The following is a 110,944-nucleotide window of genomic DNA, read 5'->3' on the forward strand; positions in this document are numbered from 1 at the left end:
CGGAGGTCCGCGAGCGGCACGGTTCGGTCGACGTCGTCGTGGCCAATGCCGGCGGCCCCGCGCCGGGACGGGTACTCGACATCTCCGAAGAGCAGTGGCACCACGACCTCGACCTGCTGCTCCTCGGTCCGCTGGCCCTGATGCGCGCCGCGCTGCCGGGCATGGCGGAGCGTGGTTTCGGCCGCGTCGTGGTGGTCACCTCGACCGCCGTGCGGCAGCCCCAGCCCGGGCTGGCGGCCTCGACGGTGCTGCGGTCCGCGGTCACCGCGGCGGCCAAGCTCGCCGCGCTGGAACACGCCGGCCACGGCGTGACGGTCAACTGCGTCGCCCCCGGCGCGACCGACACCCCGCGACGCCGTGAGATCCTGCGCAGCCGCGCCGCCGCGGCCGGCACCGACCTCGCGGCCGCTGCCGCCGAGGACGCCGCGGCCATCCCGGCAGGCCGCCCCGCACAGCCGGACGAGGTGGCCGCCGCGGTCGCGTTCCTGGCCTCGCCGGAGGCGCGGTACGTCAACGGCACCGTGCTCACCGTCGACGGCGGGCGTACGGAATCCCCCTGGTGAGAGGAAAACAGCGATGGCGACCGCAGGACCCGAGTTCTCCATGACCGACTTCCTCGCCGGCCTCACCCACGTGGTGCGGCCCGGCGCCGGGCGCCCGCTGGTCGTGCACGACGAGGACCTGGAGACGATCCCGCCCGGCTCGGTGCCGAACCCGACCACGCTGCGCGTCGCCGGCGCGCTGCCGACCGCGACGTTCGAGTTGTTCCGGCAGGTGATCCCGCCGGGCGCCGATTCGGACATGCAGCGGCACTACCACGAGACCGTCCACTTTGTACTGACCGGCGATGGGCACAGCGAGATCCAGAGCGCCGAGGACCCGGACGGGCAGCCCGTCACGGTCACGTGGACCACGGGTTCGTTCGTCTACACGCCACCGTGGGCCTGGCACCGCCACTTCAACGACTCGGCTGACCGGCCGGCCGAGTTCCTGACCATCGAGAACTCCCGGCTGCTCGCCCTGTTCGGACTGGCCCGCCGGGAGAGCGCCGGATTGGCCACCCTGGTCGAGGCCCGTGCCCGGTTCGACTGCGAGGAGGAACGATGACCGACCTGCCGATCCCCGGGCACATCAGCATCTGGGGCGAACTCGCCGACCTCGACCACACCGTGCGGCACGTCGACGTCCCGCTGGCCGGGCGAACCGTGCGCACCAGGGTGCTGCAGGCCGGGGCCGGCCCGGAACTGGTGCTGCTGCACGGAACGGGCGGGCATCTCGAGGCCTACTCCCGCGACTTCGCCGGCCTGGCACGGGACTTCCACGTCACCGCCTACGACATGGTCGGCCATGGCTGGTCGGATCTGCCGGACCTGCCGTACACCATCGACGTCCTGTCGGAGCATCTCGTCGCACTGCTGGAGGTGCTGGACATCGAGCGGGCGCACCTGTCCGGTGAGTCCCTCGGTGGCTGGGTGGTGGCCTGGACCGCCGCGCACCATCCCGGTCGCGTGGACCGGCTGGTGCTCAACACGCCCGGCAACATCGCGAACAAACCGGGAGTCATGCATCGGATGCGCGAGAGCACGATGGCCGCCGTCCGCGACCCGAGCGATGCCACGGTCCGCCGTCGGGTGGAGTTCCTGTTCCACCACAAGGAGTTGGTCACCGACGAGCTGGTGAACCTGCGCCGGGCGGTCTACTCGCGTCCGGGCTTCGTGCAGGCGATCACCAACACACTGGTGTTGCAGGATCCCGAGATCCGCAAGGACTTCGCGTGGGATCCGTCGTGGGTTTCGAAGGTGGCGGCGCCGACGTTGCTGTTGTGGACCACGCACGATCCGACCGGCGGGCTCGACGAGGCCGAGCTGCTGCTGGAATGGCTCCCCGACGCGCGTCTGCACGTCATCGAGGACGCCGGGCACTGGCCGCAATGGGAACAGGTCGCCGAGTTCCTGGACGTGCACCGCGCCTGGCTGCTGTTCGGAAAGGTCCCGTCCTGATGGCGGAGATCGCCGGTTTCGCCGGCATGTCCCACAGCCCGTTCGCGAACCTGCTGCCGCCCGATGGGGAAAACGGCCCGGGAGCGCTGTTTCTCGCCGACGCGGGCCGCGTTCGCGAGGCCGTGGCGCACCTCGCGCCGGACGCGGTCGTCGTCATCGGGCCGGATCACTTCCACGCCAACTTCTACGACGTGATGCCGCCTTTCGTGCTCGGTGTCGAGGAGGCCGTCGGGTTCGGCGACTACGGCAGCACGCCCGGCCCGCTGCCGGTGGCGGGCAAGCTCGCCTGGCCGCTGCACGCGGCGCTGACCGCGGCTGGGTTCGACCTGTCGCTGTCTTATTCGCTGACCGTCGACCACGGCATCGTGCAGAGCTACGAGATGATCACCGGTGGTACCGCGCTGCCGATGGTGCCGCTGGTCGTGAACACCGCCGCGCCGCCGCTACCTTCGTTGCGGCGCTGTGTTTCTCTCGGGCAGGCGCTCGGCGCCGCGCTGCGTGCGGCCGATTTCCCGGGGCGGATCCTGGTTGTGGCTAGCGGGGGCCTGTCGCATTGGCTGCCTTCCAACGATCCGCGGGACCCGGCCGTGGCCGGTGACCGGCGCTCGGCCCTCATCCACGGCCGGGCCGATGTCCGGACGTTCGCCACCGCGCGAGAACCCGGAGTGCGCGCGATGGGCGGCAACCCGGCGGCGCGGGTCAACGCCGAATGGGACCGCTGGTTCCTCGACCGGCTGGCCGCCGATGACGCCGCCGGGATCGCCGCGCAGGGCCACGAGCACCTCGAAGACCACGCCGGCAGCGGCGGCCACGAGGTGCGATGCTGGTTGATCGGCCAGATCGCCGTCGGCCTGCCCCTGGTCTGGACCAGCTACGAGCCAGTGCCGGAGTGGATCACCGGGATGGGGATCGGCACCACCTTTTCGGTTGTCTGAAGGGGAAACTGCCCCGAATGACTACTGATGCTGGACCCACGCTATGAAGTCCGCGGCGAGACCAGGCGGGTTCGCCGCCACTGCTTGCTCGGCGATCGCGTCGTAGTACTCCAATTCGTGGACGAGCACCGGGATGGGGCGTTTGAAGATCGCCTCGATCAGGCCGGTGGTGTGCAGGTGGCCGGCCAGCCGAACACAGACGTCGACGAAGCGCTGCGAGACCTGCTCCTCCGATTCCACTTCCAGACTCCGGATCCACTCGCCGCGAAGGTGCGCGCCGGCCGCATCTTGGGAGCTGACGGCGAGTTGGTTCTGCAGCCAGAAGGCGTAGTTCCAGCGTGCCTCGGCGTGGTCGGCGGGAGGCCCCGCGCGCAGCAAGGTCGACCCGCGTTGCGCGGCCAGCATCTGCTGGACGCGCGCTTCGGTGTTGTAGCCGATCGTCACCGTCGGTCGGGATGGGTCGTCGTCTTCGTCCTCGACAAGCAGCGACACCACGTAGATATCGCTGGTTTCGGTAGCCGGAATGGCGGAGATCGCCTGCGTGGCGGTGTGTTGCAGGTGGTTCTCGAAGGTTGTGCGCACCGAGTCCTCCATTTCAGTGCGGAACCGTGGTCGTGCGGATCGGTCCTGTCATTCCAGTGAGGCGCTCGCTGCCCGCAGTTCGTCCAGGGCTGCCAACGCGTACTGGGCGAAGTTGTCGTCGCCGTCGCGGTCGCCGTCGGCCCATTCGGCGTAGGCGCGTTTGAAGGCGAGGACGCCGAGTTCGCTGGCAAGTGCCGCGGTCGGGTCGGGCACGCCGCGGGCGGTCAGGGCGGTCGTCATCGCGGAGGCGAGGCTGACGGTCTTGAGGGCGTCGCGCTGCTGGAGTTCGGTGCTGGTGGCGATGGCCGCTCTCAGCCGGGGGGCGAACTCGCGGTTGAAGGTGCCCATCGCGGTCGAGGCGCGTTCGAGACCGGCGGCGACCGCCTCGAGGGGAGTGGCGTCGGCGGGCGCCTCGGTGATCCCCTCGGTGAGCAGCAGGCTCAGCGTTTCCTGCCCGGCCACGAGTAGCTCGCGCTTGTCGGGGAAGTGCCGGAAGAACGTGCTTTTGGTGACCCCGGCGCGCTCCGCGATCTGCACCACGGTGGTGGCGTCGTAGCCCTGCTCGGTGAACAGGTCGACGGCCGCCACGACGAGACGTTCGCGTGCCCCTGGTTCCCATCGGCCCATGGGTCCATCATATGTGACGGGACTCTTGTCCCATCACTCTGCTAAAGTGACGGGACAAGAGTCCCATCACGTGGAAGAGGGTTCCATGCGCGTCTTCGTCACTGGCGGCACCGGTCTGATCGGGTCCGCCGTCGTCGCCGAACTGCTCGGCAACGGCCACACCGTCCTCGCCCTCGTCCGCTCCGACGCGTCCGCCCAGGTCGCGGCGCAGGCGGGCGCCGAGTCGCTCCGGGGCACCCTCGCCGACCTGGACGTCCTGCGCGCCGGCGCGGCCCGGGCCGATGGGGTGATCCACCTCGCGTTCGCCAATGACTTCAGCAGCGCGGAGACCGTCGCCCGCGCGGTCGCCGAGGAAACCGCCGCCATGGCAACGCTCGGCGAGGAACTCATCGGCAGCGACCGGCCCCTGGTCACCGTCTCGGGCACGCCCTATGTGCCGGGCCGCGTCTCCACCGAGGCCGACCCGCTCACCACCGACGGTCCGGTCGGTGGCCGCTCCCTCGCGGTCAGGGCGGTCCTGGACCTGGCGTCGCAGGGGGTTCGCAGCACGGCCATCCGCCTGCCGCGCACGGTGCACAACGAGGGCGACGGCGGGTTCGCCGGTGTGCTGACCGGCATCGCGCGCCAGAGCGGAGTGTCGGGCTACCCCGGCGACGGCACACAACGCTGGCCCGCGGTGCACGCGCTGGACGCGGCGGTCCTGTTCCGGCTCGCCCTGGAGCAGGCCGAAGCGGGCACCGCCTGGCACGCCGTGGCCGACGAGGGGGACCAGGTGCGCGACATCGCCGCGGTCATCGGCCGGCGGCTCGGCCTGCCGGTCCAGTCGGTGCCGGTGGAGAGCTACGGGGCGCTCGGCCAGATCTTCGCCGCCGACCAGCCCTCGTCGAGCACCCACACGCGGCAGGCGCTCGGCTGGGAGCCGAAGCACCCGAGCCTGCTGGAGGACCTGGAAAACATCAAGCCCTGACCAGCGGCGGTGCCCAGAGCACGCCGACCAGCCGGCGTGCTCTGGGGGAGCGGGGCTCCGCGTCCTGAGTGAACGGTTCCGAAAACGTCCGCTACCCGTCGAGCTTGGCCCAGAACGCTTCCAGCGCGGTGGCTACGGGGCGCGGGCTCTCGGTCGGCCACCAGTGTCCGACCGCCAGTTCGGCGATCTCGGCCCCGCTCGCCTCGGCCGCGGCCCGATGCTGCGCAAGGGTTCCGTTCCCCAGGCCCACATCCTCGGTCGCGACGAGCGCGAGCCCCGGTCGCTGCCGCGCCTTCGCGAGCTCGCGCCCGGCCTTGGCCATCACCGGCTGGATCGCCGACCGGTACAGGGAAAGAACAGCCTGCCCCATCCCGTCATCCAGGCTCGCGGCGACGCGTTCCGCGCCCGTACCGGTCATGCCCAGCGCCTCGGCCACGGCGAGCCGCTTCGCGAAGGGGCCGCCGAACAGCTCCTTGACCGACTCTTCCCCGAGACCGTCCTGCTGCCACACCTGAGCCCGCTTGTGCCAGCGGTAATCAGCCGCGTACAGGCCGAGCGCGTCCGACGCCCAGCTGCGGACCAGATCGGGCCGCGTCATCGCGATCCGGACCACATGGCCGCCACCCCAGTCGTGCCCGACGACATCAACCGGTTCACGGAACTGGCCCAGCCGCTCGGCGAGCCACTCCCCGTATGCCTCGACGGTGGCCGGGAAATCGCGCGTCGCAGGCGAACCGAAGCCGGGTGGGGAGAGCGTGAAAGCGTCGTCCCGGCCCAGCTCCGCGAGAAGCGGCCCCCACACGGTGGCATTTTCCGGGTTGCCGTGCACCAGAACAAGCGGGACGCGAGACATTACTGGCTCCTCATCGGCAGAATAAATGTGCATGCGTACACGCAAGTTATAGCACCGGACGAAGACCGTGTGCCACCACGGAGATTGCGCCGACAGGAACCGGGAGTCAGCCGCTGAAGGCCGCGCGCACCGAGCGCGTCGCCTCGCGGATGACGGCCGGCAGATTCCGCACCGGCGGTGTCGCGATCAGCTGCATCCCGGTCCCGCGCAGCAGGGCCAGCAACAACACCGCGGCCGCGGCCGGATCGGCGTCGCCCCGGATCGAACCGTCCGCCACCCCCTGTCGCACCAGGTCGGCGAGGTACCGGCGGAAACTCTTGTCCCGCTGGGCGAACAGCGGCGCCAGCAAGGGATCCGCCGCGATCGCCTCACCCCACAACTGCAGGAACGCCCGAGTCGACGGGGTTCGGTCGGCGATGTTGCGCAGGTACGCCTCGACGAGCCCGGTCAGGTGCGCCAACCCGTTTCCCTCGTACGGCGGGATCTCGAACCACCGTCCCGCGTCCACCACCGCCTCCAGGAGACGCTCCCGGCTGCCGAAATGGTGGTACACGATCCCGCGGCTGTATCCCGCGGCCTCGCCCACCTGCGCGAGCGTGACCCCGCGCGAGCCGTTGCGGGCGATGAGGTCCATTGCCGCGTCGAGCACCCGGCGTTCGGTCTCGGCGCGTCGCTGCTCCTGCGTCCGCCGGGGTGGGGTTTCGGCCACTTCTCGTTCTCCCAGGGGGTCGGTCGTTCTTGCTGAGAGTGTGACCGGTAGCGGTCGTTGTGGCGAACCGCACGCCTGTGCGTGGCGTCACTGCGGTACGTTTCGGGGCGACCCTCTGAGGGGAGGCAGCGTGGCGCAGCCCGGGCACGTCGCGGTGATCGGTGCGGGGCTCGGCGGGGTGCGGACCGCCGAACAACTGCGGAGCGCGGGGTTCGAGGGTGCGATCAGCCTCGTCGGAGCCGAACCGCACGCGCCGTACGACCGGCCACCGCTGTCGAAGCAGGTACTCACCGGAGCCTGGGCCGCGGAACGGGTTGTGCTGCGTGACCTCGCCGCCCTCGCGGAGATCGATGTCGACACCCGTTTCGGTGTGCCGGCGGTCGCGCTGCACGAGGGCACGGTGGAACTGGCCGACGGGACCACACTGGACGCCGACGCCTTCGTGATCGCGACCGGGGCCGACCCCCGCAGATTGCCCGGCCAGCCCGAGGAAGTGCACACGTTGCGCACCCTGGACGACGCGTTGTCGCTGCGGGCGGCTTTGGCGGGTGCGAAGTCCCTCTTGGTGGTGGGTGGCGGTTTCATCGGCGCCGAGGTCGCCAGCGGCGCGGCCGGTCAGGGCCTGCGCGTGACGGTGATCGAGGCCGCGCGGGTGCCGTGCGAACGCGCGCTCGGGCCCGAAGTGGGTGTCCTCTGTGGACGGTTGATCACCGAGGGCGGGGTAGAGCTGAGGCTGGGCGCCACCTTGACGAGGTTTGTCGACGCCCACACCGTGGAGCTGGCCGGTGGCGAGCAGGTGACGGCCGATGTCGTGCTCGTCGGGATAGGCGCGGCACCCGCCCTGGGCTGGCTGAGCCGGTCCGATGTGGACGTGACGAACGGGATCGCCTGTGACGCCTCGGGCCGGGTGCTCGGCGCGCCCGGGGTATGGGCCGTCGGAGATGTCGCGGCCTGGGCGGATCCGGTGCGGGGCAAGCACTTCCGGCACGAGCATTGGACCAGTGCCGTGGACCAGGCCACCGTGGTGGCGCGGGACATCGTCGGCGCCGAGCCGCAGCCACGCGGCCTGCCGTACTTCTGGTCGGACCAGTTCGGGTTGAAGATTCAGGGCATCGGGCATCCGGACCTGGGGGACACCGTGGTGCGGCTCAAGGGCGAGGGTCTCGCCGGTGGTGCGGTCAAGGGCACGGTGGCGGGCTACTTCGCGGACGAGCGCCTGGTCGGTGTGGTCGGCTTCGGCGCGGCGAAATGGGTGGCGCGATACCGGGCCCTGGTCGGCAAAGGCGCCGATCGCGCCGAGGCCCTCGCGCTGGAATAGGGCATTCTCACAAGCTGGGACGAGAAATCGCACGGAGAGGCGGGACGTTGATCACCGTGGGCCCGAGGGAGGTAACGGTGAAGTTCCTGCTCATTACGTTGATCACGCATGTGCCCGATCCGGTGACCGGGGTTCGCTCGTCGACGACGGAGCGGTTCCGGCAGGTGGTGGACAACGCCGTGCTGGCGGAGGAACTCGGGTTCGACGGGTACGGGGTCGGCGAGCGGCATGAGCGGCCGTTCATCTCGTCCTCGCCGCCGGTGGTGCTGAGCCATATCGCGGCCCGGACGTCGCGGATCCGGTTGTTCACGGCGGTGACCACGTTGAGTCTGCTGGATCCGGTGCGGGCGTTCGAGGATTACGCGACACTGGATCACCTCTCGGGCGGCCGGCTGGAGCTGATCATCGGCAAGGGCAATGGCGCGGCGCAGCGTGCGCTGTTCCACGTCACACCGGAAAACCAGTGGGCGCGCAATATCGAGGCCTACGAGCTGTTCCGGCGGTTGTGGCGGGAGGACGAGGTCACCTGGTCCGGGCGGTTCCGGCCGTCGCTGGCCGGGGCCGAGACATGGCCACGTCCGCTGCAGCAGCCGATCCGGGTGTGGCATGGCAGTGCGACGAGCCGTGAGTCGGTGGATCTGGCGGCGAAATGGGGTGATCCGCTGTTCTCGGCGAACGTGACCAACCCGATCGATCCCTATGCCGAACTGATCCGGTACTACCGGGAACGGTGGGCGTTCCACGGGCACGACCCGGCGGCGGCGATCGTGGGTGCGGGCACCGCCGGGTTCTACGCGGCGCGGACCTCGCAGGAGGCGCTGGCCGTGTACCGGCCGATCTTCGAAGGGCGGCTGGCGTTGCAGCGCTCACTGGGGCTGCCGGTGGTGTTCGGCACGCTGGAGGATTTCGTCGAGCGCAGCTCGGCGTTGATCGGCAGCCCGCGGCAGATCATCGACAAGGTGCACCGCTACCACGAACAGTTCGGGCACCAGGTGGTGCACCTGCACGCGGACGGCGACGGGCTCAACGACAAGCAGCACCGTGAAACTCTCGAGCTGTTCCAGAGCGAGATCGCGCCGGCGCTGCGGAGCGACATCCCCGGTCCGGCGTGGGTCGGTGAGGCCGCGTGAACGACGTGATACTGGACAACGCGGCGTGGGCGTCACTGACCGGGCCGCACGCACGGTTCGCCGAACGCCACGGCCAGGCCGCGCGCTATCCCGTGGCGGTGGCGCCTTTCCTCGCGGTGGCACCGGATCCGGACGAGCGCGTGTGGGACGACATCGCGGCGCTGGCCGGGCCGGGTGCGACGGTTCCGATCCCCGGCGGGATCACGCCGCCACCGGACTGGGACACGGTGGACCGAATTCCCGGCGTGCAGATGGTCGACGCCGGGGTCGCGGCGGAGCACGACCCGGAAGCGGTCCGGCTGACCGCGGCGGACGTGCCCCAGATGCTGGCGCTGGTGGAGCGGACCAAGCCGGGCCCGTTCCGCCCGCGCACCATCGAACTGGGCACCTATCTCGGGATCCGCCGCGGCGGCGCGCTGATCGCGATGGCGGGCGAACGGATGCACCCGCCGGGCTGGACGGAGATCAGCGCGGTGTGCACCGACCCGGCGTTCCGCGGCCACGGGCTGGCGACCCGGCTCGTACTGGCCGTGGCCGCCGGGATCCGAGAGCGCGGTGAAACCCCGTTCCTGCACGCGTCCGCGTCCAACACGAACGCGATCCGGCTGTACGAGTCGCTCGGGTTCCGCCTGCGGCAACGGACGACCTTCACCGCCGTCCGGGTGCCGGCCGCTGTCGGGTCCATAGTGGACTGAGCTTCCTGGCCGGGTGTTCACAATGTGAGAGCCCGCGACAAGAGAGCATCGCCGCGCGCATGATGGTCGGCAAACTGCCGACGGCGGGAGGTTCGCGCGTGCCCGAGATCGCGTTGTCCGTGCTGGATCTCGTCCCGATCAGTGAAGGTGCGACGGCCGCTGTCGCGGTGCGTAACGCGATCGATCTCGCCCAGCGGACAGAGCTCTTGGGGTACAAGCGATACTGGCTCGCCGAACACCATCTCAACGCCGGCGTCGCGGGTACGTCGCCACCGGTGGTCGCCGCGCTCATCGCGGACGCGACACGGCGGATCCGGGTGGGTTCGGCGGGCGTCCAGCTGGCCCACCGGACACCGCTGTCGGTGGTGGAGGAGTTCGGCCTGATCGACGCCCTGCATCCGGGCCGGCTGGACATCGGGCTGGGCCGCAGTGGCAAACAGCTCCTGAAGGAACGCGCCGCGCGGCCGGAACCGCCACCGGCCGCGCCGGCGCCGGACAACGGATTGCTTGTCCCGCAACGGGTCGACCTGCGGAAACTCGCCGGCTCTCCACGCGTGGCGCTCACCTTCGCGCTGTTGCAGCAACCCGGCGCAGAATCGCCGGACTACGGCGAGCAGGTCGACGACATCCTCGCGCTGCTCGAAGGAACCTACCGCTCGGCGGAGGGGCACGAAGCCCATGCGATTCCCGGTGAGGGCGCCGAGGTCGAGGTGTGGATCCTGGGCAGCAGCGGTGGGCAGAGCGCGAACGTGGCGGGGCGCCGGGGACTGCGGTTCGCGGCGAACTATCACGTGAGCCCGGCGACCGTGCTCGACGCGGTCGCGGGTTACCGGGCGGCTTTCCGGCCGTCGCGGTACTTGTCACGGCCGTATGTGGCGGTCTCGGCGGATGTCGTCGTCGCCGAAGACGACGCGAAGGCGCGGGAACTCGCGGCCGGGTACGGGTTGTGGGTGCACGGCATCCGCACCGGCCAGGGCGCGATCCCGTTCCCTGCCCCGGAAACCGCGGCCGCGCACAAGTGGACCAGCGAGGATCGTGCGCTCGTCGCGGACCGAGTGGACACCCAGTTCGTCGGCTCCCCGAAGACCGTCGTGGAGAAACTGCGGCAGTTACGGGACGCGACCGGCGCGGACGAACTTGCGATCACCACCATCACCCACGGCCACCGTGACCGGGTCCGTTCCTACGAGTTACTGGCCGGGGAATGGTTCCGGTACTAGACAATCCACTGTAGACAGTCCTTTGTTCAGGTTTTGTACGGCCAGCATGTGGGAGCTCATCGACAACGGCGCGGGCGTCGTTCAGGGTTCAACCATGACGGAGCTTGCGGCGGATGTGCTGGTCATCGGCGGTGGACCCGCCGCCACCTGGGCGGCGGTGAAGGCGGCCCAAGCCGGGGCCGATGTGGTGCTGGCGGACAAGGGATATTGCGGGACGAGCGGGGCGACCGCCTCGGCCGGGACCGGAGTCTGGTACGTGCCACCGGATCCGGCGAGCCGGGAGGCCGCGATGGCCGGCCGCGAGGGGCTCGGCGGGTATCTCGCGGACCGGGGCTGGATGGCCCGCGTCCTCGACCAGACGTATGAAGGCATGGCGGAGCTCGCCGAGGCCGGCGGCTACCCGTTCCCGCTGGACGACGAGGGGCGCCAGCGGCGCCAGGGTGTCCAGGGACCGGAGTACCTGCGGCGGATGCGGATCCGCGTGCGGCGGGCCGGGGTGCTGATCCTCGATCACAGCCCGGTCACCGAGCTGCTGCTCGACAGCGACGGCGCGGTCGCGGGTGCGGCGGGCCACCGGCGGCAGGAGGACGCGGCGTACCGGGTGCGGGCCGGCGCGGTGGTGCTGGCCACCGGGGGCTGTGCGTTCCTGTCCGGTGCGCTCGGCTGCGATGTCAACACGGGTGACGGCGCGCTGATGGCGGCCGAGGCCGGGGCGGTGCTGTCGGGCATGGAGTTCTCCAACGCCTACGCGATCGCCCCCGCGTTCACGTCGGTCACCAAGACCGCGTTCTACACCTACGCGACCTTCTACCACGAGGACGGCACCGTGCTCGACGGCGCGGGCAGCCAGCGCGGCCGGTCGGTGATCGCCCGCGCGTTGCTGTCCGAGCGGGTGTTCGCGCAACTGGACCACGCGGGCGAACAGGTGCGCCAAGCGATGCGACTGGCGCAGCCGAACTTCTTCCTCACCTTCGACCGGCTCGGCATCGACCCGTTCACGCAGAAGTTCGAGGTGACGCTGCTCGCCGAAGGCACGGTGCGCGGTACCGGCGGCATCCGGCTCACCGGATCCGACTGCGCCACCGGGGTTCCCGGGCTCTACGCGGCCGGTGACGCGGCGACCCGCGAACTGATCTGTGGTGGTTTCACCGGCGGTGGCAGCCACAACGCCGCGTGGGCGATGTCGTCGGGCACCTGGGCCGGCCGCGCGGCCGCGCTGCACGCCCGGCGGTTCCGCGGGACCACGCGGCGCCTGCGCCCGGCCGGGACGACCGGCCTGCGGCCCTCGGGCAGCCCCGGTGCTCCCGGCGAGCATCGCGAGATCGTGCGGGCGGTCCAGGACGAAGTGCTGCCCTACGACAAGAACTTCCTGCGCGACGGTTCCCGGCTGGCGCCCGCGCTGGCCGCGCTGGACACGACGTGGGCGAGGGCGCGGGAATCCTTGCACGGCACCGGCCGTGATGCCGTCCGCGCCCGCGAGGCCGCGGCCATGACGGCGCACGCTCGCTGGATGTACTCGGCGGCGCTGGCCCGAACCGAGACCCGGGGCATGCACAAGCGCGCGGACTTCTCGCGGCAGGATCCTTTCCAGCACCACCGGTTGCTGACCGGTGGTCTGGACAACGTGTGGGTGACGCCGGAGTCCGCGGCGGCGAACCGGAGGGCGTCGTGATCGAGCTGGTCTCCGCGCAGCGCTGCGTGTCCTGCGACAAATGCGTCCGGGTGTGCCCGACCGACGTGTTCGAATCCGGCCCCGGCGGGATCCCGGTGATCGCGCGCCAGTCCGACTGCCAGACCTGTTTCCTGTGCGAGGCCTACTGCCCGGTCGACGCGCTTTACGTGGCACCGCAGACACATCCGCTGCCCGAACCGGCCGACGAGCGGCGGCTCGCCGCCGACGGACTGCTCGGCAGCTACCGGGCCGCGCTCGGCTGGGGCCACGGGCGGACACCCGGCGCCGCGCTGGTGCCGCCCATCCCGCTGCGGCACGAGACCGGGGGCAAGTCATGACCGCGCCGGCGCTGCGCGAACTGGCCCTGACCGGCGAGCGGCGCGTCGTCCACCTCCCGCGCTGGCTCCGTCGCGCCGCGGTCATCGTCGTGCTTTTCGGGGTGTGGCAACTGGTTTCGGTGCTGGGCTGGCTGCCTGAGCAGACCCTGTCCTCGCCGGCACAGGTGGTCACGGCGGCCGGCGGGATGATCTCCAGCGGGGAGCTCGGCGAGGCGATGCTGACCTCGATCGGCCGGGTCGGGCTCGGACTCGGATTCGGGATCCCGGCCGGGCTGCTGCTGGCGCTCGTGAGCGGGCTGTTCCGGGCCGGCGAGGACCTGGTGGACAGCCCGATGCAGATGCTGCGGACGCTGCCGTTCCTGGGCATCACGCCGCTGTTCATCCTGTGGTTCGGGGTCGGGGACACGCCGAAGATCGCGCTGGTGTTCCTCGGCGTGTGTTTCCCCGTCTACATCAACACGTTCGTCGGGATCCGCAACGTCGACGGCAAGCTCGTCGAGGCCGCGCGCACGTTCGATCCGGGCCGCTGGCGGCTGACCTGGTCGGTGATCGTCCCGGGCGCGCTGCCGAACATCCTCGTCGGGATCCGGCTCGCGCTCGGTACCGCGTGGCTCGCGCTCGTCGTCGGCGAGCAGATCAACGCCGACGGCGGGATCGGCTATCTCATGCTCAACGCCCAGAACAATCTCGAGACCGACCGGATCGTGGTGTGCCTGGTGATCTACGCCCTGCTCGGACTGCTCTCGGACGCGATCGTGCGCGTCCTCGAACGTGTGCTGCTGTCCTGGCGGCAGAGCTTCGCGGGAGCGTGACATGACCGAACTCCGTGACCTCGAAGTGCGTGCCCCGGCCAGCGCCGCGGTGATCGTCGAGGACGTGCACCGCGCGTTCGGCGACCGGGAGATCCTGCGCGGGGCCGACCTGCGGGTGGCCGACGGCGAGTTCGTCGCGTTGCTCGGCGCGAGCGGTTCCGGCAAGAGCACGTTGCTGCGCATCGTGGGCGCTCTCGACGGGGGCGCGCGTGGCCGCGTCGCGGTACCGGCGCGCAGCTCGATCGCGTTCCAGGAACCCCGGTTGCTGCCGTGGCGGCGGGTGTGGCGCAATGTCGCGTTCGGACTGCCCGCCCAGGACCGGCGGCGCCGCGCCCTGGCCGCGCTGGCCGAGGTCGGGCTCACCGGACTCGCCGACGCGTGGCCGAAAACCCTGTCGGGCGGGGAAGCGCAACGGGTCGCGCTGGCCCGCGCGCTCGTGCGCGACCCGCAGCTGCTGCTGCTCGACGAGCCGCTCGCGTCGCTCGACGCGCTCACCCGGTTGAAGATGCAGCAGCTGATCGCGCAGTTGTGGGCGCGTCACGGGTTCAGCGCGATCCTGGTCACCCACGACGTCGACGAGGCGCTCGTGCTGGCCGACCGGGCCGTCGTGCTGCGCGACGGGCGGCTGACCGAGGAGCTGACCGTCGACCTGCCGCGCCCGCGAGACCCGGGCGGCGAGCGGTTCGCCGCGCTGCGCGCCCGGCTGCTGACCTGGCTCGGCGTGCCGCGCCCCTGAACTCCCTTACCCCGCAAAGGATCCCACCGTGCGAAAACTCGTTCTTCCCGTGCTCCTGCTGATGCTGGCGCTGGCCGCCTGCGGTGGCGGCAGCTCCGCGTCCGGCGGCACGCTGCGCGTCGGCGTGATCGTCGCGAGCGGCAACGAGCCTTCGGGTATCGAAAACTGGGCGTACCAGCAGGGAATCCTGCAGAGCCGGCTGAAGGCCGCCGGGATCGACTCGGTGCAGTTCGTCGGCTTTCCCAACGGCCCCAACCTCAACCAGGCGCTCAAGGGCGGTTCGCTCGATGTCGGCGTGCTCGGCGACACCCCGGCCATCTCGGGCCGCGCGGCGGACCTGCCCACTCAGCTGTCCGGCGTGAGCGTCCGGGGCCAGGAAGCCTGGCTGATCGCCGCACCCGGCGTGCACAGCCTCGCCGACCTGAAGGGCAAGACCGTTGCCACGCAACAGGGTTCGTACATGCACCGGTACCTCGTCGGCCTGCTCGACTCGGCCGGGCTGGCCTCCTCGGTAAAGGTGACGTTCCTGCTCGCGAACAGCGCCCAGCAGGCACTGGACAAGGGCGACATCGCGGCGTACGCGGCGCCGGTCTCGACCGGTCCGCTGCTGCTGTCCAAGGGATACACGGCGATCGACAAGGCGAGCGCGCATCCCGGCCTGACCGGCAACAGCTACATCACCATCTCGCAGGACGCGGCGAAGCAGCACCCGCAGCTGGCGGCCGCGTGGAACACGGCGATCGCCGACGCCGCCACGAAACTCAAGGCCGACCCGGAGCAGTACTACGCCTACGTGGCCAAGATCAGCGGGCTGCCGGTGGACGTCGTGCGCGCGTCGTATCCGGCCAGCGTGTTCGGTGATCCCCGGCCCACGGCCGCCGATGTGCGGACGGTGCAGGACACGCTGAACTTCCTGGTGGCGCAGAAGCTCGCCGCGGCCCCGTTCGACGTGAACAGCTGGGTCGCGCCCGGCGTCGCGGCCGCCTGATGCCCAGGGCCCGGCCACGAGCCACCGCCGTCCCGCCCGAGACCGACGTGCTCGTTCTCGGTGGCGGGCCCGCCGGCACCTGGGCGGCGCTGGCCGCCGCGGCCGCGGGCGCCCGGGTCACGCTGGCGGACAAGGGATTCTGCGGCACCTCGGGCGCGGCGGCCGCGGGTGGCAACAACCTCTGGTACGTGCCGCCGGGCCCCGGCCGCGAGAAGGCGATCGCCGCGCGCGAAGCGGCCGCGGGTGGCTTGACCGAGCGCGCGTGGATGGTCGGGATTCTCGAGCGCACCTGGGAGGCCGTCGCCCAGCTCGCCGACTGGGGCTACCCGTTCCCGGTGACCGAAAGCGGCGAGCAGTACCGAGGCAGCCTGCAGGGACCGGAGTACCTCCGGCTGATGCGGCGGCGGGTCACCCGCGCGGGCGTCGTGATCCTCGACCAGTCCCCGGCCGTGGAGCTGTTGCTGGCGCCGGACGGTGTCGTGGCCGGGGCCGCCGGGGTGCGGCGCCAGGAGGGCGGGCGACGCTGGGAGCTGCGCGCGGGCGCGGTCGTGCTGGCGACCGGCGGCTGCGCGTTCCTCTCGGGTGCGCTCGGGCTGAACGTCGACACCGGCGACGGCGCGCTGATGGCCGCCGAAGCCGGGGCGGAGCTGTCCGGCATGGAATTCTCCTGCCAGTACGGGATAGCGCCCGCGTTCGGCGCCCAGACGAAAGGGCTGATGTACCAGTTCGCCACGTTCACCGACGCCGACGGCACGGAAGTGGCGGACTCCTCGCTCGGGAGCGGCAACGTCACCGTGCAACGCGCCGCGCTGCGCGGGCCGGTCTACGCCCGCCTCGACAAGGCCCCGCCGGACCTCCGGGAGCGGATGCGGTGGTCGCAGCCGAACTTCTTCCTGCCACTGGACAAGATGGGCATCGACCCGTTCACCGAACGGTTTCCGGTGCGGTTCGTGCTGGAGGGCACCGTCCGCGGTACCGGCGGGCTGAGGGTCGCCGGCACCGGCTGTGCGACCACGGTGCCCGGCCTGTTCGTGGCGGGCGACGCCGCGTCACGTGAGCTCGTCACCGGGGCGGTGACCGGCGGCGGCAGCCATAACGGATCCTGGGCGATCTCGTCGGGCGGCTGGGCCGGAGCCGCGGCGGCCCGGTTCGCGACCGAACATCCCCGGCCGGCGGTCACCCGGCCGGCCGGGGAGGCGGGGATCCGGCCGCGCGGCCGCGGCGGCATCCGGCACGAGGAGGTGATCGCGACGGTGCAGGAGCACGTACTTCCGTTGGCGCGGAACCGGTTCCGCACCGAGAACGGGCTACGGGAGTCCTTGTCCATATTGGACTCAATGTGGCAAGACGTCGTCGCCGGGCTCGGCCCCGACGCCGAGGGTGGGCTGCGCAGCCGCCAAGCAGCGGCGATGCTCGCGCACGCCCGGTGGATGTACACCAGCGCACTGGCCAGACCCGAGTCCCGCGGGCTGCAGATCCGCGACGACTGGCCCGGCGCGGACCCGGGCAGGGCACACCGGATCCGGACCGGTGGCCTCGACAAGATCTGGACGGCGGCATGATCGAAGTGCTGAGCGGGGACCGCTGCGTGGACTGCGACATCTGCGTGGAAGTCTGCCCGACGAACGTGTTCGACGCGGTCGCGGACGATCATCCGGTGATCGCGCGGCAGGCCGACTGCCAGACGTGTTTCCTGTGCGAGGCCTACTGCCCGGCCGACGCGCTCTTCGTGGCGCCGTTGTCCGATCCGGCGCCGCCCGGATCCGGGCTGACCGACGAAGCCGCCCTGGCCGCCGCCGGCCGGTTCGGCGAGTACCGGCGCTGGCTCGGCTGGGGGAAGGGGCGCACACCTGGCAGCAGTCGCGACGAGAACCGGTTTTTCACCGCGAGACTGCGTGCGCTGCAAGAGGAAACGGGCCCGTGAAATCCGTTGCCGTCGCGCGGCTCGACCTGTCCTGGCTCGCCGGCCGGATCGGGGAGCGCACCGCGCGCGGGATCGCGCTGGCGGTCGCGGCGCTGATCCGCGACGGCGAAGTGCCGCCAGGCACCCGGTTCCCGACCGTGCGGGAGCTGGCCGCCGCACTGTCGGTCAGCCCGGCGACGGTCTCCGAGGCCTGGTCGGTCCTGCGTGGCGAGCAGCTGATCGACACCGGGCGCCGGCGCGGGACGACGGCGCTGCCACCACCACCGGGAACGCGGCCCGGCAACGGTTTCCACGGCTGGTCGGCGATCGACCTGGAACGGGGGGATCCCGATCCGGCGCTGCTCCCGCCGCTGGCGGACGCGGTCGCCGCCGGTGCCCGCACGGAACGGCTCAACAGCAGGGAAAAGGACTTCATCACGCCGCGCCTGCTCGCCGCGGTCGCGCCGACGTGGCCGTTCAGCCCCGAGGCGTGGACGGTGGTCGCTGGCGGGTACGAGGGCAGCCTGCTGGCGTGCCGGGCGGTGGCTCGCCCCGGAGACTTGGTGGCATTGGAGGAACCGAGCGCGCCGCGGCTGCTGGACGCCTTGCGCGGGTCCCGGATCCGGATCGTGCCGGTGCAGTGGGACGAGGAAGGTCCCCGGCCCGACTCGCTCGCCCGCGCGCTCGAGCACCGGCCGGCCGCGTTCGTGTACCAGCCGCGCGCCCATGTCCCTTATGGACGGTCGGTGTCCGCGGACCGGGTCGCGCAACTGGCGGATATCCTGGAGACGCACGGGCGGGGCACGGCGGTCGTCGAGGACGACCACCTCGGCCCGCTCGCCACGACGCCGCTGGTGAGTATCGGCCGGCACCTGCCCGAGCGCGTGCTGCTGATCCGCTCCTACTGCAAGGCTTACGGCTTGGAGCTGCGCAGCTGTGTGGTAGCCGGTGCGGCGCCGCTCGTCCAGCGGGTCCGATCCCGGCACAGCCTCAGTATGGTTTGGACCAGTCGGATCCTGCAGGACGCGCAGGCGTTTCTCATCAACGATCCGGCGACGACGCTGCTGTTGCGGCAGGCACGGGAGCAGTATCGGCTACGGCGTACCGCGCTGGCGGAAGCCTTGCGGGCAGAGGGTTTCGACGTGCGGGTCCGGGACGGGCTGATGCTGTGGGTGCCGGTACCGGACGAGACCAGGGCACTGGTGACCCTGGCCGGCCACGGGGTTTCCGTCGCGCCGGGCAGCCATTGTTTCGTGGAACCACCGCGCGAGCAGCACATCCGGATCGCGACCGGCCAGCTGCCCGACGATCCCGGCCGGATCTCGGACCTCGCCGCCCTGGTGGCGGACGCCGCGCGGGGCTGATCGAGTCCGAAGTGGACACGGCTGCGGCGGTCCATCCGGCGCGCGCCGCGCTGCTACCTCCGTTGCAGGACGCGGTCACGGCGAGCGCGCGGCGGACTCTAGCCCCCGGCCACCGGGATCGCCAGCCCTTCCCAGATCCTGGATTGTCCACTATGGACCGATGTCCACGATCTGGAATCCCTGCCGGGAAAAGCGTTCGCACTTTAGCGTGACCATCGTGCGTTTCCGTGCGATTGCCCTGTTCCTGTCCATCGCGGCCGGGTCGCTCCTCGTCGCCTGCTCGTCCGGCGCGACGACGGCCGACGCGGGCCCGCCGCGTGCCGGTGGCACCTTGACGCTGGCGATCGGTTCGAACCCCGACTGCCTCGATCCACAGCAGGCCTCGACGAACGCGAGTCTCAACGTGGGCCGCCAGCTCGTCGACTCGCTCACCGACCAGGACCCGGCCACCGGCGAGATCACACCGTGGCTCGCCCGGTCCTGGGAGAGCAACGCGGACTCGACCAGCTTCACCTTCCACCTGCGTCCCGGCGCCACGTTCGCCGACGGCACCCCGGTCGACGCGGCGGCGGTCAAGACCAGCTTCGACGGTATCAAGGCCTTGGGCCCGAAGGCGCTGCTCGGCTCGGGATACCTTGCCGCGTACCGGAGTGCGACGGTCGTGGATCCGCAGACGGTGCGGTTCGACTTCTCCTCGCCGAGCGCGCAGTTCCTGCAGGCGAGCTCCACGATGTCGCTCGGCGTGCTCGCCCCGGCCGCGTACCGGAAGACGCCGGACCAGCGCTGCCAGGGTGACGGGCTGATCGGCTCCGGCCCGTTCGTGTTCTCCAGCTTCAAGCAGAACTCCGAAGTCGTGATCAGCAAACGCAAGGGCTACGACTGGGGCTCCTCGTTGTGGAAGCACCCGGGCGAGGCCTATCTCGACTCGGTCGACTACAAGATCGTGCCGGAACCGGGGGTGCGCACGGGGAGTCTGCTGTCCGGGCAGCTCACGGCGACCACCGAGGTGCAGCCGGTGGACGAGGCGCAGTTCCAGGGCAACGGGTTCAGCGAGCAGACCCGGCCCAACCCCGGGATCGTGTTCAACCTGCACGCCAACGTGACCAAGGGCGTACTGGCCGACGAGCAGGTGCGGCAGGCGGTGAGCAAGGCCGTCAACCGCCAGGAGGTGGTGGACACCGTGCTCAGCCCGAACTACAAACCGGCGACGAGCATTCTGGCCTCCACGACCCCGTTCTACACGGACCTGTCCGGCCCGCTCGCGTTCGACCCGGCGGGTGCGGCGCGACTGCTCGACGCGGACGGCTGGGCGCCCGGCCCGGACGGGATCCGGGTGAAGAACGGGCAGCGGCTGTCCGCGGCCGTGGTCTTCTCCCCGGTGTTCAACCAGAACCAGAGCGTGCTGGAGCTGATCCAGCAGCAACTGCGCAAGATCGGCTTCGACCTGCGGATCGACCTGCGCACCACCGCCGAGACCCAGCAGCTGCAGCAGGCCGGGAACTACGAGTTCATCTGGTACAACGTCACCCGCGCCGACCCCGACATCCTGCGCAACATCTTCTCCACCAAGGCGGGCAACCGCAGCCTCCTGCAGCCGGGCAACCCGCTCGACACGCAGCTGGACCAGCAGGCGGCCTCGATCGACCCGGCGGTGCGCAAGCCGGCCGCCGAGCAGGCGCAGCGGCTGATCGTCGAGCACGCGTACGCCATTCCGGTGTTCGAGCTGAGGCAGGTGGTCGCGCTCGGACCGGACGCGCACGCGGTGGGGTTCGAGGCGTCCTCCCGGCTGCAGCTGTTCGACACCTGGGTCTCCGGCTCATGACGTCCTACGTCCTACGTCGGGTCGCGCAGGCGCTGGTCGTGCTGTGGGCGGCGTTCACGCTCTCGTTCGTGATCCTCTACCTGCTGCCGGGCGACGCGGTGCTGGCGAAGCTCGGCGGCGGGGAGGCCTCGGCGACGGTCACCCCGGAACAGATCGCGCAGGCACGGGCGGAGTACGGGCTGAACGACCCCTGGCCCGTGCAGTACGGAAAGCGCTTACTCGCCGCGCTGCACGGTGACTTCGGCCGTTCCATCGCCACCGGCGACACCGCCACGCACATGGTGCTGAGCGCGCTGCCGCCGACCCTGGCCATCGCCGGGCTCGGGCTCGTCCTGGCGATCGTGTTCGGTGGTGGCGCCGCGCTCGCGGGCACGTACACCCGCGCGAAATGGCTGGCCAACCTGCTGCTTTCGTTGCCACCACTGGGGATTTCGCTGCCGGTGTTCTGGGTCGGGCTGGTGCTCATCCAGATCTTCTCGTTCCAGCTGCGGGTCCTGCCCGCGCTCGGCAACCAGGGCCCGCAGTCGCTGATCCTGCCCGCGATCACCCTCGCCCTGCCCACCGGCGCCGTCATCGGGCAGGTCCTCGCCAAGAGCCTGCGCACCCAGCTCGCCGAACCGTACATCGAAACGGTGTGGGCCAAGGGAGCGGGGCGCGGCAGAGTCCACTTCGGACACGCGTTGCGCAACGCGGCGATCCCGGTGCTGACGATGATCGGAGTCGTGGCCGGCCAGCTGCTCGCGGGTTCGGTGGTGACCGAGACCGTGTTCTCCCGGGACGGTGTCGGCCGGGTGACCACCGCGGCGGTCAACGGCCAGGACATCCCGGTGGTGCAAGCGGTGATCGTGCTGGCCGCGTTCTTCTTCGTCGTGATCAACCTCGCGGTGGACCTGGTCTACCCGCTGCTCGACCCGCGAGTGCGGCAGAACCCGGCGGCGCGGACGCGGAAGGAGCTGGTCCATGGCTGAGGTGCTCGCCCCTCGCGCGGGCTTCGTGCTGCGCCGACCGGGACTCGCGCTAGCGGCGCTCGTATTGCTGCTGGTGCTCGCCTGGGCGCTTGTGCCGGATCTGTTCACGCACTACGACCCGCTGTCCGGGGTGCCGCGCGAGAAGCTGCACGGACCGTCGGCGGCGCACCTGTTCGGCACGGACGAGACCGGCCGCGATGTGTTCGCCCGGGTCGTGCACGGCGCCGCGCTTTCCTTGCGGGCAGCCGTTTCCGCGGTCCTGATCGCACTCGTGGCGGGTTCGGTGCTCGGGCTCGTCGCGGGCGCGCGTGGCGGCTGGCTCGATGCGGTCCTGATGCGTGTGATGGACGTTCTCCTCGCGGTACCGCCGATCCTGCTGTCGCTGGCTCTCGTCACCGGGCTCGGGTTCGGCACGACGAAGGTGGCCATCGCGGTCGGGGTGGCGAACGTGGCGAACTTCGCGCGGCTGATGCGCGCGGAAGTGCTGCGGGTGCGGGCCGGGGTGTACGTCGAAGCGGCGCGGGCCGGGGGAGTGCGCTGGTTCGACGTGCTGACAAGGCACATCCTGCCCAACGCCGCCGGTCCGGTGCTCGTGCTCGGCGTGCTCACGTTCGGCACGGCGGTGCTCGAGATCTCCGCGCTCAGCTTTCTCGGCTACGGCGCCGCGCCGCCCACGCCCGAATGGGGTTCGCTGGTCGCCGGCGGCCGGTCCTACCTCGCGAGCGCCTGGTGGATGACGACCCTGCCGGGACTGGTGATCGCCGCGGTCGTGCTGTCGGCGAACCGGATTTCCCGTGCGCTGGAAGGAGAACGGGCATGAGTGAGCTGCTCGCGGTGCGGGATCTCGCGGTCTCCTATCGCAAGGTGCCCGCGGTGCGCGGGGTCGATCTCACCGTCGAGAGTGGACGGACGCTGGCCGTGGTCGGCGAGTCGGGTTCCGGTAAGAGCACGACCGCGCATGCCGTGATCGGCCTGCTGCCCCGTGGCGGCCGGATCGACCGCGGGTCCATCACGTTCGCCGGGCAGGAGCTGACGGCGCTGTCCGCACGCGGCTGGCGCGCGGTGCGCGGCCGAGAGATCGCGTTGATCCCGCAGGACCCGGCGGTCTCGCTCGACCCGGTCAAACGGGTGGGCGAGCAGGTCGCGGAAACCTTGCTCATCCACGGCCTCGAGTCGCGGCGCTCGGCCCCCGCCGCGGCCGCGGACCTGTTGCGGCGGGCGGGAATCGACGACCCGGCGCGGCGCGCCCGGGCATATCCGCACGAGCTGTCCGGCGGGCTGCGGCAGCGGGTGCTGATCGCCGCCGCCCTCGCCGGGCGGCCGAAGCTCATCATCGCCGACGAACCGACCAGCGCGCTCGACGTCACCGTGCAGCGGCGCATCCTCGACCACCTCGGCGCGCTAGCGGCCGAAGAAAATCTAGCGTTGCTACTGATCACCCATGACCTGGGCGTCGCCGCCGACCGGGCCGACGAGATCGCGGTCATGTCCGACGGCAAGGTGGTGGAACGCGGACCGAGCGCCGGCCTGCTCGCCGCACCCGGGCACGCGTACACCCGGCAGTTGCTCTCCGCCGCGCCGAGCCTGTCGGCCGAACCGTTGCGTCCCCGCCGCGAAACGGGGGAGCCACTGGTCAGTGTTTCCGGGCTGCGCAAGGACTTCGGCCCGGTCCGCGCGGTGAACGACGTGTCTTTCGAGCTGGCCAAAGGGCAAACGCTCGCGCTCGTCGGCGAATCGGGTTCGGGCAAGACGACCACCGCGAGGATGGTGCTGCGCCTGGAGACCCCGACGGCCGGTCGTGTCCGGTTCGACGGCGAGGACATCACCAACCTGCGCGGCGAACGCCTTCGCCTGCTGCGGCGCCGGATGCAGTTGATCTACCAGAACCCTTATGCCTCGCTGAATCCAAAGCTGGGCATCGCCGATATCGTGACCGAACCACTGCGCGCGTTCAAGGCCGGCAGCCGCAAGGACGCCGCCGCGCTGCTGGACCAGGTCGCGCTGCCCGCGAGCATGCTCAAACGTAAACCCGCTGAACTGTCCGGCGGGCAGCGGCAACGCGTTGCCATCGCGCGGGCGCTCGCCCTGCGCCCGGACTTGGTGGTCTGCGACGAGCCAGTGTCCGCTTTGGACGTTTCCGTGCAGGCCCAGATCCTGGAACTATTGGTGCGGCTGCAGGAAGAACTCGGCCTCGCCTACCTGTTCATCTCACACGACCTCGCCGTGGTGCGGCAGGTGGCCGACCACGTCGGCGTCCTCCGCGCAGGCGACCTGGTCGAGTACGGCCGCGCCGACGACGTCCTGCACCGGCCTGCGCACGAGTACACGAAGGAACTCCTCGCGGCCATCCCCGGCCACCTGGAAAACGCGGCCTGAGTTGCTCGTTGGTAGCGTGAGTCGTGCCCGTTGCCGTGGTTGTCGATTACGAGTCGAGTTGGCCCGACCGTGCGCGACGGCTCCTCGCCGAGGTGAAGGACGCGCTCGGGCCTCTCGCCGGTTCTGATCGCTTTGTCTACGACCACATCGGGTCGACGGCCGTGCCAGGTCTCGCCGCGAAGCCGATCGTTGATCTGCAGGTGCGGATGCCTTCCCTGCCCGGCCTGGACGAACTCGCGGACCTGCTGGCGTCCACCGGATTCGTTCCCGCGCGAGGGGCCCGACCGGACTCGCCAGGCGTGCACCGCGACACTCCGCGTCGGGGCGACCCGGCTGACGACGAGCTGTACGAGAAGCGGCTCTTTCACGATCCGGCCCGTGCGGCGATCTTGCATATCCGGCGCGTGGACTCGCCTTTCGCGGTGTTTGTCGTCATCTTCCGCGACTGGCTTCGGAGCAACCCGGAGCAGGCGAAGCGATATCAGGAGACCAAGCGTCGGCTGGCCGGGGCGCATGCCGAGGATGGGGACTACGACGATTACACGCGGGCCAAGTCGGCGTTCTTCGACGAAACCAACAACGAGATGCGAGCTTGGGCCCGAGCACAGGCGTCGTGAAGCGCACGCTTCCTTGCAGGTCACCCCAGATGGCAAGTATCTTGATCCACTCAACGGAATCTGGCCGCCGGAGTGGCGTGGTGGGGGGATCGAGGAAACAGACCACCGGTAACGCGTCCACGAGTTTGCGGGTCATCTTCTCCGGGCGTCGTGGGGCGCTGCTGGTCGCTTTGTTGTTCACCGAGTTCGGCGGGGCCGTGCAGAGTATTGCTTACTCATCGGTGCTCCCCATTGCCGCAGCGGATCTGCACGGCACCAACCTGTACGGCGCGACACTCGCCGCTGGGTCGTTTACGCAGATTCTCATTCTGGCAATAGGGTCCGCGCCGTTCGCCCGGCTGCGGCCCCTTGCGTTGGTGAGTATGGCGACCGCGCTGTTCATTGTCGGGTCGGTGCTGGCGGTCGCGGCCGTGACGATGCCGATGATTCTGATCGGCACCATTGTTCGCGGTATCGCCGGGGGCATGCTCGCCGGATTCGGGCTGTCGATTCTCGGCGGATTGTTCGACGATAACGAACGCACCAGCGTCTACGGCCTCTTCGCGATGATGTGGCTGTTGCCCTCGTTGGTCGGCCCGGTGGTCAACGCCGCCGTCACCATTGCGTGGGGCTGGCGGGCCGCGCTTGCCTGGCCGGCGGTCCTTGTCGTCATCGGCCGCATTCTGATCGGGCAAAAGATCAATCTGGTGCCGTGGAAAACCAGCACCGCGGCGCGTCCGTCGCTGACCTGGGTGACCGCGCTGTTGGGCGGGCTCGTCCTGGCAACGTTCGCGGCGCTGCCCAAAGGAAACACCGGCATCATCCTGCTGGTCACCGGCTGCGTACTCGCCACGACCGCGAGCCTGCGCATCCTTCGCCTCCAGGTCGGGCCGGAACGGGCGCGCCTGGGCAAAATCGTGCTGCTGTTCCTGCTGTGCCTGTGCTATTTCGGCGGCGCGGGCATCGTTTCCCTCGCCATGATCGCCGGCCTCGGCCACGGCATCGTGGCCGGAACCATGGCCGTCGGCGCCGGTCTGCTCGCGTGGTCCCTCACCGGGTTCAAGCCCGAACTCGCCGACCGATGGCTGCCGAAACCCCAATTCGTGGGGCTCATCCTGGTCACCACCGGCCTTCTCGCCGCGGTTTTCACCCAGACCTTTATAGGCGGGACCACGGCGTTGGTCATCCTGATCGCCGGCTGGTTCGTCTCCGGCGTGGGGATGGGCGGCGGTCGCGTTCGCGGAGCTGGCCACCGCGATCGCTGGTTTCATCGGCGGCGAGACCTATGCACTGGCCCGGTCACTCGCGTTGTACCCGACCGAATCGCTGAGCTGGGCCTTCTCGCTCCTCGCCGGCTTCGGCGCCGCCTCGATCGTGCTGCACCCGCGGCTGTGGCGCGGATGAGCCGCGGAGGCCGCCCCGGCCTCCGCGGCAACGACTCAGTCCTCGACGTCGGAGAGCAGGAACTCGACGCCGCCCGTGGCGAAGTCGAAGGCGTCGCGGGCGACGGCGCCGCCCTGCTCGGTCTCGAAGGCCGCCACCGCGGTGGCGTAGTCGGTGAAGTACAGGTCGGCGGTGCGCCAGCGCGGCGTCGGGGTGCCGTCCTCCTTCGGGAAGACCTTGCCGTACTCCGCCCGCAGCAGGTCAGGCACCTGCGCGACGAGCTGCTTGTGCTCCTTGTAGCGGCGCTCGAACTCCTCCGGGTCGACGGGGTTCGCGTAGATGAGGGTGAGCTTGACGGCCATCGTGGCCTCCTTAGGTAGAAAGACTGATCGTTCTCGCAAAGCAATACTGCCTCGCTCAGGAGCCCACGTCAAGACCGAACGTTCTACCTAGCACGATGACGTGCATCACGGAAGGCGCGCGGCGGCGCGCGGTGCCGATCTTCCGGCCTGATGGGGCCAACATCCGGCGTTTCGGCCGGTCGGCAGGGGAGGCGCGCAGCTCAGGCCCGGTGTCGCGATCACGCTCCCGGCTTAACGACGGCGTTACCCTTCCGGCCTTCCGGTCGAATCGGATGCGGGCGCACCCTACCTGCATGACGCAGGCCAGGATGGATCCCCGGACCAAACGCCGCCTGAGCACTGCCCGCCGAGTACGAGATCTGCTCCGGGCAGCCATCGTGCACGAGGAATTCCCGGCCGGGGCACTGCCCGGCGAAGCCGAACTGATGTTGTCCTTCTCCGCCAGCCGTCAGGTTGTCCGGGACGCGCTGGCACTCCTGCGGGAGGAGGGCCTCGTCAAACGCGTGCAGGGGACGGGCACGTTCTCCGTCGCCTCGAAGGTGCGGCACTCGTTCAGTCATCTGCACGGTCCCGAGCCCGCGATGGAGCGGGTGTCCCACCGGATTCTCGCGATCAGCCAGCAGGTCGCCGCGCCCCGCGTCGCGGAACGGCTCGGTCTCCTGCCCGGCACGGAATGCGGAGTCATCGAGTACCTCGCCGTGCTCGGCGCCGAACCGTATTACGCCTGCACCGCGTACGTGCCGCTGCCACTGGTGGGAGTGGTCAGGCATGGGCAGAAGGTGACCGAGTGGTACGCCGTCTACGAGGCCGCCGGGTTCGAACTCGGCGTCACCGACCAAGCGGTGGAGGCGATCCTCGCCGACGACGACGCGGCCGCGCTGCTCGAAGTGCTGCCCGGCGCCCCGCTGATGTTGTTCGAGCGGCTCGTCCGCGACCGCACCGGGCGGCCGCTGGAGTACGCGTTCGCCAGGGTGCGGGGCGACCGGATCGCCCTGCTGGCCCAACTTCCCCGTCAACGCTGGCAGCGCCGCCCGCACCAGTTCGCGCAGGAGGCGTGATGGCCGGCTACCTCGGACGGCGGCTGCTGATGACGATCCCGATCCTCGTCGGCGTCTCGATCGTCATCTTCATCACCATCAAGATCATCCCCGGCGACCCGGTCGCCTCGATGCTGGGCCCGACCGGCAGTCCCGAGGCCCGCGCCGCCCTGCACGCGCGGCTCGGGCTCGACGATCCGTTGCCGGTGCAGTACTTCGCCTGGCTTGCGCACAGTGTCACCGGGGACTTCGGCACGAGTCTCGCCCGGCACGACGCGGTCGCGCCGATCGTGTTCGACGCGCTGGTGAACACCCTCATCCTCACCCTCGCCGCCGGGGCGCTCGCGATCGTGCTGGGTCTGCTCATCGGCGCGCTCACGGGCCTGCGCCGCACCGGGATCGCGGCGCGGATCGGCAACGCGTTCGCGCTGTTCTCGATCTCCGTCCCGCAGTACTCCATCGGCCTGCTGCTGATCATCTATCTCGCGTCGAACGCGGGCCTGTTCCCGGTCAGCGGCATGCACAATCCCAACGGCGGCGGCGGTTTCGTCGACCTGTTCAACCATCTCATCCTGCCGGCGATCACGGCGGCGCTGGTGCCGGCCGGGATCATCGCGCGGATGTTCCGCTCGTCCGTGCTCGACGTGATGAGCATGGACTTCGTCGAGGCGCTCACCGCGCGCGGGCTTTCGCGGGCCCGGGTGATGCGGCACGCCTTCCACAACACCGTGCCGTCGCTGCTGACGGTCGCGGGACTGCAGATCGGCTACCTGCTCGGTGGCGTGGTGTTCGTCGAGGCGGTGTTCGCCTGGCCCGGGATCGGGCTGCTGGTCTACCAGTCGATCACCCAGCGGGACCTGCCGGTGATCCAGGCGGGCGTGCTGGTGTCCGCGTTCGCGTTCGTGCTCATCAACCTCGTGGTCGACGCGCTGCACGGGCTCGTCGACCCGCGCATCCGCACCTGACGGCTGGAGGCCCGGAGGAGCCGAGCACGACGCAGGAGTGCGGCGGGCGAGGACCGACCGGGTGCGGGGTGTCCCGCATAACACAGTGGCGCCGATCCCCGTCCCATCGAACGAGGAGTCTCGTTGACCGCACTGACCGAAGCGGCATCCCTGCCGGATACGACGACGATCAGCAAACCCCGGCGCCGCCGGATGACCGCGAGTGCCACGGCGGCCGCGGTGGTGGTCGTCCTGATCGTGCTCACCGCCCTGTTCGGACCTTTGCTGGTCGGCGATCCGGTGGCGGGCGACACCGCGCACCGGCTGCTGCCGGCCGGCACCGCGGGACATGTGCTCGGCACCGACGGCCAAGGGCGCGACGTGCTCGCCCGGCTCGTCGACGGCACCCGCCTTTCCTTGCTGGCCGGGCTGATCCCGGTGCTGTTCGCCGCGATCGTGGGCACCGGGCTCGGTGTGACGGCTGGCCTGTCGGGCAAGTGGGGCCAGCGGCTGATCATGCGCACGCTCGACGTGTTCTACGCGTTCCCGGCGGTGCTGCTGGCCATCGCGATCGCGGCCGCGCTGGGTTCCGGGCTGTCCAACGCGATCATCGCGCTCGCGGTGATCCTCGTGCCGCCGGTGGCGCGCGTCGCGGAGACCGAGACGCGACGGCTCGTCGATCTCGACTACATGGAGGCGGCGCGGGCCAGCGGCGCGAGCCGCTCGGCGATCGCGCTCCGGCAGGTGCTGCCGAACGTGGCACCGCCCGTCGTGGTGTACTGCACCGCCCTCATTGGACTATCCATTGTGTACTCAGCCGGGCTGAGTTTCCTGGGACTGGGTATCTCACCGCCCACCCCCGAGTGGGGCCTGATGGTCAGCGAGCACACCCAGTACATCTACTCGGCGCCGTTCCTCGCCGCGATCCCCGCACTGGCGATCCTGGTCGCCTCGGTCGCGTTCAACGTGCTCGGCGACGGGCTGCGCGATCTGCTCGACGTGCGCGGGGAGGTGCGGGCATGAGCGTGATCCCGCCGCTGGAGGTCACTGATCTCACCACCACGTTCGTCGCCGGGCGCCGCCGGACCGAGGTCGTGCGCGGGGTGTCGTTCACCATCCGCCGCGGCGAGACGATGATGCTGTTGGGGGAGAGCGGCAGCGGCAAGTCCGTCACCGCGCGCTCGATCATGCGGCTCTACGGCTCCTCCGCCGACGTCGGCGGCAGCGTGCGACTGGCCGGCCGCGAGCTGCTGGAACTGCCCGAGCAGCAGCTGCGGGCGATCCGCGGCGGGCAGATCGCGCTCGTCCCCCAGGACCCGACGGGTGCGCTGGATCCGTTGCGCCGCATCGGTTCCCAGCTGGCCGAGGTGCTGGGCGTGCACGGCGTCGAGGGGGTGAAGACCGCCGCCCGCCGCCGTGCCGAGGAGCTGCTGGCGATGGTCGGCATCCCCGATCCGAAGCGGGTCGCGGACAGTTACCCGCACGAGCTGTCCGGCGGGATGCGGCAGCGGGCGGTGATCGCGATCGCGGTCAGCTGCGACCCGCAGGTGCTCATCGCCGACGAGCCGACCACCGCGCTCGACGTGACCGTGCAGGCGCAGATCCTCGAGCTGCTCGCGGATCTGCAGCAGCGGCTGGGGATGGCGGTGCTGATGGTCACGCACGATGTCGGGGTGGCCGCGGACTTCGGCGGCCGGGTCGGCGTGATGTACGCCGGCCGCCTGGTCGAGGACGGGCCGGCGAACGAAGTCCTTTCCACACCACGCCATCCCTACACCGCGGGACTGCTCGACTCGCTGCCGACACCGGGCGTCACGCGTGGTTCGCTGCGCTCGATCATCGGGTCCCCGCCGCCGGTCGGCGCGTTCCCGGCGGGTTGTGCGTTCGCCCCGCGGTGTCCCCAGGCGCGACCTTCGTGCGGCCACGAGGATCCGCCGCTGGTGGCCGTCGCCGAAGACCGCGTCGCCGCGTGTCCCGTGGTGAACGCCGAACAGGTGGTGGCGTGATGAGCGACGTGCTATTGCAGGCCGAGAACCTGAGCAAGACCTTCGGCAACGGGGTGCGCGCGGTCTCCGACGTTTCCCTGACCGTCCACAAGGGAGAGACGCTGGGCGTCGTCGGCGAGTCCGGCTGCGGGAAATCGACCACCGGGAAGATGCTGCTCGGCCTGCTCGCCCCCGACAGCGGGTCGGTCACGTTCGACGGGGTCCCGCTCGCCGGGCTCGGCCGCGGCCGGCTGCGCGCGCTGCGTGCCCGGTTGCAGGTGGTGCCGCAGAACCCGCAGACCTCGCTCAACCCCAGGCTGCGGGTGCGCCAGTCGATCGAGTTCAACCTGCGCGCGCACGGGATGGAGCGGGCGGCCCGGCGGCCGCGGATCCTGGAACTGCTGGAACGCGTCGGGCTCACCGCGGTACAGGCCGAGCGCTACCCGCACGAGCTGTCCGGCGGGCAGTTGCAGCGAGTCGCGATCGCCCGTGCCCTGGCCACCTCACCCGACCTGGTCGTCTGTGACGAGGCAGTGTCCGCTTTGGACAAGAGCGTGCAGGCGCAGGTGCTGAACCTGCTGGCCGGCCTGCAGGCCGAGACCGGGGTCGCGTTCCTGTTCATCTCGCACGATCTCGCCGTGGTGGAACACATTTCCGACCGGGTCGCCGTGATGTACCTCGGCCGGGTCGTGGAACTGGCCCCGGCCAGCCAGCTGTGGGCCGATCCCCGGCACCCCTACACCCGTGCCCTGCTCTCGGCGACCCCGGGGCAGGGACGGGAGCGCATCGTGCTCTCCGGTGACCTGCCCAACCCGGCCGACCCGCCGTCCGGGTGCGGCTTCCGCACCCGTTGTCCCGTGGCGGAAACGGCCTGCCAGACCGAATGGCCGCCGCTGGCCGAGGCGGCACCGAGCCACCAAGCCGCCTGTGTCCACGTGAGCCCCGTCGCCGTGCCGGGCTGACCTCCGCACCACCGCACGACTCCCCGCCGACGGCCACCGCGGCCGCCGGGCTGCTCCCGTACGCCCGAAATCCCCGCCCCGAGAGGAAAAATCGTGCCCCGCTACCTCACTCGCCGCCGCCGACGGCGGTTCACCCTCTTCGGCGCACTGCTCGCCACCCTGTCGCTGCTGGTGTCCGCGTGCGGTGGCAGCGCCACCTCGGCCGGCGGAGCCGGCGGCAACACGCTGATCATCGGCATGACCGCGTCCGACATCCCCGTCCTCGACACCGGTCTGGCGCAGGGGCAGGGCTACGAGGGCCTGCGCTTCGTCGGCAACCAGCTCTACGACGGCCTGACGAAGTTCGACCTGACCAAGGACAACCAGATCCCGAAGATCATCCCCGACCTCGCCGAGTCGTGGACGCCGAACGCCGACCTGACGAGCTGGACGTTCAAGCTGCGGCCCGGTGTCACCTTCCACGACGGCACCCCGTGGAACGCCGACGCCGCGATCTTCAACTTCGACCGCTACACCAACAAGAGCAGCCCGCAGTTCTACCAGGACCTCAACGCCCAGGGTGGCCTGTCGATCGCGGGAATCAAGGCGTACAAGAAGATCGACGACCTGACCCTGCAGATCGACACCAACGGCCCCTGGGCGTACCTGCCCAGCGACCTCGCCACGGTCTACTTCGGCAGCCCCACCGCGATCAAGGCCGAGGGCAACCAGGGTTTCGCCGAAAAGCCGGTCGGCACCGGGCCGTTCAAGTTCGACTCGCTGGTGCGCGGCCAGCGCATGGTGATGGTGGCCAACGACCAGTACTGGGCGGGCCGGCCGAAGGTGGACAAGGTGATCCTGCGCCCGATCCCGGACCCGACCGCGCGCACCGCGGCGCTGCGCTCCGGTGAGGTCAACTGGATCGAGGTGCCGCCGCCGGACGACGTGCCGAGCCTGAAGTCGCAGGGCTTCCAGGTGCTCACCAACTCCTACAACCACATCTGGCCGTGGGTCTACAACATGACCAAGGCGCCGTTCGACAACGTCAAGGTGCGCGAGGCGCTGAACTGGGCGATCAACCGCCAGGCACTGGTGGACAACATCCTCAAGGGCACCGCCGAACCGGCGCTCGGGTACGTGCCGCACGCGGACGCCGCCTACGAACCCGCCGACGACGTGTACGGCTACGACCCGGCGAAGGCCAAGCAGTTGCTCGCGGAAGCCGGGTATCCCAACGGGTTCACGATGACCCTGTCGTACCCGACCAGCGGCTCGGGCAACATGGTGCCCACCCCGATGAACACCGCCCTGCAGGCCGATCTCGCCGCGGTGGGCGTCAAGGTGGAGCTCAAGCCCATCGAATGGGCGGCGATGCTGAACGACTTCTTCACCGGCAAGATCCCCGACAACGCCGACGCGCTCAACATCTCGCTGAGCTACCAGCAGGAAGGCTTCTGGCGCAGCTGGTTCGGCAGCGATTCCGCGATCAACGCCGGAAAGTACAGCAACCCCGAGGTGGACGCGCTGTTCGCCAAGGCGCGGACGGTGCTCGACGACTCGGCCCGCGCGAGTCTCTACTCGCAGGCCGCGAAACAGCTCGGCAAGGACTCGCCGTGGCTCGTCGTGGTCAACGACCGCAACCCGCGCGTACTCGCTTCCAGCGTGCACGGGTTCGTCCAGGCCCAGTCCTGGTTCGCCGATCTGACCCAGCTCTCGGTCGGCTGAGCTTTCCGTTGTCCTGAAAGGAGATCAACCATGGCCATGCCCCGTGGACGCATCCGCGGCTTCGTCCGCCGCCCCACCGCCGACGAGGTCGCCGCGCTCGGCGCGGCCGAGCACCTCTCGCTCACCCCGCGCGAGGCCGAGCAGTACGCGCGGATCCTCGACCAGACCTTCGCCGGCGTCGACCGGATCGACGAACTGCACGCGCCGGTGCCGCCGCTGGTCTACACCGACCGCGACCCCGGCGGACCCGTCAGCGACACCGACGATCCGTTCCACGCGTTCATCCGCCGCTGCCACGTCAAAGGCGCGCCCGAAGGGGTCCTCAATGGACTGACGGTGGGTGTCAAGGACAATCTCGCGGTCGCGGGTGTACCGATCACGAACTCGTCGCGGACGTTGAGCTATACGCCGACGACCGACGCGGTCGTGGTGTCCCGCCTGCTCGCCGCGGGTGCCGACGTCGTCGGGAAGACCAACCTCGACGACTTCTCCACCTCCGGCACCGGCGAGTCGAGCTGGTACGGCCCGGCGCGCAACGCCGTCGACCCGACGCGGTCGGCGGGCGGCTCGTCCGGCGGGTCGGGCTCGGCGGTGCGTTCGGGCGCGGTGGATCTCGCGATCGGCGTCGACGAAGGTGGTTCGGCCCGGATTCCCGCGTCGTTCAACGGAATCGTCAGCATCAAGCCGAGCCAGGGCCTGGTGCCCTCGCACGGGCTGACCTACATGGACCACACGATCGACGCGGTCTGCCCGATGGCGGCCACGGTCGAGCTGACGGCCCGCATGCTCGACGTGATGAGCGGGCACTCCGACCGTGACCCGCAATGGGTCCGCGGGATGCCGGCAGCGACGACCGCCGCCGCGACGCTGGCCGGCGGGGTGGGCGGCCTGCGGATCGGCGTCGTGACCGAGAGCCGGGACCCGGCACTGTGCGAGCCGGGAGTGCTGGCCGCGTTCGAGGCTTCGTGTGCGGCGCTGGCGGCCGAGGGTGCCACCGTGTCCCCGGTGTCCATTCCACTGTGGACGGACGCGTGGGCTATCGAGACGACCCTGCTGCTGCACCAGGCGTGGCTCACCGCGCAGTCCGACGGCGCCGGCTACTCGCACCTCGGCGAGGTCGACGTCGAACGGACGCACGCGTTCGGCCTGGTGCGGCGGCTGGAGGCGGACTCGTTCCCGCCGTTCTTCAAGGTGTGGCTGATGGGTGGCCGCTACCTGCACGACAAGTACTTCTCCACCTACTTCGCCAAGGCCGCGAACCTGCGCCGGACGCTGATCGCGCAGCTCGACGCGGCGTTCGGGCAGTTCGACCTGCTCGTCACGCCGACCACACCGCAGGTCGCACCCGTGTTGCTGGACCGCCCCGCCGAGGATCCCGAGCTGCTCGCGCGGGGCACCACGATGGTCAGCAACACCTGTGTGCTCAACCTGTCCGGGCATCCGGCGCTCGCGGTGCCCAGCGGTGTCGACCCGGAGACCTCGATGCCCACGTCGATCCAGATAATCGCGCCGCTGTGGCAGGACGCCCTGACCTTCCGCGCGGGTGCGGTGATCGAGGACCTGGCCGGGGTGATGCCCGGCGGGGCCACCGCGGAAACGGCCGGGTCACGGTGATCGACACCGCCGCCGCGCGGCCGGCGGTCGTCCTCGGCCCGGGCTCGCGGCACCGGTTCCACCTCGTCGTGCTCGTCGCCGGGGTCGGATTCGGGCTGACCGCGCCGTTCACCGCGCTGCTCGTGGTCGGGCTCGGCGGCTCCCCGTCGTGGGCGGCGTACGTCGTCTCCTCGATGGGATTGTCCTTGCTGCTGATGGACTTCCTCGGTACCCGGTTCGTGCCGCGGGTGTCCTCCCGCACCGCGCTGACGGTCTCCCTGCTGGTGTTCGGGATCGGCTGCGTGTTCTCCGCGGTCACCACCAGCTGGGAGGTTGTCGGGCTGGCGCGGGTACTGCAGGGGTTCGGCACCGCGCTGTTCATGGGCGGCGGGATCGCGCTCGCCGTCCGGCTCGTCGGCGAGCACACCCGTGGCCGCGCGATCGGGACGTTCAACGCGTTCTGGTTCCTCGGGGTCGCCACCGGCCCGCTCGGCGGCGGCCTGATCGCGGCCGCCGCGCCGGGGCCGGACGGGTTGCGGCTGCTGTTCGGCGTGTGCGGCGCGGTGAACCTGGCGGGTGCGGTCGCGGCGTGGTTTTTCGCGCCCCGCTGGGTTTCCGCGGACCGGCCGCGGTTCGGCCTGCCGGCGGGGCTGGGCGTGCGCGGGCGGCGGATGTGGTCGGTGCTGGTGCTCACCGGGATCGGCCAGGCCGTCCGGTCCGGGCTGGCGCTGACCCTGGTGCCGCTGTTGGGCGCCCGGCTCGGGATGGGCTGGGTCGCTCTCGGCTTCGCGCTGTTCGCGCTGTCGGTCACCGACGTCGCGACGATGCATTTCGGCGGCGGCCTCTCCGACCGGTACGGCAGGCTGCTGCCGCTCGCCGCGGCACTGGCCTGGGGCACGGTGGCCGTCACCGCGCTCGCCACGGTCGTCCGCGGCCCGGTCGCGTTCACGTTCGGCGCGCTCGCCACCGGGGTCACGGTCGGCGCCACCTGGGTGGTCCCGGCCGCGATGACGATCGATCTTGCCGAAACGCCGGAGACCGCGCTCGCGGCCTACCGGATCGCCTGCGATATCGGGATGCTCGCGGGCGGGGTGTTCGCCGGCGCCGGCATCGCCATCGGCGGGGTGCACACCGCGCTCGCCGCCACGGCCGCCCTCCTGTTCGGCGGCCTGCTGCTCACCCTCACCGTCCGGGAAACGTTGCCTGCCAAGGAGAAACTCGTGCCCATGCCCGCGCCCGAGGAGTTCACCGTGTTCGCGGCGAACTCCGACATCGTGCTCACGCCGGACCGGCTCGCCCAGGCCTACGACACGCACGCGCACTACCGGCCGTACCTGGAACGCCTGCGGCAGCTGCCGTTGCCGTTCACCGGCGCGGTCGCCGAGCCCGCGACCGCGCTCGCCTGGATCGCCAAGGGAGGCAACGCATGAGTGACCTCGCCGACCTCACCGCGACCGAGCTGCTGGCCGCTTTCGCGGCGGGAACCGCGACCCCGAGCGAGGCGGTCGCCGCCTGCCTGGCCCGGATCGAGGCCACCGACCCGGGTATCAACTCGGTGATCACGCTGCTGGCCGACTCCGCCCGCACGCGGGCGGCCGAGTCCGACGCGCGCTGGCGCGACGGCACCGCCCGCCCGCTGGAAGGGGTTCCCTACGGCCTCAAGGACATCGTGGCCACCGCCGGGATCCCGACCACCGGTGGTTCCGCGCTCTACCGCGACCACGTGCCCGAGACCGGTGCCGTGCTCGCCACCCGACTCGCCGACGCCGGGGGAGTGCTGCTCGCCAAGCTCGCGACGTTCGAGTTCGCCTGCGGCGGCGCGGTGAACAAGACGTTCGGCCCGACCCGGAACCCGTGGGACCCGCGGCGCACGACGGGTGGTTCGTCCTCGGGCTCCGGTGCCGCGGTTGCGCTGGGCCAGGTGCCGCTCGCGATCGGCACCGACACCGGCGGCTCGATCCGGATCCCGAGCGCGTTCTGCGGGATCACCGGGATGAAGGCGACCTACGGCCGGGTGCCCCGGCACGGCGTGATGGGCCTGTCGTGGACGATGGACCACGCCGGGCCGATGACGCGCAGCGTCGCCGACGCCGCGCTGATGCTCGACGTGATCGCGGGCGCGGATCCCCTTGACCCGACGGCATTACCGGCCGAGAAGGTTCCGTTCACCGCCGCGGTCGGCCAGGACGTCAGCGGGCTGCGGGTCGCCCGCGACCGCGCCTTCCTCGAAGGCGACATGCATCCGGCGGTGGCCGCCGCCCACGAGACGGCGCTCGGTGAACTGGCCGCGCTCGGGGTCGAGATCGTCGACGTCGAGCTGCCCACGTTCGACCTCGCCGCGGTGGCCGGCTGGTGGATCATCTACGCGGAAATGCTGTCCCTGCACGAGGACCATCTGTCCACAATAGAGGATCGGGACGAGATGGGCGCCTCGCTGCTCGGCGCGGCCCCGTTCGTCAGCGCCGCCGACTACCTGCGGGCGCTGCGCCTGCGCCCGGTCTTCCAGCGCGAGCTGGAGTCCGCAATGGACGGTTGCGCCGCGCTCGTCACGCCCGGCATGACCGCGCTGCCGCCGCTGATCGCGCCGGAGATGACGTCCGATCTCGGTGACCGGGAGGTGCCGTGGCTGGATGCGGCCTGCCGGGTCAGCGTGCCGTTCAACCTGACCGGCAGTCCCGCGCTCGTCGTGCCCTCGGGCGAGGTGGACGGGCTGCCGGTGAGCCTGCAGTTCGTCGGGCGCCCCCGCGACGAGGCGACCCTGTTCGCGCTCGGGAGCGCCTACCAGGCCGCGACCGCCCATCACCTGCGCCGCCCGGCCCTGCCCGCGGCCGCCTGAGGAGGAGCCCGATGTATCTGACCATCACCGAAGCCGCCGCCGCGCTGCGCGCCGGGGACACCACGTCGGTCGCACTCACCGAAGCGGCGTACGCGGCCGCCGACGCGCACGACGAAACGCTCGGCGTGTACCTGTCCCGGTTCGACGAGACCGCGCTGGCGGCCGCCGCGAAGGCCGACGCCGAGCTGGCCGGCGGCACCGACCGCGGCCCGCTGCACGGGATTCCCTTGGGAGTCAAGGACATCATCACTACCGAGGAGGGCGAGACCACCGCGCAGAGCCTGATCCTCGACCGCTCGTGGGGGGTGGGTGACGCACCCGTGGTGGCCCGGCTGCGCGCCGCGGGCGCGGTCATCACCGGCAAGACCACCACGATGGAGTACGCGATCGGCACGCCCGACCCGGACAAGCCCTTCCCGATCCCGCGCAACCCGTGGAACACCCGGCACTATCCCGGCGGGTCCAGCTCGGGCACCGGCAACGGCGTGGCGGCAGGGTTGTTCCTCGGCGGTCTCGGCACCGACACCGGCGGCAGTATCCGTTACCCGGCAACGAGTTGCGGGATCACCGGGCTGAAGCAGACGTTCGGGCGGGTGCCGAAGGCGGGCTGCGTGCCGCTCGGCTACAGCTACGACCACATCGGCCCGATGGCGCGCAGCGCCGAGGACTGCGCCGCGATGCTCACCGTGCTCGCCGGGCACGACGCCCGCGACGCGACGTCGGTCGACCGGCCCGTCGGCGACTACACGAGCGGCCTGACCGGTTCCCTGGCCGGGATGCGCATCGGGATCGACATGCTGCTCGACCGCTCGCCGATGACCGTGCCGGAACTCCAGCCGGCGCTGGAAGCCGCCGTCGCCGAACTGACGGCCGCGGGCGCGGAGGTGGTCGAGGTGCGGTTGCCGCTGTACGACGAGCTCACGTCGGCCACCATGATCGGGCTGGCCGCCGAGGCGTACGCCTACCACCAGCCGGACCTGGGTAGCCGGTGGGCGGACTACGGCGCCGGCACCCGCACGGCGGTGGCCACTGGGGCACTCGTCAGCGCGGGCGACTACGTGCAGGCCCAGCGCGTGCGGCGGGTCGGGCAGCGTCAGGTCGCGGCCCTGTTCGCCGACGTGGACCTGATCCTGACGCCGACGAGCGCGTGTGGCGCGCCCGAAGTGGACAAGCTGACCTTGGGCCACATTATCGACGCGCTGCACACGCCGTACTGGAACGCCCTGGGCAACCCGGCGATGTCCGTGCCGATGGGTTTCACCCACGACGGGCTGCCACTGGGCCTGCAGATCGTCGGCAGGCCGTTCGACGAGGCCGCGGTCCTCGCGGCCGGTTTCGCTTACCAGCAAAGCACTTCCTGGCACCTGCAGGTGCCCGCGCTGTAGAAAGGACCACTCATGGAAGCCGATCCCACCATCGTCGTGCCGGCCCTGCTCGCCGCCGCCGGGCTGACCCCGCGGCCGGACGAGCTCGCCGTCATGATCGCCGATTTCCCCGCCCGCGCGGAGGAGATCGCGAAGTTGTACGCGGTACCGGAGGCCCGCTACGAAGAACCAGCCCTGATCTTTCACGCCGAGTTGTAAGGAGCGAGCCCGCGGTCAGCCGGGTTGTGACGCCGGAGCGGCCGCGGGCGCCGCTGTACCGCGGGTGGTGGATTCGAGCAGCACCTGGGCCACGTCGCGGATGGTGACATCCGCGGCCTGGTTTTCGCTCTGTCGCTGGACGAGTCCGTCGGACAGCATCACCTTGCAGAACGGGCAGCCGGTGACGATGGTGCCCGCCTCGGTGGCGATGGCCTCGTCGACCCGTTCCAGGTTGATCCGTTTGCCGATCTTCTCTTCCATCCACATGCGGGCCCCACCGGCGCCGCAGCACAGCGAACGGTCCGCGTGCCGGGGCATTTCGGTGAGCGTGGCGCCGGTGGCCTCGACGAGTTCCCGTGGCGGGTCGTAGATCTTGTTGTGCCGCCCCAGATAGCAGGGGTCGTGGTAGGTGAGCGGCCTGCCCGTGACCGGGCCGACGCCGTTGACCGTCGTGCCGGCGACGGGGGCGATCGGGACGAGCTTGCGTTCGCGCACCAGACGGTTCAGCAGCTGGGTGTGGTGCACGACCTCGTAATGCCCCTCCAGCTGCGGGTACTCGCGGCCGAGCGTGTTCAGGCAGTGCGGGCAGGTGGTGACGATCTTGCGGGTGCCCGGCTCGCGGCCCTCGAACACCGCGTTGAGCGTCTCCTTCGTCTCCTGCGCGAGCATCTGGAAGAGGAACTCGTTGCCGGAACGGCGTGCGGGGTCACCGGTGCAGGTTTCGCCGTCGCCCAGCACCGCGAACGTCACTCCGGCGATGTGCAGCAGTTCCGCGGTGGCCCGGACGGTCTTGCGTGCGTTGTCGTCGAACGCGCCGGCGCAGCCGATCCAGAACAGGTATTCGACGGCGTCGTCGAGATTCCCGTCGCACACCGGTACCTCGAAGTCCAGATCCTTGGCCCAGTCGAGCCGCTCGGAGTTGTTCTGCCCCCACGGATTGCCCTTGTTCTCCAGGTTGCGGAACAGGGTGCCGAGCTCGGTCGGGAACGCGGACTCGATCAGCACCTGATGCCGCCGCATGTCGACGATGTGGTCGACGTGCTCGATGTCCACCGGGCACTGCTCGACGCACGCGCCGCAGGTGGTGCACGACCACAGCACGTCCGGGTCGATCACGCCGCCTTCGCTCGCGGGACCGACCAGCGGCAGCTCGGGGCGGTCCGCGGGATCCTTGCCACCGATCAGATACGGCGCCTGGCCGAACAGGTGGTCCCGCAGGTCCATGATGACCATCTTGGGGGACAACGGTTTCCCGGTGTTCCACGCGGGACACTGGCTCTGGCAGCGACCGCACTCGGTGCACGTCGCGAAGTCGAGCATGCCCTTCCAGGTGAAGTCCTCGATCTTGCCGCGGCCGAAGATCGCGTCCTCGTCAGCCTCCTCGAAATCGATCGGCTTGCCGCCCGACTCCATCGGCAGCAGCGGGCCGAGCGCGTCCGGCAGCCGCTTCACCGTGACGTTCACCGGCGCCAGGAAGATGTGCAGGTGCTTGGAGTTGAGCACGATGTTCAGGAACACCAGCATCACGCCGATGTGCAGCAGCAACCCGACGTTCTCCACCACGACCAGCGTGCCGTGGTCCACAGAGGACAGCAGGTGGCCGATGCCGATCGAGACCCAGGCGCCCGAGGAGTACGGGAACGTGCCGGCCGCCGAGGACGCGCCGCGGAACAGGAACATCGTCCAGACCACGTTGAAGATCATGAACAGGATCAGCCACGCGCCGCCGAGGTGCGAGCCGAAGAACCGGGACTTGCGCTCCTTGCGATGCGGGTCCTGGCGGATCCGGATCACGGTGAACACGATCAGCGAGACCAGCACCGCGACCGCGATGAAGTCCTGCAGGAAACCGAGCACCCCCCAGTGCCCGACCCACCAGATGCTGAAGTGTTCGTCGAACAGGGCGCCGTAGGCCTCGAGGTAGACCGTCGCGAGGATGACGAATCCCCAGAACGTGAAGAAATGCGCCAGCCCGGGGACCGACCATTTGAGCAGCTTGCGCTGGCCGAAGACCTCGGCCAGATGAGTGCCGACCCGCTCGCGCAGGTTTTCGGTGCGGCCTTCCAGCGGCTGACCGGACTTGATCAGGCGGTTCAGCCAGACCGTTCGTCTCAGGGCCAGGGCGAGACCTACGACTGTGATCACGATGCCGAGAATCATCCGGACGAGCACGTATCCTCCGCACGGGAACGACAACAGCGGCGCCTGCGGGCTAGATCACGTTACCTCGGACGTGGCGTCACTGTGAAGTACACCGAAGCCGGTGTAGTAGCGGCAGGCGAGCGCGGCGCACTGCATCTTGCGGATCCGCCAGTACTTGCGGAACAGTTGCGGCTCGCGCAACCGCGCCGGATGGAGCCCGAGCCGCGGGTAGTGGCGGATACCGTAATGCTTGTCGTGCCGCCCTGCTTCGAATTCGCCCGTCGCCCAGCCCAGCCACGCGCGGCGGAGCATGATCGACGAGCAGGTGCCGGTGCCGCCGGTCCGGGCCGTGTGGCAGCAGAATCGGTGGAGGACGCGGAGATCGGGTAAGCCGCCGAGATCGACCGCCGGGATCGCGGGTGCCACGTGATCGATCACGACGTAGCCGGGATGGCGGTGATCGCCGGTGAAGCGAACCGGCAGCGCGCAGTAGAAACAACCGAATCCGTTGAGCCGGGCCATGGGCGAGCCTCCTCGGTGCCAGGCCCGGCCAGTGTGACCTATCACACGCCGACGCTGTCAAGAACGAGGAGGAGACCGGGCCCTCGATCCGGCCGAATGGCCTAATCGGCGGGATCCGCCCGATCGCCGCGAGGGTTCGCTCAACCGGCCCTCAGTTCTCACCGCTTGTACGCGTAATCGAAACCCGCTCCTACCCTGGCCGCGCAACGGTGAGCCGTGCTCCTGACCACGCGGCTCTCCGCGCCGGCACAGGCCGCGGCACGCGCACTGGGGGTGTACCTCCCGGTGGCGGCGGTGGCCGTCGCCGTGCTGGAGTCGGCGACCGACGTCTTCCCGGACAACGGGCTGATCAGCGTGATCACCCCGCTGCGCCTGGTCATCGGCGCCGCGCTGATCGCGCTCGTGGCGACCGGCGCCCGGGCGAGCGCCTTCGTGACCCGGATCGACGTGCCGATCGCCGTGCTGTTGCTGGTCGCGCTCGCCGGCACCGTGCTCGGTCACCGATCGGGCGCGCCGTTTCGCGAACTGTGCACCGAAGTCGCGCTGTTCTACCTCGTCGTCGGTTTCTTCCGGTCCCGGCCCGAGCCGTCGGCACCGATGTCGATGCTGGCTCTGGTCGCGGTGACCATCGCGGGCACCGTCGCACTCGCCCAGATCAGCAACCAGACCCCGACCGGGTTCTGCGCCGGCGGACTCCTGGGTGAAGGCGTCTGCGGGCATGGCGACTCGGCGGTCCGCGCGATCGGCACCTTCGCCAACCCCAACGTGCTCGCCGCGTTCCTGCTGCTGCTCGCACCGCTAGCGGCGCTAGCACCGCGGCTGGCCACCGAGCGAACCACCCGGCTGCTGCTGACCGGCCTTGCCGTGGTCGGCTTCGGCGCCGTGCTGACCACGTTCTCCCGCGCCGCCTACGTCGCGGCGTTCGCCGGACTCCTGGTCATCGTGGTCGTCCGCTGGATCCTGCCCCGGCTCAACCGCAACCAGATCTGGCTCGTCGTGACCGGCGGCGCGGGCGCGCTGGTCGCGCTGACCGTCGGGCTCATCGCTCTCTCGCGCGGCGGCGGTTCGCTCTACGGCCGCGGAAGTGCCTGGGGGACAGCGATTCGCGTGACGGAGTCGGATCCGTTGTTCGGCGTCGGGCTCGGCCGCGCCGGCGCGGTCATCAGCGCGAACACCACCGCCGGCCCGTTCGCGCACGCGCACAACCTTTGGCTCAACTGGCTGGTCGAGACGGGCGGCGCGGGTTTCCTGGCGTTCACCGTGATCACGGTCGCCGCGGTCTACTGCGCGGTCCGGCTCGCCGCCCGGGGCAGGGCGACAGGCGTCGCCGCCTTGGCCGGGCTGACCGGGTTCTTCCTGATGAGCCTGCTCGACGACCCGGCGAACCTGTCCCGGATCGCGATGGCGATGTGGCTCGTGCTGGGCGTGGTGATGGCGGAATCGCAGCCGCGGTGGCGGGATCCGGTCGTCGCGCCACGGCCCAAGGCACCGCCCCGAACCAGGACAGCCCAGACCGGCCCGAAGACCCGGGTCGTCCCGCGACCCCGGCGCGCGCCGGTCGCGGCCGAGCGCACCCGCCCCGTCCTGCCTCCCGTGGAAAAGCCCGCCGAGGTGACCCGGCCACAGCGCAAGGCGCCGACACACCCGACTCCCGTCCCCGGCCTCGAAGCCCCGCGGCGCCGCCGCCCGCCCCAGCCGCCCGGCGAACACCCGCAGCCTCCCGCGCCCCGGCGGACCTCGGGCCAGCACCGATTGCCCGATCCGCCGCCGCGCACCGAAGACGAGCGCCCGGAGTGGCCGCGCTGAAACCTTCCGACGGTACGGTCCCGGTGCTCGCGACCACGCCACGTCGAAAGGGCCCCTCGATGAAGCTCTACGCGGACCGTCCGTTCCGCCGCGTTTCCCAGTTCCTCAGCGATCTTTTCGCGCTCGCGGTCACCGCGCTCGCGATCCGGACCGGACTGGAGGTCCATGCCCAGGTGATGGAACTGCGGGCACCCGGCGACGGGCTGGTCGACGCCGGTTCGGGGCTGCGCAACACCTTCGACTCCGCGGCGAACAGCGCCGACGACGTTCCGCTCGTCGGCGGCACGCTCGCCCGCGCGCTGCACACCGGGTCCACCGCGGGCATCAAGCTCGCCGACGCCGGCCGGTGGCAGATCGACGCGGTGCAGCATCTGGCTTTCTGGCTCGCGTTCCTGATCATCGCGGTGCCCGTCACGTTCCTCGTCGTCACCTGGCTGCCGCTGCGGTGGCGCTTCGCCCGCCGGGCGACCGCCGGCGCCCGGCTGCGCGGTCTGGGCACCGCGGGTTTCGACCTGCTCGCGTTGCGAGCACTGACAGCGGAACGGCTGCCACGCCTGGCCACGACGACCGACGTCACCGAGGGCTGGCGCGAGCAGGATCCCGTCGTCATCGCGGAACTCGCGCGCTGGGAACTCCGGCGGATGGGCCTGCGCGCGGTCCGGTAGGCCGTCAGAGCGGGAGCAGCGTGAGCTGTTCGAGGTCGAGCAGCTCGCGCTTGCGCCGCAGCCCGCCCGCGTAGCCGGTCAGCTTCCCGTTGCCGCCCACCACCCGGTGGCACGGAATGAGGATGGACAGCGGGTTGCGGCCCACGGCGGCGCCCACCTGCTGCGGATTGGCGTCCCCGTTCAGCCGCCGCGCGAGTTCGCCGTAGGTGGTCGTTTCGCCATACCCGATCTCGGCGATCAGCGCCCACACCCGCCGCTGCAGCGGGTCGCCGCGAGCGTCGAGTGGCAGGTCGAACTCGCGCCGCTCGCCGGCCAGGTACTCGTCGAGTTGCGCGGCCACGTCGCCGAATCCCTCGTCGTCGCGCGGACCGAAGGTCTCGGCAGCCGGCCGGTACCAGTGGTGCGGGAAGTACAGGCCGACGATCGTGTTGCCGTCGCGCACAATGGTCAGATCGCCGAGCCGGGTCGGCAGCACCGTGTGTGTGTTCATGTCAGGCAGACGCGCGAGGCCCGGCAAACGTGAGATCTCACGTTCCGGCGGGCCGGGACGTCTTCGGGGGGTGATGGTGCGACCGTTCGAGCAAGTCGTGGCCGACTACGGGCCGATGGTGCTGCGCGTGTGCCGCGCGGTGCTGGGGCCGGTCGACGCCGAGGACGCCTGGTCGGAAACGTTTCTGGCCGCGTTGAAGGCGTACCCGGAGTTGCCGCCGGACGCCAACGTCGAGGCCTGGCTGGTCACCATCGCCCATCGCAAGGCGATCGACACGACCCGCGCACGGGCGCGGCACGCGATTCCCATGGACAGCCCGCCGGACCGGCCGAGCCGGGACGGCGTGCCCGGGGACGGCGGCACCGAGGTGTGGGACGCGCTGGCGCGGCTGCCGGACAAGCAGCGCGCGGCGGTGGCCTATCACTACGTGGCCGGGCTGCCGTACAAGGAGATCGCCGCGATCACCGGAGGGAGCACCGACGCGGCGCGCCGGGCGGCCGCGGACGGCATGAAGGCCCTGCGCGGCGCGTACGGCGAAGGAGGAAAATCGTGATGAGTGAACAGTTTCTGGCTGGTCTGTCCACAATGGAGGACGAGACGATCGCGCGGCTGCGCGCGCGGCTGGCGGTGACGGCCGAGCGTGACGGCCTGCTGGACGTGGCCTACCGAACGGTGGACACCCCGGTGGGCACGCTGTTGCTGGCCTCGACCGGGCAGGGTCTGGTGCGGGTGGCCTACGACCGGCACGACGAGGTGCTCGCGGCGCTGGCGGAGGCGGTGAGCCCGCGGATCCTGAACGCACCGGACCGGCTGGACAGTGCGGCGCGCCAGCTGGACGAGTACTTCGGCGGGCGGCGCCGGCGGTTCGAGCTGCCGCTGGATCTGCGGCTGGCCAAGGGTTTCCGCCGGCAGGTGCTGAGCCATCTGCCGGAGATCGCCTATGGCCGAACCGAAAGCTACGCCGAGGTCGCCCGGGCCGCGGGCAGCCCGAGGGCGGTTCGCGCGGTCGGCACGGCGTGTGCGACGAACCCGCTGCCGGTCATCATCCCGTGCCACCGGGTGATCCGCTCCGACGGCGGCTACGGCGCCTACGTCGGCGGCGAAAGCGTCAAGAAAACCCTTCTGCTGCTGGAAAAGGCGTGACGCTTCAGCTGTGGTCGAACGGGCAGCCCTGGCCCTGTCCGGCATCGCCAGGTGCGCCGCAGTAGAACGCGACGCCCTTCACCTCGCCCTGCTCCACCGGACGAATGTTCGGCTCCGGATGCTGAGGACTTCCCGCCACACGCCGCCCGGGGTGATGGGGATCGACGCGTTGCCCAGCCGTAGATGTTGGACCGAGGTGATCAGCACCTGCATCGCGTCGTAGGACAGTGCCGCGTGCCCGTCGAGCGACGGGTCCTCGTTTTCCCCCTTGTCATGCGGGAACAGCGCGTACAGGCCATTCCCGGCGTTGTAGAAGTCGGCTGCCGGGCCCTGTGATGCCGCGGTGGGTGCCGTGGCGAACGAGGTGTACCAGAACGGGACCGACCGGGTCTGTTCCCGGGCCGCGGTATCCGCGACGTAACGGGTCACGTCGTCATCGGCGAGCAGCGCCGACGGCGACGGGCAGTTGCGGAAGCCTTCGATGAAGGCGCTGAAATCCGGCATGCCGTCGCCGGCGTAGTAGACCAATCCGGGGAATCCGCAGGCGTTCTTGCCGTTCTGGTTGGGGTAGAGGATTCCGGGCTTGACCGCGGCCGACGGGGTGTTGGTGGGTGCGAACCGCACTGTCCGGACGCGGAACCCGCTCTTGGTGAAGCTGTCCAGCACATCCGCGGTGAGGTTCTGCGCGTAGGTGTCGTTCTCATCGTCCGGGGTGAACACCTCGATCTCGTCGTCGATCGTGTTCGCGGCCCGCAGCCGGGTGGCGAAGGCGGCCGCCACGTCGGCTTCCCGGTGGTTCTGCGGCGAAACCTGGTAGTACAGCGGGTTGGAGTCGCTCAACTGGTCCTCGGACAGGCTGGCGCCGATCGTGGGCAGGCCGTCGAGGGCCAGCGCGAGGACGGTGTCGTCGACCCCCTTCGTGCTGTGGTCCAGACCAATCACGCCGACCAGCGGAGCGTCGGTCATCGGCAGGTCGCGCAGCTGCGTGGCCACCGTCGTCCCGTGTGTCATGTTCGTGCCGCCGTTGCCGATGAGCACCCGAATGAGCGGCTGCAGGCCCGAGGGGTCGTCCCGCGTCAGCGCCTGCAGGTCCACCACGGTGAGGTAGGCCCGCTCCGGATTCTCGCCGTGCCTCTCCTCCGCGTCCTGGTTCTGGTCCAGGATCGTCCGGCTGACGTCGGCGAGCGCCGGGTCGAACGGGTAGTGGCCGTCGGTGACCCCGATGCACGGGTCGTCCATCCAGGCCAGCGTCGAGCCCGCCGCCGGCCCGCAGTGCCGGTCGCTCCACGCCGAATATCCGGTGACGGCAGCGGCCAGCAGCACGGCCACCGCGCCGACCGGCACGATCCGCCGGCCCCACCACGGCGGGCGCGCGAACGCGTAGTGATCCAGACCAGCGACGACCTGCCAGGTGTCGTCGTCCTCGCCGGCCGCGTCCGGCGTCTCGATCCGCAGATGCCAGGCGGAACCGGTCCGGGCCCGCCTGGCTTCCGGCAAGGACCGCAGCCAGGACGCATAGGCACGGTCGGCGTTCTCCGCGCAGAAGATCTCGCGCCGCGTGCCCTCCAGCGGTGCCTGCTCACCGGCCGCGACCACCAGCAGCGGATCGAAGAGCCCGACTTCGTTGCGCACGTGGTTGATCAGCCGCAACAGGGTGGCGCCGCCGTTGTCCGCGGTGACGTCGTCGAGCAGCAGTGCCGCGTAGGTCATCCGCCGCGGTCCGCCGGCCCGCCACGGCATCCGCCACGCGCGGCGCAGATCCTCCAGGAAAGCGTTGGTGAGCAAGCGGGTGAGCTGGACGGCGTTCTCCTGCCGCCAGCCGTCCGCGCCGCCGGTGAGCCGTTCGGCGAAGCCGGGGAAACCGCCGGGCACCTCCGGGGTGAGGTGCGGCTGCCGCAGGAACCACCGGTACTGCTGCCCGATCAGCGGGACCCGGCCGGTCACCCGCAGGACGAACAGCAACGGCGGGAGGAGCCGGATCAGCCGGGCCGCCAGCCGTAGCCAGCCGGACACCGGGACGTCCTGGTCGACGCTGGTGATGGCGTCGTCGAAGCGTTGCGTGACATCGCGGGCGCGCAGCCCGGCCCGCAGTTCGGCGCTGCGCCGCGCGCCGTCGGGCTCGTCGAGTTCCAGGCTCATCAGCCAGTCCAGCAGGCCGAACCGGCGGAACCGGATGCGCCCGCCGGTCGCGTTGCGGCTGCTGCCCAGCGCCTGCGCGGCATGGGCGAGGATCTCCCGGATCCGCTGGACTTCGGCCTCGCCACCGGCGGGCACGGTGTCCGCCGACAGCCGCAGGTGGCTGTGCGGAACCCGGCGGGGGCGGGCTTCGGTGAGCCGCCAGGACAATCCGCGCAGCAGCCCGGCGTGCGGGGCCGGCCGGATCAGGCACACCATCGGAAGCCCGCGCTGGGTCCGCCGGCCACGCCGGCCGGGCGCGCTCGCGGCCGGATGCCTCCCAGGCAGGTTTTCCGGGATCTCGTTACTGATCCGACCAAAAGTAGGCGGACCCCGGGCAATGCGTAACCGTTGCTACACAAGCCGGGTAGCCGTGACTGTGGTCGGATTGGTAACGAACGGCTCAGTACCTTCCCTGACCGGTGTTGTTCGGGTTCTGTTCACCCGGACCGCTGGGTTCGTCCAATGTGGACTTCCCGGCTCTTCGCGGCGTGGGACGCGGCCCACGCGGTGACGCCGATGCTGACCAGCGCCGCGGCGAGGATCGCGCCGCCCTCGCCGGGGGCGAGCAGGTGCGAGCTGGTGCCGATGGTGACCGCCGCGACGGGCACCCCGAGCTGCGCCCCGGCCAGCACCGCCAGCGGCAGCGGCTGGCCGGCCAGGCTGGCGGCCGCGTGCACGAGGACGCCGCCGGCGGCGAGCAGTGCGGCCAGCACGAACATCACCGGGTGCTGGCCGAGCGCGCGCAGGTCCAGCGAGGCGCCCAGCCAGACGAAGAACACCGGTCCGAGGAACCCCTCGGTGACCGCGAACAGCTGGCGGGCCAGCCGCCGCGGTTCGCCGACGGCGGCGAGCGCCAGACCGGCGACGAACCCGGCGAGCATCACCGACACGCCGACGGCCTCCGCCAATCCGGCGAGTCCAAAGAGGACGATCAACGCGACGCGCAGTTCCAGTCCGAAATTGCGGGCTTTGCTGAGCTTGTGTGCCCGGTCGACGAGCCCGCGCGCGTGCAGCCAGTGCAGCAGCAGGAAGAAGACGCCGCCGGCCGCGATGACGGCGAGCGCGCCGAGCGCGGCGCGGGCGGCCCGGGCGGGGTCCTCCGCGAGCGGCAGCGCGACGATGCACACCGTGTCCGCGATCGCGACCTGCACGATCGTCGCGAGCACCGGCGGGGTGTCCAGCCGCGCCTCGTCGATTACCGGCATCACCAAGGCCGCGGAGCTCGACGCGAGCAGCACCGCGTAGAGCGGCCCGTGCCCGGTGCCGACCAGGGCGGCCACCCCGATCCCGGCCGGCACCGCCAGTACGCCCACCACGACGGCGAGCAGCGACCCGCGGCGCAGCGCGAGCCGCAATGCCTTGTCGCGCAACGGAACGTGGCTCCCGGCGACCATCATCACGAGGGCGAACCCGGCCGAGGCCACGAACGACAGGACCGGATCATCGGGATGCACCCAGCCGGTGCCGGTGCGCCCGACCACCACGCCCATCAGGATTTCACCGACGACGACCGGGACGCGCGCGTGTTTCACGGTGGCCAGGATGGGCCCCGCGAGGCCGGCCAGCAGCACTACGGCCAGGGCGAACAGGCTCACGGGTACTCCCTTCGGCGGACCCCTTATCGTCGCCGCGTCCGGCGGCCGCCGCAAACACCGCGGCGTCCGGCCCTTGCCCGAGCTATCGAGATTCGATAGGTTTGCATCGTAAATCGATCGAGGGACGGGTCATGGGAAAGCTGACAGTGCAGGCGCTGCGCGCCGTGCTCGCGGTGGTGCTCGCCGGCACCCTGTTCATCCAGGTGTTGATGGTGTGGACAGTGGTCAGCGGGAACGACCCGGAGGACGGGTCGCTCCCGCTGACACCGCTGCGCGTGATCGCGATCCTGGGCATGGTGTCGGTACAGGTCGCCGTCGTCTGCGTCTGGCGGCTGGTGACGATGGTGCGGCGCGGAACCGTGTTCTCCCACGCCGCCTTCCGGTACGTGGACATCGTGATCGGCGCGATCGTGGCGGCCGCCCTCGAGTGGTTCGCGGTCACGATCATCAACGCGCCGGGCCAGCGGGACGACCCGGGCGTCACCCTCATCATGGGCGGGGTCGGCGTGGCCATCCTCGGGGTCGCGCTCATCGTGCTCGTGCTGCGGATGCTGCTCGCCCAGGCCGTCGCGCGCGACGTCGAAGCGACGCGGATGCGGGCCGAGCTGGACGAGGTGATCTGATGCCGATCGCCGTCGACATCGACGTGATGCTGGCCCGGCGGAAGATGTCCGTGGGGGAGCTCGCGGACCGCGTCGGGATCACGCCCGCGAACCTGGCCGTCCTCAAGAACGGCCGCGCCAAGGCGGTCCGCTTCGCGACCCTCGCCGCGCTCTGCGAGGTGCTCGAATGCCAGCCGGGCGACCTGCTGCGGTGGGAGGCCGAGGACGCCGGGGGCGGCCGCCGCGCCGGCACCGACGCGGCGGCCGGAAGGCCCGTCAGGAGGGCATGAGCACGCCATCGATGATGTAGACGGTCGCGTTGGCCGTCTGCACGTTGCCGCACACCACCTTGGCGGTGCCGTTGACGGTGAAGCTGTCGCCGCTGCCGGAGGTCTTCACGCTCGCGCCCTCCAGCGTCGTGAAATCGCCGGAGGCGAGCTGCGCCGGAGTGATCTTCTGCGGCACCACGTGGTACTGCAGCACCTTCGTGAGCGTGTCGGTGTTGGCGAGCACCTGGTCCAGATCGGCCTTGGGGATCTTGCCGAACGCGTCGTTGTCCGGTGCGAACACCGTGATGCCCTGGGCGCTGTTGAGCGTGTCGGCCAGGTTCGCCTTCTGCACCGCGGTGACCAAAGTGGACAGTAGCGGGTTGCTGCTCGCCGCGGTGGCCACGGGAGCCTGCGCCATGCCCTGGAAGCTGCCCGCGCCACTGGCCGGAACCTGACCGCACGCCGCACCGAACTGGGCCTCGGCCGCCGCCGGGCTACTGCTCATCGGCGGCGTCGCGGGCGCGCCGGCACCGCTGCTGCCGGAATCCCCGGAGCCGCCGCAGGCGGCGAGTCCGGCGGCCAGGCCGGTCACCGCGGTCACCGTGAGCACGATTCGCTTGAGCTGCATTGTTCTTCCTTTCCTCACGCGGTGACGGTCACCACGATCGACTCCCAGCCGGTCGCGCCGCTGGGAAAAACGGGAGCCCGCTGCTCGGGCTGCATCTGGCCGCGCCCGTCGGCCGCGCGGACCTCGATGCGGTGGGCGCCGGGGGTCGCCTCCCACCGGTAACGCCACTGGCGCCACGTGTCGGGGCTGACCTGGCTGGTCAGTTCGGCGTCCCGCCACGGTCCGCCGTCGAAGCGCACCTGCACGGTCGCGATCCCGCGGTGCTGCGCGTAGGCCACGCCAGCCACCGTCACCGGACCCGCTGGTACGCGGGCGAAAGCGCGTGGCACATCGATGCGGGAGCCGGTCTTCGCCAGCCCCGTGCGGTCGTAGCCGCGCCGCACCCAGTACGGCTGCTCGGCGAACGTGGTGAGGTTCAGCTCGCGGACCCATTTCGTCGCGGACGCGTAGCCGAAGAGGCCCGGCACGATGAGCCGTGCCGGAAAGCCGTGCTCGACCGGCAGCGGCACCCCGTTCATCGCGACGGCCAGCAGCGCGTCGCGCCCGTCGAGGACCAGCTCGGCGGGGCTGCCGATGGTCATCCCGTCGACGGCGGTGCTCAGCAGTTGTTCCGCGCCGGGCCGGGCACCGGCCTCACGCAGCAGGGACGCCAGCGGAATCCCGGTCCAGCGCGCGTTCCCGACATACGGTCCGCCGATTTCGTTGGAAACACAGGACAAGGTGAGGTCGCGCTCGACGAGTGGCCGCCGCAGGATGTCCGCGAAGCTCAGCCGCAGCTCGTGGTCCACCATCCCGTGCACGCGCAGCGTCCACTCGTCCGGCGAGACCTGTGGCAGCACCAGATCGGTGTCCACCCGGTAGAAGTCCTTTGTGGACGTACGGTACGGGGTGAGACCGGCGACGGGGAATTCGTGACCCGCGGGCGGTTGCGGTGCCGGCTCGGCGGGCGGCGGGATCCGGACGTTCGCGGAACCCGAATTGCCTTGCAGCAGCCGGCCACCGGCCCAGGCGGCCGCCGCGACGCCCGCGATCAGCAGTGCCCGGCGGCCGGTCGATGCCGGCCGTGGCCGGGCCAGCGCCATCAGCGTGGCAGCGCCGGCGACCGCGGCCGCGAGTGACGGCAGCACGGAAAGACCGGTCGCCACGGGGGAAATCGCGGCAGCGGCCATCCCCGCCACGCCGAGCATCGTCACTACGGCGGCGCCGAGCCACGGACGCCGTAACGCCAAGGCGCCCGCGACCATCGCGACGGCCGCGAGCACGATCAGGACCGCGCCGATCAGCACCGGCTTGTCGTTGGTGCCGAACTCGCGGATCGCGAACTCCTTCGCGGACACCGGTGCCAGATCGATCAGCGCCGTGCCGACCGCGAGCGCCGGAGCCGTGGCGGGGCCGGTGAAGGCGGCCACGAGCTCACCGGTCCCGAGGGCGGTGGCCGCGGCGAGGACGCCGATCAGGGCGCCCAGCCCGAGCCGGGCGAGTCTTCGCTTCACGTCCCCGGTTTCGAAGCTGCGGCGGGCTCGGTTTGGTCCGGATTCCCGGACCAATCCGGCGTCGCGCCGGCACCGAATAAGCGGCGCGGAAGTACGAGAGGATCGATGAATGGACGACTCGGTGCGCGCCATACCGTCGCTGCGAGGCGGCGGCCTCAGCCCGGAAGACCTGCTGGCCCAGGTCGCGCGGGGCAGCGAGGCGGCCTTCGAGCAGCTGCACGACATCGTGGCCGGCCCGGTGTTCGGCGTGGTCCGGCGCGTGGTGCGCGACGTCGCGCAGTCCGAGGAGGTCGCCCAGGAGGTGCTGGTCGAGCTGTGGCGGACGGCACCGCGGTACGACCCCGCGCAGGGCAGCGCGGTGAACTGGGCACTGACGCTCGCGCACCGCCGCGCGGTCGACCGGGTGCGCTCGGCGCAGGCCAGCGCCGACCGCGAGCAGCGGGTGGGCACGATGGCGCCGGGGCGGGAGTTCGACGAAGTGGTCGAGGCGGTGACCGCGCGGCTGGAACGCGAGCAGGTGCGGCGGTGCCTGTCCACATTGACCGAGCTGCAACGAGAGTCCGTGCTGCTGGCCTACTACGGCGGGCACACCTACCCCGAGGTGGCCGAGCTGCTGCGCAGTCCATTGGGGACGATCAAGACGAGGCTCCGCGACGGGCTGATCCGGCTGCGTGACTGCCTGGGGGTGACCCGATGACCACGCCCGACGTGCACCTACTCACCGGTGCCTACGTGCTGGACGCGCTCGACGAGCCCGAACGCCGCCAGTTCGAGCGGCATCTGGCCGAATGTCCCGAGTGTGTGCAGGAGGTCGCCGGGCTGCGTGAGACCACTGTCCGGCTGGGACTCGCCGTGTCCGAAACCCCGCCTGCCGGGATGAAGGAGCAGGTGCTGGCGAGGATCGGGCAGGTGCGCCAGGAACCACCTGGCATCGGGTACCCGCGCGTGCCGGCGCGGCGCGGGCATCGCTGGCCGGTCCGGCTGGTGTCGGTGGCGGCCGCGGTCGCCGTCGCCGTGGCCGCCGCGCTCGGCGTGGTGGCCTACCAGACGCAGAGCCGGCTCGACGCCGCGCGTGCGCAGCTTTCGCAGGTGCGGTCGGCGCAGAACGCCGTGGCCGAGCTGCTGTCGGCACCTGACCTGCGCGCCATCCCGGCACAGGGCGGCCGGGCCGGCGGGGGCAGCGTGCTGGTGTCGCGGCAGCTCGACCGCGGGCTGCTGTTCGTGTCGGGGATGCCGGACCAGCCCGCCACTTCGACCTACCAGGCATGGGTGATCGCCGACGGGACGGCGAAGTCGATCGGCGTACTCGGGCCTGCCGGCAGGACGGCGACGCCGCTGCTGTTCGGCTCCCTCGGTGGCGCCGACGAGGTGGCGATGACCATCGAACCGGCGGGCGGTTCGCGGGAGCCGACGACGAGCCCGGTGGTGTGGTTCCTGCTCTAGCGAGTGGCGAGACCGTCGAGTTCGGCCATCGTTTCCGCGCTGAGCCGGATGGCTCCGGCGGCGACGTTCTCGGTCAGGTGGGCCGGATTCGCGGTGCCGGGGATGAGCAGGGTGCGCGCGTAGTGCGCGAGCTCCCACGCCAGACCGACCTGGGCGGGGGTGACACCCAGGGCGGTGGCCGCGGCGCGCACGGTCGCGTGCTCGGTGACCTTGGGGAAGCCCGGGAACGCCGAACCGAGCGGGAAGAACGGCACCCAGGCCACGTCGTGCTCCCGGCACAGGTCGAGCAGGGGTTCGCTGGAGCGGTCGAGCAGGCTGTGCGCGTTCTGCACGCACACGATGCCGGCGGGCAGCGCCTGGCGCAGCTGCCCGGCACTGACGGCGCTCAGCCCGATCCCGCCGATCTTGCCGTCGTCCCGCAGCGCTACCAGTTCCGCGAGCTGGCTGTCGAGATCGACGCGCTGGTCGCCCTCGGCGACGATCCCGGGCGGGGTGTCCGTCCGGCGGAGGTTGACCACCGCGAGCCGGTCCGCGCCAAGCGTCGCGAGGTTCGCCTCGACGCTCGCGCGCAGCTGCTCCGGTCGTTGCGCGGCGACCAGGTCGCCGTGCTCGTCGCGCACCGCGCCGACCTTGCTCACCAGTGCCAGGTCGTCCGGATAGGGATGCAGCGCGGCCCGGATCAGCTCGTTCGCGACGGTTTCTCCGTAGAACTGTGCGGTGTCGATGTGGTTGACGCCCTGCTCGATCGCCGCGCGCAGGACCGCGACGCCGGTCTCGCGGTCGACGGGCGGGCGGCCGGGTGACTCGGCCAGCTGCATCGCGCCGAAACCGACCCGGGCGACCCGGTGCCCGGCCAGTGTCGTGGTGCCCCCGGGTGCCTGCCGGGTGGTGTCGCTCATGTCGTGCTCCCTTGCCGGAATGGCATAGTGGTGGTCGAGGATGTACCGGAGGTCCCTCCGGTACAACGAAGCGTAGCAGAATCGGAGGACCCTCCGGTATGGCCGGGACTCAGGGAAAGGCCGTGCGCGTGGACGCGCGGCGCAACCGGCAGCGCCTCGTCGAGGTGGCCCGCGAGGCGTTCACCACGGGCGAGGACAAGGTGTCCCTGGAGGCGATCGCCCGCGAGGCCGGCGTCGGCATCGGCACCCTCTACCGGCATTTCCCGACCCGGGAGGCGCTGGTCGAGGCCGTGTACCGGGCCGAACGGACCTGGCTGCACGACAGCGCCGGCGAACTGCTGGCCACCCTGTCCCCGGACCGCGCGCTGCGCGCCTGGATGGACCGGTTCGGCGACTACGTGGCGACCAAACGGGAGCTGGGCGACGCCCTGCGCGCGCTGATCGTCTCCGGCACGGTCACCTCGGCGGAAGCCCGCGCCGAGCTGTCCGCCGCCGCGAAACAACTGCTCGACGCGGGTGCCGCCGCCGGCACGGTGCGCGCCGATGTGCGCGCTGAGGACGTGGTCGTCGGCGTGCTCGGGATCCTGGTCGCCTGCGGTCAGCGGCGTGACCAGGCAGACCGGCTGCTGGACCTGCTGATGGACGGCCTGCGCCGGAGCTGACGTCAGGCGGCGGGCACGTCGACCGGGATCGCGATCAGGCTCGCCTCGCGCGCGGCCGTCCGTGCCTCCTCGGCGAAATCCGGTGCGGCGCAAGCGAAAAGAGTCTTCCCGTCGGAACCGCCGAGCGCGCAGGCGAACACGGGTGTGCCCGGCTCGATCTCATCGGTGATCTCGCCGCCCTCGACGACCCGCAACAGCCGCGCGCCGGTGGCGTCCGCGATCCACAGCGCGCCTTCCGCGTCGAGACAGCAGCCGTCCGGGGAAACCAGCCGTGGCAAGGGTTCGCCGGGCGCCCGGTCGACCGGCAGCGGACCGAACTCCGCCCAGATGCGGCGGTTCACCAGCCGTCCGTCGCCGGTCACGTCGAAGGCGGTGACCCGGTTGCCGAACGTCTCGCCGACGAGGAGTCCCCCGTCGTCCGTGAGCACGCTTCCGTTGGGAAACCACAACTCCGCGGCGACCTCGGTGACCGTGCCGTCGGGATCGGCCCGGTGCAGCGCGGCCGGGCGGGGCGCGGCGCCATCCATCAGGTCGAAGCCGAAGTTGCCGACGTACACCCGGCCTTGCGCGTCGAGGACCAGATCGTTGAGATGGCCGCCGGCGTGCCCGCTCAGGTCGGCGTGGGTGACCAGCGTGCCGTCGGGCTCGCGCCGCAGGAGCCTGCGATCGCGCATGGAGCTGATCACCAGCCGTCCGTCGGGGAGCCAGCCCAGCCCGGACGGTTGGCCTGGGACGTCCGCTTCGACCCGCTGGTCCGAACCATCCTCGCGGGCCGAAAACACTTGGTGCAGATAGAAATCGGAGAACCAGATCCGTCCGTCGTGCCAGCGTGGTCCTTCGAGGAACGCGAAGCCGTCGACGACGGTGGTCACTGTGCCGGGCCGCATCAGCGCATGGTCACGACTTCGGCCCGGACTGTCAAGCGGGTGCTCCCGTCCCGGCGTCGGCGTTGAGGCCGGCGACGGGAGCGTGGCGCTACTTGCCGGTCATGAACTCCGGGATGGACAGCGGGCGGTTCACGATCCGGACGTCACCGATCCAGCCGAGGAACACCATGTCGATCGCGCCGCCGTACTCGTGCCCGCCCAGCAGCCACGGCAGGCCGAGCGAGGTGATGCCGACCGAGATCGTGGACGGGTTGTCGACGACCGGGGCGCCTTCCACGTACAGCATCGTGTGCCGGCCGTCGTTGACCACGGCCAGGTGCCACCAGGTGTTCTCGACCAGCCCGTGCCCCCAGTTGGTGGTCGGGTAGGTGTTGTTCAGCGGGTAGCAGTTGAACTGCGGCTCGCGGCCGTTGTTCGAAATGCTGAGCGTGGCCACCGGCTCCTGCGGGTCGGTGTTGCGGCCGCTCTTGCCCGCCTTGCCGGCCTCGCCCCACCGGCTGAGCACGGACGCCCAGCCGTTGTTGCCGGCGTCCCAGCCGAGCGGGATCTTGATGAACGTCTCGATCGTGTACCCGCGGGCGAACGTCTCGGCGTTCAGCGGAGCCTGCTGGCCGGTGGTCAGGTACGCGCCGTGCAGCGGGTTGCGGCCGCCGGCGAATCGCACGCTGGCGTGCCCCGGCTGGTCCGGGTGGTGGTCGTCGGACCAGGTCAGCGCGTCGGCGGCGCTGCCCGGCACGGACAGCAGCGTCAGGTCGTTGCCGTGCCCGGACAGGTCGCGGACCTGCTGGCTACCGGTGACCGGGGTGCCGTTCGCGCCGCCCTGGTCGAACCGCCAGTACGCCAGGGTGCCCGGCACCAGCACCTTGTTCGCCGGGCGGGCCGGGCGGGTGGTGACCGGGATGAAGCTCGAGAACCGCTGCTCGAAGTCGATCGCCATGGAGAAGTTGTCGACGCTCGTGGTGAGCCGCGCTTCCTGGGCGGCCAGCGCGTTCCGCTGCTCCGGCTCCTGGGCCAGGATCCACGGCGACAGGGTCTCGACGTCGATCGTGTTGCGGGCCAGGTCGAAATGGTAGAGCCGCAGCATTCCGCCGCCACCGAAGTAGCGGTTCTGGTAGTTCGTGATGTGCAGGTGCACGTCGTGGCCGGCCGCGTTCTGGCGGGTCACCCGCCCCGGCGGCCAGAAGTGGCCGTTGAGGGTGAGGAAGATCTGGTCGTTGTTGGTGATCAGGTTCTGCCAGACCTGCTCGCCGTAGCCGGTGAACACCGCGTTGTTCTCGGGATCGCCCGACTCGTACGGGTACACGTTGTCGTCGTAGATCGAGCCGACGATCTCGTGCGAGGTGAGGATGACCGGCAGCTTCGGGTGGTCCTTGATGACCTGGTTGGCCCACGCGAAGCCCTGCGCGGAAACCCGCCAGTCCATCGCCAGCAGCAGCCATTCGCGGCCGGCGGCCTGGAAGATGTGCGCGGTGTTGTAGCCGCTCGGGTCGGCGCCGGCGAACGTCTTCGACCGGGCGAACCGCTGCGGGCCCATGGTCTGCAGGTACGGCGTGGAGCCGCGGGTGTCGTCACCGCTGACGTCGTGGTTGCCGGCCAGCACGCTGTACGCGACGTTGCGCGAGTCCAGCATTTCGAACGCCTTGCCGACCGCCTGGAACGACGACGGGTCGGCGTCCTGGGTCAGGTCGCCGAGGTGCGCCATGAAGACGATGTTGTTCGGGTTGCCGTCGTTGCCGCTGTTGTTGATGACGTAGCGGAACGACTCCTCCTGCGGGAGCGAGTTGATGCTGTTCTGGCTGCCCCAGTACAGGAACTGGGTGTCGGGCATGACGGCCAGGGTGAACTGGAGGCTGTCCGGATCGGGGTTCCAGCGGCCGATGTTTCTTTGCTGCTGGTTGTCGGCGGCGAACGCGGGGAGCGCGCCGAGGGGGGCGAGAGCCGCCGCCCCCGCACCGGCGAGACCCGCGGTACGCAGGAAGGTTCGCCGGTTTGGTCCCGTCTTCGCCGATGCCTCATCGGCGCCGTGTGGATCGCACATGGCTGTGCCTTTCGGGGTGGGAAACAAGCCGACCGGACGCTACGTCGAACCGGCCAAGCCGGAACGAACGTCAGGTGACGCGGATCGATCAGCTGCGTGACGCCTGTAAAGGGACATTCCGGTCCACCTGGGCGTGCCCGTGACCAGGACTGTTCCCCGATTAGGCTGCGGACATGTCACGGCTGCTGGTGGTGGAGGACGACGAGACGATCGGGGGCGTGCTGGAGGCGAGCCTGCGCCGGCACGGCTTCACCGTCCGCTGGGAACGTACGGGCGCGGGCGGGCTCGTGGCCGCCGAGGCGGACATCTTCGACCTCGTCCTGCTCGACCTGGGCCTGCCCGACCTGGACGGGATCGAGGTGTGCCGGCGGTTGCGCGCCGGGCAGCCGTCCGCCGTGCTGGTGATCCTCACCGCCCGGCAGGAGGAGATGGACGTCGTCGTCGGCCTGGAGGCCGGGGCGGACGACTATCTCACCAAACCCGTCCGGCTCGCCGAGTTGCTGGCCCGGGTCCGCGCCCACCTGCGGCGCGGCCCGGCCGGTGCCCCGGCGGACGCCCTCGAGGTCGGGCCGTTGCGGGTCGACGTCACCGCCCGGCGGGTGCACCTGGGCGGGCGCGAGGTGGTGTTGCGGGCCAAGGAGTTCGACCTGCTGGCCCGCCTCGCGCAGGCCCCGGGCGCGGCGATCAGCCGGGACGCGCTGATGAGCGACGTGTGGGACGCGCACTGGTACGGCTCGACCAAGACGCTCGACGTGCACATCGCCGCGCTGCGCCGCAAGCTCGCCGACGCGGCGCCCGCACCGGACGAGGTGCCTCGGATCTCCACGCTGCGCGGCCACGGCTACCGGCTGGAGCTACCAGGGGAGGGGACGTGCGCAAGCGGATCGTCGCACTGACGGTGGCCGCCGCGGTGCTCGCGATCAGCTTGTTCGGGCTGCCGCTGGCCGCGGGGGTCGCCAAGTACTACCTCGACGACGAGCGGGCCGAGCTGGAACGGGTCGCCGACTCCACCGCGCTCGCGCTCGCCGACGACCTCGCCCGGCACCCCGCGACGGTCCAGCTGCCGGCGACCGGCGGTGACGCCGACGTCGCGGTCTACGCGCCGGACGGCCGGTTGCTCGCGGGCACCGGTCCCGCCACCGCGGACGAGATCGTGGCCCGCGCGATGGCCGGCGAACCGGTGCGGGGCGACCCGGATCTGGCGTTCGCCACCCCGGTCACCGACGACGGCGTGCTGGTCGGGGTGGTCCGGACCACGGGCGGGCGGTTTGAGTTCTACCTGCGCATCGTGCTGACCTGGCTGGTGATGCTGGGGCTGGCGGTCGCCGCGCTCGGGCTCACCTGGCTGGTCGCGCGCCGGATGGCGGCCCGGCTCGCGCGCCCGCTGGAGGAGCTGTCGCGGACGGCGCGGCGGCTGGGGGAGGGCGATTTCACCGTCCGGGCGCGGCCGGCGGGGGTGGCTGAGATCGACTCGGCCGGCACGGCCGTGAACACCACCGCCGAGCGCATCGGGGACATGCTCGAACGCGAACGCGCCTTCTCCGCCAACGCCTCCCACCAGCTGCGCACGCCGCTGGCCGGGCTGCGGTTGCAGCTCGAAGCGGCGCTGGACACGACGGATCCCGACGAGGTGCACGCCGCCGTCCGCGACGGGATCGAGACCGCGGACCGGCTGGAACGCACCATCCACGACCTGCTCACGCTGGCGCGCGACCAGCGCCCGGCCACCGGCGCGGCCGATCTGGGCGCGCTGCTCGCCGAGGTCGAGCAGGGCTGGCGCGGGCTGCTCGCGGCCGGGGGCCGGCAGCTGCGCATCGTCGTGGACGACCCGCCCGCGCCGCGCGCGTCGGAGGCGGCGATCCGGCAGATCCTGGCCGTGCTGCTGGACAACGCGGTCAGCCACGGCCGGGGCACCGTGACCGTCACCGCGCGCGACGCCGGCGGCGCGTTCGCGGTGGACGTGTCCGACGAAGGTCCCGGTATCGGCGACGATCTCGACCCGTTCGCCCGCCGGGAATCCGGCACCGGCCGGGGGATCGGGCTCGGGCTGGCGCGCGGTCTCGCCGAGGCCGAAGGCGGGCGGCTGTGGCTCTCGCGCCCCGCGCCGCCGACTTTTTCGCTGCTGCTGCCGATCGATGACCCTGCCCTTGCGGTCGGTTAGCCACCCGTTAACCCGTGCCCGGCGAGACTTCGACCGTGCATGTTCTCGCGTTGAACCCACTCGACCCGCACAGCCTGCTGGCCACCTTCGGCCCGCTGGGGGTGGCGGTGGTCCTGTTCGCCGAAACCGGGCTGCTGATCGGTTTCTTCCTGCCCGGTGACTCGCTGCTGTTCACCGCGGGCCTGCTGTGCGCGACGACCTCGGGTGCCGCGCTGCACCTGTCGCTGCCGTGGGTGCTGGTCGCCGCGGCGGTGGGCGCGCTGCTCGGCGCCCAGGCCGGCTACCTGATCGGCCGCCGCGCCGGGCCCGCGCTGCTCGATCGCCCGGACCGGCCGAGGCTGCACGCCGCGACCGTGCGCGCCCGCGAGGTGCTGAACAACTACGGCGTCGGCAAGGCCGTCGTGCTCGCCCGGTTCATCCCACTGGTCCGCACGGTGCTCAACCCGCTCGCGGGTGCCCTCGGCGTGCCCGCGCGGGCCTTCACGCTGTGGCAGGTGATCGGCGGGCTCGTGTGGTCGCTCGGCGTCACCCTCGCCGGGTACCTGCTGGGCAGCCAGATCCCCAGCATCGACACCTATCTGCTGCCGATCATCGCGGTCATCGTGCTGCTGTCGCTCATCCCGGTAGCGCGTGAACTGCTGCGCGCCCGCCGCAAGGGGACCTCTCAGCAGTGAGCCTGACCTATCTCGAAGCCATCGTCGTCGGCGCCTTCCAGGGTGTCACGGAACTGTTCCCGGTCTCCAGCCTCGGGCACAGCGTGCTCATCCCCGCGCTCGTCGGCGGGCAGTGGGCGAAGGATCTCGACGTGTCCGCGCCGGAGTCGCCGTACCTGGCGTTCATCGTCGGCCTGCACGTGGCGACCGCGCTGGCGCTCCTGCTGTTCTTCTGGCGCGACTGGGTGCGGATCATCGGCGGGTTCTTCACCTCGATCCGGTACCGCCGGGTGAAAACTCCCGCCGAGCGGCTCGCCTGGCTGATCATCCTGGCCACCATCCCCGTCGGGATCGCCGGGCTGGCACTGGAACATCTCTTCCGCACGACGCTCGGCAAACCCATCCCCGCGGCGAGCTTCCTGATCGCCAACGGGGTCGTGCTGTATCTGGGGGAACGGCTCCGCCGCCGCGCCGCCGCCGCCGACGTCGGATCACCGGACGAGCGCCTGGCACGGCTGCCGATGGGCCGGGGGGTGCTGATCGGTTCGGCGCAGATTCTCGCGCTGCTGCCGGGAATCAGCCGTTCCGGGGTGACGATGGTCGCCGGGCTCCTTCGTGGACTGTCCCATGAGGACGCCGCCCGGTTCTCGTTTCTCCTTGCCACACCGGTGATCCTGGCCGCCGGCGCGCTCAAGATCCCCGACCTGACCGGACCGCTCGGCGCGGGCATCCACGGCCCGATCCTGGCCGGCAGTATCGCGTCGTTCGTCAGCGCCTACCTCGCCGTGCGGTTCCTGATTCGTTACTTCCACACCCGCACGCTGACCCCGTTCGCCATCTACTGCGGTTTGGCCGGACTCGGCAGCCTGCTCTGGCTCACCCTGGCGTGAGCCCGTGTCAGTGTCGCGCGCACGCCCCCGGCGCGCGACACTGACTCCCCGTGGGAACTGGCAAGAGGAACGACCCGCGGTGATCGGCGAGCTGCTTTCGCTCGCCGGGATCGCCGCGTTCGCCGTGTCGGGGGCGCTCGTCGGGGTCCGGCGGCGCCTCGACCTGCTCGGCGTGGTCGTGGTCGGGGTGGCCACCGGCACCGGCGGCGGGGTGCTGCGCGACCTGGCGCTGAACGTGTCGCCGCCGCTGGCGTTCACGCACTGGCCGAGCCTCGTCTCGGCGGTCGCCGCGTCGCTCGCGGTGTTCGTGCTGCATTCGCGGCTGTCCCGGCTGCGCCCGCTGGAACTGCTGTTCGACGCGTTCGGGATGGGCCTGTTCACCGCGACCGGCGCGATCTACGCGCTGGACCACGCCGCCGGGCCGCTGGCGGCGGTGCTGATCGGCACGGTCACCGCCGTCGGCGGGGGAGTCGTCCGGGACGTGCTGGTCACCGAGATCCCGATCGTGCTGCGCCGCGAGCTCTACGCCGTCTCGGCACTGGCCGGGGCCGGGGTGACCGTCGCGCTGGACACCCTGACCGGGTCGGTGCCGGCCGCGACCGTCGCCGGTGCCGTGGTGGCCGTCGTGCTCAGGCTGGTCTCGCTCTGGCGGGGCTGGCAGCTGCCCGGATCGTTCACCGGACCGTAAGAACGACGACGAGATCCTTACGTGCCGCGCGTTCGGTGACCGTGCCGCGCCACGGTCACCGTAGGTTGTGCTCGTGGGCACGAGCACGAAGATCGAGTTTCCCGGGTCGCAGGGGGCGCCACTGGCCGCCCGGCTGGAGCTGCCCGAGGGCGAGATCCGGGCCTACGCCCTGTTCGCGCACTGCTTCACCTGCGGCAAGGATGTGGTCGCGGCGACCCGGATCGCGCGGGCGCTGACCGGGTTCGGGATCGCGGTGCTGCGGTTCGACTTCACCGGCCTCGGCGGGTCCGGCGGGGACTTCGCGAACACCGGGTTCACCTCCAACGTCGAGGATCTGTGCCGCGCCGCCGAGTACGTGCAGGCGAACCTCGGGCCGGTGTCCATCCTCATCGGACACTCACTAGGCGGTGCCGCCGTCCTCGCCGCGGCGCACCGGCTGCCCGCCGTGCGTGCCGTGGCGACCATCGCGGCGCCCGCCGACCCCGAGCACGTGCTGGGCCTGCTGGGCGAGAGCCGGGCCGAGATCGAGCGGCGCGGGGAGGCGGACGTCGTGCTCGCCGGCCGGACGTTTTGTATCCGCAAGGAGTTCCTCGACGACATCGCCGCCCAGCGGCAGGCCGAGCGGATCGCGAAGCTCGGCGCCGCCCTGCTGGTGCTGCACTCGCCCACGGACGAACTCGTCGGAATCGCCAACGCGCGCCGGATCTTCGACGCCGCCCGGCATCCGAAGTCGTTCATCGCGCTCGACGGCGCCGACCACCTGCTCACCCAGCGCGCCGACGCCGAGTACGTGGCGACCATGCTCGCGAGCTGGGCCGCGCGCTACTGCGTGCCCACCGGATCGGGCAAGTAGCCCCAGGACCGGCAGGCGGGTTCGAGCGCTTCGGCCATGGCCGTGCCGGACGGGACCGGCCGGCCCGGCTGGATCACGCCGGACCGGATGATCTCGCTCCAGTCGCCGATCCCGCGCACGTACTCCCCGTGATCGAACCGGCCGTAGTCGAGCATCGCCGGTTCCCAAGCCACACCGAGGAAATCGCACAACCGCCGGACGGTCTCCGCGGGCCGGGTGGTCAGCTCCTCGTAGCGCACCTCGTGGCCGGGCAGCTCGGCGCGGGCCTCGTTCATCACGGCGACGAACTCCGCCGCCCTGCGCGCCGGATCGATATCGGGCCGGTCGGGCCAGGCGCGGGCCAACGAGTCGGCGATGTGCAGCGGGTTGCGGAACAGGAAGACGTACCGGGCGTCCGGCCAGCATTCGGCGATCCGCCGCCAGGACTGCACGCTGCTGGTCGTTTTGTTGACGATCAGGTCCTTCCCGCTGCGCAGCAGTTCGTGGTGCAGCAGGCGGTCCCAGAGCAGGTGTTCGAGCTCGCGGATGCTCAGCCCGAGCGCGTCCAGCGAGATACTGGCGTAGCGGTCGCTGAAGCCGTTGGCCACCCACTCCCGCTCCCGCACGCTCAGCAGGTTCAGATGCAGCTCGTGCGGCGCGTGCACGCGGGAATGGCTGTCCAGCACCGAACGCAGCAGCGTGGAACCGGACCGGGGCGCGGTCAGGACGAAGATCGGCGAGGGCACCAGCCGGTGCACGGTCAGCCTCCCTGCGGGGTCAGCGAGGCCTCGATCAGGCCCCGGTGGATCACGAGATCGAGCACGTGGCCGGCGGACTCGGACACGGTCTCGCCGGACGTGTCGATCCGCAGGTCGGGCAGCATCGGCTCCTCGTAGGCGGCATCGACCCCGGTGAGCCCGGCCAGCGCGCCGCTGGCCCGCTTCGCGTACAGGCCCTTGACGTCGCGGCGCTGGCAGACCGCCAGCGGGGTCGCGACGTGGACTTCGATGAAGGCGAGCCCGGCGTCGTCGTGCCGGGTGCGCATCAGGTCACGATCGCTCGCGTACGGCGCGATCGCCGCCACGATGGCGAGAACACCGTGGCGGGCCAGCAAAATCGCGACGGTGGTGATCCGGCTGAGGTTCTTTTCCCGGTCTTCGCGGGAGAGGCCGAGCTCCGGCCAGAGGCGGCGGCGCACGTCGTCGCCGTCGAGCACCTCGGCGGCCTGCCCGGCGCGGGTGGCGAGGTCCCGCGTGGCGGTGGCCAGTGTGGTCTTCCCCGAACTCGGCAACCCGGTCAGCAGGACCGTGCCGCCTCGTTTCCGTTCGTTCACGTGCTATTTCTGGCAGCAGAAGAGGGGGCGCGGATAGCGAATTCCCGAGCTGCGATCCGACCATCGGTTTCTCTAATAGATGCCCGCGCGGGAACGGGATCCTGCGAGACTGGTCCGCGTGATCAGCACATCGGTGCGAGTCCTGTCCGTCAGCCGGGAAGCCGAAGACGTACTGTCCTTTGTGCTCACCGACCCCTCCGACCCCTCCGGCGCGCCGTTGCCGCCGTGGACCCCCGGCGCACACGTCGATGTGCTGCTGCCCGGCGGTCTGGAGCGCCAGTATTCGCTGTGCGGTGACCCGGCGAACCGCGACAGCTACCGCATCGCGGTGCTGCGCGAGCAGCCGAGCCGTGGCGGTTCGGCACACCTGCACGACGAGGTGAAGCCCGGATCGATACTGGAGATCCGCGAGCCGCGTAACAATTTTCCGTTAACGGAAGCGGAATCCTACGTGTTGATCGCGGGCGGGATCGGGATCACCCCGCTGCTGCCGATGATCCGCGAACTCGACGGACGTGGCGCCGCCTGGCAACTGCATTACGGCGGCCGCCAGCGTGCGCGGATGGCGTTTGCCGCCGAACTGGCCGCCTACGGCGAAAAGGTCAGCTGGTATCCCGAGGACGAATGCGGGCTCATTCCGCTGGAGCAGATCCTCGGCCAGGTGACCCAGGGCACACTCGTCTACTGCTGTGGCCCCGAACCGCTGCTGGCCGCCGTCGAGCAGCGCGCGGAGCCGGCGATTCTGCGCACGGAACGCTTCCACCCCAAGGAGATCGAGACCGGGCCCGATCGCCCGCTGACCGTCGAGCTGGCGCTGTCCGGCCAGACCGTCGAAGTGCCCGCGCACATGTCCATTTTGGACGCACTGGAGCGGGCGGGCGCGGACGTGCCGTCGTCGTGCCGCGAGGGAACGTGCGCGACGTGCGAGACCACGGTACTGGAAGGCGAGATCGACCACCGGGACTCGGTTTTGACGCCGGAGGAACAGGAATCGGGCCGGACGATGCTGATCTGCGTCTCCCGCGCCCGCGCGGACCGGCTCGTCCTCGATGCCTGACCACGGAAGGCAGGAACCATGTACGACGTGATCGTCGTCGGCGCGCGCTGCGCCGGTGCCACTACCGCGATGCTGCTGGCCCGGCGCGGGTACCGGGTGCTCTGCGTCGACAGGGCGACCTTCCCCAAGGACACGGTCTCCACGCATCTGCTCCGCCAGGGCGGTCTCGCCCGGCTGCGTGACTGGGGCCTGCTGGACGAGCTGAAGGCCACCGGCTGCACGCCCGTGCACACCATCACGATGTCCTACGACGACGCGATGTTCTCCGGTTTCTCCGACCCGATCGACGGGATCGAAGAGATCTACGCGCCCCGGCGGATCGTGCTCGACAACCTGCTGCAGGACGCCGCCCGCGCGGCCGGAGTCGAGCTGCGCCAAGGGATCGCGGTCACCGGGCTGGTCCGCGACGGCGAAACCGTGACCGGTATCACCGGCCGCGACGAGCAGGACCGGACGATCACCGAGCACGCCCGCCTGGTGATCGGCGCGGACGGCCGCGCCTCCACCGTCGCGCAGCTCACCGGCGCCGAGCAGTACAACGTGGTGCCGGCGCACACCTTCACCTGCTACTCGTACTGGACCGGCCTGCAGATGCAGAGCCAGCTGCGGATCCGGGACCGGCAGGCGGTCGGCGGCTGGCCCACCCATGACGGCAAGACGCTGCTCTGGGTCGTGCAGATGGTGGACCGGTTCAGCGAGTTCCGCACGGACATCGAGGGCAACTTCCACCGGGCGTTCAAGGAAACCGCGCCCGATCTCGCGGAGCTGGTCGGCACCGGCGAGCGGGACGAGCGGTTCTACGTCGCGCGGCAGCCCGAGAACTTCTACCGGGTCTCGCACGGCGAGGGCTGGGCGCTGGTCGGCGACGCCGGCTACCACAAGGACCCGTTCACCGGCCTCGGGATCAGCGACGCGTTCAGCTACGCCGACCTGCTCGCGGAGCGGGCGCACGAAGGCCTGTCCGGGGCGCGGCCGCTGACCGAGGCACTCGCCGAATACCAGGCGCAGCGCGACAAGTCGAGCAAGGGCATGTACAGGTTCACCTGCGAGTCGTCGAAACTGGTGTTCCCGGACAACTACCTCGAAGTGATGCGGGCGCTCCCGGCCAGCCCCCAGCACACCCAGCAGTGGTTCCGGATGATGGCCGGCGGGCTCAACGGCCGCGACTTCTTCACCGAGGACAACCTGCGGGCCCTGTTCGAGGCGGCGGCATGACCGTGCAACCCTTTGCCACCAACGGGATCTACCGCGACGACGCCGGGATCGCGCAGTACGAGAACCAGCCTGAGTCGCTCGTCGCGATGCTGCGCGCCACCGTGGAGCAGTGGCCCGAGCAGGAGGCGATCGCGGAGGTCGACGGCGAGCACCTGTCCTACCGGCAGCTGTGGGACCGCGCGGCGCGCGTCGCGGGAGGCTTGCGGGACAACGGAATCCGGCCCGGCGACCGGGTCGGCGTGCTGCTCGACAACGGCGCGGACTGGGTGCTCGGCTTCCTCGGCAGCGTGCTGGCCGGCGGGGTGCCGGTGCCGGTCAACACCCGGTTCGCCGCCCCGGAGATCGAGTACGTGCTCACCGACTCGGCCGTCTCGCACGCGCTGCGGCCCGGTGCGCCACTGCCGGACGGCGCACCTTATGCCTATGACGGCGCGGTTTCCGCCGATCTGGCCGCGATCTTCTACACCAGCGGCACCACCGGCCGCCCCAAGGGCGCGATGACCACGCACGGCAACTTTCTGTCCACTGTGGAGAACACACGCCGCCTGGTCGGCATCGCCGACGGCGAGGGACCGCGACTGCGGAACCTGGTGTCCGTGCCGCTGTTCCACGTCACCGCGTGCAACAGCCAGCTGATCCCGCAGCTCGCGATCGGCGGCAGCACGATCGTGCTGCCCAAGTTCGCCGTGCAGACCTTCCTGCGTGCGATGGTCGACGAGCGCGTCACCTCGATCACCAACACGCCCGCGATCTACTATCTGGCGTTCCGGCAGGAGAACTTCGGCGACTTCGACCTGAGCGGCATCAACCGGGTCGCCTACGGTGGCGCGCCGGTCGCGCCCGCGCTCGTCGAGCAGATCGCGAAGCACTTCCCGAACGCCCGTCTCGCCAACGGTTTCGGGCTCACCGAGACGTCCTCGATCTCGACCTACCTGCCGCACGAGTGGGCGCTGGAGCACCCCGAGTCGGTCGGGTTCGCCGCACCCGTGGTCGACCTGGCCCTCGACTCGCCGGACGACGCGGGTGTCGGAGAACTGCTGATCCGTGGTCCGAATGTCGTTGCGGGCTACTGGAACAAGCCCGACGCGACCGCCGCGACGTTCGTCGACGGCTGGCTGCGGACGGGCGACCTCGCCCGGATCGACGAACAGGGCCTGGTGTCGATCGCCGACCGGGCGAAGGACATGATCAACCGCGGCGGCGAGAACGTGTACTGCGTCGAGGTGGAGAACGCGCTGGCCGGTGCGCCGGGGATCGGCGAGTCGGCGGTGGTGGGCGTGCCGGACTCGATGATGGGCGAGAAGGTCGGCGCGGTCGTGGTGCCGGTGGCCGGCACCGGGTTCGACGAGGCCGCGGTGCTGGCCTACCTGCGTGACCGGCTCGCGGATTTCAAGGTGCCGCAGTACTTTTCGGTGCGCTCGGAACCGTTGCCGCGCAACCCCGGCGGGAAGATCCTGAAGGACCGGCTGCGCTCCGAGCCGTTCAAGCCCGCTTCTCGTGGGTAGCGAGCCGTTTCGCCCGCAGGTTCACCAGGATCGACCGGAGCAGCACTGCCGGGCTCGCCAGCGTGCTGGGGTGCTTGAGCATGAAGGTGACCTCGTCGAAGCGCCGGCAGATCTCGCTGTCGTGCACGGAGGCGGCGATGATCTGGCCGTTGATCCATTGGAGCACCTTGTAGAAGCGCGGGTACGGCCCGTCGACGTGCGGCAGCGCGAGGTCGGCCCCGGTGGAGATGGACCACGCGGCGTCCACGACGACCTTCTGCAACTCGAAGAAGCCGCGCGCCGGCTTCGACAGGTCAGGCCGCGAGCGCAGGAATTCGGACAGGCACGAGGCGTGCAGCGTCGCGGACGACATGCCCTGGCCGTAGATGGGGTTGAACGAGGCGACCGCGTCGCCGACCACGACCAGCCGCGCCGGCATCCGCTCGAGCAGGTGGAAGTCGCGCCGCCGGCTGTCGGCGTGCCGGTAGGTCCGTACGTCCTCGACGACCTCGTTCGACACCACCTGGCCGAACACGGGCGGGAACTCCGTGCGGCACAAGGTGATCAGGTCCTCGGTGGTCCGGCCCGGCCGGTGCTCGGCGTAGCCGCCGGCCATCACCAGCCACCGGTCCCGCTCGACCTGGCAGATCGCCACGCCGGCAACGTGCGGGGACAGCTCCGGCGAGCACACGGCCAGCAGCGCGTTGACATCCGGCCCGTCCCCGTTCCGGCGGAAGGCGGCGGTGGCATAGTTGAGGTCGACGATCATTCGCTGCATGGCGGGCCGCTGCCAGCCACCCTGCTCCAGCCAGTCGCTGAGCCGGCTGGACCGCCCCATCGCGTCCACCACGAAGTCCGCCCGCTCCACGGTCTCCGCGCCGTCGGCCTCCAGCCGCACGCCGGTCACGGCGTCGCCGTCGAACCGCACGCCGGTGGCCCGGCCGGTGATCGCCTTCACGTTGGGCAGCGCGAGTGTGTGCCGGCGCATCTGAGCCTCCAGGAACGGGCGGCTGCCGCTGAGCATCATCGCCTGCGAGCCGCTGACCTTGCGCACGCCGTCCGTGTAGGCGTGCCGGACCGACGCGGGCGCCGGGCGCGCGCCGCCGGCCAGCGCCTGCTCGGCGAACCCGGGAAACCACCGTTCCAGCTGCCGGAGCCCGCCGGGCAGCAGCGCGTGGATCTGGTTGCCCTGCGGCACTCCAGCCCGCGGCTCGCTGCTCGCGCCGGGGTCGTCGCGCTCGATGACGAGCACCGTCTCGGCGTGGTCGGCGAGCACCCGGGCCGCCAGCAGCCCGGCGACGCTGCCGCCGATGACGATCGCGGTGCCGAACAGGACAGGCGTGTCCGTCGGCGGCTTCGGCTCACTGAGCCGGTCGAAGACGGCGGCGGGCGAGATCGGCATGGTGTTGTCCCCCAACGAACGCGACGGCGATGGGTCAAACCTTAGGGGCATTGGCCGCACGCCATGGCCGGAACGCGCGTAAGGGCAACATCGTCCTCCCGAAGTGTCAGTGCCGATCGCCGATCAGGTGGCGTGCGCCCGCGGGAAAAGCGTGATGCTGGACCGTTTCTGCTCCCCGAACGCGTAGATGTCGTCGTCCGGGGACAGCTCCTCGGGACGGTAGCCGATCACGGTGGAGATCCGGCCGAGGGCGGCGTCGTAGGTGTCGGTGTAGTAGAGCGCCCGGCTCACCCGGGTGTAGGCCGGATCGGTGCCGCGGTCGGTGCCGGACAGGTTGACGTTCGCGGTGAACCAGCCCGACGGCGCCGCCAGCAACGGCGGCAGGGTCCGGGCGGCCGCCTCGGAAACCCAGCTCCAGTCCCAGGTTCCGGGCTCGCTCCACGGTCCGCCGAACTCGCGGGACACCGCGATCCCCGGCACCCCACGGCAAGCCGCTTCGAGCACGGCGCCATAGGTGCCGCTGACCATCAGTGAGCCGCCGAGGTTTTCGCCGGCGTTGACCCCGGACAGGCACAGGTCCGGCGGCGGCAGCACCCCCGAAGTCAGCGCGAACACGACGCAGCCGGCCGGGGTGGATCGCACGTGGATCGCGGGGATCCCGGCGATCGGCTCGGTCCACGCCCACTCGGCGGGCACGCCGCTGCGCCGCGACTGCGACGCGCCGGACATCTGCTCGCTGGGCGCGACCACCGTCGCGTCCCAGCCGAGCACGCGCACCGTCTCCGCGAGCGCCCGCAATCCGGGCGCCCGGTAGCCGTCATCATTCGTGATCAGTACGCGCACCGCTGGCCTCCGATTTTCACTCGCTCAGGCCTCCAACCGCATCCCGGTCGCCGGGTCGAACAAATGCAGCCGCTCGGCGGGGACGTGCACCCGGACCGGCTCCCCGGCGGCGGGCACCGGATCGTTCGCCGGCACCGTGACGGCCCACCGGCCCGAATCACCGGTGCACTGCGCGATCATCGCGTCCCCGGTGAACTCGACCAGATCCACCACACCGTCGGCGACCAGCCCCGGCGCTTCGGTGTGACGCAGCGTGCCGTCCCCGGGCCGCCAGCCCAGCCGCACCTCGGCCGGCACCCCGCGCAGCGGCCGCGGCAGCCGCGCGCCGAGCCCGGGCGCGGTGAGCCGGTCACCGGTGTCGTGCACGGTCACGGTGGCCAGGTTCATCGGCGGGCTCCCGAGGAACGTCGCGACGAACTCGTCCTGCGGGCGCCGGTAGACCTCGGCCGGGCTGCCCGCCTGCAGCACGTGGCCCTTGCTGAGCACGACCAGGTGCGTGGCCATCGACAGCGCCTCGAGCTGGTCGTGCGTGACGAGGACGACCGTGTTGCCGAGTTCGCGATGCAGCCGGACCAGTTCGGCCCGCGCCTGCTGGCGCAGCTGAGCGTCCAATGCGGACAGTGGCTCGTCGAGCAGCAGCACCTTCGGCCGCCGCACGATGGCCCTGGCCAGCCCGACCCGCTGGCGCTCGCCGCCGGACAGCTGCCCGGGACGGCGCCGGCGCAGCGCGGTCAGCCCGAGGCTTTCACACGCCTGCGTCACCCGGCGCTCGATCTCGGCACTGTCCAAACCGGACTCGCTACGGTGCTTCGCGGCCAGCCGCAGCCCGAAGGAGATGTTGCGCTCGACCGTCATGTGCGGGTACAGCGCGAAGTCCTGGAACACCATGGACACCCCGCGCCGCCCCGGCGGGGCGTGCGTGACGTCGGTGCCGTCGATGAGCACCCGCCCGGCGGTCGGCTCTTCCAGCCCGGAAACGATCCGCAGCGCGGTCGTCTTGCCGCAGCCCGACGGGCCGACGAACACGGTCAGCGAGCCGCTCGGCACGTGCAGGCTGGCCACGTCGAGCGCGGCCCGGCCGCTGTCGAAACGCTTGCTCACCCCGTCGAGCAGGACACCGGCCGGTGGCGCGTTTTCGGCGCCCGGCACGGGCGACTCGATCAGTTTGGCACTGGTCATCTCAACCCCGAATGCAGGAAGGCGTCCGCGATCCGGCGCGACGCGAGGACGTAGATGGTCACCACCGGCAGTGACGCCAGCATGGCGGCCGCGAGCAGCGGACCGTACTGCGGGTTCTCCGGGCCGGTGAACAGCGCCAGCCCCGGCTGGATCGTGGTGTCCTCGGGGTTCGGCATCACCAGCAGCGGCCACAGGTACTCGTTCCAGGTGTTGATGAACAGCAGGATCGAGACCGCGCCCAGCGCCGGGCGCAGCAGGCCGAGCACCACATGCCACAGGATTTCCAGTGGGGTGGCGCCTTCCAGGATCGCCGCGCCGATCAGCGACGGCGGCAGCGCGCGGATATGGTCGCGCAGCAGCAGAACCGCCAGCGCGCTGGTGCCCAGTTGCGGGATGATCAGCCCGATCGGGTTGCCCTGCCAGCCGAACTGCGTGGTGAGCAGGAACTGGGGGATGATCAGTGCCTGCGGCGGGATCAGCAGCGCGGCCCCGACGGCGCCCAGCATCAGGCCGCGGCCGCGCGCCTTTTCGAAGCGCACCAAGGCATAGGCGGCGGGCAGTGCCACGAGGATGTTGGCGACGGTCACGCCCGCGGCCATCACCAGCGTGTTGAGCAGCAGCCGGCCGATCGCGTACCGGCCGAGCGCGGCCTGGTAGTTCTCCAGCGAACCCGGCCACGGGATGGGACTCATGTCGTAGATCGTGGACAGCGGCTTGAACGACGTGCTGAGCCCCCACACCACCGGCAGCAGCATCAGGACGACGGCCGCGATCAGCAGCGCGTGCCGGCCGACGGCGTTACCGACTCGCACGGAACCTCCTGGACAGGAATGCGTAGCCGGCGAGCAGCAGGCCGAACGCGACGGCGATCACGATCGCCGCCGCGGAGGCGGTGCCGGCGTCGAAGAAGGTGAACGCGTAGGTGTAGAGCCGGAAGTACACGTTGTCGGTCGCGTTGCTGGGCCCGCCCCTGGTGAGCACCGAGATGTTGGTGAACAGCCACGGCCACACCACCACCAGCGACAGCATCCCGAGCAGGATCATGGTCCGCCGCAGCTGCGGGATGACGACGGCCCTGGTGATCTCGCCCTCGCGGGCGTCGTCCATCCGCGCGGCCTCCACGGTGCGCCGGTCCACGTTCGCCAGCGCCGCGCCGAACAGCAAAGTGTTGAGCGCCACCACCTTCGGCACCGTGACGGCCACGATCGTCAGCAGGGCGGTGTGCGGGTCGCCGAGCCAGTTGACCGCCGGCAGCCCCACCGCCCTGAGGGTCTGGTTCACCGCGCCGTGCAAGGGATCGAGGATGAACTGCCAGGCGAGCGCGTTCGCCACGGGCGCGACCACGACCGGCAGGAACAGCAGCATCCGGTAGATCTCGCTGGCACGGCCGGGACGTTTCCACATCGCGATCGCCAGCGCGCACGGCACCACGGTCGCGAACGGCAGCACACACAGCCCGTACAGCACGGTGTTCCACGCCGCGTTGCCGAATTCCGGCTGTGTGACAAGGGTTCCGTAGTTCCGCAGGCCCTGCCACGCCGCGTCGGGGGAAACCAGGTTCCAGTCCAGGAAACTCAGCACCGCGGTGAACAGCAGCGGGCCGTACACCCAGATCAGCAGCGAGACGATGGCCGGCGTGAAGTACAACCACGCCAAGGCCGAGCCCGTTTTGCGCGCGGGCCCGGCCTTGGTCTGTGTCGCGAGCGTCATGCCCGGATCGGTGCGGTGAGCATGCCGCGCGTGGTTTCGAGCGCCTCCGCGTAGTGCCGCGCGTGCCGCATCTCGATGATGACGGCCGGTTCGCGCGGATACGGCACCGCGAGCACCTCCGCGAGCGGGATCGTGCCCCAGCCGGGCGGCAGGTGCAGGTCGCCCTCGCCGAGCAGCTCCAGCTCGTAGGCGTCGGCCTCGGGCTGCTTCGCCATCCGGCCGAAGTTGTCGTGGAAGTGCAGGTGCCCGACGAGCGGGGCCACCGCCTTCACCGCGGCCAGATAGTCGTACTGCAAATAGCTGGCAGCCAGGTAGGCGTGGCCGACATCGAGGCACATCGAGACCTGCGGGTGGTCGATCTCGCGCACCTGTTCGGCGACCAGGTCCAGCCGCATCCCGTAGGAGCGGCGGGTGAGTACGGCCGGGGTGGGCGCCCGGTTCTCCACGGCGATCATGATGCCGCGGGCGCCCGCCTCGTCGGCCAGGTCACGCAGCTGCTCTCGCTCGGTAGCCATCCCGGCGGCCAGTTCGGCACCGTCGCTGTACCGGTTCGCCAGCACGCCGGCGTGGTAGACCAGTACCTCGGCGCCGATCGCCGCGGCCACTTCCAGATCCGCCCGCAATCCCTGGTACTGCACCGAAGCGGACGTCGCGTCGAGCAGGTTGCCGGTCCGCCCCGAGGAGAACCACGCGCTGTGCAGGGTCAGCCGCAGCGGGCAGTCCGCCAGGGAGTCGCGCAGTGCCGCCAGCCGCGAGCGCTGCACCTGACCGGCCATCACCACGCCCAGGCCGCAGCCACCGAGCTCGGCATAACCGAACCCGGCGGCCGCCGCCTCGTCGAGGAACGACCGCATCTCGTCGAAGTCCGAGCGCAGGAGCTGCTTGCCGGACCAGACGTTGACGGTCAGGCCGATCTTGTTGAGCAGGGCAAGGCCGGTCGGGACTCCGTCCGGGGACGTCTGGGTGGAGAGCTGTTTCGACAAGCTACGTAACCTTTCTGGGGCAGGGCACGTCATCGGGCCCTGGTGGGGACGGACTCGCCCGGCCTCAGCCGAGCGAGCGGATCTTTGCCGCGGCGGCGTGCAGTGTCGCCGCCGGATCGGCGCCGCGGAGCACGATCGGTTCCACGGCCTCGTCCTGCAGGACCACCACACCCTGGTTGGACTTCTTGCCGGGGAAGGTGGTGTACGGGGCGAGATCGGCCAACTGCTGCAGCGCCGGACCGAGCCGCGGGTCCGCCGCGGACGCGGCCGCCGCGCGCAGCGGGAGGTAACCCATCGACGAGGCGATGTACTCGAAGCTCTTCTCGCTGGTCAGGAACTGCACGAACTTCCATGCCGCCTGGGCCTTGGCGCTGTCCTTGGCCAGGATCGACAGGCCGTTACCGGAGAAGGTGGGATGTGCCGGCATGCCCTCGAATCCGGGGAACGGCGCCACTCCCAGCGTGTACTTGCCCTTCGCCGCCTTGTCGAGCGTTACCAGCCCGCCCGCGGTGGTGACCAGCATGCCGAGCTTGCCGGCGCTGAAGGCACTCTGCGCCGAGTCGAACTGGACCGCCGGCTGGGCGCCGGACTTGGTCAGGTCCTGGACGGCGGACAGCGCGGTGATGGCCTGCGGCGAGTCCACCGTGATGTCCCCGTTCGGGGTCACCAGCCCGCCGCCGGCGCTGTCGACCAGCGACTGCGTCAGGTAGTCGGACTTGCCGGGGTCGACGGCCGAGACGTAGGTGCCGTCGGCGCCGGTCTTGGCCTTGATCGTCAGCGCGGCCTGCTTCATCTGGTCGATCGTCGTGGGCGGGTGCGCCGGGTCCAGACCCGCGGCCTTGAACAGGTCCGTGTTGTAGAACAGCACGGGCGTCGCCATCAGGAACGGCATCGACACGATCTTCTGCTGGCCCGCGACGGGCGTCGCCTTGAGCACCGACGGCACGATGCCGTCGAGCGTGTTCTTCCAGTCCTCGGCGGAGGTGATGTCCTCGAACGGGCGCAGCGGCAACGTTCCGGCCGCCTGCGCGACCTTGCTCCAGCCGATCTGCGCGACGTCGGGCGGGTTGCCCGCGACGACCGAAGCCTGCAGCTTCGTCAGGACATCGGCGGTCGGCACCGGCTGTGCCTCCACCTTGATCTCCGGGTTCGCGGCCTCGAAGTCCGCGATGAGCTTCTTGGTCCCGTCACCGACGGCGCTGGCCTGGCCGACGGTGTAGGACAGGAAGGTGATGGTGACGGGACCGCCGGAGGCGGCCGTCGAGCCGCTCTGGCCACATCCGGCGAGCAGCGCTGCGACCGCGCCGAGCGCGATCACCAGTCCGGCCCGACGGCCTCGACGATGCGATTTCATGCCTGCCCTTTCAGCAGAGTATCCACAATGGACGCAAATGGTGAATTCGAAACTAGTCCAGGGAAAACTCCCGCCGGGTTAACGAGAGCCGAACAGTCGCATCGTGAAGCAGGTCGCAGCGAACGATTCGACTCGCGAATCAATCCGGGCGGATCCCGCTGTGCCGCACGGTCAGGTGCTGGATCCCGCGCAGGTTCACGTTGGAGCGGTAGCTCAGCGAACCCGGCTCCAGCACCGGGTCGATCACGCGGGTCGCGAAGGCGGACAGCGCGGCCGCCCCTTCGGCCCGGCCGAGTGCCGCGGCCAGGCAGAAGTGCGCGCCCGCGGAGAACGCGAGGTGGTCGGCCGCGCCGCGCCCGACGTCGAACCGCTCGGCGTCGGGGTAGTGCTCGGGATCGCGGTTCGCCGAAGCCAATAGCACCAACATGGCCGTGCCGGGCGTGATGTGCATCCCGTTGACGTCCATGTCTTTCGTAGCGATCCGCATGACGAACTGGATCGGCGCGTCGTAGCGCAGCGACTCGTCGGCGGCGCTCATGCCGAGTCCGGGCTCGGCGCGGAGCCGGGCCAGCTCGTCCGGGTTGCGGGTCAGCGCGAGCACCCCGTTCGCGATCATGTTCGCGGTCGTCTCGTGCCCGGCGACCATCAGCAGCACCGAGGTGGCGAGCAGCTCGCCCTCGGTCAGCATCTCGCCCTGCTCCTCGACCTGGATCAGCCGGGACAGCAGATCTTCGCCGAGGTTGCCGCGGCGGCGCGCGATCAGGTCCTTCAGGTAGTCCTGCAGCTCGTTGCGAGCGCCTTCGGCGTCGTCGAGATCGTTGTTGGGCACCACCATGCTGAAGTCCAGGACGCGGCCGAGCCGCCGCGCGGCCGGCTCGAAGTCGCCGTACTCCTCGACCGGGATGCCCAGCAGCAGGCACATGATCCGGACCGGCAGCGGCAGGGCGAAGTCGCGGACCACGTCGAACTCGGTGCGGCCGCTCAGGTTCTCCAGCAGCTCGGCGATGATCTCGTGGATCTGGGGCTCCACGCTCGCCACGACGCGCGGGGTGAACGCCTTCGACACGAGCCTACGGATGCGGGTGTGCGACGGCGGGTCGAGGAACAGCAAGGATTCCGGCCGGTCCGGGTGGTTGCGGCCGAGCCGCGACAGCTTAGGGTCGTTGCGGACGGAGGGATCGCGCAGCACCCGCTGGGCGTCGGCATACCGGGCGATGACGACCAGATCGCCGTTCTTGGCGACCAGTGGCGTCTCCGCACGAAGTTCGCGAAGCAGGGCGTAGGGATTCGGTCGGGATTCGGGAGCGAAGAGCTCCGCCAGCGCCGACTCGGCGTCACGCCGGCTGGCAACCGTGGTCGTCATTTGGACTACTCCTTGTACAGGTGTGGAATCGCTGGAAACAGCCATTTCTTTCACCGGCAACGCGGAACGCGGAACTTCTGTCGAATTTCGAACGGCAGCCGGATGATGCCGTTCACCTCGCCAAAAGCGTTCCACCAGGCCGCCCGGCGCGGCAACAGGAAACAAACTATTGATCAATTTCCGTCCGATATGGATGATTCCAGCACATTGCCACCCGGCGGCTTTTCCGGCGAATTCGTCCATAGTGGACGGTGGTGCGCCCGTCGGCTGATGTTGCCACGTTGTTACGGCACGCACGGCCGGGTGGCAAGAGTTCGGACAACGCTCATCTGCGCTTCATGGTCAGGTTCCGGGAAGACGCGAGGCCCCGCTATACATGTCGTGTCGAACATGTCAGGTCGAGTCCCGACCCACAGGCGAGGCGCGCGAACCATGGAGACAAGGCATATCGAGGCTTTTCTCGCCGTCGCGGACGAGCTGCACTTCGGCCGGGCCGCCGCGCGGCTCCACCTCACGCAACCGTCGGTGAGCCAGCAGCTCAAGCGCCTGGAACGGCATCTCGGCGTGGAGCTGGTGTCCCGGTCGTCCCGGGTGGTCCAGCTCACCCCGGCCGGCAAGGCATTCCGCGCCGACGCGCAGCGGATCCTCGGCGAGGTGCACCGGGCGACCAGCACGGCCCGCGAGATCGCCGCGGGACGCGTCGGCAATATCAGCATCGGCTTCAACGGCCGGGCGGGCCAGCTCATCATGCCTCGCTCGCTCGCGCAGCTGCATGCGAGCTATCCCAACATCACCACCAGGCTCAGTTCCGGGCGCTCCGGCCCGCAGCTCGCCGCGCTCGCCCGCGGAGAGCTCGATGTGGGGCTGCTCTACGGCCGCGGGTCGAACGGCGACGGGCCGCTGCTGTCCCGGCAGCTCGTGCCGATGCGCATCGGCGCGCTCGTCGGGCACGGGCACATGTGGGCCAACCGGTCCTCGATCGCCATCCGTGAGCTCGCCGAGCTGCCGTGCGTGATGTTCCAGCGCGACGAAAGTCCCGCGATGTACGACGCCATCATGGCCGCCGCCGAGCGGGCCGGGGTGTTCCCGCGGATCGTGGAGTACATGAACGACTCGGTGTCCACGGAGATCATCGTGGCCGCCCGGCCGTATGTCGGCTTCGCCTCCTTCGTCAGCATCGACGAGCCGCGGTCGATGGGGCTCAAGGTGGTGCCGCTGGTCGATCCCGAGCCGGTGGTGGACCTGCAGGCCGCCTGGCGCGTCGACAGCGCGAACGAGGCGGTGCAGGCTTTCCTGGAAAGCCTTGACGCGACGAGGAAGTACCTGCAGTCTACAGTGGACTGAACCGTCCACATGGGACGGATTGGCATCGGTTATGGCTGGAGTCCGTTCGGAAATGGATCGCCCGGCCGGGCCGGCGCCGCCGTTACCGTGAACGCCATGCCGTCCGAGACGATCGCCGCGTCCTCGCGTGCGACTGCCCGCTGGGTGCCGGTGGTCATCCTGGCGCTGGGCGCGTTCTGCGCGGGCACCGACAACTATCTGGTCGCCGGCGTGCTGTTCCCGATGGCGCACGATCTGCGCATGTCCGTCGCCGGCGCCGGGCTTTTCGTCACCGCCTATTCGCTGGCCTACGCCCTCGGCTCGCCGGCGGTGATGACGCTGGTGCGGGTGCGCTCGCCGCGGCGGTTGCTGCTGGTCTCGATCGCGCTGTTCGTCGTCGTCAACGTGCTGGCGGCGGCCGCCTGGGCGCCGTGGGTGATGGCTGTGGCGCGGATCGCGGCCGGCTGCGTCGCCGGCCTGTACGTCCCGCTGGCCGGGGCCGCGGCGGCGGGGATGGTGCCGGCGGACCGGCGGGGCCGGGCGCTGGCGATGATCATGGGCGGGATCTCGATCGCCACCCTGGCCGGGGTGCCACTGGGGGTGTGGATCACCAGCCTGTCGTCGTGGCGGATGGCGTTCGTGTTCGTGGCCGCGGTCGCGGTGGTGGCCACCATCGGTGTCGCGCTGAGCGTGCCGGCGGGTGGCGCCACGCCCGCGGTTTCCTTGCGGGAGCGGGTCGCGCCGCTCCGCCGCCCGGACGTCCTGCTGGGGCTGGCGGTGACCGTCGCGGGCATGACGGCCGGTCTGATGGTCTATACCTACGTTGGCCCGATCTTCGCCGCCGCGCCCGCGGTCGGCGCGGGTTTCGTCGGCCTGCTCATCATGGCCCACGGGTTCGGCGCGCTGATCGGGTTGTGGCGCGGCAGCATGCTGGTGGACCGGTTCGGTGCCCGGCCGGTGCTGCTCGGTTGTCTTACCGTGTTCACGGTGAACCTGGCGCTGCAGCCGCTGGCCGCGCGCTCGCTCGCGTCGGCGATCGTGTTCGTGATCCTGTGGGGTGTGGTCGGCTGGGCGTTCCTGCCGGCGCAGCAGCACAGCATGATCGCCGACGCGCCGCCGAAGCTGTCGCCGATGTTGTTGTCGCTCAACGGGTCCGCGATGTATCTTGGCGCCGCGCTCGGTTCGGCTGTCGGCGGGGCGGTGATCGCGGGGCTCGGCGCGGACCACATCTGGCTGTTCGCCACCGCGTTCGCGGCGGTCAGTGTGCTGCTGTCGCTGATCCGCCACCGCGTGACAACTTTTTCGTCTACTCGCCCGTAACAGCTTGCGTGAAAGCAAGAACGCTCCTGGGTTTCCTCGCCCTGGCGTCGGTGACGGCGTGCGCGCCCGCCCCGGCTGTACCGCCTCCGGTGCCCGTTGTCCCGTCACCCGTTCAGCCCGCGCCGTCCACGCCGGAACCGGTGACTCCGCCGCCTCCGCCGTGCGCCGCGCCGGTAACCGCGTGCGTGAGCCTTTCGCGCAAACTGGCTTGGTTGCTGCGCGACGGCGCGGTGACCGACGGGCCGGTACGCATCGAACCCGGCGGGCCGGAAATGCCGACCCCGGTTGGTCTCTTCCACGTCGAGTGGAAGGATCGTGAGCACTATAGTAGTGAGTACAACGATGACCCGATGCCGAACTCGGTGTTCTTCGCTGCCGGTGGCATCGCCTTCCACGCCGGCAGCCTCGAAAAGTCCTCGCACGGCTGCGTGCATTTGTCGGATGCCGATTCGGCGCGGTTTTTCGATGCGTTGGGGGTCGGTGCCCGGGTGCAGGTTGTGGCGTGAGGGTGGGGCGGGCGCTGGGCGGTGCTCGCCGAATTCCTCCCACGCAGGCGCGGGAGGGGCGGTTTTGTCTTTAAAAGCTGAGGGCTTGGGTTGTCATCCCGTCGCCTGAAACCGAAACCATCACTTTGAGCCGGGGCCGCAACCTACAAACACAACCGGCGGCCGACAAGACCAACCTTGCGGCCCCGGAGCAAAGTGATACATCAAACCGCAGGCGACGGGATGACAACCCACCCCGACCACCCACCCAACGCAAGATCCCCTCGGGCCCCCATCATCCCGGAGCCAGCCCGTCCGGCGAGGACATCTCTTGATCTTGAAATCGGCCAGTAGCTCCATCAACCGTCACCATCACTCCACAGGAGGCCGGGCTGGCGTCCGACACGGCCTACGCCGACGCGACACCGTTCTGGCGCCCAGCCGGATACGTCGCCCTTTCGGTCGTGTCCAAGGTGGACGGTGGGATGTTACAGTGCCGCCCGTGATCACGGTCGGTTATGTTTTCGCGGCGCTCGCCGCGCTCCTGCACGTCTACATTTTCGTCCTCGAGTCCGTGCTGTGGACGAAACCGCGGGCGCGGCGGGTCTTCGGGACGACCGCCGAGGAGGCCATCGCCACCCAGGAGCTGGCCCTCAACCAGGGCTTTTACAACCTGTTCCTGGCTTTCGTGGCGGCGGCCGGCGTGGTCGCACTGGCGCGTGACTACATCGGCATCGGTGCGGCGCTCGTCTACGCCGGCGCGGGCAGCATGCTCCTGGCCGCCTTGGTGCTGCTGGTGACCTCACCCGGCAAAGCCAGGTCGGCCGCCACCCAGGGCACCTTGCCGCTGCTCTCGGTCCTGTTCCTCAGTCTCGGCCTGTATGCCTGAGCTCACGCGGTCCAGTTCCGCACCGGCGGCTGGTATCCGGCCGGTTTGTCACCAACCTTCGCGCCGGGGTTGATGATCCAGCCCTGGTAGTCCGGCGTGAACATCCGGTAAACCGACTCCGGCACCGGGGCGGCGGCCCCGTCGAGTTCCGCGCGCAGTCCGGCGGGAATTTCGAAGTCGAGTGCCGCCAGCGTCGTGTCGAGCTGGTTCGCGCTGCTGGCCCCGACGATCGCCGACGCGATACCGGGCTGGGTGGCGGCCCAGTTGATCGCGACCTGGGCCATCGTCACGTCCAGCTCCTCCGCGACCCGTTGCAGGGTGCCGAGTAGCCGCCAGTCCGCGTCTGTCCACTTGCGACTCGGATTGTCCGGCAGGCTGAGCCTGCCGTCCCCGGTCAGGCCTTGCTCGGTGTAACGGTATTTGCCGGACAGGAACCCGCCGCCGAGCGGGCTCCACGCCGAGATGCCCAGCCCCAGGTGCTGCGCCATCGGGACGTGCTCGGTCTCGATGGCCCGCTCGGCGAGGGAATAGGGGAGCTGCAGGTTGATCATGGGCGCCAGCGCGTGCGCCTCCGCGTACGTCTGCGCCCGCGCGGCGTACCAGCTGGGCACATCGGACAGTCCCGGGTACCGGATCTTGCCCGCCCGCACCAGATCATCGAAGGTCTGGACCACTTCTTCGGCCGGGGTGATGCGGTCCCAGGTGTGGAGCAGGAACAGGTCGACGTAGTCGGTGCGCAGCCGCCTAAGTGACGCTTCGAGCGCGCGGATCAGGTGCTTGCGGCCGTTGCCCCCGGCGTTGGGATCCCCGGGATCCACGCTGTTGGTGAACTTCGTGGTGAGCACCAGCCGGTCGCGCACGCCGGCCTCCGCGATGAGCCGGCCGAGGATCGTCTCGCTCTCACCCGCGGTGTAAAAGTCCGCGGTGTCAACGAAGTTGCCGCCCCCGTCCAGGTACCGGCGGAAGATGGGGCGGCTCTCGTCCTCGGTCTTTCCGTACGAGGCATGGAATCCGCTGGTGCCGAAGTTCATCGTGCCCAGCGCCAGCCGGCTCACGCGCAGCCCCGAACGGCCCAGCAAGTAGTACTGATCCAGTGACATGACCACCAGCCTGCCGGGCAAAAAATGGACCAGCAAGTCCAGAAAGTGCCAAGAATTGGGCACGATATCGCTGACAAAATTGTCAACGATCGAGTAGCGTGCTGGTGCATGGCTGACACGAGCGTGCTCCGGACCGTCCTCGGCGACTACCCGCACACCGCGCCGCTCAAGCGCGGCGAGCTCACCAGCCCGGCCGTGCGGCTGGAGTTCCACGAAGTTTCGCCTGTGCACAAGGCTTTCGCGCCGATGGTGCGCCAGGAGGCCTACGACTTGTCGGAACTCGCCATCGTCACCTGCCTGCAGGCGATCGCGTACGGGCGCCCAGTCGTGCTACTGCCCGCCGTCGTCGCGTCGCGGTTCCAGCGCAAATGCCTGCTGGCAACGGCCTCCCGCGCGGTACCGGCGCCGGAAGAGCTGGCGGGCAAGCGGGTCGGGGTCCGCGCGTTCACCCAGACCACGGGCTTCTGGATCCGCGCGCACCTGGCCGAGGACTACGGGCTGCGCCTGGGCCGGGTCCGGTGGATCACCCGCGACGGCGCGCATGTCGAGCAGTTCGAGGACCCGCCCTTCGTCGAGCACGGCCTGGGCGACGACAGCCTGTCCGGCCTGCTGCGCACGGGCGGGATCGACGCCGCGATCTTCGGCAACGACCTGCCCGGCGGGGACGAGTTCGTGCCGGTGATTCCCGATGCCGACGAACGAGACCGGGAATGGGCGCGCCGCCACGGTTTCGTGCCGATCAACCACATGGTGGTCGCCGGCATGACGGCCTGCCGCCGTGACCCGGCCGCCGTCCGCGAGGCCTACACCCTGCTGAAGCGTGCCGACGAAACGGTGGTGCGCACGGGAGACGCGCCGCGGCCCACCCTGTTCGGCTTCGACCGGTTGCGGCACCCCGTCGAGATGATCATCGACACCTGTTTCGAGCAGGGCCTGCTGCCGCGCAAGCTCACCCTGGACGAGGTCTTCGGTCCCGCGCAGGACGTCCTCGGCGCTTGACTAGTCTTCCCGGTATGAGTGAGGCCGAGACGTTGTTCGAGCGGATCATCGCGGGGGAGATCCCCGCAGACGTCGTGTACTCCGACGACACCACGTTCGCGTTCCGCGACATCCGGCCGCAGTCGCGGGTGCACGTGCTGGTGGTCCCGCGCAAGCGGTACCGCAACGTCGCCGAGCTCGCCGCCGCCGACCCGCAGCTGCTCGCCGACGTCGTCGCCACCGCCGCGAAGGTCGCTGAACTCGAGGGAATCAAGGACACCGGCTACCGCGTTGTGTTCAACACGGACAGTGACGCCGGGCAGACCGTCTTCCACGTACACGCGCATGTTCTGGGCGGTGAGCAGCTCGGCCTGTTCGGGCGGTACGAGTAACCACCTGCGATGAAGCGGGCAGTGCCGCTAGCATCATGGGTAACAGCACCGCCGACTAGCGCACGCGCAGAAAGCAGGCCCGAAAGCACGTGGCCGGAACCGCACAGGGTCCAGGCGCCCGATCCGACGTCCGCCCCGACGTCCCAGAGACCCACAACGAGAGCGCCGCCGCGATGTCGCCGAGCGCGCAGTCCCGGTTCCCGATCCCCGACACGGCGGCGCTGACGCTGCTCGGCTCCCGCGACGAGAACCTCCGCATGGCCGAGGACCTGCTCGAAGCCGATGTCCACGTGCGCGGCAACGAGGTCACCATCACCGGCGCGCCCGCCGACGTCGCCTTCGCCGAACGGGTCTTCGCGGAGCTGGTCACCCTCGCCGAGCGCGGCCAGCAGGTCGGCCCCGACACCGTGCGCCGCACCGTGGGCATGCTCTCGGCCGGCGGCAAGGAGTCGCCCGCCGAAGTGCTCAGCATGGACATCCTGTCCCGGCGCGGGCGCACCATCCGGCCCAAGACGCTCAACCAGAAGCGCTATGTCGACGCGATCGACAAGCACACGATCGTCTTCGGCATCGGCCCCGCCGGCACCGGCAAGACGTACCTCGCGATGGCGAAGGCCGTGCAGGCGCTGCAGGCCAAGCAGGTCACCCGCATCATCCTGACCCGCCCGGCCGTCGAAGCGGGTGAGCGGCTCGGGTTCCTGCCCGGCACGCTGTCCGAGAAGATCGACCCGTACCTGCGGCCGCTGTACGACGCGCTGCACGACATGGTCGACCCGGACTCGATCCCGCGGCTCATCCAGGCCGGCACCATCGAGATCGCGCCGCTGGCGTACATGCGCGGCCGCACCCTGAACGACGCGTTCATCATCCTCGACGAGGCGCAGAACACCACGCCCGAGCAGATGAAGATGTTCCTGACCCGGCTCGGTTTCAACTCGAAGATCGTGGTCACCGGTGACATCACTCAGGTCGACCTGCCCACCGGGCAGCGCAGCGGCCTGCGCGTCGTGCGGGAGATCCTCGACGGCGTCGACGACCTGCACTTCGCGCAGCTCACCAGCCAGGACGTGGTCCGGCACCGGCTGGTCGCGGATATCGTGGACGCCTACGAGAAGTGGCAGGCCGTGCAGGACGCCGACCCGACCAACGGCTGGAAAGGCCGCCAGCAGCAGTCATGAGTATCGAAATCGCCAACGAGTCGGGGATGGCGGTGGACGAGACGTCCCTCGTCTCCGCCGCCCGGTTCGCCCTGGACCGCATGGAGGTCAGCCCGCTCGCCGAACTGTCGGTGGTGCTGGTGACCCTGGACGTGATGTCGGACCTGCACGTCCGCTGGATGGACCTGCCGGGGCCCACCGACGTGATGGCCTTCCCGATGGACGAGCTGGACTCCGCCCGCCGCCCGGACGCCGGGGACACCTCGCCCGCGCTGCTGGGCGACATCGTGCTGTGCCCGGCGTTCGCGAAGGACCAGGCCCGCCAGGCCGGGCACCCGCTGATGGACGAGCTGTTCCTGCTCACCGTGCACGGCGTGCTGCACCTGCTCGGCTACGACCACGCGGAACCGGCCGAGGAACGTGAGATGTTCGCGCTGCAGAAGCGGATCCTCGCCGACTTCAAGGTCGCGATGTCGGCGGCGAAGCGGCGGGACGCGCAGCGCACCAACGACGACCGCCTGCTGGGCGCGGCCGGGCTGGACGCCACTCTGCACGACCGAGTGGACGACAACTAGCCGATGGCGAGCTCCACCTCCCTGCTGGTGATCGCCGTCGCGCTGGTCCTGCTCGGTGGGGTGTTCGCCGCGGCCGACGCCGCGGTCAGCACCGTGTCACCGGCCCGGGTCGACGGGCTGATCCGGCTGGGCCGCCCCGGCGCCCGCCAGCTCGCGGCCGTCGTCGCCGAACGCCGCCGGCACATCAACCTGCTGCTGTTGCTGCGGATGATCTGCGAGCTCACCGCGACCGTGCTGGTCACGGTGGTGTTCCTGCGCTGGATCTCGCCCGAGTGGGCGGCCGTCGTGGTCGCGGCGGCCGTGATGACCGTGGTCAGCTATGTGCTCATCGGGGTCGGCCCGCGCACCGTCGGCCGCCAGCACCCGTACCGGGTCGGCGCGGCCGTGGCCGGTGTGGTGCGGGTGCTCGGCACCGTGCTGGGCCCGCTGTCCCGCCTGCTGATCCTGGTCGGCAACGCCATCACGCCGGGCAAGGGCTTCCGCGAAGGGCCGTTCAGCTCCGAGATCGAGCTGCGCGAGCTGGTCGACCTGGCGCAGGAGCGCGGCGTGGTGGAACCGGCCGAGCGGGAGATGATCCACTCGGTGTTCGAGCTGGGCGACACCGTGGCGCGCGAGGTGATGGTGCCGCGCACCGAGATCGTCTGGATCGAGCGGGCCAAGACCGTCCGGCAGGCGCTGGCCCTGTCGCTGCGCACCGGGTTCACCCGGATCCCGGTGATCGACGAGTCCGTCGACGACATCGTCGGCGTGCTGAACCTCAAGGACCTGGTGCAGGCCGCGCTCGACGACGGGGCCGCGAAACCCGTCGCGGACCTGATGTACCCGGCCACGTTCGTGCCCGACTCCAAGCGCCTCGACGACCTGCTGCGCGACATGCAGCGTTCGCACAACCACATGGCGATCGCGGTCGACGAGTACGGCGGCACCGCCGGCCTGCTGACGATCGAGGACATCCTGGAGGAGATCGTCGGCGAGATCACCGACGAGTCCGACCAGGAGGAACGCCCGCCGGTCGAGCATCTCGAGGACGGCTCGATCCGGGTCTCGGCGCGGCTGGGTGTCGACGACCTGGGCGAGCTCTTCGGCATCGAGCTGTCGGAACATGACGTCGAGACCGTCGGCGGGCTGCTCGCGCAGCAGCTCGGGCGGGTGCCGCTGCCGGGCGCGGAGGCGGAGGTCGACGGGCTGCACCTGAGTGCCGAGGGCGGCAAGGACCGCCGGGGCCGGATGCGGATCACGACGGTGGTGGCGCGCGCCGTGGCCGGAGCGGCGGAACGTAAGGTTCGTAACGGCGATGAGGAACGTGACGGGAGTATCGAGGATGTCTGAGCTGGCGCCGGAAGACGAGAAGATCGTGATTCTCGCCCGATCGGCCCGCGCGCGCACGCAGGCCGCCGAGGGCGCCGCGGTGCGGGACACCGACGGCCGCACCTACGCGGCCACCACCGTCGCGCTGCCTTCGTTCCAGGTCACCGCGTTGCAGGCGGCGATCGCCGCGGCGGTGTCCAGCGGGGCGGAAGGCCTGGAGGCCGCGGCGGTCGTCACGGCCGGTCCGGTCGACGACGCGTCGGTGCGTGCTGTCCGCGACCTGGCCGCGGCGGCGCCGATCTTCCGGGCGGATTTCAAGGGCGACGTCCAGGAAGTGTTGCGGTGACGCATCGTTCCGGCTTCGCGTGCTTCGTCGGCCGGCCCAACGCCGGCAAGTCGACCCTGACGAACGCGCTCGTCGGCACCAAGATCGCGATCACGTCCAGCAAGCCGCAGACGACCCGGCACGCGATCCGCGGCATCGTGCACCGGCCCGACGCGCAACTGGTCATTGTGGACACTCCCGGCCTGCACCGGCCGCGCACGGTGCTCGGCGAGCGGCTCAACGACGTCGTGTACTCGACCTGGTCCGAAGTGGACGTCGTCGGATTCTGCGTGCCCGCCAACGAAAAGGTCGGCCCCGGCGACCGGTTCATCGCGGGCGAGCTGCGCAAGATCGCGAAGCGCACGCCCGTCGTCGGCGTCGTCACGAAGACCGATCTCGCCGACCGGAAGCAGATCGCCGATCAGTTGCTGGCGCTGCAAGAGGTGATGGAGTTCGCCGAGCTGATCCCGGTGTCCGCTGTGGACGGTTTCCAGGTGAAGCAGCTCGAGGATCTGTTGGTGGCGCGGCTTCCCGAAGGCCCGCAGCTGTATCCGGACGGGGATCTGACCGACGAGCCCGAGCAGACGCTCGTCGCCGAGCTGATCCGCGAGGCCGCGCTGGAAGGCGTGCGGGACGAGCTGCCGCACTCGATCGCCGTGACGGTCGAGGAGATGCTGCCCCGCGAAGGCCGGGACGATCTGCTGGACGTGCACGCGTTCCTGTACGTCGAGCGGCCGAGCCAGAAGGGCATCATCCTGGGGCACAAGGGTGAACGGCTGCGCACGGTCGGCTCCGAGGCGCGCCGGCACATCGAGGCCCTGCTCGGCACGAAGGTGTACCTCGATCTGCACGTCAAGGTCGCCAAGGACTGGCAGCGCGACCCCAAGCAACTGCGCCGCCTGGGTTTCTGACGCGCACGCGTGTTCGCCCGCCACGTCGCCGTGTTTGCCCGCCACGTCGGTGAGTTTGCCCGCCACGATGCCGGGTTTTGTCGGTGGGAGATGAGAGGATGTGCCCGTGAGCCTTTATCGCGACACCGGTGTGGTGCTGCGGGTGCACAAGCTCGGTGAGGCCGACCGGATCATCACCCTGCTCACCCGCCGGCACGGCAAGGTGCGCGCCGTCGCCAAGGGCGTGCGCCGCACCACCTCGCGGTTCGGCGCGCGGCTGGAGCCGTTCGGCCATGTCGACGTGCAGTTCTACACCGGCCGCACGCTCGACGTGATCACCCAGGTGCAGACCGTGGACGCGTTCGCGCTGCCGCTGGTCGGCGACTACCAGCGCTACACCGCGGCCAGCGCGATCGCCGAGACGGCCGACCGGCTCACGGCCGAGGAGGGCGAGCCGGCGGTCCGGCTGTACCTGCTGGTCACCGGTGCGCTGCGGGCGCTCGCCGACGGGCAGCGGGACGCCTCCCTCGTGCTCGACGCGTTTCTGTTGCGCGCCATGGCTTTCGCGGGCTGGGCGCCCGCCATCACCGAATGCGCGCGCTGCGGCCTGCCCGGCCCGCACACGGCGTTCAGCGTGCCGGCGGGTGGCTCGCTGTGCGGCAACTGCCGGGCGCCGGGGTCGGTGCGTCCCGCACCCGAGGTGCTGGTGCTGCTGGAGGCGCTGCTGCACGGCGACTGGGAGATCGCGGAGGCGTCGGTCCAGGGCGCCCGCCGCGACGCGAGCGGTCTCGTCGCGGCCCACCTGCAGTGGCACCTCGAACGACAACTGCGGTCACTGCCGCTGGTGGAGCGGCGCCCCCGGGAAGTCGCCGTCAAGAGCTAGGTTCGGTTTCCCAAGCGGGGCGGAGCCGCTCGCCCTGGGCCGTCAGCTCGCCTGGCTGTCCGCCACCTCTCTCTAGGCCGGGCGCTCCCGCACCTGCCCGACGCCCGCCCAGTAGAACGGGCGGACCGCGGCCGAATCGAGTTCGGGGAACAGCACGTCCGGGGTGTCCGGGCGCCACTCGGTCAGGTGCACGATGCCCGGTTCCACCGGCGCGAAGTTCGCGAACCACGAACCGAACTCCGCCTTGTCACGCAGCCAGGCCGGGTTCTGCGTGTTCCGGTAGGACTCCGCCAGCGCGCTGATCTGGGCCGCGCCTTCGGCCGGGGCGTCGTCGGTGGTGATGTGGCTGGCCGCGAGCCAGCTGCCCGGGGCGAGCCGGCGCCGGTAGCTTTCCAGCACGCCGGGCACGTTGTCCGCGCCGCCCACGAAGTGCAGCACGGACACCATCAGCACGCACACCGGCTTGGTGAAGTCCAGCAGCCGCCGGGTGGTCTCGTGTTCGCACACGACCTCGGGTTCGCGCAGGTCCGCCCGCACGATCCCGGCCCAGCCCGTGGCGTCCTGCTGGTCCAGTATCAACTCCGAATGCGCGACCGCGACCGCCTCGTAGTCGACGTACACCACCCGCGTGTCCGTCTCGTCGCCCGCGTGCTGCCGCACGATCTCGTGCACGTTGCCGGCCGTCGGCACCCCGGAGCCCAGGTCCAGGAACTGGGTGATGCCGGCGTCCAGCGCCGCGCGCACCACCCGGCCCAGCCACTGCCGGTTCGACATGGCCAGCGGTTTGATCAGCGGGAACTGCTTGTCCGCCTGCTCGCCGAAATGCCGGTCGACGGCGTAGTTGTTGGTCCCGCCCAGGTACCAGTCGTAGATCCGGGCCGTGCTCGGCCGGTCCAGGTCGACCTCGGCCGGCGCCGCCGGTGCCCGTTCGCCATCGGCACTCACAAATCGCTCCCTACCGCCGCACATCCCCACCACTGCCCACGTAGGGTAGCGATGCGGCCGTCGGACGGGCCTCGCGCATGGGTACTGTCGGGTCGCGAAACCGAGCTATGGAGGCGAATCGACGGTGCTGCGCAAGGGACGTCCGGTCACCGTGGCCCAGCGGGCACCGGACCCGCACCCGTCCGGCGAGCGGCCGCCCGAGATCCCCGCGGAGCTGGTGCCCAACCACGTCGCCCTGGTCATGGACGGCAACGGCCGCTGGGCCAACCAGCGCGGCCTGCCGCGGATCGAGGGGCACAAGCGCGGCGAGGCCGTGATGATCGACGTGGCCAGCGGCGCGGTCGAGCTGGGCGTGAAATGGCTTTCGGTGTACGCGTTCTCGACGGAGAACTGGAAGCGCAGCCCCGACGAGGTGCGTTTCCTGATGGGCTTCAACCGCGACACGATCCGCCGCCAGGTCGACTACCTCGGCTCGATCGGGGTGCGCATCCGCTGGGCCGGGCGCACACCGAAGCTCTGGCGCAGCGTCATCAAGGAGCTGCAGGCCGCCGAGGAGAAGACGAAGCACAACACGCTGCTCAACATGACGATGTGCGTGAACTACGGCGGCCGGGCCGAGATCGGCGACGCCGCGCGGCGGATCGCGCAACTCGTGGCCGAGGGCAAGATCAACCCGGACAAGGTCGACGAGAAGATGCTGGCGAAGTACCTGTACCAGCCCGAAATGCCGGACGTGGACCTGTTCCTGCGGCCCTCCGGCGAGCTGCGCACGTCGAACTTCATGCTGTGGCAGTCGGCCTACGCCGAGTTCGTCTTCCAGGACACCCTGTTCCCCGACTTCGACCGGCGCCAACTGTGGGCGGCGTGCCTGGAGTTCGCCAAGCGGGACCGCCGGTTCGGTGCCGCCGTCGACGCCGCGAAAGGTGCCTCATGACAACCGAAGCCGCGGACACCGCGGAGCTGCTGGGCCGCGCGCGTGCCGCGCTGGAGCGCTACCTGGAGGTGCACGTCGACGACGACGGCGCGCTGACGTTCGCGCACGCCGGGGTGCCGGGGGTCATCCAGTCGACCCAGCTCGCCGAGGGGCTCACGGTGCTGAGCCTGACCTGTGTCGTGGCCTGGGACCTGCCCGACAAGCCCGGGCTCGCGGCGTCGGCGGCCGAGCGCGCGGGCGAGGGCCTGTTCGGCACGCTCGGCGTCACGCACACCGAGCGTGGTCTGGACCTGACACTGCGGTACGCGTTTCCCGCGCAGGGACTGGACATCCCCGCGCTGGGCACGTTGCTGATGCTGGTGATCTCGACGGCGTCACAGCTGCGGGCGGAACTGGTCCCGGCGGGCTGAACGCGGCTTGCCGAGCGGTGCGGGTGGCGGCCCCTCCCGCCGGCCCACCACCCCTCCTGGACACCCTTCGCGCGGCAGTGTCGCCATCACGTCGGCGCTGTCCTCGCCAGGAACCACCTCAGAACCCGCAGCGGCGCAAGCTGACAGCGTGGTGAAAAGCGGCTCCGGCGCTTCGAAACATCCCGGTCCCGGCGGGCTGAGTGTCGGACTCGCGGTCGCGAGTGTCCGACTCGGCGTCGGGAACGTCGGACTCGCGGTCCTGAGCGTCGGACTCGCGGGCGCGGGCCCGGACTGTCGGTGGCTGCTGGCATCATCGACGGCTGTGAACGTGCTCACCGACCGCCCGCGCGCGAAGCGCCGCCGGATCACCTCGGTCGAGGTGCTCTGCGTGGTGCTGCTGGTCGCGATCCTCGGGCAGTCGTGGCTGCAGGACGTGCTGAACGTGCCCGCCCTGCGCACCGGCTCGACGATCTTCGTCGCGGTGTGCGTGCAGGCCCTGCCGTTCCTCGTGCTCGGCGTGCTGATCAGCGGCGCGATCGCCGCGTTCGTGCCGGCCAGGGTGCTGCGGCGGGCGCTGCCCCGCAACACCGCGGCGGCGGTCGGCGTCGCGGGCCTTGCCGGCGTCGCGCTCCCCGGCTGTGAATGCGCGTCCGTCCCGGTCGCGCGGCGGCTGATGGGGCAGGGCGTCGCCCCGGCGGCGGCGCTGACGTTCCTGCTCGCCGCGCCCGCCGTGAACCCGGTCGTGCTGGTGGCCACCGCCGTCGCGTTCCCGGGCAGGCCCGAGATGGTGCTGGCCCGCTTCCTCGGTTCGCTCGCCACGGCCGTCGTGATGGGCTTGCTGTGGGCACGCTGGGGCAAGCTCGGCTGGATCGTCGAGCGCGCGTTGCAGCGCCTGCCGGACGAGGGGCGCGGCCGCTGGGCGACGTTCGCGGAGATCGCGCGTACGGATCTCGTCGAGGCAGGCGGGTTTCTCGTCCTCGGCGCGTTGATCTCGGCCGCGCTCAACGTCCTCGTGCCGCCGTCGTGGTTCGCCGTGCTCGGCGGCCAGCTCGTGCTCGGCGTGGTCGTGATGGCGGTGCTCGCGGTCGTGCTGGCCTTGTGCAGCGAGGCGGACGCGTTCGTCGCGGCTTCGCTGACCGCCCTGCCGCTGCTGCCGAAACTGGTGTTCCTGGTCGTCGGCCCGGCGATCGACGTCAAGCTCTTCGCCTTGCAGGCAGGCACGTTCGGGCGTTCGTTCGCGCTGCGTTTCGCGCCAGTGACGTTCGTCGTCGCGGTCGCCTGTGCGCTCGTCGTCGGCACCCTGCTGATCGGCGGTGCTCGATGAGGCGCGAGACGCAGAACGTGTTGCTGGTGCTGCTCGGCGGCGCGCTGCTCAAGATCGGCATCAACGGCGACTACCTGCGTTATGTCAAGCCGTCGCAGCAGGTGTGGGTGATCGCCGGGGGAGCGGTGATGGCCGCGCTCGGCGCGATCGCCATCGTGCGCGACCTGGTCGCCCGCGGCCGCACGGGCGACGGGCACCACCATCATCTGGCCAGGTCGGCGTGGCTGCTGGTGGTGCCGGTGCTCGCGGTGTTCCTCGTCGCGCCGCCCGCGCTCGGCTCGGATTCGGTGACCCGCACCGAGGCCCGAGCCCCGGCGCAGAGCCAGGCCGTGTTCCCGCCGCTCCCCGCCGGGGACGTGATCCCGTTGTCCCTGACCGATTTCGTGACGCGCGCGGGCTGGGATTCCGGTGGTTCGCTCAACGGCCGGACCGTCCGGCTGACCGGGTTCGTCACCCACACCGGCGATTCGGTGTTGCTGGCGCGGATGGTCATCACCTGCTGCGCGGCCGACGCGTACCCGCTGAAAGTGCGGATGCTGGGGCCGGCCGGCTACCCGGACGACACATGGCTCGACGTGACCGGACAGGTCGTGCCGGGCACCGCGACGAAGGCGAACCGCTTCACGCCGGAGTTCACCGTGCTCTCCGCGAACCGCATCCCGCAGCCCGCGGATCCCTACGAGGATTGACCGGCGCAGGTGGCGCAGGTGCCGATGATCTCGACCGTATGGGTGATTTCCGAGAACCCGTGCCCGGACGCGATCTTCTCCGCCCAGCGCTCCACGGCCGGCCCCTCGACCTCGACCGTCCGCCCGCAGTGCCGGCACACGAGGTGATGGTGGTGGTGGGACGAGCAGCGCCGGTAGATCGCCTCGCCGGTGTCCGTGCGCAGCACGTCCACCTCACCGGCCTCCGACAGCGACTGCAGCGTCCGGTACACCGTGGTCAGCCCGATCCCGTCACCACGTTTACGCAGCTCATCGTGCAGTTCCTGGGCCGAACGGAAGTCGTCGATCTCGGCGAGCAGCTCGACCACCGCGGACCGCTGCTTCGTCGACCGGCGGCCGGGGACCGGCGCCAACCTCGTCATGCGTCCTCCTGCACGTGTGCCACGGCGTCCACCACGATGTGGGACAGGTGATCGTCCACGAGCCGGTACACGACCTCGCGCCCGCGCCGCTCCCCGTACACCACCCCGGCCGCCTTGAGGACCCGCAGGTGCTGGCTGATCAGCGGTTGCGCGACATCGAGCGCGTCGACCAGCTCGTGCACGCAGCGCTCGGCGTCCCGCAGCTGCAGCACGATCGCGATCCGGACGGGCGCGGCGAGCGCGCGCAGCAGCTCCCCGGCCCCGGCCAGCGCGGTGGCCGACGGAACCGGCGTGCTCGGCTTGACCGGGCCGTCCGCGTGCACCTCGCCCGGCGCCTGGCTCACCGCCGTCATGTCGATCTCCAGCCTTGTCGTTACGGGTCGATCACCAGTCTAGTGGGCCGCACCCCTTGACCTACTGTGGTCAAGGGCCGGATACGCTGGACCGACAGCCCATCAGTGTTTCCGCAGCTATGGAGAGCGTGGAGTGCCCGCCAACACGATCGAGACCGTCGTCAGCTTGTGCAAGCGCCGTGGCTTTGTCTTCCCCAGCGGGGAGATCTACGGCGGTACCCGGTCGGCGTGGGATTACGGGCCGCTCGGGGTCGAGCTGAAGGAGAACATCAAGCGCCAGTGGTGGAAGACCATGGTGCAGAGCCGCGACGACGTCGTCGGCCTGGACTCGGCGGTGATCCTGCCGCGCAAGGTGTGGGAGGCGTCCGGGCACGTCAACGCCTTCAACGACCCGCTGATCGAATGCCTGAGCTGTCACCGGCGGTTCCGCTCCGACCAGCTGGCCGAGGAGTACGCCGAGCGCACCGGCAAGGAGACGTCCGAGGACGACCTGTCCGACGTGCCGTGCCCGAACTGCGGCACGCGCGGCCAATACACGAAGCCGCGCGAGTTCAACATGATGCTCAAGACCTACCTCGGCCCGGTGGAGAGCGAGGAAGGCCTGCACTACCTGCGGCCCGAGACCGCGCAGGGCATCTTCGTGAACTTCCTCAACGTGCAGACCACGTCGCGCAAGAAGCCGCCGTTCGGCATCGGCCAGATCGGCAAGTCCTTCCGCAACGAGATCACGCCCGGCAACTTCATCTTCCGCACGCGCGAGTTCGAGCAGATGGAGATGGAGTACTTCGTCGAGCCCGGCGAGGACGAGCGCTGGCACCAGTACTGGATCGACCTGCGCACGGAGTGGTACACCGGCCTCGGCATCAGCCGGGACAACCTGCGCCACTACGAGCACCCCAAGGAAAAGCTGTCCCACTACTCGAAGCGGACCGTCGACATCGAGTACCGCTTCCAGTTCTCCTCGGGGCAGGAATGGGGTGAGCTCGAGGGCATCGCGAACCGCACCGACTTCGACCTCACCACGCACTCGAACCACTCCGGTGTCGACCTGTCGTACTTCGACCAGGCCACCGGGCAGCGGTACCGGCCGTTCGTGATCGAGCCCGCCGCGGGTGTCGGCCGCCCGATGATGGCGTTCCTGCTCGACGCGTACACCGAGGACGAGGTGGCGAACGCCAAGGGCGGCACGGACAAGCGGGTCGTGCTGAAGCTCGACTACCGGCTCGCGCCGTACAAGGTCGCGGTGCTTCCGTTGTCCCGCAACGCGGATCTGACGCCGAAGGCGAAGGACCTGGCCACTGCGCTGCGCCGGAACTGGAGCGTCGACTTCGACGACGCCGGGTCCATCGGGAAGCGTTACCGCCGCCAGGAGGAGATCGGCACCCCGTTCTGCGTGACGGTCGACTTCGACTCACTGGAGGACAACGCGGTGACCGTCCGCGAGCGCGACAGCATGGCGCAGGAGCGGGTGGCGCTCGACAAGGTGGAGACCTACCTGGCCACCCGCCTGCTGGGCTGCTGAGCGGCGCCCGCCCAGTCGTCTCAGCGGGACGGCTGGGCGGGAATCGTGGGCAGGAGGTCCGCGATGTCGGTGTGCAGCTTGGCGAGGCCTTGGTCGAAGGTGGCGAGCCGCCCGCCGTTTACTCGTCGAGGTGCGCGAGGTAGGAGTCCGTGACCTGGCGGTGGCCCAGAATGCCGTTCATCGGCACGTCCCGGTAGGTGATCGAGTCCGGCCAGAACTCGTGACGATCACCGGCCTCGATCGCGCTGAGCAGGGCTTGAGCGTCTTCCGCCCGCTGTCCTTCGCGGATCAACAAGCGCACCAGACTCCCCTGTGTGACCGGGCAGGTGGCGAAAGTGTCGTCTCGTCACTGTGCGTCGTCCGGTGACCGGACGTCGTCGGTGGTGATGACCTTGCCGAGCCGCACGACGGGCAGTCCTGTGCGAGGGCTCCGTGCGGCCGGAGCCGGTTTGCTCTGACGCAGACCACGTTGCACGAGTTCGGTCACGATCTCACTGAGCGTGCGCGACGTATCGCGTGCGATCGAGAGGACCTGACCGTGCAGGTCGTCGGGCAGGTCGATCAGGGTTCGCATGGCCTCATTGTGGGCGAAACCCCTGACACCTGTCATGGGCAGGTCGTGACGAGCGGCCTGCCCGCGGCGTTGGCCCCGGCGGCACAGTTCGGGGTATGAACCCAAGTACTCCCGTCCGCGACGCGGCGGTCACGGCCGGGGCCGCGGTGCGGCTCGCCGCCCTGCGGAAAGCCTACGGTGAGGTCCGGGCCGTCGACGGCATCGACCTCACGATCGCGCCCGGTGAGGTCGTCGCGCTGCTCGGGCCGAACGGCGCCGGGAAGTCGACCACCGTCGACATGATCCTGGGGCTGACCGAGCCCGACGCCGGTGACGTCACGGTGTTCGGTTCCTCGCCCGCGGGTGCGGTCCGCACCGGCAGCATCGGCGCGATGTTGCAGGGCGGCGCGCTGCTGGACGACGCGACCGTCGGCGAGATGGTCGCCATGGTCGCGTCCCTGCACCGTAGCCCGATGCCGGTCCGCGAAGCGCTGGCCCGGGCGGGCATCGAGGAGCTCGCGAACCGGCGCGGCAACAAGCTGTCCGGCGGCCAGAAGCAGCGCGCGCGGTTCGCCGTCGCGCTCGTGTCCGACCCGGACCTGTTGCTGCTGGACGAGCCGACCGCCGCGATGGACGTCGGCAGCCGCCGTGAGTTCTGGCGGTCCATGCAGGCGTTCACCGACTCCGGCCGCACCGTCGTGTTCGCCACGCACTATCTCGAAGAGGCCGAGGAGTTCGCCGACCGCGTCGTGCTGATGCGGAGCGGCCGGATCGTCGCCGACGGGTCCGTCGCGCAGGTCCGGGCGCTCGCCGGCGGCCGCACGCTGCGCGCGGTCGTCCCCGGCGCGACCGACGAGGCGATCGCGAACCTCCCGTGCGTCACCGAGTTCCGGCTCCGCGGCGAGCAGATCGCCGTCTCCAGCAGCGATTCTGACAAGACCCTGCACGCACTGCTGAGCGCGTACCCGCACGCGCACGACATCGAGATCACGGCGATCGGCCTCGAAGGCGCGTTCCTCACCCTGACTTCCGACGAGGAGGAAGAACCGAGCGCTGACGACCGCAGGGAGGAAGCGCTCAAATCGACACAGCGCACTCGAGCCTCATGGGCGTCGTCGCGCACCGAGGAACGAGGGAAGTGAGGACGTCCATGAGCATCAAGTATCTGGCGCTGGAGATCCGGCGGGTGACCCGCTCGCCCCGGTTCCTGATCTTCACCGTGGGCTTCCCGGTGCTGCTTTTCCTGTTGTACGTAGGCATTTTCGCGAAGGACCCGGGCACGAAGGCCGTGCTGATGGTGAGCATGACGTCGTTCGGCGCGATGGCGGCGGCCCTGTTCACCGGCACGCGCGTCGCGCTGGAGCGGGCGTCGGGGTGGCAGCGGCAGCTGCGGCTGACCCCGCTGTCCGGCCCCGGTTACCTGACCGCGAAGGCCGCCACCGGCATGACGCTCGCGCTCGCGCCGGCGATCCTCGTACCGCTGGTGGCCGTGCTCGGCGAAGGTGTCTCGCTCGACGCGTCGGGGTGGGTGCGGGCCACGCTGGGGGTGTGGCTCGCGGCGATCCCGTTCGCCCTGATCGGCCTGCTCATCGGGCAGATCGGCACGGCGGACTCGACCCAGCCGATCACGCAGCTGGTGATGCTGCCGATGGCGCTGCTGGGCGGGATCTTCATCCCGGTCACCACGATGCCGGACTGGCTGCTGAAGATCGCGCACGTGCTGCCGAGCTACTGGATGGGCGAGATCGGCCGCGGGGCCATCACCGCGGGGTCCGCGAGCCTCGGCAAGGACGTGCTCTACCTGGGGATTTGGACGGTCGTACTCGGGTTCGCCGTGGTGCGGCGCTACCGTAAAGACTCGGCCCGGGTCTGAGGGGAGGCGAACGTGGCGGCTCGGCGAGGCCTGGCTTGGGACAGCTGGTGGCACAATGCCGCCACCGGCGAACCACGCGACCGGTTCTTCAAGTTCCGCTGGCCGGTGGTGGCCGTGGCGTTCCTGCTGCCGGTGCTGATCCCGGCGGTGCGGCACGCGAGCACCTCGTCCGGCGGCGTGGCCGACCTGGTGCTGACCATCGCCTACGGTGGCGCCTACGCCGTGTTCCCGCTGGTGTTGTTCCGGGACTACTCGCTCCGGCTGAAGCTGGCCTTCTGCCTCGGCACGCTGGCGCTGGGCTGGCTGGGCACGCTGATGGTCGTCGACGGCAACGTGTACGTGCTGCTCTACGCGCTGGCGATGATCGCGTTCGGGTTGCCGCCGGGCTGGGCGCTGATCCTCGACGGCGCGTCGATCGTGGCGGCGCTCGTGCTGGTGCAGCTGCACGTCGGCGCGCACGGCACCCTCGGCGACGTCGGCACCCTGGCCGGGGTCACCACCGCGATGTTCTTCATGGGCCGGCTGTTGCACACGGTGCGGCGGCTGCGCGCGGCGACCGACGAGATCGCCACCCTCGCGGTCAGCGCGGAGCGGGCGCGACTGGCCCGGGACCTGCACGACATCCTGGGCCACAGCCTCACCACGATCACGGTGAAGGCGGGGCTGGCGCGGCGGATGCTGGAGAGCAAACAGGATCCCGGGCGGGCGATCACCGAGATCCACGAGGTCGAGGGTCTCGCGCGCAGCGCGCTCGCCGACGTGCGCGCGACCGTCTCGGACTACCGCGAGGTGTCGTTGTCGGCGGAGCTGGTGGGGGCGCGGGTGGCGCTGCGGGCCGCGGAGATCGAGGCGGACCTGCCGCACGCGGTGGACAACGTGCGGCCGGACCTGCAGCAGACTTTCGGTTACGTGCTACGGGAAGCGGTCACGAACGTGCTGCGGCACTCGGGGGCGAAACACGTGAAGGTGCGGTTCGGCCGGACCTGCCTGGACATCGAGGACGACGGGGTCGGTGCGCCTGAGGGTGTGTGCGGGAACGGGCTGCGGGGGTTGGCCGAGCGGCTGGAGCAGGTCGGTGGGACGTTGCGGGCTGAGCCGCGTGCTGGTGGTGGTTTCGTGCTGCGGGCCGAAGTCCGGCCCGCGTTGGAGGTCGCGTCGTGATCCGCGTTCTGCTGGCTGACGACCAGGCGATGGTGCGCGGCGCGCTGGCCACCGTGCTCGGTCTGGAGCCGGACATCGAGGTGGTCGCGCAGGTCGGGTCCGGCGACGAGGTGCTGCCCGCGGCGAAGGAGTCCGCCCCGGACGTCGCGTTGCTGGACGTGCAGATGCCGGGCAAGGACGGGCTGACCGCCGCCGCCGAGTTGCACGCCGCGCTGCCCGCGTGCCGGATCATCGTGTGCACGACGTTCGGCCGGCCCGGCTACCTCGCCCGCGCGATGGCGGCGGGCGCGGCCGGGTTCGTGGTCAAGGACTCGCCGCCCGAGCAGCTGGTCGACGCGGTGCGCCGGGTGTCGAACGGGCTGCGGGTGGTCGATCCGGCGCTGGCCGCCGAGTCGCTGGCGACCGGGCCGAGCCCGCTGACCGGGCGTGAGCACGACGTGCTGCGCGCGGCCAGCGACGGCGGCACGGTCGCGGATATCGCGCGCCGGCTGCACCTGTCGGAAGGCACGGTGCGCAACCATCTTTCCGCCGCCATCGGCAAAACCGGCGCCCGGACGAGGGCGGAGGCGGTCCGGCTCGCGGAGGAGAACGGCTGGCTGTGACAATGGCGCGGATGTCCGGACACCGCGTCTCGAAAGCGAGCTGGGTGCGGCGTGCCCTGTTCGGCACGGCGCTCGTGGTCGTGCTGACGATCGCCGGGACCGCGTTCCGCGTCTGGCAGGTCGCCCGCGCCGACGACCGCGACCCGGCCGACGTGATCGTCGTGCTCGGTGCCGCGCAGTACAACGGGAAACCGTCACCGATCTTCCAGGCGCGGCTGCGGCACGCCAAGCAGCTGTACGAGGCCGGTGTCGCGAAGGTGATCATCACCGCGGGCGGGAACCGTACCGGCGACGAGTACACCGAGGCGTCCGCGGGCGCGCAGTGGCTGATCGAGCAGGGCGTGCCGAAGTCGGGCACGCTGCCGGTCGGGGAGGGCAGTGACACCCTGGGCAGCCTGCGCGCGGTCGCGGACGTCGTCGCGCGGCACGGCTGGCACACCGCGGTGCTGGTCAGCGATCCGTGGCATTCGCTGCGGGCGCGGGTGATGGCCGACGACTCCGGGCTGGACTCGTGGGCCTCGCCCACGCACAGCGGCCCGATCGTGCAGACCCGGCGGACGCAGGCGATGTACATCTTCCGCGAGACCGGTGCCCTGCTGTTCTACCTGGTGACCAAAACTCCCGCCGATGACATCGGTGGTACGGGACTCGGCTGAGAATGTCGGTGGGTGCCCGTACATTGGCCCCGTGTACGACGAACACGATCGCGAGCGCCGGGTGGCCGAGCCGCCGAAATCCGGTGCGCTGCCGGGCTCCCGCGCTGACGTGCGCAGTGACTTCTCGCGGGACAGGGCGCGGGTGCTGCATTCCGCGGCGCTGCGCCGGCTCGCCGGCAAGACGCAGGTGGTCGGGCCGGGGGAGGGCGCGGAGGTCAGCGGTGTGCCGCGCACCCGGCTCACGCATTCGCTGGAGGTCGCACAGATCGGCCGCGGGATCGCCGAGGAGCTGGGCGCGGACCCGGACCTGGTGGACACCGCGGGCCTGGCGCACGACATCGGGCACCCGCCGTTCGGGCACAACGGGGAGCAGGCGCTCAACAGCGTCGCCGAGCCGTGCGGCGGGTTCGAGGGCAACGCGCAGACGCTGCGCATTCTCACCCGGCTCGAGCCGAAGCTGGAGCCCGTCGGGCTGAACCTGACCCGTGCCTGCCTCGACGCGGCGACGAAGTACCCGTGGCCGCGGCGTCCCGGGCTGGTCAAGTTCGGGGTGTACGACGACGATGCGGAGATCTTCGCGTGGATGCGGGAGGGCGCGCCGGACGGGCGGCGCTGTCTCGAAGCGCAGATCATGGACTGGGCCGACGACGTCGCGTACTCGGTGCACGACGTCGAGGACGGCGTGCTGTCCGGCCGGATCTCGTTGCCGGTGCTGGCGAGTGCCGAGGAGCGCACCGCCGTGGCGGAGCTGGCGGCCAAGCACTTCTCGGACCAGTCGGTGGCGGCGCTGGAGAACGCGGCGCGGGAGCTGCTGACCCTGCCCGTCGTGGTGGAGCTGGCCCAGCGCGGGCAGGACAACTCGTTCGGCGCGCAGGTCGCGCTCAAGCGGCTGACCAGCGAGCTGGTCGGCCGGTTCGCCGGGGCGGCGGTCAGCACCACGCGGGAGCGGTACGGGGACGGGCCGCTGACCCGCTACGACGCGGATCTGGCCGTGCCCGACCAGGTCGGCGCCGAGGTCGCGTTGCTGAAAGCGCTCGCGCTGCGCTACGTGATGAGTGATCCGCGGCGGCTGGCGATGCAGGACGGGCAGCGTCAGATGGTCCGGGAGCTGGTGCGGCTGCTGGTCGAACGGGCGCCCGACGCGCTCGACGCCGCGTTCCACCCGGCCTGGGCGGCGGCCGGGGACGACGCGGCGAAGCTGCGCGTGGTGATCGACCAGGTCGCGTCCCTGACCGACGCGCAAGCGCATGCGTGGCATGCCTGGCACACCGGGCGCCATTGAGAATCCGGTAGCGTCGGGGCTGATGGCGAAACCTGATGTGGACCACCTGCGCTTCAGCCTCGCCCTGCATCGCGCGGTCGCGGGCAGTGGTGATTCGTGCTTCTCGCCCTATTCGGTCGCGAGCGCTCTGGGCCTGACCAGTCAGGCGTCGCGCGGTGCCACCTCCGAGGAACTGGTGCGGCTGCTGGCCGGCGCGGACGCCGACGTCACCAAGCAGGCCGAGCTGCTGCGTACCGCGGCGACGCTGACCGAACGCGGTCGCCACGAGCCGCCGGTGCTCGAGGTCGCGAACACGTTGTGGGCGGCCGAAGACGCGCCGCTGAACCAGGATTTCCTCGGCAGCCTCGCCGCCTGGCCGAATGGCGGTGTGAAGAGCGCGCCCTTCGGCACCGATCCGGATGCCGCCCGCCGCATCATCAACGCCGATGTCGCCGAGACGACCCGGGACCTGATCCCGGAGCTGCTCGCCCCGGGCGCCCTGCACCGGGACACGATCGCGACGCTGGTCAACGCGCTCTACCTGAAAGTCGCGTGGCAGCACCGGTTCCGGGACGAGCAGACCGAGGACGGCGACTTCCACAGCCCGTCCGGCACCCGCCGGGTCCCGATGATGCACCAGACGGAGTCGTTCGGTTACGCCGCGCGAGACGGCTGGCAACTGGTCGAGTTGCCCGCCGCGGGCGGGGTGCGGGCGACGATCCTGTTGCCCGACGGCGATCTCGCCGCGCGCGAGCCCGGTCTGGACGAGCGGGGGCTCGCGGCGCTGCTGTCCGCGGCGAGGAGCCGGCAGGTCCGGCTCGCCCTCCCGAAGATCAAACTCGATATGCGCGCCGAGCTCAAGCCGGCGCTCGCCGGGCTGGGTGTGCGGACGATGTTCTCCGCGCACGACTCGGATTTCACCCCCCTCACGCCGGACCCGCGGGTGTTCGTCGACGACGTCGTTCACCAGGCCGTGCTGCGGCTGGACGAGCAGGGGCTCGAGGGCGCGGCGGCGACCGCGGTGGTGTTCCGGACGTTGTCCATGATCACCCCGGTGGACCCGGTCGAGGTCGTCGTGGACCGGCCTTTCCTGCTCCTCGTGCGGCACGCCGAGACGGGTGTGGTCTACTTTTTCGCCCGCGTTGTCGAACCGTGAGGTAAGAAGTGACCGCGTTGCTCGAGGCGCCCGGGACGGTGCAGGTGGTTGAGCCCGGACGGCGCAGGTGGAACAGTGCCGACACGATTGTCGGCTTGTGCTACCTCCTGGCCGCTTTGGTGATCTATGCCGGGTTGTGGGTCAACCTGGGCAGTGGCTACCTGTACAACAGCGCGCAGGACCAGAACATGTGGGAGTGGTTCTTCTCGACCACCGCCCACGCCGTGTGGAGTGGGCAGAACCCGCTCGGGTCGGTGCTGCAGAACTATCCCGACGGCGTCAACATGATGGCCAACACGGCGATGCTCGGCCTGAGCATCCCGTTGTCGCCGATCACGTTGCTGTTCGGGCCGACCGTGACCTGGGCGATCGCGCTGACCGGTGGCCTGGCCGGCACGTCGTTCGCCTGGTACTGGGTGTTCTCGCGGAACCTGGTGAGCTCGCGGGTCGCCGCCGCGATCGGCGGGGTGTTCTGTGGTTTCGCGCCGCCGATGATCTCCCACGGCAACGCGCACCCGAACTTCGTCGTGCTGTTCCTGCTGCCGTTCATCGTGTTGCGGTTGATCCGCCTCGCGCAGGGTGAGCACCCGGTTCGTGACGGGCTGATCCTCGGCGGGCTGATCGCGTACCAGGTTTTCCTCGGCGAGGAACCGCTGCTGATCACGATGCTGGGCTTTGTCGTGTTCGCGGTCGCCTATGCCGTGACCCGCTGGCGCGAGGCCGTGAAAATGGTGCGGCCCATGGTGATCGGCCTCGTCATCGGTGGCGTGCTCGCGCTCGCGGTGGTGATCTTCCCGCTGTGGTGGCAGTTCATGGGCCCGCAGAGTTACCGGACGCTGGAACATGGTTCGGTCGGCAATGACACCGCGGCGTTCACCCGGTTCGCGACGGAGTCGATCGCCGGTCAGCCCGAGGCCGCCGCGGACGTGTCGCTGAACCGGACCGAGGAGAACGCGTTCTTCGGCTGGCCGCTCATCGTGTTCATGGTCGTGCTGACAATCTGGTTATGGCGCAACGCTGTCGCCCGCTCGATCGCGATCTCGATGTTCGTGATGGCGTGGCTTTCGCTGGGGCTCGTGATCACCGTCGACCACCATGAGACGGGTGTCCCCGGCCCGTGGCAGTGGCTGGCGAAGCTGCCCCTGTTCGACTCGCTCCTCGAATCACGCCTGGCGATGGCGTGTATCCCGGCGGTCGGTGCCCTCCTCGCGATCGCGACCCAGCGAGTGTTCGAGGCGGCGCCCTCTTTCCGGGACAAGGAGTTGCCGATCCGGTGGTTGTGGATCGGCGCGCTGGTCGCGGTCCTGCTCCCGATCGCGCCGACCCCGCTGGAGACCATCACGCGCCCGGCCACCCCGGCTTTCTTCTACGACGGGACCTGGCGGTCCTATGTTTCCTCGGGTTCGGTGGTCACCGTCCCGCTGCCCAGCACGGGTGATGCGCGGGCCTTGCACTGGCAGGTGCGGGCAGACTCAGGTTTCCCCCTCGCGGCGGGTTACTTTGTCGGCCCGGCGGGCCCGGATGACAAGCGTGGCCGCTACGGCGCCGCCGAACGTCCCACGACGCACCTGTTGCAAGAGGTCCAGGACAACGGCGACGTCCCAGCCGTAACGGATGCCGACCGCGCCGCCGCAATCGCCGACCTGCGCTACTGGCACGCGGATGTCATGGTCCTGGCGCCCGGCACCACCAACCAGCAACCGCTGCAGGCCACGGTCGAGGCACTGCTGAACACCCCGGCCCGGTACGTCGACGGTGTGTGGCTGTGGGATGTGCGCCCCCTCACAGCAGCCGCGTAGAACGCCAACTCACCGACGCAGGACGCAAACACGCCCGCGCCACGGGCAAACACGCGCGCGTGAGGGGCAAACACGCGCACAACCAGCAAACACGCCGACGCCGCGCAACCCCGGAACCCGCGCAGCCGCCTGGCACCTGCGCAGCCAGCCAACTCACCGTCACGACAAGCAAACTCACGCGCGCAGCCAGCAAACTCACCCGCGCCACGGGCAAACACGCCCGCGCGGCAAGCAAACACGGCGGAACCCGGCAACGGAACGCAACAACGACCCCAGCCCACCCATACCTCCCCCAACCCCGATAGAAAGCCGCCCTAGCGGTTGGCACGTCGTGTCAAGGGTGACCGCGCCAGCGGTCATCGCGAAGCGACGCCGAAGGCGCCCTTGATACGACGTGCCAACCGTTAGACGATCGGCGATCGGGGTGGGCCCGGCGACAACCCCGGCGCGAAGCGCCGGGACCCTCGCGCGAAGCGCGAGGGAAAAGAGAAAAGATGTCCTCGCCGGACGGGCAGGCTCCAGGATGACTGACCCCAAGGGATCTCACCTTTTCGAGGTGGTTGAGTTGGGTGGTCATCCCGTCGCCTGCGGTTTGCGAATATCACTTTTCGCCAGAGCCGCAAGCTTTGTGTTCTCGGCCGCCGGACCCAGCCAAGGTTGCGGCCCTGACGAAAAGTGATCGTGCCGGTTTCAGGCGACGGGATGACCACCCAACTCGGCCCGTGGGCCTGCGCCGCTGTCACATCCGGCGTCCGCACGCCGTCCCTCCTGCGAGATCACTAGAGGAGGAGCCATGTCGCGTATTCCGGTGGTGTCCACAAAGGACGCCGGGTTGTTCACGAGGTTCGTTTACCGGGTTGCTCGCCGCCGCTATGGTGCTGTTCCGGCGCCGTTCGCCGTCAGTGCCCAGCATCCTGGACTGCTGGTGGCGGGTACGGTGCACGAGCTGGCGGTGGAGAAGGCGTCGCATACGTTGCCGGTCAACGTGCGGGAGATCGCCGTGTACCGCGTCGCCGTGCGGCTGGGGTGTTCGTGGTGCGTCGACTTCGGCACGATGTTGCAGAAGCACGAAGGGCTCGACATCGAACGCCTCAAGGGTATCGACGACTACCCGACCTCACCGCATTTCAGCAGGCAGGAACGCCTGGCACTCGCGTACGCCGATGCCATGACCGCCACCCCGGTCACCGTCACCGACGAGCAGGTCGCCGAGCTGGAGCGCGAGTTCGGGCGCAAGGGCGTCGTCGAGCTGACCTATCAGATCGCTCTCGAGAATATGCGCAGCCGCGTCAACAGCGCGCTCGGCATCACCGACCAGGGGTTCACGTCGGGCGAGGCGTGCCGGGTTCCGCTGCCGGGACTCGCGTGAGCTTGTCCGGGTTGGCGATGTCGTAGATCGCGACGATCCGCCCATCGCGCACCGCCACAGCCTCCAGGTGCGCGTCGAGCCGCTGCTTGCCGGGCACCTCGGCGGCCGGGATGAACAGGCCGAGATCGCCGTTGACCAGCATCGGGCGCCCGCTGGTGAGCGCGTCCGCCGGGTACATCGCCAGCAGGCCGAAGAAGAACCGGATGAGCTTGTCCGCGCCGACCACGATCTGCCGGGCCGTGCGCGCCTTGCCGTTCGAGTCGCCGATCAGCATCACGTCCGGGTGCAGTACCTCGGCCACGGCCCGCACGTCCCCGGCGAGCAGGGCCTGCAGGAACCGGTCGAGGATCTGCTGCTGTTCGGCCAGGCTCGCCCGCGGCGGCGGCTCGGCGTCCTTGAGGGCGCGCCGCCCCCGCGACGCATGCTGCCGCGCCGCGTCGGGGCTCGACCCGAGGATGGCGGCGATCTCGTCGAACGGGACCGAGAACGCGTCGTGCAGCACGAACGCGACCCGCTGCTCCGGCGTGAGCTTGTCCAGCACGACCATCGCGGCCATCCGCAGCCCTTCGTCGCGCACGGCGAGGTCGAGCGGGTCGTCCGCGGCCGCACCACTCAACGGGGTGACGACGGGCTCGGGCAGCCACTGCCCGACGTAGCGTTCCCGCCGTGCGGGCGCGGAGCGCAACCGGTCCAGGCAGATCCGGCCGACGACCGTGGTCAGCCAGCCTTTCAGGTCCCGGATCGCGGCGCGTTTCTCCTCGCTCAGCCCGGCCAGCCGCAGCCAGGACTCCTGCACGGCGTCCTCGGCGTCGGACACCGATCCGGTGAGCCGGTAGGCGACGGCGACCAGGTGCGCGCGGTGGCCGGTGAACTCCTCAGCCAGTGCCATGACCAAGACAGTATCCTCGACGGGTGGCAGGTCGGATCCGGGAAGCAGACATCGCGGAGGTTCGTGACCGCAACCGGATCGACGAGGTCGTGGGGGAGTACGTGGCCCTGCGCAACGCCGGCGGCGGCGCGCTCAAGGGGCTGTGCCCGTTCCACGACGAGAAGACCCCGTCGTTCAACGTCCGGCCCACGCACGGCACCTTCCACTGCTTCGGCTGCGGCGAGGGTGGCGACGTCATCAAGTTCCTGATGAAGATCGACCACCTGGGGTTCGTCGAGTCCGTGGAGCGGCTCGCCGACCGCGTCGGCTTCCGGCTCACCTACGAGGGTGGCGGCGCCAGCGTCCAGCGTGACCGCGGTACCCGCACCCGGATGGTCGAGGCGCACAAGGCCGCCGCCGAGTTCTACGCGGAGCAGCTGCGCAGTCCCGACGCCGCGCTCGCCCGCGACTACCTGCGGGAACGCGGCTTCGACGAGGCCGCGGCGCGCACCTACGGCTGCGGGTTCGCCCCGGCCGGCTGGGACAAGCTGACGAAGTACCTGCTCAACCACGGTTTCGAGCTGCCGGAGCTGCTCAAGGCACAGCTGGTGCGCGAGGGCAGGCAGGGCCCGATCGACCGGTTCCACCGGCGGCTGGTGTGGCCGATCAAGGACATCACCGGTGACGTCGTCGGCTTCGGCGCGCGCCGGCTGTTCGACGACGACCAGATCCAGGCCAAGTACCTCAACACCAGCGAAAGCCCGATCTACAAGAAGTCCCAGGTGCTGTTCGGGCTCGACCTGGCCAAGCGGGAGATCGCGAAGCGGCACCAGGTGGTCGTGGTCGAGGGCTACACCGACGTGATGGCGATGCACGCGGCCGGGGTGCCGACGGCGGTGGCGTCCTCGGGCACCGCGTTCGGCGAGGACCACATGAAGGTGCTGCGGCGCCTGCTGATGGACGACGACACGTTCCGCGGCGAGGTCATCTTCACGTTCGACGGCGACGCGGCCGGTCAGAAGGCCGCGCTCAAGGCGTTCGAGGGCGACCAGACGTTCGCGGGCCAGACGTACATCGCGGTCGCGCCGGACGGGATGGACCCGTGCGAGCTGCGCATCGAGAAGGGCGACACGGCCGTGCGCGACCTGGTGGCCCGGCGGATCCCGCTGTTCGAGTTCGCGATCCGCAGCATGCTCGCCGAGTACGACCTCGACTCCGTCGACGGCCAGGTGGCCGCGCTGCAGCGGACGGTGCCGCTGGTCGCGCAGATCAAGGACAGGGCCAAGCGCGACGGGTACGCGACGAAGCTCGCGTGGTGGGTCGGCTGGCAGGACGCGGACATGGTGGTGCGCCGGGTGCGCGGCGCGGCCGGTGTGCCCGTGAAACCCGGGCGCCGCAACGGTTCCGCGCCTGCGGCGCCCGCGAGCGCCCCGGCCGAAGACGTCCCGCGCCCCGCGCCGAAGGACCCGCGGTTCATGGCGCAGCGCGAGGTGCTCAAGGCCGCGCTGCAGGAGCCCGCGCTGGCCGGGCCCCAGTACGACGCGCTGCCCGAGGACGCGTTCACCCATCCCGCGTACATCGCGGTGCATCGCGCGGTGCTGAAGGCGGGCGGCGCGAGCTGCGGGCTGACCGGGCCCGCGCTGATCGACGCCGCGAGTGCGAACGTGCCACCGGGGACGGTGCGCACGCTGCTGTCCGAGCTGGCGGTGGAACCCTTGCACGCCAAGGGAGAGGCGGACATCCGGTACATCGGCAGCATGGTCGCCGCGGTGCAGGAGAACCTGGTCGGCCGGCAGATCACGGAGATCAAGTCGCGGCTGCAGCGGCTGTCGCCGGTCGAGGCGCCGGACGACTACCGTGCGCTGTTCGGGGATCTGGTGGCGCTGGAGGAGTACCGGAAGGCGTTGCGGGAGCAGGCGATCGGCGGGATGGCCTGAGCTCATGTCGTGGCTGCGGTGGTTGATCGGTGACCGGTTGCCCGACGGGTTCCCGGGCGAGCTGGCGGCGTCGGAGAACGCGCTGTCGGTCGCGGAAGTGGCCTACGGCGGGCATCTCGTGGTGACCGAGCTGGGGCTGTGGCTGCCGGAGGGGCGGCGCGTCGGCTGGCATCTGATCAGCAAAGCCGTGTGGGGTGAGGGAATTCTCACGCTCATCGAGGCCAGGGAGGTCGGCTCCGCGGGCGCGGCGGTGGTGCTGGCCGACCGCGAACCCGTGCGGTTCGCCTTGCCGCGGCCGGGGAAGCTGCCGGTGATGGTGCGCCAGCGGGTGGACGCTTCCATTCGCGGGCGGCACCGGCACGAGCTGGCGAGCGGTGGCGTGTGGTTCGTGCAGCGCAAGGTGCCCGGTCAGGACGGGACGGTGCTGCAGGCCCGGCCGGATCCGGGCGTGGATCCCGACGTGGTCGCCGCGATCGCCCGGGAGGCCGCGCAGCGGCTGGCGCAGCCCGAGGTCTAGCAGTACGCTCGTACTGTGTGGGATCCCGCGAAGTATCTCGACTACGCTGACCAGCGAGGACGCCCGTTCTACGAGCTGCTGGGCCGGGTCGGCGCGGTCGCGCCGCGGCGGGTCGTCGATCTCGGCTGCGGCCCCGGCAACCTGACGAAGTCGCTGCCGTCGCGGTGGCCGTCGGCGATCCTGGAGGCCTCGGACAGTTCACCCGAAATGGTGGCCGCCGCTCAGGCGGCGGGAGTCCCGGCCGAGGTGCGCGACGTGCACGACTGGAAGCCCGCGCCGGACACGGACGTCGTGCTGTCCAACGCGGTCCTGCAGTGGGTGCCGGACCACCGTGACCTGCTGCGACGGTGGGCCGGGGAGCTGCCGTCCGGGGCGTGGTGCGCGATGCAGGTCCCGGGGAACTTCGGCGCGCCGTCACATGCGCTGATCCGCGAGCTCGCCAGCAGCCCCGCGTGGGCGCCGGTGCTCGAGCCGGTGGTGTTCCGCGGCGACGAGACGGTCGGCGAGCCGCAGGAGTACGCCGACCTGTTCGCCGACGCGGGTTGCCAGGTGGACGCGTGGGAGACGACCTACGTGCAGCGGCTGGACGGCCCGGATCCGGTGCTGGAATGGGTGTCCGGCACCGCCCTGCGGCCGATCAGGGCCGCGCTGGACGACGCTTCGTGGACCCGGTTCCGCGCGGAGCTGGCGCCCCTGCTGGCCCAGGCGTACCCGGCGCGCGCCGACGGTACGACCTGGTTCGGGTTCCGGCGCATCTTCGCCGTGGCGCGGGTTCCCTGACCGCTTACGGCTGCGTCACCCTCGGCTCGCTCACGCGGTGCCCGTTGCGGAAGAACGGCACCTTGTCGCCCACCTTCTCGCCGACCTTCGCCCGCGCGACACCGGCCGCGCCCTGCACCATCGGGTGGTCGGCGACCTTACGGTACGTGCGCACGATCTGGTCGTACCGCGCACGGCCGGCCTTGGCCCCGAGTACGTACCCGACTGCCGCGCCTAGCAGGAAAGTTCTCATGCCTACGCCTCCTCACCGGTAGTTGCGCCCGCCCGGCCATTGTCCCCCACGGTGCCCCGGCGTGCCGGGGGTGCTTGCTGAGCGCGATCAGTGGTGCGCTATCGTTTCTCTTCGTTGGCCGGGGCGATCCGGCCACATGCGGCATTCCCCTGTAGCTCAATTGGCAGAGCATGCGACTGTTAATCGCAGGGTTGTTGGTTCGAGTCCAACCGGGGGAGCATCATCTGAGCAGGCTCCCAGGTCACAGGCCTGGGAGTCGGTCATGTCGCCATCCTCTACACGCGTCCGACATGTCCGATCCCCGGAAAACTCCCAAGATTCACTTCTCAGCCAGCGCCGTCATGATCGACGTCGGCTCGCGGCACTAC

General features: G+C 70.5%; 114 protein-coding genes, 1 tRNA gene and 1 pseudogene (2 of these 116 running past the window's edge). 83 read left to right on the top strand and 33 right to left on the bottom strand.

The features are described 5' to 3' along the window. The 4 genes in view from LOZ83_RS34640 to LOZ83_RS34655 are tightly spaced (at most 13 nt apart) and all read left to right on the top strand, a layout consistent with a single transcriptional unit that may run on beyond the window. Window positions 1-563, top strand: the 3' portion of a protein-coding gene (locus tag LOZ83_RS34640) for an SDR family oxidoreductase (RefSeq protein WP_236796079.1). 229 nt of this gene lie to the left of the window's left edge; only the last 563 of its 792 coding nucleotides appear in the window; the start codon falls outside the window, past its left edge; the stop codon is at window positions 561-563. A 13-nt stretch (window positions 564-576) separates the two neighbouring features. Next, entirely contained in the window at window positions 577-1,107 is a 531-nt protein-coding gene (locus tag LOZ83_RS34645) for a cupin domain-containing protein (RefSeq protein WP_236796080.1), read from the top strand. Then, window positions 1,104-2,000 (top strand): alpha/beta fold hydrolase, encoded by an 897-nt coding sequence (locus LOZ83_RS34650; RefSeq protein ID WP_236796081.1) that lies wholly within the window; start codon window positions 1,104-1,106, stop codon window positions 1,998-2,000. Before LOZ83_RS34645 ends, LOZ83_RS34650 begins: the two co-directional genes overlap by 4 nt. Further along, window positions 2,000-2,935 carry a 2,3-dihydroxyphenylpropionate 1,2-dioxygenase gene (locus LOZ83_RS34655; protein WP_236796082.1) on the top strand — a complete coding sequence of 312 codons (936 nt, stop codon included), beginning with the start codon at window positions 2,000-2,002 and terminating at the stop codon, window positions 2,933-2,935. Before LOZ83_RS34650 ends, LOZ83_RS34655 begins: the two co-directional genes overlap by 1 nt. Window positions 2,936-2,956: 21 nt before the next feature. Here the strand turns inward: LOZ83_RS34655 and LOZ83_RS34660 are convergent, their stop codons facing one another. Together LOZ83_RS34660 and LOZ83_RS34665 are read right to left on the bottom strand one after the other, a co-directional pair. Continuing rightward, the gene (locus tag LOZ83_RS34660; RefSeq protein ID WP_236796083.1) at window positions 2,957-3,517 is read right to left on the bottom strand and encodes a hypothetical protein; all 561 of its coding nucleotides are present in this window, start codon (window positions 3,515-3,517) and stop codon (window positions 2,957-2,959) included. 48 nt (window positions 3,518-3,565) lie between these two features. Continuing rightward, window positions 3,566-4,144, bottom strand: coding sequence for a TetR/AcrR family transcriptional regulator (locus tag LOZ83_RS34665; RefSeq protein ID WP_236796084.1), 579 nt, complete (start codon window positions 4,142-4,144; stop codon window positions 3,566-3,568). 85 nt (window positions 4,145-4,229) lie between these two features. Here LOZ83_RS34665 and LOZ83_RS34670 point away from each other — a divergent pair, with 85 nt between their 5' ends. Continuing rightward, a complete protein-coding gene (locus LOZ83_RS34670) occupies window positions 4,230-5,111 on the top strand; it encodes an SDR family oxidoreductase (RefSeq protein WP_236796085.1) in 882 nt (293 codons plus the stop codon). Window positions 5,112-5,202: 91 nt separating this feature from the next. Here the strand turns inward: LOZ83_RS34670 and LOZ83_RS34675 are convergent, their stop codons facing one another. Next, a complete protein-coding gene (locus LOZ83_RS34675; protein WP_236796086.1) occupies window positions 5,203-5,964 on the bottom strand; it encodes an alpha/beta fold hydrolase in 762 nt (253 codons plus the stop codon). A 106-nt stretch (window positions 5,965-6,070) separates the two neighbouring features. Further along, a complete protein-coding gene (locus tag LOZ83_RS34680; RefSeq protein WP_236796087.1) occupies window positions 6,071-6,673 on the bottom strand; it encodes a TetR/AcrR family transcriptional regulator in 603 nt (200 codons plus the stop codon). 130 nt (window positions 6,674-6,803) lie between these two features. Between LOZ83_RS34680 and LOZ83_RS34685 the strand changes: the two genes are divergently transcribed. From LOZ83_RS34685 to LOZ83_RS34770, 18 genes and pseudogenes are all read left to right on the top strand, one after another. Continuing rightward, window positions 6,804-7,991 carry an FAD-dependent oxidoreductase gene (locus LOZ83_RS34685; RefSeq protein ID WP_236796088.1) on the top strand — a complete coding sequence of 396 codons (1,188 nt, stop codon included), beginning with the start codon at window positions 6,804-6,806 and terminating at the stop codon, window positions 7,989-7,991. A 77-nt stretch (window positions 7,992-8,068) separates the two neighbouring features. Then, a complete protein-coding gene (locus LOZ83_RS34690; RefSeq protein WP_236796089.1) occupies window positions 8,069-9,121 on the top strand; it encodes an LLM class flavin-dependent oxidoreductase in 1,053 nt (350 codons plus the stop codon). Continuing rightward, window positions 9,118-9,816: a GNAT family N-acetyltransferase gene (locus tag LOZ83_RS34695; protein ID WP_236796090.1), complete on the top strand. Its 699-nt coding sequence runs from the start codon at window positions 9,118-9,120 to the stop codon at window positions 9,814-9,816. Before LOZ83_RS34690 ends, LOZ83_RS34695 begins: the two co-directional genes overlap by 4 nt. A gap of 98 nt (window positions 9,817-9,914) precedes the next feature. Then, entirely contained in the window at window positions 9,915-11,036 is a 1,122-nt protein-coding gene (locus LOZ83_RS34700; protein ID WP_236796091.1) for an MsnO8 family LLM class oxidoreductase, read from the top strand. 94 nt (window positions 11,037-11,130) lie between these two features. Further along, window positions 11,131-12,708 carry an FAD-binding protein gene (locus LOZ83_RS34705; RefSeq protein ID WP_236796092.1) on the top strand — a complete coding sequence of 526 codons (1,578 nt, stop codon included), beginning with the start codon at window positions 11,131-11,133 and terminating at the stop codon, window positions 12,706-12,708. Then, the gene (locus LOZ83_RS34710; protein ID WP_236796093.1) at window positions 12,705-13,046 is read left to right on the top strand and encodes a ferredoxin family protein; all 342 of its coding nucleotides are present in this window, start codon (window positions 12,705-12,707) and stop codon (window positions 13,044-13,046) included. Before LOZ83_RS34705 ends, LOZ83_RS34710 begins: the two co-directional genes overlap by 4 nt. Continuing rightward, on the top strand, window positions 13,043-13,858 hold the full coding sequence (locus tag LOZ83_RS34715) for an ABC transporter permease (protein ID WP_236796094.1): 816 nt from the start codon (window positions 13,043-13,045) through the stop codon (window positions 13,856-13,858). The genes LOZ83_RS34710 and LOZ83_RS34715 overlap by 4 nt, the downstream gene beginning before the upstream one ends. 1 nt (window position 13,859) lies before the next feature. Next, window positions 13,860-14,594 (top strand): ABC transporter ATP-binding protein, encoded by a 735-nt coding sequence (locus tag LOZ83_RS34720; RefSeq protein ID WP_236796095.1) that lies wholly within the window; start codon window positions 13,860-13,862, stop codon window positions 14,592-14,594. Between the two features lie 28 nt (window positions 14,595-14,622). Beyond that, window positions 14,623-15,582, top strand: a complete 960-nt coding sequence (locus tag LOZ83_RS34725; RefSeq protein WP_236796096.1) for an ABC transporter substrate-binding protein — start codon at window positions 14,623-14,625, stop codon at window positions 15,580-15,582. After that, window positions 15,582-17,144 carry an FAD-binding protein gene (locus tag LOZ83_RS34730; protein WP_236796097.1) on the top strand — a complete coding sequence of 521 codons (1,563 nt, stop codon included), beginning with the start codon at window positions 15,582-15,584 and terminating at the stop codon, window positions 17,142-17,144. The genes LOZ83_RS34725 and LOZ83_RS34730 overlap by 1 nt, the downstream gene beginning before the upstream one ends. After that, the gene (locus tag LOZ83_RS34735) at window positions 17,141-17,506 is read left to right on the top strand and encodes a ferredoxin family protein (RefSeq protein WP_236796098.1); all 366 of its coding nucleotides are present in this window, start codon (window positions 17,141-17,143) and stop codon (window positions 17,504-17,506) included. Before LOZ83_RS34730 ends, LOZ83_RS34735 begins: the two co-directional genes overlap by 4 nt. Then, window positions 17,503-18,849, top strand: coding sequence for a PLP-dependent aminotransferase family protein (locus LOZ83_RS34740; protein ID WP_236796099.1), 1,347 nt, complete (start codon window positions 17,503-17,505; stop codon window positions 18,847-18,849). Before LOZ83_RS34735 ends, LOZ83_RS34740 begins: the two co-directional genes overlap by 4 nt. A 217-nt stretch (window positions 18,850-19,066) precedes the next feature. After that, complete coding sequence (locus LOZ83_RS34745) at window positions 19,067-20,671, top strand: ABC transporter substrate-binding protein (protein WP_236796100.1); 1,605 nt, start codon at window positions 19,067-19,069, stop codon at window positions 20,669-20,671. Next, window positions 20,668-21,639 (top strand): ABC transporter permease, encoded by a 972-nt coding sequence (locus LOZ83_RS34750; RefSeq protein WP_236796101.1) that lies wholly within the window; start codon window positions 20,668-20,670, stop codon window positions 21,637-21,639. Before LOZ83_RS34745 ends, LOZ83_RS34750 begins: the two co-directional genes overlap by 4 nt. After that, window positions 21,632-22,459, top strand: a complete 828-nt coding sequence (locus tag LOZ83_RS34755; RefSeq protein ID WP_236796102.1) for an ABC transporter permease — start codon at window positions 21,632-21,634, stop codon at window positions 22,457-22,459. Before LOZ83_RS34750 ends, LOZ83_RS34755 begins: the two co-directional genes overlap by 8 nt. Further along, window positions 22,456-24,015 (top strand): ABC transporter ATP-binding protein, encoded by a 1,560-nt coding sequence (locus tag LOZ83_RS34760; RefSeq protein WP_236796103.1) that lies wholly within the window; start codon window positions 22,456-22,458, stop codon window positions 24,013-24,015. The genes LOZ83_RS34755 and LOZ83_RS34760 overlap by 4 nt, the downstream gene beginning before the upstream one ends. Before the next feature lie 23 nt (window positions 24,016-24,038). Further along, the gene (locus LOZ83_RS34765; RefSeq protein WP_236796104.1) at window positions 24,039-24,632 is read left to right on the top strand and encodes a GrpB family protein; all 594 of its coding nucleotides are present in this window, start codon (window positions 24,039-24,041) and stop codon (window positions 24,630-24,632) included. A 29-nt stretch (window positions 24,633-24,661) separates the two neighbouring features. Further along, a pseudogene (locus LOZ83_RS34770) lies at window positions 24,662-25,828 on the top strand (MFS transporter); the annotation flags it as partial. A gap of 222 nt (window positions 25,829-26,050) precedes the next feature. Here the strand turns inward: LOZ83_RS34770 and LOZ83_RS40935 are convergent. Continuing rightward, window positions 26,051-26,356: an EthD family reductase gene (locus LOZ83_RS40935; protein WP_374202758.1), complete on the bottom strand. Its 306-nt coding sequence runs from the start codon at window positions 26,354-26,356 to the stop codon at window positions 26,051-26,053. 293 nt (window positions 26,357-26,649) lie between these two features. On the opposite strand from LOZ83_RS40935, the gene LOZ83_RS34775 reads away from it, so the two are divergent. The 11 genes from LOZ83_RS34775 to LOZ83_RS34825 all read left to right on the top strand — a co-directional run bounded on the left by LOZ83_RS34775 (window position 26,650) and on the right by LOZ83_RS34825 (window position 39,000). Beyond that, window positions 26,650-27,414: a GntR family transcriptional regulator gene (locus LOZ83_RS34775; protein ID WP_236796106.1), complete on the top strand. Its 765-nt coding sequence runs from the start codon at window positions 26,650-26,652 to the stop codon at window positions 27,412-27,414. Next, entirely contained in the window at window positions 27,414-28,358 is a 945-nt protein-coding gene (locus LOZ83_RS34780) for an ABC transporter permease (protein WP_236796107.1), read from the top strand. Before LOZ83_RS34775 ends, LOZ83_RS34780 begins: the two co-directional genes overlap by 1 nt. Window positions 28,359-28,481: 123 nt before the next feature. Then, a complete protein-coding gene (locus LOZ83_RS34785) occupies window positions 28,482-29,360 on the top strand; it encodes an ABC transporter permease (protein ID WP_236796108.1) in 879 nt (292 codons plus the stop codon). Next, window positions 29,357-30,343, top strand: a complete 987-nt coding sequence (locus LOZ83_RS34790; RefSeq protein WP_236796109.1) for an ABC transporter ATP-binding protein — start codon at window positions 29,357-29,359, stop codon at window positions 30,341-30,343. Before LOZ83_RS34785 ends, LOZ83_RS34790 begins: the two co-directional genes overlap by 4 nt. Further along, window positions 30,343-31,284: an ABC transporter ATP-binding protein gene (locus tag LOZ83_RS34795; protein WP_236796110.1), complete on the top strand. Its 942-nt coding sequence runs from the start codon at window positions 30,343-30,345 to the stop codon at window positions 31,282-31,284. The genes LOZ83_RS34790 and LOZ83_RS34795 overlap by 1 nt, the downstream gene beginning before the upstream one ends. A gap of 93 nt (window positions 31,285-31,377) precedes the next feature. Continuing rightward, window positions 31,378-32,988 carry an ABC transporter substrate-binding protein gene (locus tag LOZ83_RS34800; RefSeq protein ID WP_236796111.1) on the top strand — a complete coding sequence of 537 codons (1,611 nt, stop codon included), beginning with the start codon at window positions 31,378-31,380 and terminating at the stop codon, window positions 32,986-32,988. A 30-nt stretch (window positions 32,989-33,018) separates the two neighbouring features. Next, a complete protein-coding gene (locus LOZ83_RS34805; RefSeq protein ID WP_236796112.1) occupies window positions 33,019-34,602 on the top strand; it encodes an amidase family protein in 1,584 nt (527 codons plus the stop codon). Then, window positions 34,599-36,011 (top strand): MFS transporter, encoded by a 1,413-nt coding sequence (locus LOZ83_RS34810; RefSeq protein ID WP_236796113.1) that lies wholly within the window; start codon window positions 34,599-34,601, stop codon window positions 36,009-36,011. Before LOZ83_RS34805 ends, LOZ83_RS34810 begins: the two co-directional genes overlap by 4 nt. Further along, complete coding sequence (locus LOZ83_RS34815; protein WP_236796114.1) at window positions 36,008-37,417, top strand: amidase; 1,410 nt, start codon at window positions 36,008-36,010, stop codon at window positions 37,415-37,417. The genes LOZ83_RS34810 and LOZ83_RS34815 overlap by 4 nt, the downstream gene beginning before the upstream one ends. Before the next feature lie 11 nt (window positions 37,418-37,428). After that, entirely contained in the window at window positions 37,429-38,802 is a 1,374-nt protein-coding gene (locus LOZ83_RS34820) for an amidase (RefSeq protein ID WP_236796115.1), read from the top strand. A 12-nt stretch (window positions 38,803-38,814) separates the two neighbouring features. Then, window positions 38,815-39,000: a hypothetical protein gene (locus LOZ83_RS34825; protein ID WP_236796116.1), complete on the top strand. Its 186-nt coding sequence runs from the start codon at window positions 38,815-38,817 to the stop codon at window positions 38,998-39,000. Between the two features lie 15 nt (window positions 39,001-39,015). Here the strand turns inward: LOZ83_RS34825 and LOZ83_RS34830 are convergent, their stop codons facing one another. Both LOZ83_RS34830 and LOZ83_RS34835 read right to left on the bottom strand, forming a co-directional pair. Further along, on the bottom strand, window positions 39,016-41,172 hold the full coding sequence (locus LOZ83_RS34830) for a (Fe-S)-binding protein (RefSeq protein ID WP_236796117.1): 2,157 nt from the start codon (window positions 41,170-41,172) through the stop codon (window positions 39,016-39,018). A 45-nt stretch (window positions 41,173-41,217) separates the two neighbouring features. Beyond that, window positions 41,218-41,664: a hypothetical protein gene (locus tag LOZ83_RS34835; RefSeq protein WP_236796118.1), complete on the bottom strand. Its 447-nt coding sequence runs from the start codon at window positions 41,662-41,664 to the stop codon at window positions 41,218-41,220. Window positions 41,665-41,880: 216 nt separating this feature from the next. On the opposite strand from LOZ83_RS34835, the gene LOZ83_RS34840 reads away from it, so the two are divergent. Both LOZ83_RS34840 and LOZ83_RS34845 read left to right on the top strand, forming a co-directional pair. Then, window positions 41,881-43,470, top strand: coding sequence for an O-antigen ligase (locus LOZ83_RS34840; protein ID WP_236796119.1), 1,590 nt, complete (start codon window positions 41,881-41,883; stop codon window positions 43,468-43,470). 59 nt (window positions 43,471-43,529) lie between these two features. Beyond that, window positions 43,530-44,135, top strand: coding sequence for a hypothetical protein (locus LOZ83_RS34845; RefSeq protein ID WP_236796120.1), 606 nt, complete (start codon window positions 43,530-43,532; stop codon window positions 44,133-44,135). A 4-nt stretch (window positions 44,136-44,139) separates the two neighbouring features. Here LOZ83_RS34845 and LOZ83_RS34850 read toward each other — a convergent pair whose 3' ends face one another. Then, window positions 44,140-44,625 carry a methylated-DNA--[protein]-cysteine S-methyltransferase gene (locus LOZ83_RS34850; RefSeq protein ID WP_236796121.1) on the bottom strand — a complete coding sequence of 162 codons (486 nt, stop codon included), beginning with the start codon at window positions 44,623-44,625 and terminating at the stop codon, window positions 44,140-44,142. 70 nt (window positions 44,626-44,695) lie between these two features. On the opposite strand from LOZ83_RS34850, the gene LOZ83_RS34855 reads away from it, so the two are divergent. Together LOZ83_RS34855 and LOZ83_RS34860 are read left to right on the top strand one after the other, a co-directional pair. After that, window positions 44,696-45,178, top strand: coding sequence for an RNA polymerase sigma factor (locus tag LOZ83_RS34855; protein WP_236796122.1), 483 nt, complete (start codon window positions 44,696-44,698; stop codon window positions 45,176-45,178). A gap of 32 nt (window positions 45,179-45,210) precedes the next feature. After that, window positions 45,211-45,768 (top strand): methylated-DNA--[protein]-cysteine S-methyltransferase, encoded by a 558-nt coding sequence (locus LOZ83_RS34860; protein ID WP_236796274.1) that lies wholly within the window; start codon window positions 45,211-45,213, stop codon window positions 45,766-45,768. 78 nt (window positions 45,769-45,846) lie between these two features. Here the strand turns inward: LOZ83_RS34860 and LOZ83_RS34865 are convergent, their stop codons facing one another. Further along, a complete protein-coding gene (locus LOZ83_RS34865; protein ID WP_236796123.1) occupies window positions 45,847-48,162 on the bottom strand; it encodes a hypothetical protein in 2,316 nt (771 codons plus the stop codon). 221 nt (window positions 48,163-48,383) lie between these two features. Next, window positions 48,384-49,541: a cation:proton antiporter gene (locus LOZ83_RS34870; protein WP_236796124.1), complete on the bottom strand. Its 1,158-nt coding sequence runs from the start codon at window positions 49,539-49,541 to the stop codon at window positions 48,384-48,386. A 131-nt stretch (window positions 49,542-49,672) separates the two neighbouring features. Between LOZ83_RS34870 and LOZ83_RS34875 the strand changes: the two genes are divergently transcribed. Together LOZ83_RS34875 and LOZ83_RS34880 are read left to right on the top strand one after the other, a co-directional pair. Continuing rightward, window positions 49,673-50,164 (top strand): DUF2975 domain-containing protein, encoded by a 492-nt coding sequence (locus LOZ83_RS34875; RefSeq protein WP_236796125.1) that lies wholly within the window; start codon window positions 49,673-49,675, stop codon window positions 50,162-50,164. Continuing rightward, entirely contained in the window at window positions 50,164-50,433 is a 270-nt protein-coding gene (locus LOZ83_RS34880) for a helix-turn-helix transcriptional regulator (protein ID WP_236796126.1), read from the top strand. Before LOZ83_RS34875 ends, LOZ83_RS34880 begins: the two co-directional genes overlap by 1 nt. Here the strand turns inward: LOZ83_RS34880 and LOZ83_RS34885 are convergent. Beyond that, a complete protein-coding gene (locus LOZ83_RS34885) occupies window positions 50,420-51,040 on the bottom strand; it encodes a fasciclin domain-containing protein (RefSeq protein ID WP_236796127.1) in 621 nt (206 codons plus the stop codon). The genes LOZ83_RS34880 and LOZ83_RS34885 overlap by 14 nt on opposite strands. Window positions 51,041-51,054: 14 nt before the next feature. Further along, window positions 51,055-52,533: a molybdopterin-dependent oxidoreductase gene (locus LOZ83_RS34890; protein WP_236796128.1), complete on the bottom strand. Its 1,479-nt coding sequence runs from the start codon at window positions 52,531-52,533 to the stop codon at window positions 51,055-51,057. 109 nt (window positions 52,534-52,642) lie between these two features. Between LOZ83_RS34890 and sigK the strand changes: the two genes are divergently transcribed. Both sigK and LOZ83_RS34900 read left to right on the top strand, forming a co-directional pair. Beyond that, entirely contained in the window at window positions 52,643-53,230 is a 588-nt protein-coding gene (sigK, locus tag LOZ83_RS34895) for an ECF RNA polymerase sigma factor SigK (protein WP_236796129.1), read from the top strand. Further along, complete coding sequence (locus tag LOZ83_RS34900) at window positions 53,227-53,976, top strand: anti-sigma factor domain-containing protein (RefSeq protein WP_236796130.1); 750 nt, start codon at window positions 53,227-53,229, stop codon at window positions 53,974-53,976. Before sigK ends, LOZ83_RS34900 begins: the two co-directional genes overlap by 4 nt. On the opposite strand, the gene LOZ83_RS34905 is transcribed toward LOZ83_RS34900, so the two are convergent. Further along, a complete protein-coding gene (locus LOZ83_RS34905; RefSeq protein ID WP_236796131.1) occupies window positions 53,973-54,875 on the bottom strand; it encodes an aldo/keto reductase in 903 nt (300 codons plus the stop codon). The two genes, LOZ83_RS34900 and LOZ83_RS34905, sit on opposite strands and share 4 nt — an antisense overlap. Before the next feature lie 98 nt (window positions 54,876-54,973). Here LOZ83_RS34905 and LOZ83_RS34910 point away from each other — a divergent pair, with 98 nt between their 5' ends. After that, window positions 54,974-55,537 (top strand): TetR/AcrR family transcriptional regulator, encoded by a 564-nt coding sequence (locus LOZ83_RS34910; RefSeq protein ID WP_236796132.1) that lies wholly within the window; start codon window positions 54,974-54,976, stop codon window positions 55,535-55,537. Between the two features lie 2 nt (window positions 55,538-55,539). Here LOZ83_RS34910 and LOZ83_RS34915 read toward each other — a convergent pair whose 3' ends face one another. After that, on the bottom strand, window positions 55,540-56,424 hold the full coding sequence (locus tag LOZ83_RS34915) for an SMP-30/gluconolactonase/LRE family protein (protein ID WP_236796133.1): 885 nt from the start codon (window positions 56,422-56,424) through the stop codon (window positions 55,540-55,542). Between the two features lie 88 nt (window positions 56,425-56,512). Then, window positions 56,513-58,462 carry a LamG-like jellyroll fold domain-containing protein gene (locus tag LOZ83_RS34920; RefSeq protein WP_236796134.1) on the bottom strand — a complete coding sequence of 650 codons (1,950 nt, stop codon included), beginning with the start codon at window positions 58,460-58,462 and terminating at the stop codon, window positions 56,513-56,515. A gap of 173 nt (window positions 58,463-58,635) precedes the next feature. On the opposite strand from LOZ83_RS34920, the gene LOZ83_RS34925 reads away from it, so the two are divergent. The 6 genes from LOZ83_RS34925 (at window position 58,636) to LOZ83_RS34950 (ending at window position 63,707) form a co-directional block, all read left to right on the top strand. Next, window positions 58,636-59,358: a response regulator transcription factor gene (locus LOZ83_RS34925; RefSeq protein WP_236796135.1), complete on the top strand. Its 723-nt coding sequence runs from the start codon at window positions 58,636-58,638 to the stop codon at window positions 59,356-59,358. Further along, the gene (locus tag LOZ83_RS34930) at window positions 59,334-60,623 is read left to right on the top strand and encodes an ATP-binding protein (RefSeq protein WP_236796136.1); all 1,290 of its coding nucleotides are present in this window, start codon (window positions 59,334-59,336) and stop codon (window positions 60,621-60,623) included. Before LOZ83_RS34925 ends, LOZ83_RS34930 begins: the two co-directional genes overlap by 25 nt. Before the next feature lie 14 nt (window positions 60,624-60,637). Next, the gene (locus LOZ83_RS34935) at window positions 60,638-61,297 is read left to right on the top strand and encodes a DedA family protein (protein WP_236796137.1); all 660 of its coding nucleotides are present in this window, start codon (window positions 60,638-60,640) and stop codon (window positions 61,295-61,297) included. Between the two features lie 2 nt (window positions 61,298-61,299). After that, window positions 61,300-62,166 (top strand): undecaprenyl-diphosphate phosphatase, encoded by an 867-nt coding sequence (locus tag LOZ83_RS34940; protein WP_236796275.1) that lies wholly within the window; start codon window positions 61,300-61,302, stop codon window positions 62,164-62,166. Window positions 62,167-62,245: 79 nt separating this feature from the next. Then, complete coding sequence (locus LOZ83_RS34945) at window positions 62,246-62,854, top strand: trimeric intracellular cation channel family protein (protein ID WP_236796138.1); 609 nt, start codon at window positions 62,246-62,248, stop codon at window positions 62,852-62,854. Window positions 62,855-62,927: 73 nt separating this feature from the next. Beyond that, window positions 62,928-63,707: a S9 family peptidase gene (locus LOZ83_RS34950; RefSeq protein ID WP_236796139.1), complete on the top strand. Its 780-nt coding sequence runs from the start codon at window positions 62,928-62,930 to the stop codon at window positions 63,705-63,707. On the opposite strand, the gene LOZ83_RS34955 is transcribed toward LOZ83_RS34950, so the two are convergent. Further along, a complete protein-coding gene (locus LOZ83_RS34955; protein WP_236796140.1) occupies window positions 63,677-64,444 on the bottom strand; it encodes a sulfotransferase in 768 nt (255 codons plus the stop codon). The two genes, LOZ83_RS34950 and LOZ83_RS34955, sit on opposite strands and share 31 nt — an antisense overlap. Window positions 64,445-64,446: 2 nt before the next feature. Continuing rightward, window positions 64,447-65,019, bottom strand: a complete 573-nt coding sequence (cysC, locus tag LOZ83_RS34960; protein WP_236796141.1) for an adenylyl-sulfate kinase — start codon at window positions 65,017-65,019, stop codon at window positions 64,447-64,449. Window positions 65,020-65,137: 118 nt separating this feature from the next. Between cysC and LOZ83_RS34965 the strand changes: the two genes are divergently transcribed. The 3 genes from LOZ83_RS34965 to LOZ83_RS34975 are packed head-to-tail and all read left to right on the top strand — an operon-like array spanning window position 65,138 to window position 68,796. Beyond that, entirely contained in the window at window positions 65,138-66,076 is a 939-nt protein-coding gene (locus tag LOZ83_RS34965; protein WP_236796142.1) for a PDR/VanB family oxidoreductase, read from the top strand. Window positions 66,077-66,094: 18 nt separating this feature from the next. Continuing rightward, window positions 66,095-67,291 (top strand): NAD(P)/FAD-dependent oxidoreductase, encoded by a 1,197-nt coding sequence (locus tag LOZ83_RS34970; protein ID WP_236796143.1) that lies wholly within the window; start codon window positions 66,095-66,097, stop codon window positions 67,289-67,291. Then, the gene (locus LOZ83_RS34975) at window positions 67,288-68,796 is read left to right on the top strand and encodes a class I adenylate-forming enzyme family protein (protein WP_236796144.1); all 1,509 of its coding nucleotides are present in this window, start codon (window positions 67,288-67,290) and stop codon (window positions 68,794-68,796) included. Before LOZ83_RS34970 ends, LOZ83_RS34975 begins: the two co-directional genes overlap by 4 nt. Here LOZ83_RS34975 and LOZ83_RS34980 read toward each other — a convergent pair. From LOZ83_RS34980 to LOZ83_RS35015, 8 genes are all read right to left on the bottom strand, one after another. Next, complete coding sequence (locus LOZ83_RS34980) at window positions 68,774-70,177, bottom strand: NAD(P)/FAD-dependent oxidoreductase (RefSeq protein ID WP_236796145.1); 1,404 nt, start codon at window positions 70,175-70,177, stop codon at window positions 68,774-68,776. The two genes, LOZ83_RS34975 and LOZ83_RS34980, sit on opposite strands and share 23 nt — an antisense overlap. A 123-nt stretch (window positions 70,178-70,300) precedes the next feature. Further along, window positions 70,301-71,020 carry a 5'/3'-nucleotidase SurE gene (locus tag LOZ83_RS34985; protein WP_236796146.1) on the bottom strand — a complete coding sequence of 240 codons (720 nt, stop codon included), beginning with the start codon at window positions 71,018-71,020 and terminating at the stop codon, window positions 70,301-70,303. Window positions 71,021-71,044: 24 nt separating this feature from the next. Beyond that, a complete protein-coding gene (locus tag LOZ83_RS34990) occupies window positions 71,045-72,199 on the bottom strand; it encodes an ABC transporter ATP-binding protein (RefSeq protein ID WP_236796147.1) in 1,155 nt (384 codons plus the stop codon). Beyond that, window positions 72,196-73,011 carry a carbohydrate ABC transporter permease gene (locus LOZ83_RS34995; RefSeq protein ID WP_236796148.1) on the bottom strand — a complete coding sequence of 272 codons (816 nt, stop codon included), beginning with the start codon at window positions 73,009-73,011 and terminating at the stop codon, window positions 72,196-72,198. Before LOZ83_RS34995 ends, LOZ83_RS34990 begins: the two co-directional genes overlap by 4 nt. After that, entirely contained in the window at window positions 72,998-73,909 is a 912-nt protein-coding gene (locus tag LOZ83_RS35000; RefSeq protein ID WP_236796149.1) for a carbohydrate ABC transporter permease, read from the bottom strand. Before LOZ83_RS35000 ends, LOZ83_RS34995 begins: the two co-directional genes overlap by 14 nt. After that, window positions 73,906-74,892 carry a sugar phosphate isomerase/epimerase gene (locus LOZ83_RS35005; RefSeq protein ID WP_236796150.1) on the bottom strand — a complete coding sequence of 329 codons (987 nt, stop codon included), beginning with the start codon at window positions 74,890-74,892 and terminating at the stop codon, window positions 73,906-73,908. The genes LOZ83_RS35000 and LOZ83_RS35005 overlap by 4 nt, the downstream gene beginning before the upstream one ends. 64 nt (window positions 74,893-74,956) lie before the next feature. Then, a complete protein-coding gene (locus LOZ83_RS35010; RefSeq protein WP_236796151.1) occupies window positions 74,957-76,246 on the bottom strand; it encodes an ABC transporter substrate-binding protein in 1,290 nt (429 codons plus the stop codon). A gap of 139 nt (window positions 76,247-76,385) precedes the next feature. After that, complete coding sequence (locus LOZ83_RS35015; RefSeq protein ID WP_236796152.1) at window positions 76,386-77,609, bottom strand: cytochrome P450; 1,224 nt, start codon at window positions 77,607-77,609, stop codon at window positions 76,386-76,388. A 432-nt stretch (window positions 77,610-78,041) separates the two neighbouring features. Between LOZ83_RS35015 and LOZ83_RS35020 the strand changes: the two genes are divergently transcribed. The 4 genes from LOZ83_RS35020 (at window position 78,042) to LOZ83_RS35035 (ending at window position 81,626) form a co-directional block, all read left to right on the top strand. After that, window positions 78,042-78,953 (top strand): LysR family transcriptional regulator, encoded by a 912-nt coding sequence (locus LOZ83_RS35020; RefSeq protein WP_236796153.1) that lies wholly within the window; start codon window positions 78,042-78,044, stop codon window positions 78,951-78,953. A gap of 96 nt (window positions 78,954-79,049) precedes the next feature. Beyond that, the gene (locus LOZ83_RS35025; RefSeq protein ID WP_236796154.1) at window positions 79,050-80,252 is read left to right on the top strand and encodes an MFS transporter; all 1,203 of its coding nucleotides are present in this window, start codon (window positions 79,050-79,052) and stop codon (window positions 80,250-80,252) included. Window positions 80,253-80,437: 185 nt separating this feature from the next. Continuing rightward, entirely contained in the window at window positions 80,438-80,758 is a 321-nt protein-coding gene (locus tag LOZ83_RS40185; RefSeq protein WP_308190372.1) for a L,D-transpeptidase, read from the top strand. A 481-nt stretch (window positions 80,759-81,239) separates the two neighbouring features. After that, window positions 81,240-81,626 (top strand): DUF1304 domain-containing protein, encoded by a 387-nt coding sequence (locus LOZ83_RS35035; RefSeq protein ID WP_236796156.1) that lies wholly within the window; start codon window positions 81,240-81,242, stop codon window positions 81,624-81,626. 2 nt (window positions 81,627-81,628) lie between these two features. On the opposite strand, the gene LOZ83_RS35040 is transcribed toward LOZ83_RS35035, so the two are convergent. After that, window positions 81,629-82,726: an aldo/keto reductase gene (locus LOZ83_RS35040; protein ID WP_236796157.1), complete on the bottom strand. Its 1,098-nt coding sequence runs from the start codon at window positions 82,724-82,726 to the stop codon at window positions 81,629-81,631. A 108-nt stretch (window positions 82,727-82,834) separates the two neighbouring features. Between LOZ83_RS35040 and LOZ83_RS35045 the strand changes: the two genes are divergently transcribed. From LOZ83_RS35045 to recO, 8 genes are all read left to right on the top strand, one after another. Then, on the top strand, window positions 82,835-83,725 hold the full coding sequence (locus LOZ83_RS35045) for a hypothetical protein (RefSeq protein WP_236796158.1): 891 nt from the start codon (window positions 82,835-82,837) through the stop codon (window positions 83,723-83,725). 14 nt (window positions 83,726-83,739) lie between these two features. Next, window positions 83,740-84,096, top strand: coding sequence for a histidine triad nucleotide-binding protein (locus LOZ83_RS35050; protein WP_236796159.1), 357 nt, complete (start codon window positions 83,740-83,742; stop codon window positions 84,094-84,096). Window positions 84,097-84,185: 89 nt separating this feature from the next. Further along, complete coding sequence (locus LOZ83_RS35055) at window positions 84,186-85,274, top strand: PhoH family protein (protein WP_236796160.1); 1,089 nt, start codon at window positions 84,186-84,188, stop codon at window positions 85,272-85,274. Next, a complete protein-coding gene (gene ybeY, locus LOZ83_RS35060) occupies window positions 85,271-85,828 on the top strand; it encodes an rRNA maturation RNase YbeY (protein ID WP_236796161.1) in 558 nt (185 codons plus the stop codon). The genes LOZ83_RS35055 and ybeY overlap by 4 nt, the downstream gene beginning before the upstream one ends. A 3-nt stretch (window positions 85,829-85,831) precedes the next feature. After that, window positions 85,832-87,157 (top strand): hemolysin family protein, encoded by a 1,326-nt coding sequence (locus LOZ83_RS35065; protein ID WP_236796162.1) that lies wholly within the window; start codon window positions 85,832-85,834, stop codon window positions 87,155-87,157. Then, window positions 87,150-87,482, top strand: a complete 333-nt coding sequence (locus tag LOZ83_RS35070; RefSeq protein ID WP_236796163.1) for a cytidine deaminase — start codon at window positions 87,150-87,152, stop codon at window positions 87,480-87,482. The genes LOZ83_RS35065 and LOZ83_RS35070 overlap by 8 nt, the downstream gene beginning before the upstream one ends. Further along, window positions 87,479-88,372: a GTPase Era gene (era, locus tag LOZ83_RS35075; RefSeq protein ID WP_236796164.1), complete on the top strand. Its 894-nt coding sequence runs from the start codon at window positions 87,479-87,481 to the stop codon at window positions 88,370-88,372. Before LOZ83_RS35070 ends, era begins: the two co-directional genes overlap by 4 nt. 106 nt (window positions 88,373-88,478) lie before the next feature. Continuing rightward, window positions 88,479-89,234 (top strand): DNA repair protein RecO, encoded by a 756-nt coding sequence (gene recO / locus LOZ83_RS35080; protein WP_236796165.1) that lies wholly within the window; start codon window positions 88,479-88,481, stop codon window positions 89,232-89,234. A 72-nt stretch (window positions 89,235-89,306) separates the two neighbouring features. Here recO and LOZ83_RS35085 read toward each other — a convergent pair whose 3' ends face one another. After that, window positions 89,307-90,179: an SAM-dependent methyltransferase gene (locus tag LOZ83_RS35085; protein WP_236796166.1), complete on the bottom strand. Its 873-nt coding sequence runs from the start codon at window positions 90,177-90,179 to the stop codon at window positions 89,307-89,309. Window positions 90,180-90,303: 124 nt separating this feature from the next. Between LOZ83_RS35085 and LOZ83_RS35090 the strand changes: the two genes are divergently transcribed. The 4 genes from LOZ83_RS35090 (at window position 90,304) to LOZ83_RS35105 (ending at window position 93,536) form a co-directional block, all read left to right on the top strand. Further along, window positions 90,304-91,113 carry an isoprenyl transferase gene (locus LOZ83_RS35090; RefSeq protein WP_236796167.1) on the top strand — a complete coding sequence of 270 codons (810 nt, stop codon included), beginning with the start codon at window positions 90,304-90,306 and terminating at the stop codon, window positions 91,111-91,113. Next, window positions 91,110-91,523, top strand: a complete 414-nt coding sequence (locus tag LOZ83_RS35095; RefSeq protein ID WP_236796168.1) for a hypothetical protein — start codon at window positions 91,110-91,112, stop codon at window positions 91,521-91,523. The genes LOZ83_RS35090 and LOZ83_RS35095 overlap by 4 nt, the downstream gene beginning before the upstream one ends. A 322-nt stretch (window positions 91,524-91,845) precedes the next feature. Further along, window positions 91,846-92,847 (top strand): permease, encoded by a 1,002-nt coding sequence (locus LOZ83_RS35100; RefSeq protein ID WP_236796169.1) that lies wholly within the window; start codon window positions 91,846-91,848, stop codon window positions 92,845-92,847. After that, entirely contained in the window at window positions 92,844-93,536 is a 693-nt protein-coding gene (locus tag LOZ83_RS35105) for a TIGR03943 family protein (RefSeq protein WP_236796170.1), read from the top strand. Before LOZ83_RS35100 ends, LOZ83_RS35105 begins: the two co-directional genes overlap by 4 nt. Here the strand turns inward: LOZ83_RS35105 and LOZ83_RS35110 are convergent. Both LOZ83_RS35110 and LOZ83_RS35115 read right to left on the bottom strand, forming a co-directional pair. After that, window positions 93,524-93,937: a Fur family transcriptional regulator gene (locus LOZ83_RS35110; RefSeq protein WP_236796171.1), complete on the bottom strand. Its 414-nt coding sequence runs from the start codon at window positions 93,935-93,937 to the stop codon at window positions 93,524-93,526. The two genes, LOZ83_RS35105 and LOZ83_RS35110, sit on opposite strands and share 13 nt — an antisense overlap. Continuing rightward, a complete protein-coding gene (locus LOZ83_RS35115; protein ID WP_236796172.1) occupies window positions 93,934-94,290 on the bottom strand; it encodes a metalloregulator ArsR/SmtB family transcription factor in 357 nt (118 codons plus the stop codon). Before LOZ83_RS35115 ends, LOZ83_RS35110 begins: the two co-directional genes overlap by 4 nt. A gap of 133 nt (window positions 94,291-94,423) precedes the next feature. Here LOZ83_RS35115 and LOZ83_RS35120 point away from each other — a divergent pair, with 133 nt between their 5' ends. Then, window positions 94,424-95,812, top strand: a complete 1,389-nt coding sequence (locus LOZ83_RS35120; RefSeq protein ID WP_236796173.1) for a glycine--tRNA ligase — start codon at window positions 94,424-94,426, stop codon at window positions 95,810-95,812. A gap of 118 nt (window positions 95,813-95,930) precedes the next feature. Here LOZ83_RS35120 and LOZ83_RS35125 read toward each other — a convergent pair whose 3' ends face one another. Together LOZ83_RS35125 and LOZ83_RS35130 are read right to left on the bottom strand one after the other, a co-directional pair. Continuing rightward, a complete protein-coding gene (locus tag LOZ83_RS35125; RefSeq protein WP_236796174.1) occupies window positions 95,931-96,113 on the bottom strand; it encodes a hypothetical protein in 183 nt (60 codons plus the stop codon). A 45-nt stretch (window positions 96,114-96,158) separates the two neighbouring features. After that, window positions 96,159-96,386 (bottom strand): antitoxin, encoded by a 228-nt coding sequence (locus LOZ83_RS35130; RefSeq protein WP_236796175.1) that lies wholly within the window; start codon window positions 96,384-96,386, stop codon window positions 96,159-96,161. 95 nt (window positions 96,387-96,481) lie between these two features. Here LOZ83_RS35130 and LOZ83_RS35135 point away from each other — a divergent pair, with 95 nt between their 5' ends. The 9 genes from LOZ83_RS35135 (at window position 96,482) to LOZ83_RS35175 (ending at window position 106,242) form a co-directional block, all read left to right on the top strand. Continuing rightward, entirely contained in the window at window positions 96,482-97,507 is a 1,026-nt protein-coding gene (locus LOZ83_RS35135) for an ABC transporter ATP-binding protein (protein WP_236796176.1), read from the top strand. 8 nt (window positions 97,508-97,515) lie between these two features. Beyond that, a complete protein-coding gene (locus tag LOZ83_RS35140) occupies window positions 97,516-98,238 on the top strand; it encodes an ABC transporter permease (RefSeq protein ID WP_236796177.1) in 723 nt (240 codons plus the stop codon). 12 nt (window positions 98,239-98,250) lie between these two features. Continuing rightward, the gene (locus LOZ83_RS35145; RefSeq protein ID WP_236796178.1) at window positions 98,251-99,399 is read left to right on the top strand and encodes a sensor histidine kinase; all 1,149 of its coding nucleotides are present in this window, start codon (window positions 98,251-98,253) and stop codon (window positions 99,397-99,399) included. Next, window positions 99,396-100,001 carry a response regulator transcription factor gene (locus LOZ83_RS35150; protein ID WP_236796179.1) on the top strand — a complete coding sequence of 202 codons (606 nt, stop codon included), beginning with the start codon at window positions 99,396-99,398 and terminating at the stop codon, window positions 99,999-100,001. The genes LOZ83_RS35145 and LOZ83_RS35150 overlap by 4 nt, the downstream gene beginning before the upstream one ends. 11 nt (window positions 100,002-100,012) lie before the next feature. Next, window positions 100,013-100,657, top strand: a complete 645-nt coding sequence (locus LOZ83_RS35155) for a YdcF family protein (RefSeq protein ID WP_236796180.1) — start codon at window positions 100,013-100,015, stop codon at window positions 100,655-100,657. 31 nt (window positions 100,658-100,688) lie between these two features. Further along, on the top strand, window positions 100,689-101,939 hold the full coding sequence (locus tag LOZ83_RS35160; RefSeq protein ID WP_374202757.1) for a deoxyguanosinetriphosphate triphosphohydrolase: 1,251 nt from the start codon (window positions 100,689-100,691) through the stop codon (window positions 101,937-101,939). Between the two features lie 22 nt (window positions 101,940-101,961). Next, window positions 101,962-103,074, top strand: coding sequence for a serpin family protein (locus LOZ83_RS35165; protein ID WP_236796181.1), 1,113 nt, complete (start codon window positions 101,962-101,964; stop codon window positions 103,072-103,074). A gap of 8 nt (window positions 103,075-103,082) precedes the next feature. Further along, window positions 103,083-104,873 carry a glycosyl transferase gene (locus LOZ83_RS35170; protein WP_236796182.1) on the top strand — a complete coding sequence of 597 codons (1,791 nt, stop codon included), beginning with the start codon at window positions 103,083-103,085 and terminating at the stop codon, window positions 104,871-104,873. 793 nt (window positions 104,874-105,666) lie between these two features. After that, entirely contained in the window at window positions 105,667-106,242 is a 576-nt protein-coding gene (locus LOZ83_RS35175) for a carboxymuconolactone decarboxylase family protein (RefSeq protein ID WP_236796183.1), read from the top strand. On the opposite strand, the gene LOZ83_RS35180 is transcribed toward LOZ83_RS35175, so the two are convergent. Further along, entirely contained in the window at window positions 106,196-107,131 is a 936-nt protein-coding gene (locus LOZ83_RS35180; protein ID WP_236796184.1) for a sigma-70 family RNA polymerase sigma factor, read from the bottom strand. The genes LOZ83_RS35175 and LOZ83_RS35180 overlap by 47 nt on opposite strands. A 23-nt stretch (window positions 107,132-107,154) precedes the next feature. Between LOZ83_RS35180 and dnaG the strand changes: the two genes are divergently transcribed. From dnaG to LOZ83_RS35195, 3 genes are read left to right on the top strand one after another with little or no spacing between them, the layout of a single operon-like run. Then, entirely contained in the window at window positions 107,155-109,047 is a 1,893-nt protein-coding gene (dnaG, locus tag LOZ83_RS35185) for a DNA primase (RefSeq protein ID WP_236796185.1), read from the top strand. A 4-nt stretch (window positions 109,048-109,051) separates the two neighbouring features. Continuing rightward, a complete protein-coding gene (locus tag LOZ83_RS35190; protein ID WP_236796186.1) occupies window positions 109,052-109,564 on the top strand; it encodes a hypothetical protein in 513 nt (170 codons plus the stop codon). Between the two features lie 15 nt (window positions 109,565-109,579). Further along, entirely contained in the window at window positions 109,580-110,344 is a 765-nt protein-coding gene (locus tag LOZ83_RS35195; protein ID WP_236796187.1) for a trans-aconitate 2-methyltransferase, read from the top strand. 4 nt (window positions 110,345-110,348) lie between these two features. Here the strand turns inward: LOZ83_RS35195 and LOZ83_RS35200 are convergent, their stop codons facing one another. Further along, window positions 110,349-110,576: a hypothetical protein gene (locus LOZ83_RS35200; protein WP_236796188.1), complete on the bottom strand. Its 228-nt coding sequence runs from the start codon at window positions 110,574-110,576 to the stop codon at window positions 110,349-110,351. A gap of 145 nt (window positions 110,577-110,721) precedes the next feature. Here LOZ83_RS35200 and LOZ83_RS35205 point away from each other — a divergent pair. Further along, window positions 110,722-110,794, top strand: a tRNA-Asn gene (locus LOZ83_RS35205). Window positions 110,795-110,866: 72 nt separating this feature from the next. Then, on the top strand, window positions 110,867-110,944 hold the start of the coding sequence (locus LOZ83_RS35210) for a DUF1801 domain-containing protein (RefSeq protein ID WP_236796189.1). 234 nt of this gene lie beyond the right edge of the window; only the first 78 of its 312 coding nucleotides appear in the window; the start codon lies at window positions 110,867-110,869; its stop codon lies off the right edge, out of view.

The sequence above is a fragment of the Amycolatopsis sp. GM8 genome, from assembly GCF_021653975.1.
Taxonomy (GTDB): Bacteria; Actinomycetota; Actinomycetes; order Mycobacteriales; family Pseudonocardiaceae; genus Amycolatopsis_E.

What these genes read in the sequence shown, in the direction of transcription:
- LOZ83_RS34645 (WP_236796080.1), top strand. Translation starts at nt 577, where the DNA reads ATGGCGACCGCAGGACCCGAGTTCTCCATGACCGACTTCCTCGCCGGC.
- LOZ83_RS34925 (WP_236796135.1), top strand. Translation starts at nt 58,636, where the DNA reads ATGTCACGGCTGCTGGTGGTGGAGGACGACGAGACGATCGGGGGCGTG.
- LOZ83_RS34880 (WP_236796126.1), top strand. Translation starts at nt 50,164, where the DNA reads ATGCCGATCGCCGTCGACATCGACGTGATGCTGGCCCGGCGGAAGATG.
- LOZ83_RS34815 (WP_236796114.1), top strand. Translation starts at nt 36,008, where the DNA reads ATGAGTGACCTCGCCGACCTCACCGCGACCGAGCTGCTGGCCGCTTTC.
- LOZ83_RS34905 (WP_236796131.1), bottom strand. Translation starts at nt 54,875, where the DNA reads ATGAGCGACACCACCCGGCAGGCACCCGGGGGCACCACGACACTGGCC.
- LOZ83_RS34820 (WP_236796115.1), top strand. Translation starts at nt 37,429, where the DNA reads ATGTATCTGACCATCACCGAAGCCGCCGCCGCGCTGCGCGCCGGGGAC.
- LOZ83_RS35095 (WP_236796168.1), top strand. Translation starts at nt 91,110, where the DNA reads ATGACAACCGAAGCCGCGGACACCGCGGAGCTGCTGGGCCGCGCGCGT.
- LOZ83_RS35130 (WP_236796175.1), bottom strand. Translation starts at nt 96,386, where the DNA reads ATGCGAACCCTGATCGACCTGCCCGACGACCTGCACGGTCAGGTCCTC.
- LOZ83_RS35040 (WP_236796157.1), bottom strand. Translation starts at nt 82,726, where the DNA reads ATGTCACTGGATCAGTACTACTTGCTGGGCCGTTCGGGGCTGCGCGTG.
- LOZ83_RS34920 (WP_236796134.1), bottom strand. Translation starts at nt 58,462, where the DNA reads ATGTGCGATCCACACGGCGCCGATGAGGCATCGGCGAAGACGGGACCA.
- LOZ83_RS35190 (WP_236796186.1), top strand. Translation starts at nt 109,052, where the DNA reads ATGTCGTGGCTGCGGTGGTTGATCGGTGACCGGTTGCCCGACGGGTTC.
- LOZ83_RS34720 (WP_236796095.1), top strand. Translation starts at nt 13,860, where the DNA reads ATGACCGAACTCCGTGACCTCGAAGTGCGTGCCCCGGCCAGCGCCGCG.
- LOZ83_RS34755 (WP_236796102.1), top strand. Translation starts at nt 21,632, where the DNA reads ATGGCTGAGGTGCTCGCCCCTCGCGCGGGCTTCGTGCTGCGCCGACCG.
- LOZ83_RS34730 (WP_236796097.1), top strand. Translation starts at nt 15,582, where the DNA reads ATGCCCAGGGCCCGGCCACGAGCCACCGCCGTCCCGCCCGAGACCGAC.
- LOZ83_RS34775 (WP_236796106.1), top strand. Translation starts at nt 26,650, where the DNA reads ATGACGCAGGCCAGGATGGATCCCCGGACCAAACGCCGCCTGAGCACT.
- LOZ83_RS35010 (WP_236796151.1), bottom strand. Translation starts at nt 76,246, where the DNA reads ATGAAATCGCATCGTCGAGGCCGTCGGGCCGGACTGGTGATCGCGCTC.
- LOZ83_RS34835 (WP_236796118.1), bottom strand. Translation starts at nt 41,664, where the DNA reads ATGGCCCGGCTCAACGGATTCGGTTGTTTCTACTGCGCGCTGCCGGTT.
- LOZ83_RS35155 (WP_236796180.1), top strand. Translation starts at nt 100,013, where the DNA reads ATGTCCGGACACCGCGTCTCGAAAGCGAGCTGGGTGCGGCGTGCCCTG.
- LOZ83_RS34975 (WP_236796144.1), top strand. Translation starts at nt 67,288, where the DNA reads ATGACCGTGCAACCCTTTGCCACCAACGGGATCTACCGCGACGACGCC.
- LOZ83_RS35015 (WP_236796152.1), bottom strand. Translation starts at nt 77,609, where the DNA reads ATGACGACCACGGTTGCCAGCCGGCGTGACGCCGAGTCGGCGCTGGCG.
- LOZ83_RS35135 (WP_236796176.1), top strand. Translation starts at nt 96,482, where the DNA reads ATGAACCCAAGTACTCCCGTCCGCGACGCGGCGGTCACGGCCGGGGCC.
- LOZ83_RS35065 (WP_236796162.1), top strand. Translation starts at nt 85,832, where the DNA reads ATGGCGAGCTCCACCTCCCTGCTGGTGATCGCCGTCGCGCTGGTCCTG.
- ybeY (WP_236796161.1), top strand. Translation starts at nt 85,271, where the DNA reads ATGAGTATCGAAATCGCCAACGAGTCGGGGATGGCGGTGGACGAGACG.
- LOZ83_RS34670 (WP_236796085.1), top strand. Translation starts at nt 4,230, where the DNA reads ATGCGCGTCTTCGTCACTGGCGGCACCGGTCTGATCGGGTCCGCCGTC.
- LOZ83_RS34910 (WP_236796132.1), top strand. Translation starts at nt 54,974, where the DNA reads ATGGCCGGGACTCAGGGAAAGGCCGTGCGCGTGGACGCGCGGCGCAAC.
- LOZ83_RS34865 (WP_236796123.1), bottom strand. Translation starts at nt 48,162, where the DNA reads ATGGTGTGCCTGATCCGGCCGGCCCCGCACGCCGGGCTGCTGCGCGGA.
- LOZ83_RS34780 (WP_236796107.1), top strand. Translation starts at nt 27,414, where the DNA reads ATGGCCGGCTACCTCGGACGGCGGCTGCTGATGACGATCCCGATCCTC.
- LOZ83_RS34980 (WP_236796145.1), bottom strand. Translation starts at nt 70,177, where the DNA reads ATGCCGATCTCGCCCGCCGCCGTCTTCGACCGGCTCAGTGAGCCGAAG.
- LOZ83_RS34990 (WP_236796147.1), bottom strand. Translation starts at nt 72,199, where the DNA reads ATGACCAGTGCCAAACTGATCGAGTCGCCCGTGCCGGGCGCCGAAAAC.
- LOZ83_RS34875 (WP_236796125.1), top strand. Translation starts at nt 49,673, where the DNA reads ATGGGAAAGCTGACAGTGCAGGCGCTGCGCGCCGTGCTCGCGGTGGTG.
- LOZ83_RS34650 (WP_236796081.1), top strand. Translation starts at nt 1,104, where the DNA reads ATGACCGACCTGCCGATCCCCGGGCACATCAGCATCTGGGGCGAACTC.
- LOZ83_RS34825 (WP_236796116.1), top strand. Translation starts at nt 38,815, where the DNA reads ATGGAAGCCGATCCCACCATCGTCGTGCCGGCCCTGCTCGCCGCCGCC.
- LOZ83_RS34715 (WP_236796094.1), top strand. Translation starts at nt 13,043, where the DNA reads ATGACCGCGCCGGCGCTGCGCGAACTGGCCCTGACCGGCGAGCGGCGC.
- LOZ83_RS34735 (WP_236796098.1), top strand. Translation starts at nt 17,141, where the DNA reads ATGATCGAAGTGCTGAGCGGGGACCGCTGCGTGGACTGCGACATCTGC.
- LOZ83_RS34790 (WP_236796109.1), top strand. Translation starts at nt 29,357, where the DNA reads ATGAGCGTGATCCCGCCGCTGGAGGTCACTGATCTCACCACCACGTTC.
- LOZ83_RS35110 (WP_236796171.1), bottom strand. Translation starts at nt 93,937, where the DNA reads ATGACGAGGTTGGCGCCGGTCCCCGGCCGCCGGTCGACGAAGCAGCGG.
- LOZ83_RS34705 (WP_236796092.1), top strand. Translation starts at nt 11,131, where the DNA reads ATGACGGAGCTTGCGGCGGATGTGCTGGTCATCGGCGGTGGACCCGCC.
- LOZ83_RS35050 (WP_236796159.1), top strand. Translation starts at nt 83,740, where the DNA reads ATGAGTGAGGCCGAGACGTTGTTCGAGCGGATCATCGCGGGGGAGATC.
- LOZ83_RS34860 (WP_236796274.1), top strand. Translation starts at nt 45,211, where the DNA reads ATGGAGGACGAGACGATCGCGCGGCTGCGCGCGCGGCTGGCGGTGACG.
- LOZ83_RS35025 (WP_236796154.1), top strand. Translation starts at nt 79,050, where the DNA reads ATGCCGTCCGAGACGATCGCCGCGTCCTCGCGTGCGACTGCCCGCTGG.
- LOZ83_RS35165 (WP_236796181.1), top strand. Translation starts at nt 101,962, where the DNA reads ATGGCGAAACCTGATGTGGACCACCTGCGCTTCAGCCTCGCCCTGCAT.
- LOZ83_RS35200 (WP_236796188.1), bottom strand. Translation starts at nt 110,576, where the DNA reads ATGAGAACTTTCCTGCTAGGCGCGGCAGTCGGGTACGTACTCGGGGCC.
- LOZ83_RS34760 (WP_236796103.1), top strand. Translation starts at nt 22,456, where the DNA reads ATGAGTGAGCTGCTCGCGGTGCGGGATCTCGCGGTCTCCTATCGCAAG.
- LOZ83_RS35045 (WP_236796158.1), top strand. Translation starts at nt 82,835, where the DNA reads ATGGCTGACACGAGCGTGCTCCGGACCGTCCTCGGCGACTACCCGCAC.
- LOZ83_RS35000 (WP_236796149.1), bottom strand. Translation starts at nt 73,909, where the DNA reads ATGACGCTCGCGACACAGACCAAGGCCGGGCCCGCGCGCAAAACGGGC.
- LOZ83_RS34885 (WP_236796127.1), bottom strand. Translation starts at nt 51,040, where the DNA reads ATGCAGCTCAAGCGAATCGTGCTCACGGTGACCGCGGTGACCGGCCTG.
- LOZ83_RS35115 (WP_236796172.1), bottom strand. Translation starts at nt 94,290, where the DNA reads ATGACGGCGGTGAGCCAGGCGCCGGGCGAGGTGCACGCGGACGGCCCG.
- LOZ83_RS35180 (WP_236796184.1), bottom strand. Translation starts at nt 107,131, where the DNA reads ATGGCACTGGCTGAGGAGTTCACCGGCCACCGCGCGCACCTGGTCGCC.
- LOZ83_RS34915 (WP_236796133.1), bottom strand. Translation starts at nt 56,424, where the DNA reads ATGCGGCCCGGCACAGTGACCACCGTCGTCGACGGCTTCGCGTTCCTC.
- LOZ83_RS34675 (WP_236796086.1), bottom strand. Translation starts at nt 5,964, where the DNA reads ATGTCTCGCGTCCCGCTTGTTCTGGTGCACGGCAACCCGGAAAATGCC.
- LOZ83_RS34750 (WP_236796101.1), top strand. Translation starts at nt 20,668, where the DNA reads ATGACGTCCTACGTCCTACGTCGGGTCGCGCAGGCGCTGGTCGTGCTG.
- LOZ83_RS34655 (WP_236796082.1), top strand. Translation starts at nt 2,000, where the DNA reads ATGGCGGAGATCGCCGGTTTCGCCGGCATGTCCCACAGCCCGTTCGCG.
- sigK (WP_236796129.1), top strand. Translation starts at nt 52,643, where the DNA reads ATGGACGACTCGGTGCGCGCCATACCGTCGCTGCGAGGCGGCGGCCTC.
- LOZ83_RS34970 (WP_236796143.1), top strand. Translation starts at nt 66,095, where the DNA reads ATGTACGACGTGATCGTCGTCGGCGCGCGCTGCGCCGGTGCCACTACC.
- LOZ83_RS35175 (WP_236796183.1), top strand. Translation starts at nt 105,667, where the DNA reads ATGTCGCGTATTCCGGTGGTGTCCACAAAGGACGCCGGGTTGTTCACG.
- LOZ83_RS34805 (WP_236796112.1), top strand. Translation starts at nt 33,019, where the DNA reads ATGGCCATGCCCCGTGGACGCATCCGCGGCTTCGTCCGCCGCCCCACC.
- LOZ83_RS34795 (WP_236796110.1), top strand. Translation starts at nt 30,343, where the DNA reads ATGAGCGACGTGCTATTGCAGGCCGAGAACCTGAGCAAGACCTTCGGC.
- LOZ83_RS34900 (WP_236796130.1), top strand. Translation starts at nt 53,227, where the DNA reads ATGACCACGCCCGACGTGCACCTACTCACCGGTGCCTACGTGCTGGAC.
- LOZ83_RS35105 (WP_236796170.1), top strand. Translation starts at nt 92,844, where the DNA reads ATGAGGCGCGAGACGCAGAACGTGTTGCTGGTGCTGCTCGGCGGCGCG.
- LOZ83_RS40935 (WP_374202758.1), bottom strand. Translation starts at nt 26,356, where the DNA reads ATGGCCGTCAAGCTCACCCTCATCTACGCGAACCCCGTCGACCCGGAG.
- LOZ83_RS35140 (WP_236796177.1), top strand. Translation starts at nt 97,516, where the DNA reads ATGAGCATCAAGTATCTGGCGCTGGAGATCCGGCGGGTGACCCGCTCG.
- LOZ83_RS34845 (WP_236796120.1), top strand. Translation starts at nt 43,530, where the DNA reads ATGAAGCTCTACGCGGACCGTCCGTTCCGCCGCGTTTCCCAGTTCCTC.
- LOZ83_RS34665 (WP_236796084.1), bottom strand. Translation starts at nt 4,144, where the DNA reads ATGGGCCGATGGGAACCAGGGGCACGCGAACGTCTCGTCGTGGCGGCC.
- LOZ83_RS35070 (WP_236796163.1), top strand. Translation starts at nt 87,150, where the DNA reads ATGTCTGAGCTGGCGCCGGAAGACGAGAAGATCGTGATTCTCGCCCGA.
- LOZ83_RS35020 (WP_236796153.1), top strand. Translation starts at nt 78,042, where the DNA reads ATGGAGACAAGGCATATCGAGGCTTTTCTCGCCGTCGCGGACGAGCTG.
- LOZ83_RS34850 (WP_236796121.1), bottom strand. Translation starts at nt 44,625, where the DNA reads ATGAACACACACACGGTGCTGCCGACCCGGCTCGGCGATCTGACCATT.